This is a genomic window from Streptomyces sp. NPDC005262, assembly GCF_042872425.1.
Lineage (GTDB): Bacteria > Actinomycetota > Actinomycetes > Streptomycetales > Streptomycetaceae > Streptomyces.
The window spans coordinates 236,076-346,183 of sequence record NZ_JBIAKK010000008.1; the positions used below are offsets into that span (position 1 = coordinate 236,076).

General features: G+C 68.8%; 90 protein-coding genes and 5 pseudogenes. 59 read left to right on the forward strand and 36 right to left on the reverse strand.

The genetic code is table 11. The features are described from left to right. Positions 1-140: 140 nt before the first annotated feature. From ACFYP5_RS21785 to ACFYP5_RS21800, 4 genes are all read left to right on the forward strand, one after another. A complete protein-coding gene (locus ACFYP5_RS21785; protein WP_389038438.1) occupies positions 141-314 on the forward strand; it encodes a CsbD family protein in 174 nt (57 codons plus the stop codon). Between the two features lie 313 nt (positions 315-627). Then, positions 628-1,290: a HemK2/MTQ2 family protein methyltransferase gene (locus ACFYP5_RS21790; RefSeq protein ID WP_389038440.1), complete on the forward strand. Its 663-nt coding sequence runs from the start codon at positions 628-630 to the stop codon at positions 1,288-1,290. 58 nt (positions 1,291-1,348) lie between these two features. Beyond that, entirely contained in the window at positions 1,349-1,531 is a 183-nt protein-coding gene (locus ACFYP5_RS21795) for a CDGSH iron-sulfur domain-containing protein (protein WP_389038443.1), read from the forward strand. A 312-nt stretch (positions 1,532-1,843) separates the two neighbouring features. Next, positions 1,844-2,407: a hemerythrin domain-containing protein gene (locus ACFYP5_RS21800; protein WP_389038446.1), complete on the forward strand. Its 564-nt coding sequence runs from the start codon at positions 1,844-1,846 to the stop codon at positions 2,405-2,407. Positions 2,408-2,929: 522 nt separating this feature from the next. On the opposite strand, the gene ACFYP5_RS21805 is transcribed toward ACFYP5_RS21800, so the two are convergent. Continuing rightward, positions 2,930-3,838 (reverse strand): helix-turn-helix transcriptional regulator, encoded by a 909-nt coding sequence (locus ACFYP5_RS21805; protein WP_389038448.1) that lies wholly within the window; start codon positions 3,836-3,838, stop codon positions 2,930-2,932. Between the two features lie 221 nt (positions 3,839-4,059). Here ACFYP5_RS21805 and ACFYP5_RS21810 point away from each other — a divergent pair. The 3 genes and pseudogenes from ACFYP5_RS21810 to ACFYP5_RS21820 all read left to right on the forward strand — a co-directional run bounded on the left by ACFYP5_RS21810 (position 4,060) and on the right by ACFYP5_RS21820 (position 7,036). Then, a pseudogene (locus ACFYP5_RS21810) lies at positions 4,060-5,036 on the forward strand (aldo/keto reductase). Positions 5,037-5,107: 71 nt separating this feature from the next. Further along, on the forward strand, positions 5,108-6,136 hold the full coding sequence (locus tag ACFYP5_RS21815) for a zinc-binding dehydrogenase (protein ID WP_389038451.1): 1,029 nt from the start codon (positions 5,108-5,110) through the stop codon (positions 6,134-6,136). Between the two features lie 49 nt (positions 6,137-6,185). Beyond that, a pseudogene (locus ACFYP5_RS21820) lies at positions 6,186-7,036 on the forward strand (aldo/keto reductase). Between the two features lie 129 nt (positions 7,037-7,165). Here ACFYP5_RS21820 and ACFYP5_RS21825 read toward each other — a convergent pair. Further along, positions 7,166-8,392 carry an MFS transporter gene (locus ACFYP5_RS21825; RefSeq protein WP_389038453.1) on the reverse strand — a complete coding sequence of 409 codons (1,227 nt, stop codon included), beginning with the start codon at positions 8,390-8,392 and terminating at the stop codon, positions 7,166-7,168. A 55-nt stretch (positions 8,393-8,447) separates the two neighbouring features. Here ACFYP5_RS21825 and ACFYP5_RS21830 point away from each other — a divergent pair, with 55 nt between their 5' ends. Both ACFYP5_RS21830 and ACFYP5_RS21835 read left to right on the forward strand, forming a co-directional pair. Beyond that, positions 8,448-8,810, forward strand: a complete 363-nt coding sequence (locus ACFYP5_RS21830) for a winged helix-turn-helix transcriptional regulator (RefSeq protein ID WP_389038456.1) — start codon at positions 8,448-8,450, stop codon at positions 8,808-8,810. Positions 8,811-9,140: 330 nt separating this feature from the next. Beyond that, positions 9,141-9,455, forward strand: a complete 315-nt coding sequence (locus ACFYP5_RS21835; protein ID WP_327424728.1) for a hypothetical protein — start codon at positions 9,141-9,143, stop codon at positions 9,453-9,455. Between the two features lie 285 nt (positions 9,456-9,740). Here ACFYP5_RS21835 and ACFYP5_RS21840 read toward each other — a convergent pair whose 3' ends face one another. Next, the gene (locus tag ACFYP5_RS21840; RefSeq protein ID WP_389038458.1) at positions 9,741-10,250 is read right to left on the reverse strand and encodes a DinB family protein; all 510 of its coding nucleotides are present in this window, start codon (positions 10,248-10,250) and stop codon (positions 9,741-9,743) included. Between the two features lie 419 nt (positions 10,251-10,669). On the opposite strand from ACFYP5_RS21840, the gene ACFYP5_RS21845 reads away from it, so the two are divergent. Next, positions 10,670-11,269: a DinB family protein gene (locus ACFYP5_RS21845; protein ID WP_389038461.1), complete on the forward strand. Its 600-nt coding sequence runs from the start codon at positions 10,670-10,672 to the stop codon at positions 11,267-11,269. Between the two features lie 168 nt (positions 11,270-11,437). On the opposite strand, the gene ACFYP5_RS21850 is transcribed toward ACFYP5_RS21845, so the two are convergent. From ACFYP5_RS21850 to ACFYP5_RS21865, 4 genes are all read right to left on the reverse strand, one after another. After that, positions 11,438-13,186 carry a thiamine pyrophosphate-dependent enzyme gene (locus tag ACFYP5_RS21850; RefSeq protein WP_389038464.1) on the reverse strand — a complete coding sequence of 583 codons (1,749 nt, stop codon included), beginning with the start codon at positions 13,184-13,186 and terminating at the stop codon, positions 11,438-11,440. Positions 13,187-13,199: 13 nt separating this feature from the next. Continuing rightward, entirely contained in the window at positions 13,200-14,783 is a 1,584-nt protein-coding gene (locus tag ACFYP5_RS21855) for an FMN-binding glutamate synthase family protein (protein WP_389038466.1), read from the reverse strand. A gap of 306 nt (positions 14,784-15,089) precedes the next feature. Further along, on the reverse strand, positions 15,090-15,458 hold the full coding sequence (locus ACFYP5_RS21860; RefSeq protein ID WP_389038469.1) for a PRC-barrel domain containing protein: 369 nt from the start codon (positions 15,456-15,458) through the stop codon (positions 15,090-15,092). A gap of 337 nt (positions 15,459-15,795) precedes the next feature. Further along, positions 15,796-15,957, reverse strand: coding sequence for a hypothetical protein (locus ACFYP5_RS21865; RefSeq protein ID WP_030931772.1), 162 nt, complete (start codon positions 15,955-15,957; stop codon positions 15,796-15,798). A gap of 195 nt (positions 15,958-16,152) precedes the next feature. Between ACFYP5_RS21865 and ACFYP5_RS21870 the strand changes: the two are divergent. Next, positions 16,153-16,467, forward strand: a pseudogene (locus ACFYP5_RS21870) (helix-turn-helix domain-containing protein); the annotation flags it as partial. Positions 16,468-16,521: 54 nt separating this feature from the next. Here the strand turns inward: ACFYP5_RS21870 and ACFYP5_RS21875 are convergent. Together ACFYP5_RS21875 and ACFYP5_RS21880 are read right to left on the reverse strand one after the other, a co-directional pair. Then, positions 16,522-17,850, reverse strand: coding sequence for a PP2C family protein-serine/threonine phosphatase (locus tag ACFYP5_RS21875; RefSeq protein ID WP_389038471.1), 1,329 nt, complete (start codon positions 17,848-17,850; stop codon positions 16,522-16,524). 212 nt (positions 17,851-18,062) lie between these two features. Next, entirely contained in the window at positions 18,063-18,470 is a 408-nt protein-coding gene (locus tag ACFYP5_RS21880) for an SH3 domain-containing protein (protein WP_389038474.1), read from the reverse strand. Between the two features lie 277 nt (positions 18,471-18,747). On the opposite strand from ACFYP5_RS21880, the gene ACFYP5_RS21885 reads away from it, so the two are divergent. Beyond that, positions 18,748-19,506: an IclR family transcriptional regulator gene (locus ACFYP5_RS21885; RefSeq protein WP_389038476.1), complete on the forward strand. Its 759-nt coding sequence runs from the start codon at positions 18,748-18,750 to the stop codon at positions 19,504-19,506. Between the two features lie 219 nt (positions 19,507-19,725). Here ACFYP5_RS21885 and ACFYP5_RS21890 read toward each other — a convergent pair whose 3' ends face one another. Next, complete coding sequence (locus tag ACFYP5_RS21890) at positions 19,726-22,113, reverse strand: SpoIIE family protein phosphatase (protein ID WP_389038479.1); 2,388 nt, start codon at positions 22,111-22,113, stop codon at positions 19,726-19,728. A gap of 600 nt (positions 22,114-22,713) precedes the next feature. Here ACFYP5_RS21890 and ACFYP5_RS21895 point away from each other — a divergent pair. The 5 genes and pseudogenes from ACFYP5_RS21895 to ACFYP5_RS21915 all read left to right on the forward strand — a co-directional run bounded on the left by ACFYP5_RS21895 (position 22,714) and on the right by ACFYP5_RS21915 (position 28,863). Then, on the forward strand, positions 22,714-24,801 hold the full coding sequence (locus ACFYP5_RS21895; protein ID WP_389038481.1) for a SpoIIE family protein phosphatase: 2,088 nt from the start codon (positions 22,714-22,716) through the stop codon (positions 24,799-24,801). Between the two features lie 148 nt (positions 24,802-24,949). Further along, positions 24,950-25,747 (forward strand): VanZ family protein, encoded by a 798-nt coding sequence (locus tag ACFYP5_RS21900; RefSeq protein ID WP_389038484.1) that lies wholly within the window; start codon positions 24,950-24,952, stop codon positions 25,745-25,747. Positions 25,748-25,996: 249 nt separating this feature from the next. Beyond that, positions 25,997-26,149: pseudogene (locus ACFYP5_RS21905) on the forward strand (PAS domain-containing protein); the annotation flags it as partial. Between the two features lie 132 nt (positions 26,150-26,281). Next, positions 26,282-28,276 carry a SpoIIE family protein phosphatase gene (locus ACFYP5_RS21910; RefSeq protein WP_389038683.1) on the forward strand — a complete coding sequence of 665 codons (1,995 nt, stop codon included), beginning with the start codon at positions 26,282-26,284 and terminating at the stop codon, positions 28,274-28,276. Positions 28,277-28,602: 326 nt separating this feature from the next. Further along, complete coding sequence (locus ACFYP5_RS21915; protein WP_389038486.1) at positions 28,603-28,863, forward strand: hypothetical protein; 261 nt, start codon at positions 28,603-28,605, stop codon at positions 28,861-28,863. Between the two features lie 386 nt (positions 28,864-29,249). Here the strand turns inward: ACFYP5_RS21915 and ACFYP5_RS21920 are convergent, their stop codons facing one another. After that, complete coding sequence (locus ACFYP5_RS21920) at positions 29,250-29,729, reverse strand: winged helix-turn-helix transcriptional regulator (RefSeq protein WP_389038489.1); 480 nt, start codon at positions 29,727-29,729, stop codon at positions 29,250-29,252. Between the two features lie 60 nt (positions 29,730-29,789). On the opposite strand from ACFYP5_RS21920, the gene ACFYP5_RS21925 reads away from it, so the two are divergent. Both ACFYP5_RS21925 and ACFYP5_RS21930 read left to right on the forward strand, forming a co-directional pair. Then, positions 29,790-31,283, forward strand: coding sequence for an MFS transporter (locus ACFYP5_RS21925; protein WP_389038492.1), 1,494 nt, complete (start codon positions 29,790-29,792; stop codon positions 31,281-31,283). A gap of 100 nt (positions 31,284-31,383) precedes the next feature. Continuing rightward, on the forward strand, positions 31,384-32,553 hold the full coding sequence (locus tag ACFYP5_RS21930; RefSeq protein ID WP_389038495.1) for a thiolase family protein: 1,170 nt from the start codon (positions 31,384-31,386) through the stop codon (positions 32,551-32,553). A gap of 156 nt (positions 32,554-32,709) precedes the next feature. Here the strand turns inward: ACFYP5_RS21930 and ACFYP5_RS21935 are convergent, their stop codons facing one another. After that, positions 32,710-33,588 carry an oxaloacetate decarboxylase gene (locus ACFYP5_RS21935; protein WP_389038497.1) on the reverse strand — a complete coding sequence of 293 codons (879 nt, stop codon included), beginning with the start codon at positions 33,586-33,588 and terminating at the stop codon, positions 32,710-32,712. A gap of 295 nt (positions 33,589-33,883) precedes the next feature. On the opposite strand from ACFYP5_RS21935, the gene ACFYP5_RS21940 reads away from it, so the two are divergent. The 3 genes from ACFYP5_RS21940 (at position 33,884) to ACFYP5_RS21950 (ending at position 39,120) form a co-directional block, all read left to right on the forward strand. Next, entirely contained in the window at positions 33,884-34,453 is a 570-nt protein-coding gene (locus ACFYP5_RS21940) for a DUF6299 family protein (RefSeq protein ID WP_389038499.1), read from the forward strand. A gap of 726 nt (positions 34,454-35,179) precedes the next feature. Then, positions 35,180-38,773 carry a DNA polymerase III subunit alpha gene (gene dnaE, locus ACFYP5_RS21945; RefSeq protein WP_389038502.1) on the forward strand — a complete coding sequence of 1,198 codons (3,594 nt, stop codon included), beginning with the start codon at positions 35,180-35,182 and terminating at the stop codon, positions 38,771-38,773. Continuing rightward, a complete protein-coding gene (locus ACFYP5_RS21950) occupies positions 38,755-39,120 on the forward strand; it encodes a DUF6300 family protein (RefSeq protein WP_389038504.1) in 366 nt (121 codons plus the stop codon). The genes dnaE and ACFYP5_RS21950 overlap by 19 nt, the downstream gene beginning before the upstream one ends. 1,050 nt (positions 39,121-40,170) lie before the next feature. Here ACFYP5_RS21950 and ACFYP5_RS21955 read toward each other — a convergent pair. Next, complete coding sequence (locus ACFYP5_RS21955; protein ID WP_389038507.1) at positions 40,171-40,455, reverse strand: hypothetical protein; 285 nt, start codon at positions 40,453-40,455, stop codon at positions 40,171-40,173. Between the two features lie 122 nt (positions 40,456-40,577). Here ACFYP5_RS21955 and ACFYP5_RS21960 point away from each other — a divergent pair, with 122 nt between their 5' ends. Further along, complete coding sequence (locus tag ACFYP5_RS21960) at positions 40,578-41,654, forward strand: protein kinase family protein (protein WP_389038685.1); 1,077 nt, start codon at positions 40,578-40,580, stop codon at positions 41,652-41,654. 260 nt (positions 41,655-41,914) lie between these two features. Here the strand turns inward: ACFYP5_RS21960 and ACFYP5_RS21965 are convergent, their stop codons facing one another. After that, complete coding sequence (locus ACFYP5_RS21965) at positions 41,915-43,117, reverse strand: PP2C family protein-serine/threonine phosphatase (RefSeq protein WP_389038509.1); 1,203 nt, start codon at positions 43,115-43,117, stop codon at positions 41,915-41,917. 394 nt (positions 43,118-43,511) lie between these two features. Between ACFYP5_RS21965 and ACFYP5_RS21970 the strand changes: the two genes are divergently transcribed. The 4 genes from ACFYP5_RS21970 (at position 43,512) to ACFYP5_RS21985 (ending at position 48,623) form a co-directional block, all read left to right on the forward strand. Beyond that, positions 43,512-44,105, forward strand: a complete 594-nt coding sequence (locus tag ACFYP5_RS21970) for a helix-turn-helix domain-containing protein (protein WP_389038512.1) — start codon at positions 43,512-43,514, stop codon at positions 44,103-44,105. Positions 44,106-44,241: 136 nt separating this feature from the next. Then, positions 44,242-45,120 carry a class I SAM-dependent methyltransferase gene (locus ACFYP5_RS21975; protein ID WP_389038515.1) on the forward strand — a complete coding sequence of 293 codons (879 nt, stop codon included), beginning with the start codon at positions 44,242-44,244 and terminating at the stop codon, positions 45,118-45,120. 773 nt (positions 45,121-45,893) lie between these two features. After that, complete coding sequence (locus ACFYP5_RS21980; RefSeq protein ID WP_389038688.1) at positions 45,894-48,095, forward strand: FUSC family protein; 2,202 nt, start codon at positions 45,894-45,896, stop codon at positions 48,093-48,095. A gap of 36 nt (positions 48,096-48,131) precedes the next feature. Beyond that, positions 48,132-48,623 carry a transposase gene (locus ACFYP5_RS21985; protein ID WP_389038518.1) on the forward strand — a complete coding sequence of 164 codons (492 nt, stop codon included), beginning with the start codon at positions 48,132-48,134 and terminating at the stop codon, positions 48,621-48,623. 239 nt (positions 48,624-48,862) lie between these two features. On the opposite strand, the gene ACFYP5_RS21990 is transcribed toward ACFYP5_RS21985, so the two are convergent. Further along, positions 48,863-49,096 carry a hypothetical protein gene (locus tag ACFYP5_RS21990; protein WP_389038521.1) on the reverse strand — a complete coding sequence of 78 codons (234 nt, stop codon included), beginning with the start codon at positions 49,094-49,096 and terminating at the stop codon, positions 48,863-48,865. 166 nt (positions 49,097-49,262) lie between these two features. Here ACFYP5_RS21990 and frc (ACFYP5_RS21995) point away from each other — a divergent pair, with 166 nt between their 5' ends. The 4 genes from frc (ACFYP5_RS21995) (at position 49,263) to ACFYP5_RS22010 (ending at position 54,569) form a co-directional block, all read left to right on the forward strand. After that, positions 49,263-50,492 carry a formyl-CoA transferase gene (frc, locus tag ACFYP5_RS21995; protein ID WP_389038524.1) on the forward strand — a complete coding sequence of 410 codons (1,230 nt, stop codon included), beginning with the start codon at positions 49,263-49,265 and terminating at the stop codon, positions 50,490-50,492. A gap of 937 nt (positions 50,493-51,429) precedes the next feature. After that, on the forward strand, positions 51,430-52,818 hold the full coding sequence (locus ACFYP5_RS22000) for an OFA family MFS transporter (RefSeq protein WP_389038527.1): 1,389 nt from the start codon (positions 51,430-51,432) through the stop codon (positions 52,816-52,818). Between the two features lie 192 nt (positions 52,819-53,010). Continuing rightward, entirely contained in the window at positions 53,011-53,562 is a 552-nt protein-coding gene (locus ACFYP5_RS22005) for a beta-class carbonic anhydrase (protein ID WP_389038530.1), read from the forward strand. Between the two features lie 203 nt (positions 53,563-53,765). After that, the gene (locus ACFYP5_RS22010) at positions 53,766-54,569 is read left to right on the forward strand and encodes an acyl-CoA dehydrogenase family protein (protein WP_389038533.1); all 804 of its coding nucleotides are present in this window, start codon (positions 53,766-53,768) and stop codon (positions 54,567-54,569) included. On the opposite strand, the gene ACFYP5_RS22015 is transcribed toward ACFYP5_RS22010, so the two are convergent. Further along, positions 54,530-55,216 carry a GntR family transcriptional regulator gene (locus tag ACFYP5_RS22015; protein WP_389038536.1) on the reverse strand — a complete coding sequence of 229 codons (687 nt, stop codon included), beginning with the start codon at positions 55,214-55,216 and terminating at the stop codon, positions 54,530-54,532. The two genes, ACFYP5_RS22010 and ACFYP5_RS22015, sit on opposite strands and share 40 nt — an antisense overlap. Positions 55,217-55,641: 425 nt before the next feature. Between ACFYP5_RS22015 and ACFYP5_RS22020 the strand changes: the two genes are divergently transcribed. From ACFYP5_RS22020 to ACFYP5_RS22040, 5 genes are all read left to right on the forward strand, one after another. Further along, positions 55,642-56,172: a formate dehydrogenase subunit gamma gene (locus ACFYP5_RS22020; RefSeq protein WP_389038538.1), complete on the forward strand. Its 531-nt coding sequence runs from the start codon at positions 55,642-55,644 to the stop codon at positions 56,170-56,172. After that, complete coding sequence (locus ACFYP5_RS22025) at positions 56,169-57,758, forward strand: formate dehydrogenase beta subunit (RefSeq protein WP_389038540.1); 1,590 nt, start codon at positions 56,169-56,171, stop codon at positions 57,756-57,758. The genes ACFYP5_RS22020 and ACFYP5_RS22025 overlap by 4 nt, the downstream gene beginning before the upstream one ends. Beyond that, on the forward strand, positions 57,755-60,577 hold the full coding sequence (gene fdhF, locus ACFYP5_RS22030) for a formate dehydrogenase subunit alpha (protein WP_389038542.1): 2,823 nt from the start codon (positions 57,755-57,757) through the stop codon (positions 60,575-60,577). Before ACFYP5_RS22025 ends, fdhF begins: the two co-directional genes overlap by 4 nt. Before the next feature lie 5 nt (positions 60,578-60,582). Beyond that, complete coding sequence (locus ACFYP5_RS22035) at positions 60,583-60,795, forward strand: formate dehydrogenase subunit delta (protein WP_389038544.1); 213 nt, start codon at positions 60,583-60,585, stop codon at positions 60,793-60,795. Between the two features lie 510 nt (positions 60,796-61,305). Next, positions 61,306-62,718: an OFA family MFS transporter gene (locus ACFYP5_RS22040; protein ID WP_389038547.1), complete on the forward strand. Its 1,413-nt coding sequence runs from the start codon at positions 61,306-61,308 to the stop codon at positions 62,716-62,718. Positions 62,719-62,926: 208 nt separating this feature from the next. Here the strand turns inward: ACFYP5_RS22040 and ACFYP5_RS22045 are convergent, their stop codons facing one another. The 3 genes from ACFYP5_RS22045 to ACFYP5_RS22055 form a co-directional block, all read right to left on the reverse strand. Further along, positions 62,927-63,625: a GntR family transcriptional regulator gene (locus ACFYP5_RS22045; RefSeq protein ID WP_389038550.1), complete on the reverse strand. Its 699-nt coding sequence runs from the start codon at positions 63,623-63,625 to the stop codon at positions 62,927-62,929. 93 nt (positions 63,626-63,718) lie between these two features. Further along, a complete protein-coding gene (pntB, locus tag ACFYP5_RS22050; protein ID WP_389038553.1) occupies positions 63,719-65,191 on the reverse strand; it encodes a Re/Si-specific NAD(P)(+) transhydrogenase subunit beta in 1,473 nt (490 codons plus the stop codon). A 6-nt stretch (positions 65,192-65,197) separates the two neighbouring features. After that, on the reverse strand, positions 65,198-66,742 hold the full coding sequence (locus ACFYP5_RS22055; RefSeq protein ID WP_389038556.1) for a Re/Si-specific NAD(P)(+) transhydrogenase subunit alpha: 1,545 nt from the start codon (positions 66,740-66,742) through the stop codon (positions 65,198-65,200). Between the two features lie 250 nt (positions 66,743-66,992). Between ACFYP5_RS22055 and ACFYP5_RS22060 the strand changes: the two genes are divergently transcribed. Both ACFYP5_RS22060 and ACFYP5_RS22065 read left to right on the forward strand, forming a co-directional pair. After that, a complete protein-coding gene (locus ACFYP5_RS22060; protein ID WP_389038558.1) occupies positions 66,993-67,967 on the forward strand; it encodes a 2-dehydropantoate 2-reductase in 975 nt (324 codons plus the stop codon). Positions 67,968-68,130: 163 nt separating this feature from the next. Then, entirely contained in the window at positions 68,131-69,066 is a 936-nt protein-coding gene (locus ACFYP5_RS22065; RefSeq protein ID WP_389038560.1) for a LysR family transcriptional regulator, read from the forward strand. 37 nt (positions 69,067-69,103) lie between these two features. On the opposite strand, the gene ACFYP5_RS22070 is transcribed toward ACFYP5_RS22065, so the two are convergent. Next, positions 69,104-70,678, reverse strand: coding sequence for a FadD7 family fatty acid--CoA ligase (locus ACFYP5_RS22070; RefSeq protein ID WP_389038562.1), 1,575 nt, complete (start codon positions 70,676-70,678; stop codon positions 69,104-69,106). Positions 70,679-70,952: 274 nt separating this feature from the next. Here ACFYP5_RS22070 and oxc point away from each other — a divergent pair, with 274 nt between their 5' ends. Next, the gene (gene oxc / locus ACFYP5_RS22075) at positions 70,953-72,704 is read left to right on the forward strand and encodes an oxalyl-CoA decarboxylase (RefSeq protein WP_389038565.1); all 1,752 of its coding nucleotides are present in this window, start codon (positions 70,953-70,955) and stop codon (positions 72,702-72,704) included. Positions 72,705-72,793: 89 nt separating this feature from the next. Then, positions 72,794-74,050, forward strand: coding sequence for a formyl-CoA transferase (gene frc / locus ACFYP5_RS22080; protein ID WP_389038567.1), 1,257 nt, complete (start codon positions 72,794-72,796; stop codon positions 74,048-74,050). A 145-nt stretch (positions 74,051-74,195) separates the two neighbouring features. On the opposite strand, the gene ACFYP5_RS22085 is transcribed toward frc (ACFYP5_RS22080), so the two are convergent. Both ACFYP5_RS22085 and ACFYP5_RS22090 read right to left on the reverse strand, forming a co-directional pair. Then, positions 74,196-74,639 (reverse strand): PAS domain-containing protein, encoded by a 444-nt coding sequence (locus tag ACFYP5_RS22085; protein WP_389038569.1) that lies wholly within the window; start codon positions 74,637-74,639, stop codon positions 74,196-74,198. Positions 74,640-75,155: 516 nt separating this feature from the next. Further along, positions 75,156-75,731 carry a TetR/AcrR family transcriptional regulator gene (locus ACFYP5_RS22090; protein WP_389038572.1) on the reverse strand — a complete coding sequence of 192 codons (576 nt, stop codon included), beginning with the start codon at positions 75,729-75,731 and terminating at the stop codon, positions 75,156-75,158. A 276-nt stretch (positions 75,732-76,007) separates the two neighbouring features. Here ACFYP5_RS22090 and ACFYP5_RS22095 point away from each other — a divergent pair, with 276 nt between their 5' ends. Further along, positions 76,008-77,468, forward strand: a complete 1,461-nt coding sequence (locus tag ACFYP5_RS22095; protein ID WP_389038575.1) for an MFS transporter — start codon at positions 76,008-76,010, stop codon at positions 77,466-77,468. Between the two features lie 384 nt (positions 77,469-77,852). Here the strand turns inward: ACFYP5_RS22095 and ACFYP5_RS22100 are convergent, their stop codons facing one another. After that, positions 77,853-78,251, reverse strand: a complete 399-nt coding sequence (locus ACFYP5_RS22100) for a DUF6234 family protein (protein ID WP_389038578.1) — start codon at positions 78,249-78,251, stop codon at positions 77,853-77,855. A 343-nt stretch (positions 78,252-78,594) separates the two neighbouring features. Then, positions 78,595-79,722, reverse strand: a complete 1,128-nt coding sequence (locus ACFYP5_RS22105; protein ID WP_389038580.1) for an NADH:flavin oxidoreductase — start codon at positions 79,720-79,722, stop codon at positions 78,595-78,597. A gap of 113 nt (positions 79,723-79,835) precedes the next feature. Between ACFYP5_RS22105 and ACFYP5_RS22110 the strand changes: the two genes are divergently transcribed. Then, entirely contained in the window at positions 79,836-80,270 is a 435-nt protein-coding gene (locus ACFYP5_RS22110; protein WP_389038582.1) for a MarR family winged helix-turn-helix transcriptional regulator, read from the forward strand. A 398-nt stretch (positions 80,271-80,668) separates the two neighbouring features. On the opposite strand, the gene ACFYP5_RS22115 is transcribed toward ACFYP5_RS22110, so the two are convergent. From ACFYP5_RS22115 to ACFYP5_RS22125, 3 genes are all read right to left on the reverse strand, one after another. Continuing rightward, complete coding sequence (locus ACFYP5_RS22115; protein ID WP_389038584.1) at positions 80,669-82,288, reverse strand: phytoene desaturase family protein; 1,620 nt, start codon at positions 82,286-82,288, stop codon at positions 80,669-80,671. Between the two features lie 113 nt (positions 82,289-82,401). Further along, a complete protein-coding gene (locus ACFYP5_RS22120) occupies positions 82,402-82,584 on the reverse strand; it encodes a hypothetical protein (protein WP_389038587.1) in 183 nt (60 codons plus the stop codon). A 502-nt stretch (positions 82,585-83,086) separates the two neighbouring features. Next, a complete protein-coding gene (locus tag ACFYP5_RS22125) occupies positions 83,087-84,607 on the reverse strand; it encodes a hypothetical protein (RefSeq protein ID WP_389038589.1) in 1,521 nt (506 codons plus the stop codon). A 583-nt stretch (positions 84,608-85,190) separates the two neighbouring features. Here ACFYP5_RS22125 and ACFYP5_RS22130 point away from each other — a divergent pair. Further along, on the forward strand, positions 85,191-85,574 hold the full coding sequence (locus tag ACFYP5_RS22130) for a VOC family protein (protein ID WP_389038592.1): 384 nt from the start codon (positions 85,191-85,193) through the stop codon (positions 85,572-85,574). Between the two features lie 348 nt (positions 85,575-85,922). On the opposite strand, the pseudogene ACFYP5_RS22135 reads toward ACFYP5_RS22130, so the two are convergent. After that, positions 85,923-86,201, reverse strand: a pseudogene (locus tag ACFYP5_RS22135) (alpha/beta fold hydrolase); the annotation flags it as partial. A gap of 298 nt (positions 86,202-86,499) precedes the next feature. Further along, positions 86,500-87,003 (reverse strand): GNAT family N-acetyltransferase, encoded by a 504-nt coding sequence (locus ACFYP5_RS22140; protein ID WP_389038595.1) that lies wholly within the window; start codon positions 87,001-87,003, stop codon positions 86,500-86,502. A gap of 51 nt (positions 87,004-87,054) precedes the next feature. Between ACFYP5_RS22140 and ACFYP5_RS22145 the strand changes: the two genes are divergently transcribed. Beyond that, complete coding sequence (locus ACFYP5_RS22145; protein WP_389038599.1) at positions 87,055-87,633, forward strand: TetR/AcrR family transcriptional regulator; 579 nt, start codon at positions 87,055-87,057, stop codon at positions 87,631-87,633. A gap of 33 nt (positions 87,634-87,666) precedes the next feature. Here the strand turns inward: ACFYP5_RS22145 and ACFYP5_RS22150 are convergent, their stop codons facing one another. Continuing rightward, the gene (locus ACFYP5_RS22150; RefSeq protein WP_389038602.1) at positions 87,667-89,082 is read right to left on the reverse strand and encodes a cellulose binding domain-containing protein; all 1,416 of its coding nucleotides are present in this window, start codon (positions 89,080-89,082) and stop codon (positions 87,667-87,669) included. A gap of 284 nt (positions 89,083-89,366) precedes the next feature. Continuing rightward, the gene (locus tag ACFYP5_RS22155) at positions 89,367-90,797 is read right to left on the reverse strand and encodes a glycosyltransferase (RefSeq protein ID WP_389038605.1); all 1,431 of its coding nucleotides are present in this window, start codon (positions 90,795-90,797) and stop codon (positions 89,367-89,369) included. Between the two features lie 1,235 nt (positions 90,798-92,032). Here ACFYP5_RS22155 and ACFYP5_RS22160 point away from each other — a divergent pair. From ACFYP5_RS22160 to ACFYP5_RS22185, 6 genes are all read left to right on the forward strand, one after another. Further along, positions 92,033-92,350 carry a hypothetical protein gene (locus ACFYP5_RS22160; RefSeq protein WP_389038607.1) on the forward strand — a complete coding sequence of 106 codons (318 nt, stop codon included), beginning with the start codon at positions 92,033-92,035 and terminating at the stop codon, positions 92,348-92,350. Between the two features lie 809 nt (positions 92,351-93,159). After that, positions 93,160-94,818: a sensor histidine kinase gene (locus ACFYP5_RS22165; protein WP_389038610.1), complete on the forward strand. Its 1,659-nt coding sequence runs from the start codon at positions 93,160-93,162 to the stop codon at positions 94,816-94,818. 4 nt (positions 94,819-94,822) lie between these two features. Further along, positions 94,823-95,233 (forward strand): roadblock/LC7 domain-containing protein, encoded by a 411-nt coding sequence (locus ACFYP5_RS22170; RefSeq protein ID WP_030976251.1) that lies wholly within the window; start codon positions 94,823-94,825, stop codon positions 95,231-95,233. Next, a complete protein-coding gene (locus ACFYP5_RS22175; protein ID WP_389038612.1) occupies positions 95,230-95,601 on the forward strand; it encodes a DUF742 domain-containing protein in 372 nt (123 codons plus the stop codon). The genes ACFYP5_RS22170 and ACFYP5_RS22175 overlap by 4 nt, the downstream gene beginning before the upstream one ends. Next, complete coding sequence (locus tag ACFYP5_RS22180) at positions 95,582-96,190, forward strand: ATP/GTP-binding protein (protein WP_389038615.1); 609 nt, start codon at positions 95,582-95,584, stop codon at positions 96,188-96,190. The genes ACFYP5_RS22175 and ACFYP5_RS22180 overlap by 20 nt, the downstream gene beginning before the upstream one ends. Further along, positions 96,187-97,455, forward strand: coding sequence for a cytochrome P450 (locus ACFYP5_RS22185; RefSeq protein WP_389038618.1), 1,269 nt, complete (start codon positions 96,187-96,189; stop codon positions 97,453-97,455). Before ACFYP5_RS22180 ends, ACFYP5_RS22185 begins: the two co-directional genes overlap by 4 nt. 69 nt (positions 97,456-97,524) lie before the next feature. Here ACFYP5_RS22185 and ACFYP5_RS22190 read toward each other — a convergent pair whose 3' ends face one another. From ACFYP5_RS22190 to ACFYP5_RS22200, 3 genes are all read right to left on the reverse strand, one after another. Next, positions 97,525-98,556 carry a 7-epi-alpha-eudesmol synthase gene (locus ACFYP5_RS22190; RefSeq protein WP_389038621.1) on the reverse strand — a complete coding sequence of 344 codons (1,032 nt, stop codon included), beginning with the start codon at positions 98,554-98,556 and terminating at the stop codon, positions 97,525-97,527. A 766-nt stretch (positions 98,557-99,322) separates the two neighbouring features. After that, positions 99,323-100,813 carry a cytochrome P450 gene (locus ACFYP5_RS22195; protein WP_389038624.1) on the reverse strand — a complete coding sequence of 497 codons (1,491 nt, stop codon included), beginning with the start codon at positions 100,811-100,813 and terminating at the stop codon, positions 99,323-99,325. 1,037 nt (positions 100,814-101,850) lie between these two features. After that, entirely contained in the window at positions 101,851-102,324 is a 474-nt protein-coding gene (locus ACFYP5_RS22200; RefSeq protein ID WP_389038626.1) for an Lrp/AsnC family transcriptional regulator, read from the reverse strand. Positions 102,325-102,496: 172 nt separating this feature from the next. Here ACFYP5_RS22200 and ACFYP5_RS22205 point away from each other — a divergent pair, with 172 nt between their 5' ends. The 5 genes from ACFYP5_RS22205 to ACFYP5_RS22225 all read left to right on the forward strand — a co-directional run bounded on the left by ACFYP5_RS22205 (position 102,497) and on the right by ACFYP5_RS22225 (position 105,533). Beyond that, a complete protein-coding gene (locus ACFYP5_RS22205; RefSeq protein WP_389038629.1) occupies positions 102,497-102,925 on the forward strand; it encodes a nucleoside deaminase in 429 nt (142 codons plus the stop codon). 92 nt (positions 102,926-103,017) lie between these two features. Then, entirely contained in the window at positions 103,018-103,200 is a 183-nt protein-coding gene (locus ACFYP5_RS22210; RefSeq protein WP_389038632.1) for a hypothetical protein, read from the forward strand. Further along, positions 103,197-103,724, forward strand: a complete 528-nt coding sequence (locus ACFYP5_RS22215) for a SixA phosphatase family protein (RefSeq protein ID WP_389038635.1) — start codon at positions 103,197-103,199, stop codon at positions 103,722-103,724. Before ACFYP5_RS22210 ends, ACFYP5_RS22215 begins: the two co-directional genes overlap by 4 nt. Before the next feature lie 475 nt (positions 103,725-104,199). Then, positions 104,200-104,403 carry a cold-shock protein gene (locus ACFYP5_RS22220; RefSeq protein WP_030932662.1) on the forward strand — a complete coding sequence of 68 codons (204 nt, stop codon included), beginning with the start codon at positions 104,200-104,202 and terminating at the stop codon, positions 104,401-104,403. A gap of 317 nt (positions 104,404-104,720) precedes the next feature. Further along, positions 104,721-105,533 carry a MerR family transcriptional regulator gene (locus ACFYP5_RS22225; protein WP_389038638.1) on the forward strand — a complete coding sequence of 271 codons (813 nt, stop codon included), beginning with the start codon at positions 104,721-104,723 and terminating at the stop codon, positions 105,531-105,533. Between the two features lie 11 nt (positions 105,534-105,544). Here ACFYP5_RS22225 and ACFYP5_RS22230 read toward each other — a convergent pair whose 3' ends face one another. Together ACFYP5_RS22230 and ACFYP5_RS22235 are read right to left on the reverse strand one after the other, a co-directional pair. Continuing rightward, a complete protein-coding gene (locus tag ACFYP5_RS22230) occupies positions 105,545-106,723 on the reverse strand; it encodes a GDSL-type esterase/lipase family protein (protein ID WP_389038641.1) in 1,179 nt (392 codons plus the stop codon). Positions 106,724-106,816: 93 nt separating this feature from the next. Next, positions 106,817-107,386: a TetR/AcrR family transcriptional regulator gene (locus ACFYP5_RS22235; RefSeq protein WP_389038644.1), complete on the reverse strand. Its 570-nt coding sequence runs from the start codon at positions 107,384-107,386 to the stop codon at positions 106,817-106,819. 71 nt (positions 107,387-107,457) lie between these two features. Between ACFYP5_RS22235 and ACFYP5_RS22240 the strand changes: the two genes are divergently transcribed. The 4 genes from ACFYP5_RS22240 to ACFYP5_RS22255 all read left to right on the forward strand — a co-directional run. Then, positions 107,458-107,949 carry an FBP domain-containing protein gene (locus tag ACFYP5_RS22240; protein ID WP_389038646.1) on the forward strand — a complete coding sequence of 164 codons (492 nt, stop codon included), beginning with the start codon at positions 107,458-107,460 and terminating at the stop codon, positions 107,947-107,949. A 443-nt stretch (positions 107,950-108,392) separates the two neighbouring features. Then, positions 108,393-108,911 carry a hypothetical protein gene (locus tag ACFYP5_RS22245; RefSeq protein WP_389038649.1) on the forward strand — a complete coding sequence of 173 codons (519 nt, stop codon included), beginning with the start codon at positions 108,393-108,395 and terminating at the stop codon, positions 108,909-108,911. 80 nt (positions 108,912-108,991) lie between these two features. Beyond that, the gene (locus tag ACFYP5_RS22250) at positions 108,992-109,834 is read left to right on the forward strand and encodes a DUF4097 domain-containing protein (protein WP_389038652.1); all 843 of its coding nucleotides are present in this window, start codon (positions 108,992-108,994) and stop codon (positions 109,832-109,834) included. Positions 109,835-109,908: 74 nt separating this feature from the next. Next, positions 109,909-110,108: ATP-binding cassette domain-containing protein (locus tag ACFYP5_RS22255; RefSeq protein WP_389038655.1), on the forward strand; the 200-nt coding region annotated here is incomplete at its 3' end.

Sequence of the window (110,108 nt, forward strand, 5' to 3'; positions counted from 1 at the left end):
CGGCCGGCCGCCGGCGTGCGTCCCCACGAACCTTCCTCGCCGGACTGCTCGTGAGCGGGGCGCCTCACCGATTGCGGCCTCGGAGTGATCGGCGCAGGGTGGGTACGTCAGTCCCCCTCACAGAGAAGGACAGCATCGTTATGAGCAAGGCAAAGGCGAAGGCCAAGCAGGTCAAGGGCAAGCTGAAGGAAACCGCTGGCGATGCCATGGGCGACAAGGGCATGCAGTCGGAGGGCCGCAGCGAGCAATTGACGGGCAAGGCCCAGGAGACCGCCGCAAAGGCGGCTGAGCGGTTGAAGAAGTCCGGACGCTAGTTGCCCGGACGCAGGAAGGACCGCGCAGCCGGGGGACGGCATTCGTGCTTCACGCTCGTGCGCCGGGGCTTCAGATTTCGGTGCTACTGACACTTCACCGGCGTTCAGCGAACGTCGAGTCGAGTTGCTCGCAACACCGGTTCGGAGGCTGATCATCCGTCATGCACGCCTCTCCAGAGGTGGAGTCATCGCGCCCGGCCCGTCGTCCAGCGCCCGCCATGGCTGTTCCTGAGCGTTCGTGTTGTGCACAGGACGGCCATGGCGGGGTGGACGGATTCCCGCTCTCCATGAGCGCTGAGAGTCGGACGCGACAGTGATACTCCTCAAGCCTCCAGGTGTCTACGCGCCGCAGGAAGACACAGCCATGCTGATATCCGCTCTGCGGCGCGAGCATCTGTCACCCCGGGCCGATGTGCTCGACGTGGGTACCGGTACCGGCGCGGTGGCCATCGCCGCAGCCCGCCACGGCGCTGCCCGCGTTGTGGCCATCGACGCGTCGGCGGCGGCGGTGCTCACCACACGGCTCAACGCACTGCTGTCCGGGCACGCGCGGGTGATCCGGGTCAGCCGTGGCGACCTGACGGAACCTGTGACCGGCCTGAGATTCGACGTGGTGCTGGCGAACCCACCGTACGTACCGTCCGCTGACGCCCGCATGACACGCCGCGGTGCTGCTCGGGCCTGGGAGGCGGGGATCGACGGCCGGGCTGTCATCGACCGGCTCTGTGCCAAGGTTCCCGCTCTGCTGCGCCCAAGGGGTGTGCTGCTGGCTGTCCACTCCGTGATGAGCAACCCGGCGATGACCGTGGCGCGGCTGACCGAAGCCGAACTGGACGTCACCGTGACCGACCGCCGGTTCGTTCCCTTCGGCCCTGTGCTGCGTGAACGCGCCGACTGGCTGGAGGCCCAGGGCCTGATCGAGCACGGCCAGGAGAAGGAGGAACTGGTGGTGATCCGTGCCGTACGGCCGCGATGAACCAGGGACCGCGCCTCGGGCAGCCGCACGACGCGTCATGCAGGAGCCGGGCGGACCCATGCTCGTGGAAGGGCCCGTCGAAGTTGTCCAGGAGGACGGCAGCATTGCTCGCTCGGACCGGCCTGTCGTCGCCCTGTGCACCTGCCGACGGAGCCTCATCTTCCCTTGGTGCGACACGAGCCACCGCGGCCGGAAGAAGCGGAAGGCTCCACCGCCGGCCTCGGAGCGGCGCGCGGAGTGAGGACTCGCCGTCCGTTCTGCGGCGGCCGGGACACCCTGCCGAGACGCCGGCCCGCCCGGCGTGGCCTCGAGCGTAGGGAGGCATTCTCAGCAACCCGGCGTGGGGCGAACGGCGAGGGGCCGAAGCCCTGCGACAGCGGCTTGGGCGCGCCATGAGCGGGAAGGGGTGTGTGCCCGGGGCGTGGCTGCGCCGGGGTGGTGAGTGCCGTGTCCGTCTTCGCGGGCAGAGCACAGGTTTTGTTTCCTTGACCGGTTGTCCGGGTGACTGCGGCTCCGATCTGCGGAGGGCGACGAACCCGAGGAAGGGACTTTCATGGGACACGGCGGGAATGTGATCGTGGAGCTCACGGCCGATCATCGTGAGCTGGAGGAGTTGTTCGCGCGGATCGAGGCGCAGCCGGTCGACCATCCGCGGCGACGTGAGCTGGCCGACCTGCTGACCGCGGAACTGGTGCGGCACTCCGTCGCCGAGGAGATGTACCTGTATCCGACGGTACGCAAGTACGTACCGCACGGTGATGCGCTGGCGGACAAGGAACTTGCCGATCACGCCAAGGTCGAGCAGATGCTCAAGGACCTCGAAGACCTGCACGCCGACGATCCGCAGTTCAACGACATCGTTGCGAAACTGAAGTTCGAGGTCGCCTCCCACGTCCGTGAGGAGGAGCACGAGCTGTTCCCGACACTCGCGGAGTCGTCTTCATCCGACAAGCTGGGCGAGCTGGGGCGGCTGGTGCGCCGCGCCAAGGAGGTGGCCCCCACCCGACCGCACCCCTCCCTCCCGGACACCCCGCCCGCCAACAAGCTGCTCGCGCCCGGCGTCGGACTGGTGGACCGGGTGCGCGACCTGCTGAGCGGCCGCACGACCACAGGCTGAACCGTCAACCAGTGTCCGCAAGGAAGCCTGGGGCGCCCTGCCGTGCGGTGGACCCGTCCCGAGCGGTGCGGATGCACCGGGTTCCCCGCTTCCGCTTCCCGTCGGGCGGAGGCTCTCCAGGGGACGCCGAGCTCTGAACTCCGTCCGAGCAGGGGATGACCCATGCTCGGATCGTCTCCGGGGACGTTGTCGCGCGATCCCGATGGCGACGGCACCATGGCGGGACACCTTTTCCCGTCTGCGTATGCGATCACGGCCGGCTCGCGTAAGGATCGGATTACGGGCGGTGGCCCGGTAGCGCCCCGGCCCTGCGTGGGCCGGTCCCCTTCCCCGGCGCTCCGGTCCGCTTCCCGGCCTGTGGGATCTCAACGTTCGCAGCACCAGACGAGGCTGTGACCTGCGGGTACCCAGTCAGTCTCATGGTGAGGCCACGTTCCTGTCTCAGGAGCGTGGCCATTTCCTGAAGTTCGGTCCGCGGAGCAGTTCCGCGGATCTGGACCTCGCAAGTCGGGTGCGGTGATCTCACGGCTGCTGTCCGGCGGCCTTCGGTGCGGGCGCGGGGTGCTCCGCAGGCCGGGGCGCGGTCAGGTCGAGCAGGAGCAGGGCGTCGTGGTCGGGGGTGCCGGGTTCTGCGGTGTAGACGCCGATGCGCTGGCCCGGGGTGCCTTCCACGTGCAGTGACTGCGAGGTGAGGGTGACCGTTCCGACCTGCGGGTGCTGGAAGACCTTCTGTGTCGGTTTGCGTCCGGCAACCTCGTAGCGTTCCCACAGGCCCGCGAAGTCCGGGCTTTTGAGGAGGAGTTCGCCGACCAGATTGGTGAGGTCGGGGGCGTCGGGGGCGGTGCCGGCGACGGCGCGCAGCCGGGCAACGCAGCCGGTGATCTGCCGGTCCCAGTCCGGGAACAGATCACGCGCGACCGGGTGGAGGAAGAGGTAGCGGGCGAGGTTGCGGTGCTTGGCCGGCCAGTCCTCCAGGCCCGCGTACAGGGCGAGGCCGCCGGGGTTCCAGGCGAGCATGTCCATGCTGCGGCTGATCACGTAGGCCGGGTTCGGGCGCAGGGACTCGAGCAGCAGTTTGAGGTGGGGGCGCACGGTGCGGCTGGGCGCGGGCGGCGGTTCGGAGGCGTAGCGGGCGGCACGGGCGGCGAGCTCGCGCAGGTGCTGGTGCTCTTGGTCGTCCATGTGCAGGGCGCGGGCGAGGGAGTCGAGGACGGCGGGGCTGGGGCGGGTCTCCTTGCCGCGTTCCAGGCGTACGTAGTAGTCGATGCTGATGCCGGCGAGGGTGGCCAGCTCCTCGCGGCGCAGGCCGGGGGTGCGGCGGAAGCCGGCGCCGACGGTGAGGCCGACGTGTTCAGGGCTGGTCTGGGTGCGGCGGGCGCGCAGGTAGCGGCCCAGCTCGGCGCCCTCGCTGTGCGCGCTCTCGGAAGCCATGTCCCCAGTCTCGCCCGCTCGGGCCCTGGTGTGCAGGAGAGAGAGGGGCCCTGTCATTACCCCTGAAGAGCCCGCCCTGCCACAAGGAAGCAATCCGGGCGAAGGTGAAGGAGTGAAACGCCGGTACCCCCGGAACCGAGCCTCGGCCGGCGCAGGCACGGCTTGCCCGGCCGGGCGAGAGTGTGGGGGTGCCGGGCACCCCTGGATTCAGAAAGGGCGAGATGCGGTACATCAAGCTGCGTGACCTGGAGGTTTCCCGGATCGGCCTCGGTGCGATGGGCATGTCCCACGGCTACACCGGCTCCGGCACCGATGACGCGGAGTCGATCCGGACGGTGCACCGGGCGCTGGAGCTGGGCGTTACGCTCATCGACACCGCCGAGATCTACGGCCCGTATACCAACGAGGAACTCCTCGGGAAGGCGCTGAAGGGGCGCCGGGACAAGGTGGTGCTGGCCACGAAGTTCGGCCTGGTCTCCCACGGCGGCGACGGTCCGTGGAACCTGGATTCCGGCCCGGCCAACATCCGCACCGCGGTCGAGGCTCCCTGAAGCGGCTGGGCACCGACCACATCGACCTGTACTACCAGCACCGGGTGGATCCGAACACGCCGATCGAGGACACCGCAGGCGCGGTCGCCGAGCTGATCGCCGAGGGCAAGGTCCGCACTTTCGGTCTCTCCGAGGCCGGCCCGGACACGATCCGCCGCGCGCACGCCGTCCAGCCCGTCACCGCCGTGCAGTCGGAATACTCCTTGTTCACCCGCGGCATCGAGGAGCGCGTCCTGCCGGTGCTGCGAGAACTGAACATCGGCCTGGTCCCGTTCTCTCCACTCGGACGCGGTTTCCTGACCGGCACCGTCCGCTCCACCGACCAGTTCGACGAAGGCGACTTCCGCCGCGACAACCCGCGTTTCACCGGCGAGAACTTCCAGCGCAACCTCGCCCTCGCCGACCAGGTCAAGGCCCTGGCCGCCCAGGTCGGGGCCACGCCCGCGCAGGTCGCGCTGGCCTGGCTGCTCGCCCAGGGCGACGACATCGCCCCCATCCCCGGCACCAAGCGCGTGAGCCGGGCCGAGGAGAACACCGCCGCCGACGCCGTGACCCTCACGCGTGAGCAGCTCGACCAGCTCTCCAGCCTGCCGCCCGCCGCCGGTGACACTCACACCGAAGCCCAGGCGCGGATGCTCGAACGCTGACCGCCCTCGGCCGCCCCTGGCGTCGCCGCTCGGCACGCCAGCCGCACCACCTGTTTGGAGTAACGCCTGTCATGCGTGCAGCCGTGATGTACGGAGCCGGCGACGTCCGCGTCGAGGACCGGCCCGACCCAAAGATCGTCCAGTCCACCGATGCCGTCGTCCGCGTGCTCGCCTCATGCGTATGCGGCAGCGATCTGTGGCCGTACGGTTCGATGGCCGCCACGGACACCGGCCGCCCCATGGGCCACGAATTCCTCGGCGTCATCGAGGAAACCGGCGCAGACGTAACCGGCCTGAAGACGGGTGACCTGGTCGTGGCCCCATTCACCTACAGCGACAACACCTGCGACTACTGCGCCAAGCGCCTGCACATCTCGTGCCGCAACGGCGGCCGGTACGGCTTCGACGGCGTCGATGGCGGGCAGGGCGAAGCCGTCCGCGTCCCGGTCGCGGACGGCACCCTGGTCAAGCTGCCCGTGACCGCCGACTCAGCCCTGCTCCCGTCGCTGCTGGCGCTGTCGGACGTGATGACCACCGGCCACCACGGCGCGGTCACCGCGGGCGTCGGCCGCGGAGACACGGTGCTGGTCGTCGGGGACGGCGCGGGCGGTCTGTGCGCGGTGATCGCCGCCCAGCGGCTGGGCGCCGACCGGATCGTCCTCGCGGGCCGCCACGAGACGCGCACCGATCTGGGGCGTGAGTTCGGCGCGACCGACGTCGTCGCCGAGCGCGGCGAGGAAGGCATCGCCCGTATCCGCGAACTGACCAACGGCGTGGACAAAGTCATCGAGGCCGTCGGCACCCGCGAGACCCTCGACACCGCACTCGGCGCGGTCCTGGACGGCGGCACCATCAGCCGTCTCGGGGTCCCCCAGTACGAGCAAGGCCCGGTCGGCCCGGCCGACTTCATGCGCAACATCACCCTGACCGGCGGCGCCAGCCCCGCCCGCGCCTACATCGAACGCCTCCTGCCCGATGTCCTTGACGGCACCATCGCCCCCGGCCGCGTCTTCGACCGTACCTTCACCCTCGACGAGACCCCGCAGGCGTACCGGGCCATGGCTGACCGCCAGGTCCTCAAGGCCCTTGTCCGCCCCTGACCAGGGCCCCACGCCCCCCAGCATCAGCAACGCGAAGGACATCCCCTCAATGCAGACCGTGACCCTGAACAACGGCGTCGAGATGCCGCTCCTCGGCTTCGGCGTCTACCAGATCCCCGCCGAGGACACCGAGCGCGCCGTCACCGACGCACTCGCCGCCGGCTAGCGCCTCCTGGACACCGCGGCCGCCTACGGCAACGAGGAAGCCGTCGGCCGGGCCATCAAGTCCAGCGGCATCCCGCGGGAGGATCTGTTCGTCACAACCAAGCTCTGGGTCCAAGACACCCCGGCCCGGGACAACACCACACGGGCCTTCGAGACCTCGCTGAACAAGCTCGGCCTGGACCACCTCGACCTGTACCTCATGCACCAGCCCTCGGCGACGTCTACGGCCAGTGGCGCGCCATGGAAGCCCTCAACCGCGAGGGCACGGCGAAGGCCATCGGCGTCGCCAACTTCTACCCCGACCGGCTCATCGACCTGATCGTCAACAACGAGATCACCCCGGCCGTCAACCAGATCGAGACCCACCCCTTCTTCCAGCGCGCCGACTACCAGGACCTCATGCGCGAGCACGGCGTGCAGATCCAGTCCTGGGGCGGCTTCGCCGAGGGCAAGAACGACCTGTTCACCAACCCCCTCCTCGCCGAGATCGGCAAGGAGCACGGCAAGACGGTCGCGCAGGTCGTGCTGCGCTGGCTGACCCAGCGCGGCGTCATCGCCATCCCCAAGTCGGTCCGCGCCCAGCGGATGGCCGAGAACCTCGACGTCTTCGACTTCCGGCTCACCGACGAACAGATGGCCCGGATCGCCACCCTCGACACCGCCGGCTCGCTGTTCTTCGACCACCACGACCCCGAGATCGTCACCTGGCTCGCCAAGCGCCGCCTGGATGCTTGACCCGCATGCGCTCGCGGCGAGCAGCTTGTCGGAAAGCCCGCATTCGACCGGTACGAGGACGCCCCTCCGCCTTGCGATGCACCGCATCCGACGCCGTGCGCTGATCCACCAGGGATTACGGGACAGCCCTTAGACATCCCCGATGCGGCTCTGTGCCGCCGGCACCATCCTGCCGATCACGGTGGCGAGCGTCGCTCCGAGGACGCTGACGCCGACCAGGGTCAGCCAGATCGCGGCTGCCCCAGTGGACAGCAACCCGGAGAACGCGACCGGAGCGACCGTTCCTGCCAAAGTCACGGCGAGTTGGTTGAGGGCCAGGTAACGGCCGCGGAGAGCGTCCGGGGCGCTCTCCGCGGCGACCGTCGACGCGATGGGGCCGCCGAGGATTTCACCGAGGGTGTAGCTGCCCGCTCCGAGCAGTACGACGGCGACCGCGAGGGCGAGCACGGCCACGCGGTCGGCGGCGAGGAACAGGAGGTAGCCGGCAGCAAAGCAGGCGTGTCCTGCGACGAGGACGCGACTGCGGACCCGCCCGCCGAGCCAACCGACGACGATGCCCTGGCCGAAGCCGACCATCAGGGTGTTGAGCGTGAAGACCGCCCCGGCCGTCCATCCCGGCAGTCCCAGCACGTCCACGGTGTAGACCGGTATCGCGATGTTGAGGGCGAACAACGAGATGGCGAAGCACAGTTGATGTCCGACGAGTGACAGGTGTCGCCGGTCCAGGAGCACGCGCCGCCAGCCTCCGGCCGCGTCGTGGCCCGCTTGCGGACGGGCGTTCGGTACGGCCCGCATCAGGGCGAAGGCGGTGACATAGGACATGGCGTTGATGGCCACGATCGCGGCGTAGACGCCGTGAGTACCGACACTGACGGCGACGGCGGAGAGGAGCCCGCCGAGTGCGTACCCGAGGTTGCGTACGGACCCGAGGAGGCCGAACCAGCGCTCGCGCTGACCGGGCGCGGCCAGCGCCGTGACGGTCACGCCGTAGCAGCCGAAGAACACTGCCCTCCCGGCGCTGTTCAACCACGCGCAGATGACGATCTGCCAGGTTTGACCCACGACGAGATACCCGGCGAAGCCGAGCGCCTGGGCCAGGTTTGCCGCTTGCAGCACCGGCTTGGCGCCGTACCGGTCGACCAGTCCTCCGATCAGAGGACCTGCTGGGAGCGACAGCAGCCCGGCCGTCGTCAGCGCCGCGCCCACCTGCACCAGCGTCAGCGAGGTCGTGGCAAGGAAATACAGCATCGAAACGGGGATGAAGACGCCGGTGCCGATCGAGTCGATGACGATCGCCGCGACGAGACGGCCATGTCGAGCCATCGAGGGACGGACCGTGGAATCGGAATTAGCCACCTCCCAGACGGTATATATTTTATACCGGTATCCACAACGCTACCGGGAGTCGTGCATGGGTAAGGCCTACAACGTCATGGCCGCGACCTGCCCCAGTCGCACCGTCCTGCACCGGATCGGGGCGCGCTGGACGGTGTTCGTCGTCAACGCGCTCGACACCGGGCCGATGCGATTCACCGAGCTCAAGGCGCACATCCGGGGGATCACACCCAAGGCGCTCACGGAGACGCTTCGCGCGATGGAGTACGACGGCCTGATCTCTCGCACGGAGATTCCCGCACATCCCCCGCACGTCGAGTACGCCCTCACCGACCTCGGCCGGTCACTGCTGATACCCCTACGTGCCGTCCGGGAATGGGCCGAGCGCCACGTCCCCGACATCGAACGCGCTCGCGTGCAAGCCGACTCGCAACGGTGACCTGGCTCGCCGATCCGGCTACGAACCGCGCGACGCGGCAGTCGCGCCGCAGCAGGAAGCCGGCCGCGAAGAAGCGCAGCGCGTCCTTACGGAGCGCGGGCACCGTCCTGGTCAGCCTGGCGCCGATCGCGCCCTGCTCGCCGCTCCCGGCAGCCTGCCGCCCGAGGCCGTCGTCCTGTCGGTGCAGTCACCTGTGCGACCAGGAGTGCCGCTGCGACACCCGGTCCGGTGCCGGCCGCGCCCGGACCGCAGCCCGTGGTGACCGACCATCCGACGTCGCCGGGATGTCCGTGCCGCCCAAGTGCTGAGGTTTGCTCCTACCCTCGTCCCATGACCGAGAACGAGATCAAACTCAAGGCGATCGCGGCGCTCACCGCACTGCGCAGCGGCGTCGGTACGGACTATGTCTCGGACCTGCTCGGCGAAGTGGTTCCCGAGCATTTCGTCGTGTCTGCGGCCGCGGGTCCGCGCGAGGTCGGGCTGTCCGTCCTGAGTCAGCTCTCTCAGCCGCTCAGTGCACTGATCACCGGATTCGTGCTCGCGTTCCAGGCCGTTGCGGATGCCTATGACGAGACAGTACCTGCGACACCCACGGAGGAAATTCTTCAGGCCCTTGCACTCGAACTCGCCCGCGAATCGGATTGAACCGTTCTCGAAGGCCGGCCCGCGCTCTCATGTGTCCGCTCGTCGATCCGGTGTCAGGCCGGCAGCTCGCCGGCCGGTTCGACGCGGGTGGTCTTCTCGGCGGCAGCGTCGCCCTGGCGATCGAGGTGTGCTTCGGCGGCCCGATGCTTTGATCGCCGACCCCCGAGCCATAGTGGGAAGCCCCGCCCCGCAGGGGCGGGGACACCTCAGCGGCCGCCGGGGGAGCGGAGAGCGCGACGGCTCTGGCTGCCCACCGGTCGCCGGAGGCGGTGGCCTCTCGCGCATTCAGGCCCCCACGGTCCCGTCGAGCCCTTCCCGCAGAAGGTCTGCGTGTCCGTTGTGGCGGCCGTACTCGAGGAGCACGTGCACCATCACCATCCGCAGTGACACTTCCTCTTCCCATCTTGGCTGGTACCCGGCCAGGTCGAGGGAGTCAGCCTCTCGCTCGATGGAGCGCGACTTCTCCACCTCGGCCTCCCAGGCATGGAACGCCTCGTCCCTGGTTGATGCGCTTGCGTCGTACGCTGCCTGGAAGTCGGGCTTGTCGGACCAGACCATGGGCGCGTCGTTGTCCTCGAAGACTCGACGGAACCAGGCGCGTTCCACCTCCGCCATGTGCCGTACCAGACCGAGCAGTGAAAGCGTTGACGGTGGCATCGAGCGCTGCCGCAGTTCCTCGTCGGCAAGCCCTTCGCACTTCATGGCGAGAGTCGCACGGTGGTAGTCGAGGAAGGCCCGCAGCATGTCGCGTTCGCTGCCGAAACTGGGCGGTCCTGTGCGAGTGTCGCTGGTCACTTGTCGTACCCCTCGTCCCTGGCCGTATTCGGTGCCCAGTATCCACACTCTTCGGCTGTCCCCGGGGGGAGGGACGTCCCCCGGACCCGGACCATCACCACGGGCGGCGAACGACACAGGACCCGCCCGGGCCGCCGCCCCGTCGGTGGTCACGGGCGCAGGACGCAGCGCGCTCGGCACCGGCGTTCGCCCGGCCCGCCGCACCAAGTCGGCTATCGGTGGTGCCCGTTGAGCCGGCCCGCCGTGTCGAGCGGGCAGGAGGGAACGGCGCTCGGGATCATCGCGGTAGGGCGGTCACGCCAGAGGTGGGTCGGCCGGCGAAAGCGTTGACCGTGGTGTCGCCCGGCAGGGTCCCCGCAGCACCGTCCTGCGTCGCCTTGTGAGCCTGGTTGTCAGTGCCGGATGGAAGACTGCCCGGCATGATCGAACCGAACCCGAAAGCGGATGTTCTCCGGTACCTGCAAGACGCTCGTGACGCCCTGTTGTGGAAACTCGACGGACTCTCGGAGTACGACATCCGCCGCCCTCTGACACCTACCGGCACCAACCTCTTGGGACTGGTCAAGCATGTCGCCGGCGTGGAGGCGGGGTACCTCGGCGACACGTTTGGGCGGCCGTTCTTCGACGACGTGCCACCGCCCTGGTGGTACACGGAGGACGCCGAACCCAACGCGGACATGTGGGCCACTGCGGACGAGTCGCGCGAAGAGATCACCGGGCTGTACCACCAGGTGTGGGAGCACTCGAACAGCACGATCGCGACGCTGACGCTTGACGCGATCGGTCACGTCCCGTGGTGGCCGGAGGAGCGACGGGAGGTGACACTGCACCATGTCCTGGTGCGTGTGATCGCCGATACCCAACGGCACGCCGGTCACGCCGACATCGTGCGAGAGCTCATCGACGGGACGGTCGGGCTGTTGAAGGGCAGCGACAACGTGCCACCGGGCAATCAGGCATGGTGGGAGAACCACCGGAGCCGACTGGAGCGCGCGGCGCGGGAAGCGGGCAACGGCTGATCCCGCCCTGCCGCGGCCGACCCCACCGGTACCGGGGTCGGCCATGCAGCGTCGCTCGGCCGGAATCGTCTGTGGCCCAACCGTCGCCCGGTATGGCTGGTGGTGTGGGCGTACACCGCCCTGCCGCCGACTTCAGGCACGGGACGACGGAGCCCGGCGGTACGCGGATCAGTGCGAGTCGGGCTCGCGGCGACCCCGGACGACCTCCTTCACCTTGGCGACGGCGAACCCCCAGCCCTGTCCGACCGTCGGTTGGGCCGGGACGGCGATTTCGTCAGGGTTCGTCAGTACGTCGAGCAGGACCGGCCCCGGTGTGGAGAACGCACGTCGTACCGACTCCTCCAGCTCGGCGGGGTCCGTGACACGGATGCCGGTGATGCCCATGGCGGTGGCCACGGCGGCGAAGTCCGGGTTGTCCAGCAGGGTGCCGAACTCAGGCAGTCCCGCCTGCTCCTGCTCCAACTTGACCATGCCGAGGCGGCGGTTGTCGAAGACGACGAGTTTGACGGGGAGATTGCTGGTCCTGAGGGTCATGAGATCGCCGAGAAGCATGCTCAGGCCGCCGTCACCGCAGAATGCGATCACCTGGCGTCGCCGGTCGAGGTACTGCGCTCCGAGAGCGTGTGGCATGGCATTGGCCATGGAGCCGAGGTTGTACGAGCCGAGGAGCCGGCGCGCACCGCGCATCTCCACGAATCGAGAGAGCCACACGGTGGCCATTCCGGTGTCGGAGGTGAAGACGGCGTCGTCGGCGGCGACCCGGTCGACCGAGGCGGCCAGCGCCTCGGGCCTTATTCCGTGCTCGGGATTGTCGAACGCCGAGCGGATGCGTCCGACCGCACCCCTGTCGTGCTTGGCGTCGGCGAGCCGGGCCTGGCCGTCGCGCCAGCTCTCGAAACTGACGCGGGCGTGGTCAAGATGTTTGCGGTCGCGCGCTTCCTCGGATCCCAGGCACCGGAGCAGGTCGCGGACCGTGGCGCCCACGTCGCCGACGAGCCCTGCCTCGACCGGGACGCGGCGTCCGATGTGCGTGGCTTCGGTGTCCACCTGGATGACGGTCCGGCCGCCCGGATACCACTCCCGGTAGGGAAAGTCCGTACCCAGCAGCAGAAGCGTGTCGGCATCCTGCATGGCGGAGGCAGCAGCCGGATTACCGATCAGCCCGGTCTGGCCGACTTGGAAGGGGTTGTTGTCTCCCTCGAAGCCCTCCTTCGCCTTGAGCGTGAGCACCATGGGCGCGGCGAGGCGGTCAGCGAGTGCCAGGACGTCCTCGCGGGCTGCGCGGGCGCCCTGACCGACGAGCAGGGTGACCCGTTCGGCACGTCGGAGGAGGCCGGCCGCGCTCCGGACGGCGGACTCCTCCGGTCGCGTCACCCCCGGGCTCAGCGAGAAACGGGCTTTGCGGTCCCTGCTCAGCGGTCGGTCGCTGATGTCGCCCGGCACAGTGAGAACGGCAACCCCCTTACGCCCCAGTGCATTGCGAACGGCTGTCTCGAGCAGGTGCGGCAGCTGGTCGGGGGAGGAGATCGTTGCGCGGAAGACTGCGACATCACTGAAGAGGGCGTCGTTGTCGACTTCTTGGAAGTAGTCACTTCCCATGTCGGTCAGCGGCACCTGTCCGGCGATCGCCAGGACCGGAGTGCGGCTCTTGGCCGCGTCGTAGAGACCATTGAGCAGGTGGATGGAGCCGGGACCGACGGTGCCCATGCAGACGCCGAGGTTGCCGGAGAGCTGGGACTGGGCACTGGCGGCGAAAGCTGCGGTCTCCTCGTGGCGGCATCCCACCCACTCGATGTCCTCGGTGGTGCGGATGGCTTCCGTGAGCGGATTGAGCGCGTCCCCGACGACGCCGAACACCTGGCGTACGCCGAGCTGGCTCAGCGCGTCTCCGATGAGGCGGGCAACGGTACGGGTCACAAGATCCTCCTGGTCAGACAGCGAAGTGGTCGGGGTCGGCAGCTTCCCAGTCGGCGGCCCAGGACGAAGGGGGCTCGGCGAGCAGTTGCCCTGGCGCGAGGCATTCGTACATCTCGTCGAGGGAGCGCAGGGTGTAGGGGTCGATGCGCCGTTGGAGCATGTGCGGACGCAGCTGGGCAGGGTCGGTGACACCCATGGAGGCCATGATCTGGAGGGCGCTGGCCACGGTCGCCGCCTGGAGACGCCGAACCCGCACCGACTTGTCTCCGACGTCGAGGGCGCGTGCGCGTCGGGGATCCTGTGTGGTGACGCCAGTGGGGCAGGTGTTGGTGTGACAGCGCTGCGCCTGTATGCAGCCCACGGCGAACATCATCGCGCGGGCCGAGTTGCCGTAGTCGGCGCCCTGGAGGAGGCGTTTGACCAGGTCGGCGCCCGTGGCGATCTTGCCGCTGGCTCCGACCTTGATCCGGCTTCGGAGGCCGGCGCCGACGAGGGCGTTGTGCACGGTGAGCAGACCATCGGTGAGCGGAGCACCGACATGGTCGGCGAACTCCAGCGGCGCTGCCCCGGTGCCCCCCTCGGCCCCGTCCACGATGATGAAATCAGGGGTCGTGCCCTCCTCCAGCATGGCCTTGCACACGGCGAGGAACTGCCGCCGCGAGCCGAGGCAGAGCTTGAATCCTGTGGGTTTGCCCCCGGACAGCTCTCGCATCCGTGCGACGAAGCGGACCAGTTCACGAGGTGTGGAGAAGACCCGGTGATACGGGGGCGAGATGACCGTCCGCCCCTGGGGCACGCCCCGCACGTGGGCGATCTCCGCGTTGACCTTGGCCCCGGGCAACACTCCGCCGATGCCGGGCTTGGCGCCCTGAGACAATTTGAGCGACACACATTTCACGTGCTCGTGGGCTGCCTTGTCGGCGAATATCGCGGCGTCGAATCCGCCGTCCTCGGTCCTGCATCCGAAGTAACCCGTGCCGATCTCCCAGACGAGATCCCCGCCGGGCCGCAGATGGTATTCGGACAGGCCGCCTTCACCGGTGTCGTGGGCGAAGTGCCCGCCTGCTGCACCGGCGTTGAGAGCCAGGACCGCATTCGCGGAGAGGGAGCCGAAGCTCATGGCGGACACGTTCAGCAGCGCCATGTCGTACGGCTGGGTGCAGTCGGGGCCGCCGATCCTGACGCGCGGCGGTGTCCGGGGGACCGGGCAGGGCGCCATCGACGGCACCAGGAACTCATGGCCGGGCCGGTAGACGTCTCGCTCCGTGCCGTAGGGCTCCTCGGCATCCGTGCCCTTTGCCCGTTCGTACACGATGCTGCGCACGTCCCGGTCGAAAGGGCGGCCGTCGAAGTTCCGCTCCACGAAGTACTGCTGGAGCTCGGGGCGGATGCTCTCCATGAGGAAACGGGCGTGCCCGATCACGGGGTAGTTGCGCAGCACCGAGTGCCTGCGCTGCGCAAGATCCCAGATCCCGAGGAGGCCCAGCAGAGCGAACAGCACACCGGCAATCCACCACCAGGACGAGATCCACACGGCGGCACCCGCCGCCGCGAGAGCCGCCAACACCATGAGACCCACCAAGCCGATTCGTGTCACCACAGACGGGTTGCCGGATTTCTGCAGCCCACACGTGTGAGCAGCCCCAAGAGGCCCCAAGGACCAGGGAGAGAGGGCTGGTGGACGGCGGCTCACGGACCCCGTGCTGCACCGGCTCTTCATGCTCGTCGCACGGGCACAGGCCCTGCGGTGGTGACTGACGACCTGCCGAGCCGGAGGCGGCACCTCTGACGGGACATGGCCGGGAAGGGCAGGTCGGCCGGCCGTCGTTGCCGTGGCATGCGACGACCCCCGGGACTCCTCGAAGGGTCCCGGGGGCCGTGCTGCGCAGAAACAGACGCAGGGTCAGATGAACGGGCCGCCGAAGGGTGTGCCGGCGCCGTAGTAGGTGCCCAGCTGGTCGTGGTAGCCCGGGTCGCCGAGGTGCTTCTCCCGATCGAATTCCGGGGCGTCCTTGATCTGCTGCTTGGTGCGGTCGACGAAGATCTTCTGCTCGTCCGGGTCGATACTGACGACCGTACTCGCCGGGAGCAGGACCTCCCGGCCGAAGATCCACACGCCGGTGTCCACCACCAGATAGGCGGCATCGACCTCATCGGAATGCTTGTCGACCTTCCCGATGCTGCCGTCCGCGGCCTCGACCTTGTAGCCGGTGAGGTCGGGGCCCGTCGCACGGCCCGCAGTCGACTTGTAATTCCACATATTCTCAGTCACGCGAAACAACTCCTCCGGTAAACGGAGGACAGCAGGGATTCCCGCCGGCCTCCTTTTTCCGTATGCTGTGCACAGCGGTTTCATTGACCGCGTGCGGTTCGGGTGCCCCGGATCCGGAGATCGACGCCCCGATCGAAAGGTGAATCGGGGCGTCTCCGGACGGACAGCCCTTAGTCACGGCGATCACCCGACATCGTCCGCCTTCCCTCGATATCCGGCTTCAATCCGCCATCGGAAAACAGCGGCGGCGCCTGCTGTGAAGGCGGTGGCCTGCTGCTTCATACGAAGGACGACAGGCCACCGCCATGTACTGCCTGGAATGCGCCGACGGTGTCGGCTACCAGCGATACCAGCGGCCACTGCCACCCTTCGGGCGGGCGACGAAGCCGATCAGCCATAGGACCAGCACGGCGATCGCGACCCACCACAGGATTTTCAGCGCGAAACCCGCACCGAAGAGAATCAGGGCCAGCAGAAGAACGAGAAGCAGGGGAACCATAATTATCAACCTCCGTACCACCGCCTGCCCCGCCATTCTCCGACCATGCACACGAATTGAGATCAGCCTGCATTCGAGTGCGTCAGTCCGGTCTGACCTGGTCTCTTCTGAAATTGAATATGCGGCTGGAATGGGGGTGCTTCTGGGCCGTGGACACCCACAGCGCTGCCTGCTCGTCCGGAAGACCACCGCGGTGTGCTTCGTCGGGAACGACGTCGGCGCCCGGCCCGGATCACCCCCGAACAGGCCGGCCTCACCCCTCACCAGGGCGCCCGCCGCGTTCCGGGATCACGCCGCGAAGAGGTCGCCCAACTGGCCGGAGTCATCGTCGACTACTACATCCGCCTGGAACGAGGCCGCATCCAGGGTGTCTCGGAGGTCGTCTGAGAGGCCGTCGCCCGCGCTCTGCAACTGGACGACACCGAACGGGCCCACCTCTTCGACCTTGCTCAGCCCGCCACCGGCCGGACCCGCCGCAAGCACCCGCTCGCCTCGCAGAGGGTCTGTCCCGCGCAGCCTGTGCGGCGCCGGACCACTTCGCACAGCGTGCTCGGCTGCCTGGAGTCAATCGGCCGTGTTGGGGGCCTGTCTCCACGTGTCGACGGCACCCGCTGGGTGTGAAGGGTGCGCGTGAGGACCGCCGGGTCCGTGTGTCGGGCCCCGGTCGCCAATGCTGTGTACGACGCCGTCGGCCGTCGCACCCGGATGATGCCGATCGTGGTGGGGGACCTGCTGACTCGACGGCTTGCTCAGCCCCGGTGTTTCGTCGCGCTGGACGACGATCATCGCCATGTCGTCGTTCAGCGGGCCTGCCGCGTACGCCTTGAGATCGGCGGTGATCTTCTGCACCAGTGGCCCGGGCGCCTGGTCGGTCCAGGCGGCGGCACGCTCGGCGAGCGGATAGAAGGTGCCCCGTCCGTCGCGGGTCTCGCTGACGCCGTCGGTGTAGAGCAGGAGCCGGTCGCCGTAGGCGAACGGGAAGGTCGCCTGGACGTAGGCGTCGTCGGACAGTCCGCCGAGACCGAGGGGCAGCGCGGGGGCGGGCACACTGAGCGCGGTCGCGGTGGAGTTGTGCAGCAGGAGGGGCGGCGGATGCCCGCAGCTGATCACGTGGACCACCGGCTCGTCGTCCGGGATGTCCACCACCACGGCGGTCACGAAGCGCTCCCCGACGTCAGCATCGGACCCCGAAGACTCCGAGAACTCCGCCAGACCCCACCGGACGGCGCCTTCCAGGTACGCGACCAGCTCCGGCAGCGGGGACTGGCGGTGGGCCGCGGCGCGGAAGGCGCCCAGCATGATCGCGGTGTCGCCGATCGAAGCGAGGCCCTTGCCCCGTACGTCACCGATGACCAACCGAGTGGAGTCGGAGGCGCGGGCAACGGCGTACAGGTCACCGCCGATGCGGGTGTCGGCCTCTGCGCTGCGGTACTCCGATGCGATGGACACGGGGCCGGCCTTGTCCGGCAGCGGGCGCAGGACGACGCGCTGTGTCGCGTCGGAGACCGAACGCACCCGGAGCAGCTCCAGCCACAGTCGGTCCCGCAGAAGGGAAAAGATCACCAACAGGACACAGAGCGCCGCGAGGGACCCGAACTCGACGAGGACACTCTCGGTGATCAGTACGCCGCGTTCCGTCCCCGCAACGACGAGAGAGACCGCCGCGAGCCCGCCGATCAGCGCAGTGAGGCGAGGGCCCGCGACGACGGAGGTGACCGCCGGGGCCACGATGAGCAGGTGCGCCAGATGGATGTCCGGCGGCAGGAAGTGGTCGGCCACCGGTATGGCGACGATAAGCACCAGGGGCGCCACCAACCACAGAGGGCCCGGCGTGGACCGACGCCAGGACCGCAATATCTGGCCCAGCGGGGTGGTCATGCTCGCAGTTGTCACGTCGATGCTCCTCGCCCTACACGTGCCAACGCGTCGTCGACCGTCGCTCATTCCGCTGCGCGCCGGTCAGCCGGTCACGGCCGCCTCCGGAGACCGGCGGGGACGATCACGGTGCCGGGGGCGGGGCACTCCATGGCGGACCGTGGTTTCGGGCAGGGTGCCGGCCCGACCACGGTCCGCCACGGTGCGGACGATCCGAGGGACAGGTTCTCTCATCCCATGGCGTCGGTGGCCTGCGGGCTGTGAGTGAGCCGGTTCACCTGGATGTCCTTGCAGTACGGGACGGTCCCGGTCCGTACCACGTAACTCGCCGAGATCCATGCCTGCGTGTCACGCAGCAGGTACCAGACATCGTTGCCCGCAATCGTCTGCGCACGGACTTTGCAGCGCACGCCCACCTGATCCTGGTAATCCAGGATGTTCACCACCGACGAGTCCGTGCTGGGGTACTGCCGCTCGTTCAGACCACCCTGGCTGGTCACCGTGGCATAGGGCTGTACCGGAGGAGCGAACTGAGCAGGAGCAGCAGCGGCGAGCAACGGAGAACCGAGCACGACGACCACGGCAGCTCCCGAGCCCGTTGCGATACGCCGAGCCCGCCTCTCCAAGATCTTCGACATGACCATCTCTCTCGCTCGTATCCTGACTCCGGATCACATCGGAACACTCCCAGGGGCATACGCCCCGCACCCTGTGCTGCGGCAGCGCGTCGATCCCTCGAAGAGACGATCACGACCGGGCGACCGGGCCGGCGAGAACGGCCCGGAGGGCGAGTACGGGGACCCGCACGGTCGGTGAACCGGCCGGACTCCCACGTACAGTCGTCATGCCTTACCCCATGCGCACCAGCAGCAACGCGCCTTGCCGCCCTCCGGCAGCGGGTCCATGCTTGGTGGCATGGGTGACCAGGCCGGCCCCGAGCCCATCGCGTCCGTCGAGTGCGCCCTGCGCCTGTTGGAGGCTGTAGGGGCGCACGAGGCAGGTGCTCCCGCGCAGCAGCTGGCCGTGGAGACGGGAGTGCCGTTGCCCGGCGTTCACCGCTTGCTGCACGCACTCGCCCAGGACGGATACGTGACAGAGCTGGACGACGGCGCATTCGTCCTCTCCTGCAGACATCACCTGGTGGGCGCGGAACACGACGGCCAGGAGCTGGTGGAGCGCATCCGTCCCGTCCTGATGTCCCTGCGCGACGATCTTTCGGTCGCTGTCTATCTGACCAAGTACGAGCAGGGCGAAATCTGTGTCATGGAAATCGTCGACAGTGCGCAGGCTCCGCGTGTGGACCTCTGGGTGGACTTCCAGGACGCCGGACACGCCACCGCGCTGGGCAAGAGCGTGCTGCGTGAGCTGGACGAGGAAGCGCGCGCCGACTACCTCTCCCGGCACTCTCTGACCGAACTCACACCCCGCACCATCACGCGCAGGGAGGAGCTGATGCGGCAGCTCGACTCCTCACTGACCGAACCGGTCGTCATGGACCGGGAAGAGTACTCCCGCGGTACGACGTGCGCCGCGGTGCCCGTGTACTGCGGTGACCAGGTCGGTTCGCTCGGTATCTCCTTCCGGTCGGACTGGATGTACCGGACCACCCGGGTCCGGGCGGGGATGCTGTCGGCGGCGATGTGCTTGACCAGGAGGCTCTCGCTCCCTGACTGAACCCGAACCCGGTCGCGTGCCGTGCCCACGTACCGCGAGTCCCGCTTCGGCCCGGGCACGAGCGGTGCGGTGGGCACCCCGTCATCGCCGGATCGCTGCAGGACACCCGGGCCGACGGGAACGAGGCACTCGGAGGTACGCCCGTTTCGTCTGCGGGGGCCCTGTGCCGAGCCGGTATCTCCGCGTCGACCGGCGCACCCCCTGACCGCTCCCGCAGACCTACTCGGGAAGGGGCTGCTCTGCCCAGATGATCTTTCCTGTGCCGGTATGCCGCATTCCCCAGCGCTCGGTGAGCTGGGCGACCAGCATGAGGCCCCGTCCGCCCTCGTCGAAGATGCGCGCACGCCGCAGGTGGGGTGCGGTGCTGCTGGCGTCGGAGACCTCGCAGATGAGTGTCCTCTCTTTGATCAGCCGCAGCTGAACGGGTGCGGAAGCGTAGCGGATCGCGTTGGTCACCAGCTCGCTGACCACGAGTTCGGTGACGTAGGCCAGGTCGTCCAGTCCCCAGGCGTGCAGTTGGGCGGTCGCCCTGGAACGGGCCTCGGCCACGAAGGACGGATCGGCGGGAAGATCCCACACAGCGACGTGTCCGTCGTCCAGGGCGCGGGTACGGGCGAGGAGCAGCGCGACATCATCGGCGGGCCGCTCGCCGAGCAGAGCATCGAGCACGCGGTCGCAGGTGGTCTCCAACGACGGAGCCGCGTCGGCGAGGGCCGTGCGCAGAGCGTGCAGGCCGGAGTTGACATCGCGATCCTGTGCTTCGACAAGGCCGTCGGTGTACAGGGCAAGGAGGCTGCCTTCGGGCAGTTCGCGTTCAACCGCCTCGAACGGCAGACCGCCGAGGCCGAGCGGCGGGCCGGTGGGCAGTTCGAGGAAGTCCACCGCGCCGTCAGGGGTCACCAGAGCGGGCCAGAGGTGGCCGGCGCTGGCGAGTGAGCACTTGCGGGAGATGGGGTCGTACACCGCGTACAGACAGGTGGCCCCGAATTCTCCGAAGGGCGCCCCGGTTCCGGCCTCGGGCCCGGACTTGAGCCGGACGACCAGGTCGTCCAGATGTGCGAGCAGCTCGTCCGGGGCCAGATCGACGTCGGCGAGGGCGCGTACTGCCGTGCGAAGGCGTCCCATGGCGGCGGAGGCGTGGATCCCGTGACCGACCACATCGCCGACCACCAGGGCGACGCGGGCGCCGGAGAGCGGGATGACGTCGAACCAGTCACCTCCGACACCGATTTTCGAGTCTGCGGGCAGGTAGCGGCTGGCCACGTCGACAGCGGCCTGCTCGGCAACCCCCTGGGGCAGAAGGCTGTGCTGGAGGGCCAGAGTCGTCGTGTGCTCGCGGGTGTAGCGGCGGGCGTTGTCGAGGCAGACGGCTGCGCGCGCCGCGAGCTCCTCGGCGATCTGCAGATCTGCCTGCTCGTACGGTGCGGCGGACGGATCCAGGCGGGCGAAGAACACGACGCCGAGGTTGGTGCCGCGACCGCGCAGCGGCACCACCATCATCGAGTGCGCGTGGTGCCGACTCATCCAGGCGGACCGGACCGGGTCGTCGGCCAGCCAGCGGGTGATCTCGGGCTCGCCGACCTGGTGCAGGGTGCCGCAGCCAGTGGCGAGATTGCGGGCAATCGGCGAGAACGCCGGGTAGATGGACAACTCGCCGACGGTGACGACAGCCTTTTCGACGGGGCGGACGGCCACGCGACGCAGTACGAGCGGACCGTCGTCGGGAACCGGTGGGGGCTCGTCGCCGAGCAGCACTGTGTCGAGAAGATCGACCGAGACGAAGTCCGCGAGGTCGGGCACGGCGACGTCGGCCAGTTCCTGCGCGGTGCGAGCCACGTCCAGGCTGCTGCCGATACACCGGCTGGCCTCGTCGAGCAGCGCCAGGCGTTCGCGGGCCGCGTACTGCTCGGAGAAGTCGAGAGCTGCCAGCTGCACGCCGTGCACCAGCCCAAGGGAATCCTTGAGCGGGGTGAAGTGGATGATCCAGGCGTGGGCTTGGGACTCTCCTGGCACCTTGACGTAGTTCTCGATGTGTTCGGGCTCCCCGGTACGCAGCACGTGATCGACTGACTGCTCAGGGGCCTGGAAGGCAGGATCGGGCATGTGCTCGGTGATCCGGAGCCCGCGAAGATTCCGCTCCGTGGCGGCGAGCTGCTTGGTCATGTGCTCATTGACCCGCAGAAACCGGCCCTCGGTGTCGTAGATCGCCAGCGCGAACGGGGACTGGTCGAACGACCAGCAGATCAGAGGGTCCGTGTCGCGGTTCTCCTCTCCCTCCCGAATGCCCTCCAGCAGCCATCCAGCTCGCCCGTCACCTGTGGGGAGCGGCCGTGCCCGCAGCCGGCATTCGACCGTGTTGCCGTCCTGGTGGCGCAGTACCACGTGTCCCGTCCAAATCTCCTGTCGATCGAAACGCTCACGGACACCAGCAGGGAGGGGCGAAGCGAGCAGCGCCGTCGCGAGCCGGCCGACGGCGTCACCGGCGGAGTACCCGAGCAACTGTTCCGCACCGGTGCTCCAGCCGGTCAGCGTTCCGTCCGGAGCTGCCACGGCCACAGCCGCGGCGGGGGTGAGGGAGTCACCTGGCATGCTTGCCGGTGTGTCCATGGGCCGATCATCTCGCCTTCGAGTCCACTGGTGATTCAAGGATCTCTCGGTCCTGCCGCCAGATCGCGTCAAGCGGGATCGCACGTGCTGGACGCAGTGAATCGGACTCCGGGGGAATCAGCGAGTCAAGCATCCGTTACGTTCCGTGATGGTTGTCGGTGGTCGACCGCCGGCAGGGCGCTGATCAGCCCGAGATCCGATCCGGTGGTGCCACGCCTGCTCCGCGGAGTCGGGCGGGACGGCGGGTCGAGTGCCGTCCGCCGGACGTGTCCGGCTTCCACCAGCCGTGGGGGAGCCCAGGCGGAGGCGCCTGAGGTCCTCGCCCGCCGTGTCGGACCAGGGGCCCGTCGCCTCCGTGCCTCAAGGCTCTCCACCGGGTCTGCTCGGCCCTTGGCCCGGACGGATGGCTGCCTACCCGCCCACACCCCGGCCTCCAGCCGGAGAACTCCTCGTGCTGAATTCTCACGGCCTTCTTCCGTCCGCCAGGGCCTCAGGCTGTGGTCAGTAGCGCCGGGAGAGAGGATGGAAGACGATGAGATGCCCTGGTGAAGGGGGCCACGGCGTCGGCACGGCGATGAATTTCGGGAGATGAGGTGCCTCATGGGTGCCACCGGTGCGTTCCCGGAGGGTCCTGCCTCGGTGGGGGTTGCCCCGGCCGAGCCGGGTGGGCTGCTGGACGTGCTGGGTGTGGCCGCGGTGGTGCTGGACAGCGCGGGACGGATCGCTTTGTGGAGTCCGCAGGCCGAGGATCTGTTCGGCTGGACCGCGGACCAGGCGCTGGGCCGGTTCGCGGCCCCCCTGCTGGTGGCCCCGGAGCACTTCGACCTCGTCCTGCACCTGTTCGCGCAGGTGATGAGCAGTGGTGAAACCTGGGCCGGCGTGTTTCCCGTGCGGCACAAGGACGGCAGTACGCGGATGGTGGAGTTCCGGAACATGCGGCTGCTGGGCGAGCACGGAAAGCCGTACGCCCTGGGCATCGCCACCGATCAGGCCACTTTGCGGGAGGTGGAACGGGATCTGGCGCTGTCGGTGCAGCTGGTCGCCCAGTCCCCGATCGGCCTGGCCGTCCTGGACAGCAACCTGCGGTACGTGATGGTCAACCCGGCGCTGGAGGGCCTCAACGGCCTGCCGGCCGCTCAGCACATCGGCCGTGATGTCCACCAGGTCCTGCGGTTCCTGGACGACACCGAGGCCGTCGCGTCGATGATGCGGGGGGTTCTGGACACCGGCAGACCGCTGATCAACCATTTCATCGTGGGCCGGTCACCGACCGATCCGGGCGATGAAATCGCCCGGTCGGTGTCGTACTACCGGCTCGAGAATCCGGCCGGGCGGGTGCTGGGTGTGGCGGCGTCGGTGGTGGACAGCACCGAGCAGCACCGCGCCGGCTTGGAGGCGGCCGCTGCCCGCAAGCGCCTGGCGACCATTGCCCGGGCCTCGGCGATGGTGGGCACCACCTTGGATGTGGAGAAGACCGCCCGGGAGCTGGCCGACATCCTGGTGCCCGAACTGGCCGACCTGGCGGCGGTCGACATCCTCGACGCAGTCCTCGACGACCGGCAACCGGAGACGGTGTCCCCCGGAGCGCCGGCCCTTTTCCGGGCGCTTGCCGTTACCGCCGCCTATCCCACCGACGCCGTCTACGCGGCCGATCAGACCGGGCACATCGCCACCTACGCCGCCGACCGGCTCATCACCCAGTGTGTGACCACCGGCCGCCCCGTCCTGGTGAATCAGGTGACCGACGCGGACCTGCAGCACATCGCCGCCGAGCCACGGGGAGCCGCCCTCCTGGCCCAGGCCGGTCTGCACGCCTACTTGGCCGTGCCGCTGATAGCCCGCGGGGAAGTCCTGGGCGCCCTGGACCTCTGCCGCGCCCGCAACGCGCTGCCGTTCGACCCCGACGACGTCGTCCTGGCCGTCGAGCTGGCTGACCGCGCTGCGGTGCGCATCGACAACGCGCGCCTGTACCAGAACCAGCGCCGCACAGCCCTGACCCTGCAACGCCACCTCATGACCCACCGGCCACCCCAGCCGACCGGCCTGGAGATCGCCTACCGCTACCAGCCCGCCCAGGTCTCCGCGGAGGTCGGTGGTGACTGGTTCGACGCCATCCCCGTGGCGGGCGACAAGACCGCCCTGGTCATCGGTGACGTGATGGGCAGCGGGATCAACGCTGCCGCGACCATGGGCCAGCTCCGCACCGCCGTCCGCACCCTGGCCGAACTCGACCTCGACCCCGCGCAGGTCCTGCTGCACCTCGATCACATCGCCGCGGGCCTCGAGCCCGGCTTCGCCACCTGCATCTACGCCGTCTACGACCCGCACCGCATGCGCTGCGTGATCGCTCTCGCCGGACACATACCGCCCGTCCTGACCCGGCTCGGCAGACCTCCCGAACTTGTCGACCTGCCCACCGGCACCCCCCTCGGCGTCGGCGTCGCCACGTTCGAACAAACCACCCTGCAGTTCGACACCGGCGACCAGTTGCTGCTCTACACCGACGGCCTCGTCGAGACCCGCGACCAACCCATCGATACCCGTCTGAACGTCCTCCTCGACCTTCTCACCGAGGCGCAACCGACACTCGAAGCCACCTGCGACCACCTTCTGGGTGCGCTGCGCCATCCCCACGACCACGACGACGTCGCCCTCCTCATCTGCCGCGCGAACGGCCACCGACCGTGACCACCCGTATCCCACCGGACTTGCCGGAGGGGGCCTGCGGGGGATCGTCAGGCGGCCCTGCTTCGCCGGAACCCATCCACTTCCGGCCGGCCGGGGCATGAAAGCGTTCCGCAGGTGTGCTCGTGGCCGATGAGGGCAACTGAGTCCCATGGCTGCAGCGGTGGATCGTGAGGAGCGGCGACGCAGGGTGTGGGGAACCACGCTGCTGCGGGCGCTCGTCCTGGTGGCAACATTCCTGGCCCTGACGGCGTTCTCCATCGCTTTGGCGAAGGTGACACTCACCCCGTCACCGGCATCGGAGGACCTCGTCCGGTCCAATCTCCGGCCAGGAAGGTCGTTGCGACAGTACGCCGAGGACTACACCTTCCTCGCGGCCTGCAAGCAGGCCGGCGGAAACCTCCTGCTGGGCGTCCCGTTCGGCATCCTGCTGCCGATTCTCGTGCCGCGTCGGCTTCGGATGCTGCGCATGGTCGCGCTGACGGTGACAGTGATGGTGGTGATCGAACTCGTCCAGGGCGCCCTGGTACCCGGACGTGCCTTCGACATCGACGACGCGATCCTCAACACGAGCGGGGCGCTGCTCGGATATCTGCTGGTGGGGCGGCGGATCAGCCATCGCTATCACCTGCTGGCGGAGGGGACGACCAGAGCGGAGGCGGCTCGGGAGCCGAGGCCCGAGCGGAAGATTCCGCCGAAGTCCGGAACGAAGTCCGAGCCCAAGTCCAAGCCGACGTCCAAACTGTCGTCCAAGCCCAGGACCAAGCCCAAGCCCAAGCCCAAGCCCAAGCCGTCATCCAGGACGAAGGCCACGCCCGTATCCAAGGCCAAGTCCAAGGTGAAGTCGAAGTCCAAGTCCCGGAGCAGGGCCGCGACCGGCCGTGGCGAGGCCGGGCTGGTTGCCTCCGGACGCGCACTGTTCGACCGACTTCTGACCCGTGACCGTTGACCTGTGACCTTCCGGCGCCACGCCGCGCCTGCGTCGTTCCTCCACTTTCGACGAGGACGAGCGCGGCTGTCGATCGAGGACGCCTCCCGGGCGGCCGTGCCCGTTGCGCGTTCCTGCTGTTGTCAGTGGCCCACCTGAGGCCCGCACTATGGAAGAGGGCGCCCTTGCGCCTATGAGTGCTTGCTTGCGGCCGACCGGCCGAGCGCCTGTGCGGCTCGTGGCTACGGGCCGGAGAGGAGTTGTGCGGCCATGTCCAGCGGAGACGTGCTCATGCGAATCGATGGCGGCGGGCGGGTGATCGACTGGTCTCCTTCGGCCGGCGAGGTGTTCGGATGGTCTGCGGAGGAGGCCGTCGGCCGGTCCGTAAGCGCTCTCGTGCACGAGAGCGGTGTCGTCGAGAACAGGCTCCGGGCCCGCCCCGACAGCCCGGGCTCGGTGGTGGTGAGGCCGGTTCTGTCTGACACATCGTTGACGTGGGAAGTGCGAGCCGGCGGGGACGCCGGGTCACATTGGGATCTGGCGATCCTGCGGACCATGTTCACGCACCTGCCGATGCACCTGCATGTCCTGGACGAACGACAGCGCATCGTCCGCGTGGACGCGGCGATGCACGGGCTGTGCCCCACCTCGGTCAGCTCTCTGCCGGGTCACGTGTTCACCGAGGCCTACCGGCTTGCTGCCCCTGACGAAGAAGCGGCAGTGGCACACAGAGTCATGGAATGCGGGGAGCCGGTGTTCGACCGCAAGGTGCGAACCGTAAAGGGGCCCGACGGCAGCACCCCGAGAATCTATTCCATCTCCTACGTGCGCCTGGAGAGCGAAAGCGGCAGGGCTTTGGGCCTGGTTGCCTCCGTCATGGATGTCACCGACCGTGAGCGCCTCATCCGGCATCTGAAGATCCTGGAAGAGGTCCGTCGACAGGTGGGCGAGCGGTTGGAGGTCATGGCCGTCTGCCAGGAATTGACGAACGCGGTGGTGCCGGCGTTCTCGGGCATCGCGGTGGTCGAGGTCATCGAGGACGTCATCCGCGGTGAGGAGCCGCCACTGGCACCCGTCGACCCGGGAGTGCCCCTGCGGCGGACTGCTTTTCGGGGGCTGATGTCCGCCTACCCGGTGGGTGAGGTGCGGAAGCTGCCGTACGGCACCCCCTTCTCGCGCGTACTGACCGACCTGCGCCCGCGGGTCGTGCCGGTGGAGGAGGACAGCTTGTGGCTCGCGGCCGATCCTGCTAGGGCAGAAGCCATCGAACGCTCCGGCGCCCACTCCCTGATCGTCGCTCCGCTGGCCTTGCGGGGCCAGGCGTTGGGCGTGGTGAGCTTCTATCGGCACGGGGCAGAGGACCCGTTCGAAGGAGAGGACATCGCGCTGACGTCCGACGTGTGCGCCCACGCCGCGCTGTGCATCGAGAACGCCCGCCGCTATACCCGCGAGCGAACCATCGCAGCGACCGTGAAGCGCAGGCTGCTGCCGCAGCGACCGGCGACGCCGTCCACGGTGGAGGTCTCCCACCTGCACCTTCCCGGACCTGGAGGCGGGGGCGCGTGGTTCGACGTGATCGAACTGGCGGGGGCGAGGACAGCATTGGTCCTCGGCGATGTCGCCGGGCGCGGTGTGGCCACCGCCACCACGATGGGGCAATTGCGGATGGTCATCCAGTCCCTGGCCGGTCTGGACCTGGAACCGGACGAACTGATGGCGCGGCTGAGTGACACTGCCGCTCGCCTGGCCGCCGAACGCGCGGCACTCCCGGTCGGTGACCCCTTGCACCGCGAGCCGCTCACCGCCGGCTGCCTGATCGCGGTCTACGACTCGGTCGAACGCCAATGCACCATTGTGCGCGCGGGCCTGCCGGAGCCTTACGTGGTCTTCCCCGATGGAAGTTCGACCACTCTGTCCGTCCCTGCGGGCCCGCTACTCGCAGGCACCGATCATGCGCCGTTCCCGGCCACCACGGTCGCCGTTCCTGTCGGAAGCACTCTGGCGATCGGCAACGAAGACGTGCTCGCGTCATCCGTGCAGCTGCGTTCCCTGTTGGACCGAGGAGCTGCTCAGCCGTTGGACGAGCTCTGCGACGCGCTTGCCTATGCCATGAGGAACCGCTACGAGACGGAGAAGCTGATACTTCTGGCACGCGCCGAAGCGCTCCCCGCGGAGCAGGTCCTCACCGTGCCCTTGCCGGCCGGCCCCGAAGCCGCACCCTGCGCGCGCGCCGCTGCCCGCCGACAGCTCGAGGTCTGGAAGGTCGACGAGGACAGCACTTTCACCACCGAGCTCATCGTCAGCGAACTCGTCGGCAACGCGGTCCGCTACGGCGCCCCGCCACTTCGGCTGCGTCTGATTCTGGACGGGACGCTCACATGTGAGGTCAGCGACGCTGTGAGCAGCGCACCGCACCTCAAACACGCCCGAACCATCGACGAGACGGGACGAGGGCTCTTCATCGTCGCCACTGTCGCCTGCAACTGGGGCACCCACTACGAAGCGCAGGGGAAGACGGTCTGGGCGCAGCAGCTCCCCGGTGCTGCATAGTGCGCGTCACAATCGCAGCTCACTCGGCTACCCATGGCTCCCGGCACAGCCACCCGGTCGGCACGCCCCTCACTCCTTGTGCACGGTGCGAGCAGTGGCCTGAGCTGGGACACGGGGGAGGGGCTGGAGAGTGGCCCGGCCGGCCAGCCGGCAGGAGGTGCAGCACCGGATCGCCGAGGACTTCCTCGATGGGTTGGCGCGGCACGGAGGATTGCGCCCCTTGGAACACGCCGGTGACCCGCTCAACAGGGCGGGGGCACCCATCTCTTGAGATCCGTCGACCGAAACATGCTGGTTGGCCTGTGCTCGCTGGAAGGATTTCGGCCATGACCGACAGCGCTCCCGGCCAGAAGGCCTGCGAACTGCTCGCCCAAGCCTCCCGGCACCCGGTCGCCAGTCCTCAGCGCAACGCACTGGTGGCGGAAGCAGCTGTGTGGGCACAGCTGGAGCACGCTTCCACCATGGACAAGCACACAGCCGTAGTGGCCGGTATCGAGTCCGCCCTCGCCTCTCTTGCCGACGGCGTACAGAAACTCCGCAGCGGCGTCGGCGGTCTGACCGAGCGCATGCAGCTCGGTCAGAAATGAGCGAGCGCGCCGGTGCACGCTCCACGGCGACATCAAGAGGTGATGGTGCCGCCGTTTCTGTGGACCGCCCGCGCTCGTTCCATGTGGACCGGATTCGCCGACTTCTGTTGAGGCGTCACCCGAGCGGGCTGCGGGACCGGCCTGGACGGGGCACCGGCCTCGCGACGCGGATGCCGGCCTGCGGTCGCTGCCGGGGCGCTTCCGAGCCGCCCCGTACGGAGCAGCACACCAACCGGCGAGGGCCGGGCAGGGCGACCGTTGCGCGACCCGGCCCCCGGCTCCTGATCTGGGCGAGTGGACCAAGGGCAACGACCGGTTGATCCGCGAGACTTTCCGGGCCGACGACAGCGCCGGTTCCGGGGCGGGATCGACGGCCATCGCACGGTTTACGAGGCTTCCACCGGGCCGGACCGGTCCCAGCCGGGGCTCAGCTCCTCCCGGTGGACGTCCTCGGCGTGGACCTGCTCGCCGCAGGTCTCGCAGACCGTGTGGGTGACGAGATCGTGGTCCCGGTGACGGATCCGGCTGGGCGGCGCGGTGACGACCCAGCGGTCGCCCCAGCCGATGAGCTCGCGGGTGATGGCGCCCAGATCGCGCCCCGCCTCCGTCAGGTAGTAGCCGCTGTAGCGTGCGTCGTCCGGCAGCGGGCGCCGTTCGAGGACGCCGCTCTCCACCAGCGCCTTCAGGCGCGCCGACAGGCGGTCCGTGGGGGCGCCGGTGTTCCTGGCGATCTGCCGGAACCGGTGGTTGCCGAGCATGACCTCGCGGATCGCCGGCAGGGCCCATCGGTCGCCGACGATCTGCAGGGCGGCGGCGAGCGAGCAGGGGCGTCCGGCCATGTCCTGGGGATCGATGCGCGTGGTCACGCCTCCAGTATCACTCCGGCAGGGTTTGATTTTCAAATCGCTCCGTGCTTCGCTTATGTCATGACTTCGCCGCTTCGATTTTCAAAGCACTCTCGAACGGCCGCCGCAGTCGTCCTGGTGGCCGTCTTCATGACCAACCTGGATCTGCTGATCGTCAACGTCGCGCTTCCGGCCATGGGGGAGACCTTCTCCGGGGGCGGCGGGGGAGCGACCCTCGGTTCGCTGTCCTGGGTGCTCAACGCCTACGCCATCACCTTCGCCGCGTTGCTGGTGGTGGCCGGGCGCGCCGGTGACCGCATAGGCCAGCGGCCGGTCTTCCTCGCCGGGATCGCCGTCTTCACCCTCGCGTCGCTGGGCTGTGCCCTGGCACCGAACCTGGGGACCCTCGTCGTGGCCAGGGTGGTGCAGGCCGTCGGGGCGTCCGCCCAGATTCCGACCTCCCTGGCCCTGCTGCTGGCGACGGTGCCGGCCGAGCGCCGTACCCAGGCCACCCGGAGCTGGGCTGCGGTGGGCGGACTCGCTGCGGCCGCCGGGCCTGTCGTCGGCGGCCTCCTCGTCGAGGTGGACTGGAGGTGGGTCTTCGCCGTCAACCTGCCCATCGGCATCGCGGCGCTCGTCGCCGGCCGATCGGTGCTGCCGAAGCCGGCCGCCCGAGAGTCCGGACCGCTGCCCGACCTCCTCGGCGCCCTGCTGGTCATCTCCTCGGTCGCGACGCTGTCCGGGGCGCTGGTGCAGGCACCCGACCGGGGCTGGACGAGCGGCAGGACCGTCCTGCTCCTGGCCGTTGCGGTGGTCGGCGGCGGCGCGTTCGTCCTGAGGTCACTGCGGCACCCCCACCCGCTGTTCGAGCTGCACCTGCTGCGGCTGCCGCGCTTCGGAGCGGCGAACGCGGGCACCCTCGCCTTCGGCGTCGCCTTCGCGATCATGCTGCTGTCGAACGTGCTGTGGTGCCAGGAGGTCTGGCACTGGAGCGCGCTGCGCACCGGTGTCGCCCTGGTCCCCGCGCCCGCTCTCGTGCCGGTCGTCACCCTTCTGACCGTCCGCGCCGCGCAGCGCTTCGGGCACGGTCCGCTGGTCGCCGCGGGCGGGTTGCTGTTCACCGGCGGCATGGTCTGGCTCGCGTGCTTCGCGTCCGTCACGCCGGACTATCTGCGTGACCTGCTGCCCAGCCAGGTGATGGCCGGTGCGGGGATCGGTCTGACCCTGGGCACCCTGGTGGCCGCCGGTGTTCACGCCCTGCCGGGACACCGTGCGGCGACCGGGTCGGCGCTGGTCAACTCCGTCCGCCAGATCTCGGTCACGGTCGGCGTCGCCGTCCTGGTCGCGGTGGTCGGCTCCCATGTGGGGGCCGCCTCACGTCCCGACTTCCGGATCGTCTGGTGCGTAGCCGCCGTACTGGGCCTGGCGACGGCGGTGATCGGGGTGCACCTCAGCCGTGGTGGCGGCTCGGGCCGGACGGCGTCCGCCGCGTCGAAGGAGCCCGAGGCGGATGCGCCGGCCCAAGGAGCGCGGATCTTCGTTGGCGGCCATGACGCCCGGACCAGGTCGGTTTGATTTCCCAACTCACCGAGCTAGAGTGAGTTTGAGTTTCCAACTCATCGGTAATCGCGACGGGCGGCCCGCCCGTCGCCCTGGCGGCCAGGAGGCCCGCACCATGCGTGACGCAGTCATCGTCCAAGCCGTACGCACGCCGATAGGCAAGGGCAAGCCGAACGGCGCCCTCGCGCACGTCCACCCCGTGGAGCTCCTCGCCCACACCCTGCGCACCCTCGTCGAGCGCTCCGGCGTCGATCCCGTCCTCATCGACGACGTCATCGGCGGCACCGTCGGCCAGGTCGGCGAGCAGGCCATGAACACCACTCGGTACGCCGTGCTGTCGGCGGGCTTCCCCGAGACGGTCCCGGCGACCACGGTCGACCGCCAGTGCGGCTCCTCCCAGCAGGCGGTGCACTTCGCCGCGCAGGGCGTCATCTCGGGCGCGTACGACATGGTCGTCGCCTGTGGCGTCGAGTCGATGAGCCGGGTGCCGATGCGGTCGAACGTGCCCGCCGGCAAGGACCCCTTCGGCCCCGGAGTCGCCGAGCGCTACCCCGAGGGCCTCATCCCGCAGGGCATCAGCGCCGAACTCATCGCCGCCAAGTGGTCCATCACGCGCGAGCGGATGGACGCCTTCGCCGTCTCCTCGCACCACAAGGCGGCCGCCGCCTGGGACGCCGGCCTGTTCGATGCCGAGACCGCACCCCTGGAGGGCGTCACACGCGACGAGTGCGTACGGCCCGGCAGCACCCCGGAGATCCTGGCCGGCCTCAAGCCCGCCTACTACGAGCCCGGCTTCGGCGCGCGCTTCCCGCAGATCGAGTGGAACGTCACCGCGGGCAACGCCAGCCCCATCAACGACGGCGCCTCGGCCGTCCTGATCACCTCCAGCGAGACCGCGGCCCGCCTCGGCCTGCGCCCCCTCGCCCGCCTGCACAGCTTCGCCGTCACCGGCTCCGACCCGCTGCTGATGCTCACCGGCGTCATCCCGGCGACCGAGAAGGTGCTGCACAGGGCGAACCTGCGGCTCGACGACATCGACCTGTTCGAGGTCAACGAGGCCTTCTCCAGCGTGGTCCTGGCCTGGCAGCAGGAGACCGGCGCCGACCTCGCCAAGGTCAACGTGCACGGTGGCGCGATCGCCATCGGCCACCCCCTCGGCGCGAGCGGCACCCGCCTGACGACCACCCTGGTCCACGCGATGCGCGAGCGCGGCGCTCGTTACGCCCTGCAGACGATGTGCGAGGCGGGCGGACTCGCCAACGCGATGGTGGTGGAGGCAATCTGACGGAGCGTCCGTTCGGTGGTTCCCCGTCCGGTGGACCGGCGAGGCGCCTGTCCAGTGGGTCGACGGCGGTCTCCCACAGCCCGTCCGGAACGATCCAGCCCCACCCGACGCTCCCCATGCATGTCACAGGGACCAACCACCGTGCAGGACACGGTCCTATCGTTCGGACCGGTAGCGCTGCTCGAGTTCGGTGTGCTCGCCGAGACCGATCAGCGCGTTGAACTCCTCGAACTGGATCAGGTTCCCGAGTACGCCTCGCGTGTCGCCTGCCGTCGCGAGCACCTCGAGGTAGTCCCGCATTCCCTTGGCGGCCGCGAATGCCGTCCCCAAGGGGAAAATCGCGAGGGCGTATCCCATGTCCTGGAGGACGCCGACACCGGGAGTCGGCGTCCGGCCGCCTTCGACCTGGTTGCTGAGAAGGGGGGCGGTGCCTCGGAACGCCTTGCAGATCCGCCGCATCTCCTCCTCGCTCTCGGGGGATTCGATGAACAGCATGTCGGCGCCGGCCTCGTGGTAGGCGGCGCCCCGGTCGATCGCCTCGTCGAGCCCGTGTGCAGTCCGCGCGTCGGTGCGGGCAATGATGACGAAGTCGGGGTCCTGCCGCGCGTCAACCGCTGCCTTGATCTTCTGCACCATCTCGTGGACGGGGACGACCTCGCGTCCCAGCATGTGCCCGCAACGCTTCGGGAAAGTCTGGTCCTCGATGTGCATCGCCGCGGCGCCGGCCCGTTCGTACGCGATGACCGTGCGGCGAACGTTGAGCGGGCTGCCGAAGCCGGTGTCGGCGTCAGCGATCAGCGGCAGGTCCACCACATCGGCCATGGCCGTGACTCGTTCAACCATCTGCGTGTGTGACAGGTAACCCACGTCGGGCTGCCCCAGGATGCTGGCTGCCGTCTCGAATCCGCTGAGGTACAACGCGTGGAAGCCGAGCCCCTCCACCAGCCGGGCCCCGGTTCCGTCATAGGCCCCCGGAGCCACCAGGATTCTCGGGTCGTCGAGCAGTTGCCGCAGGCGGGTCGTGTGTCTGGGCATGGCCGTCCTCCTGCGCTGAAGGGGGTGGGCGCCGACCGCGGTCGGCGCGGCCGCGGCACCATATGTGCCCGCATGTCGCTCGTGCCCCTCGGCACGACCACGGACGTCCGGCTGTCGGCGGCACGGTATCCGTCGGGGCTGCGGACTCCGCGATCCGCCGGCACCGGCCCTACTTCGGATGGTAGGGCACAAACATGGCCGAAGTGCCCTGAAGGATACGGCGCGGCATCCGCCGGTCCACGGCCGCCGGCCGCTCGGTGCGGGCACGGGAGAATCCACCCAGGCGCAGCCGCCCGTGCCGGCCCTGGTCCCGCATCTCTACGGCCGGGTGGCCTACAGCGCGCCGAAACTCCTCCGGTCGTCGTTTCCGCCCCAGGGGCATCTCGTTGAGCTGCGGGAAGGTTCTTACGATCAAGGAGATCAGCAAGTGCGAGGAAGTCTTGTTGCCGCCGGTGTCGTGGCCATCGGCGGCGCTCTTCTGACGTCAGCCGCGGGTCCGGTCGGTGCCGCTGATGCTCAAGCGGTGTCCGCCGCCCCGGCCGGGACGGTTTCCACAGACGGAACTGTCACCCTCTCCGGCACCTATCGCTGTTCGCCGTTGTCGGGTCCCGGGCCGGTCTTCGTGTCTTCCACGGTGCGGGTCGGCGAAGTCCAACAGGGCATCGGCGGCACGGCAGCAACGTGCGACGGCGTCGAACACACCTGGGTGAACCAGGACAAGCCCGTGTACGGAGCTCCGGTGGCGCCGGGGCCGGCCGAGGTGCAAGCGACCCTTGTGCACCTGGATACGGGAAGTGGCCTGCCCATGCCGGCCATCATCGCGACCGACCGACACGAGATCGAGCTGCGCCCCGTGAAGGGCTGACGGGCCCGGCCGATCGAGCGCTACCGGAAAGGGACCGCGGGGGACGCGGAGGTCGCAGCCGGCGCAGAGGTCGGGGCACCAGCCGTACTGCGTCATCGGGTGACCCGGGGCGGTGCGGCCGGGAATCTTGGGGGCCAGGGCGTCCCGAGCCTCAGCGGCGGACTGCTTCACCCCGGGAGTCTTCGTCGCAGGTGCCTTCGCCATCGGCGCAGCCGGCCGTTACGCCGCATGCCCGGCTTGGCCGTCGAGCCGTCGAGCCGTCGAGCCGTCGAGCCGTCGAGCCGTCGAGCCGTCGAGCCGTCGAGCCGGCGCCGCGGGGAGGCTGCGTCACCGTGGTTCCGGCGGCCACCGGGCCCTGACCGGACCCGTACCGCGTGCACGGCCTCTGTCCGGCAGGGACGAAGTCGCCGCCCATGCGGCGAAGGCCGGGGCGCGTGCTTTCGTCGCCATGCGCCTGGCTACTCATCGGAGCACGAGCAGCAGCGGCGAGCCGCAGCAGGCGCCGCCGTGGCGCACCTCCGTCCGCCACGGCGGGCCGCTACGAGACGTAGGATCCCCGCCCGGAACTGCGACGCAAGGGTGCTCGGTGACAACTTTGTGTGATAGCCCGAGGTCATCGTCGGATCCCTTTGTGGACACCGTCGACGCGTGTCGGAGAGCGCCTTCCGCGACCGGCCCAGGGATAGGGTGAGGGCTCTCCACGAGCGCCTCGGAGGTGCCTGCCCGGTGTCCGACAGCTTTGTTCACCTGCACAATCACACCGAATACTCGATGCTCGATGGTGCGCAACGGCTTGGGCCGATGTTCGCCGAGGTCGCGCGTCAGGAGATGCCGGCGATCGCGATGAGTGATCACGGCAACATGTTCGGAGCCTACGAGTTCCAACAGGTGGCCAAGAAGCACGACGACGTGAAGCCGATCATCGGAATCGAGGCGTACGTCGCGCCGTCCTCGCGGCGCAACCGCAAGCAGGAGTTCTGGGGTCCCGGCGGTGTCCGGGCGATGTCGGACGACGGCGAGGGCTCCAAGGACGTTTCCGGCGGTGGTCGCTTCACCCACATGACGATGTGGGCGCAGAACGTCCAGGGCCTGCGGAACCTGTTCTACATGTCGACCGAGGCGTCCTACACAGGGCAGTTCCCGGCGGGCAAGCCGCGTATGGACATGGAGCTGATCTCCGATCATGCCGAGGGGATCATCGCGACGACCGGTTGTCCCTCGGGGGCGATCCAGACCCGACTGCGGCTGAACCAGTACGACGAGGCCCGGCAGGTCGCCGGCGCATATCAGGACATCTTCGGGAAGGAGAACTACTTCCTGGAGCTGATGGACCACGGCCTGGACCTGGAGCGCAACGTACGGGGCGACCTGCTGCGCCTGGCCAAGGATCTCGGCATCCCGCTGCTGGCGACGAACGACGCGCACTACGTGCTGGAAGAGCACTCGGATGCGCACGACAACCTGCTGTGCATCGGGGTGGGGAAGAACAAGGACGACCCGAACCGGTTCAGGTTCAACGGCAGCGGCTACTACCTCAAGACCGCGGCGGAGATGCGGGAGCTGTTCTCCGAGCTGCCCGAGGCGTGCGACAACACGTTGCTGATCGCGGAACGTGTCGAGTCCTACGAAGAGGTTTTCGCACCCGAGGACGAGATGCCGCAGTTCCCGGACGTCCCCGAGGGGGAGACCCAGGAATCGTGGCTGCGCAAGGACGTTCTCAAGGGCCTGGAGATGCGCTACGGCTCTCCGATTCCCGATGAGGTCACGGAGCGGTTCGAGACCGAGATGACGGTCATCGGGCCCATGGGCTTCTCCTCCTACTTCCTCGTTGTCGCCGACATCGTCCAGCACGCCCGTGACAACAACATTCCCGTCGGGCCGGGCCGCGGGTCGGCAACCGGTTCGATCGTCGCCTACGCGACCCGCATCACCGAGCTGTGCCCCCTGGAGCACGGTCTGCTCTTCGAGCGGTTCCTCAACCCTGAGCGCATCAACCCCCCTGATGTCGACCTCGACTTCGACGACCGCCAGCGCGACGCGATGGTGCGCTACGTCGTCGACAAGTACGGCACCGAGTACACCGCCATGGTGAACACCTTCGGCAAGCTCAAGGCCAAGAACGCGATCAAGGACACCTCACGGCTGATGGGTTACCCCTTCAGCCACGGTGAGCGGATCACCAAGGCGCTTCCGCCGGACGTAATGGGCAAGAGCATCCCCATTTCGGGGATCTTCGACTCGTCTCACGCCCGCTACGGAGAAGCAGGCGAGATCAGGGCCTTGTATGAGAACGAGCCGGACGTCAAGAAGGTCGTCGACGGGGCCATGGGCGTCGAGGGCCTGATCCGCGGCACCGGTGTCCACGCGGCCGCGGTCATCCTCTCCAAGACGAAGCTCACCGACCGTATCCCGCTCCATATGCGCGCCAAGGACGGCGTCAAGATCACCGGCTTCGACTACCCCAGTTGCGAGGACATGGGGCTGGTCAAGATGGACTTCCTGGGGTTGCGGAACCTGGGCGTCATCGACCACGCCATCCAGAACATCCGCGAGAACCGCGGCGTCAACCTGACCACTGACACCGTCCCCATGGGAGGTGCCCAGGGCATCCCGCTGGATGACAAGAAGACGTTCGACCTCCTCGCCCGTGGCGACACCTTCGGCGTGTTCCAGCTCGATGGCGGCGGCATGCGCACCCTGCTGAAGCTGATGGAGCCTTCCCGCTTCGAAGACATCGCGGCAGCCCTGGCCCTGTACCGTCCAGGCCCCATGGCAGCCAACGCGCACACCAACTACGCGCACCGCAAGACCGGCCGCCAGGAGATCGAACCGATCCACCCCGAACTCAAGGATGCCCTGGAGGGCATCCTCGGCAACACGTTCCACCTGCTCATCTACCAGGAGCAGATCATGGCCATCGCTCGGGAACTGGCCGGCTACACCCTGGGCGGCGCAGACCTCCTGCGCCGCGCGATGGGCAAGAAGAAGCCCGAGGTCCTGGCAGCCGAGTGGGACAAATTCCACGCGGGCATGCAGGGCAACGGTTACTCCGAGGAGTCCATCAAGGCGCTGTGGGACGTCATGCTGCCCTTCTCCGGGTACGCATTCAACAAGTCCCACACCGCCGGCTACGGGCTGGTCTCCTACTGGACCGCCTACCTCAAGGCCAACTATCCGGCCGAGTACATGGCGGCCCTGCTCACCTCCGTGGGTGATGACAAGGACAAGGCCGGGATCTACCTCGCGGACGCCCGTAAGCTCGGTGTTCAGGTGCTGCAGCCGGACATCAACGAGTCGGTAGCGAACTTCACAGCCGTCGGTGACGACGTCCGCTTCGGGCTCCGGTCCGTCCGCAACGTCGGCGAGAACGTCATCGAGTCGCTGGTGGCCTCGCGCAAGTCGAAGGGGAAGTTCACCTCCTTCGCGGACTTCCTCGACAAGGCCGACCTGCCCGCCCTGAACAAGCGGGCCGTCGAGTCCTTGATCAAGGCAGGGTCGTTCGACTCCTTGAACCACACCCGCAAGGGACTCTCCGCCGTGCACGAGGACGCCATCGACTCCGTCATCCCGGTGAAGAAGGCAGCCGCCTACGGCCAGGACGATCTCTTCGCCGACCTCGGTGCCGACAGCGCCGGTCCCGACAGCGGCTTCGGTCTGGACTTCCCTGTCGGGGAAGACGAATGGCCCCGCAAGCAACTGCTCTCCACCGAACGAGAGATGCTCGGCCTGTACGTCTCCGCGCACCCGCTGGACGGCACGGAACACATCCTCTCCCGCAACCGCGACACCACCATCAGCGAACTCCTCGGTTCAGGCCGTACCGAGGGCGTCGTGCGTCTGTCCGGCCTGATCTCCAACGTCGACCGACGGGTGACCAAGCAGGGCAACGCCTGGGCGATCATCAACCTTGCCGACCGTGACGGCGAGATGGAGATCCTCTTCTTCCCCGCCGTGTACAACCTGGTTCAGCACGCCCTGATCCCCGACAGCGTCGTCTCGGTCGAAGGGCGCCTCAACGACCGAGACGGGGCCGTCAGCATCTTCGGGCAAGAGATCCAGGTCCTGGACGTGTCCTCCGCCGAACACGGCGGCCGGCCACCCGTGCAGCTCTCCTTCCTCGCCCACAGGGTGAACGAGCCCACCGTCCAGGAGCTCAAGCGGATTCTGTCCGCGCACAAGGGCGAGAGCCCTGTCCGGCTTCAGGTGCGTACACCGGAGAAGACGGTGGTGTACGAGCTGGGCTTCGAGGTGGATCCCACGTCGGTTGCCTCCGACATCAAGGGAACCTTCGGCACCGACGCATGGCTGGGTGTCGCGTGAGAAACGAGCAACCCTCGCTGTTGGTCCAGGTCGACGGGGTACCTGACTGCGGGCGCTGCAGCCGGCCAGGGCTGATGCTCGCCTCGTTTCCCCATTCCTGGAAGAACCGGCGGAACCAGGATGTGGAAGGCGTGCGCGCCTCGCTGCTGTGCTCGAGCTGCGACGCCATGGATCCTGCTGCCGCGGAACTGCTCGCGCTGTTCGCTGTCGACGACATGGTGACGCAGGGGAACCTCTCGGCCTTCGCCGACCTGGCCGGCGACTGGGGGGACGTGCAGAGGCAGCGACAGCCGGCTGCCCAGGCACTTGCCTACGAAGAGGACCTCTGGCGTCGAGGCGAGCTGTAGCGACATGCGGCAGCATCGTCTCCGAGGTCCCGCAGGCCGCCGGGGAGGGTGCGGCGGCTGGGCAGGACACCTCGCGCGGCAGCCGAGGCGCAGCCGGTCGGAGGGCCGCCGCGCTCGCTCACTGTCAGGTGAACCCATGCGGCGGAGCGCTCAGCGGTGTATGCCACCGTGAGGCTCCGTCCGGGCGAGCGGTGAGCGGCCCCCGTAGCCTCCCCGCCGTAGACTTGTCAGTGAGCTTGAGACTTGCCAGGCGTCCAGTTCAGGCGGGCCCCGCGATATTGATCCCGCCCGGGGCGGCGGGATCGGATTCCACGGCTCCGGCCATCGCACGGGCTCTCCAATGAGCGGAAGCCTCTGCCTCGCTTTGTGAGCGGTGGCATCCGCTCCGGAAGGACGTGAGTCAGATGAGCCACCCTTTGAGCCAGGTGCCCATCAGTGACATCACAGTGGCCGCCTCGGCTGTGCGCTGGATTTTCCCCGTCTGCATAGCAGTGGTCGTGGTCGCTGTTCTGCTCGGCCTCCTCTGGTGGGACGCGCGCCGTCGGTCTCGAGCACGACAGCAGGGACCACGGGCCGAGCGTTCCTCCCGAAGCCTGCGGACTCTGAGGGATGCAGATGATTTCGGCGAAGGTCTCACCCCGTATGAGATCAACCGGCCCTCTTCGCCGAGGGACGCACACAAGGATGACAACGGTGGGGCTTTCGGCAGCGGAGGACTCGGCGGCTGACGGGCCGGCGACACCGTCGGCACGTGCCGAGATCGTCACGCGGCCAAGATCTGTTTTCGAGACACGGCCTGAGAGGGATGTCCCGTAATCCCTGGCGGGCGCGCGACGACAGGTGCGGCACCTCGCTGCGTTGCCGGAACGCCAGAACATGCCCAATATGAGAACGGTGGGGGCGGTCACGTATGGCTTGGCGCTTCTGGTGACGTCGCGCGGTCGCCATCGTCGGTGGGGGAGTGCCTGCGGTCCCCCGGACCTCGCTGAGCAAGATCACCTTCGAGATCGTCAGCTCGACGGGCACGCCGAAGATCGCCGAGTACGAGACCTACGCCGGGTAGCGGCGCGATCCCGCCGACCGTCCGGGGGCCGGCATCCCGGACCCGACGGGCAGCAGCAACGGGGGCCGTCGCATGCGACGGCCCCCGTTCAGGTCGATCAGCAGAGCGCGGCGGTCACGGCGGAGCGCGGTGCGAACGATTCCGGACGCATCCGAGCCCCCGGCCATGGGCATGTCGTGAGGCGCACGGGCCACGAGGCTGGGATCCGCCATCTCCGTCGCGCACTCGGGTATCCGGCGCAGCGGCTGGTCGCCGGGGACCGTCGGCGTCATACCGTCGAGACTTCTTGGTTCGTCGGGCCGTGAGACACCGGTCAGAAGGCCGGCCGGCCGCCAGAGATAGGGTAGTTCACATGCGCCAGATCGATGACGTCGATGGTTCGGGGGAGTTGTTGATGGACCAGCCGGACCCGCGGTATGACGCACGCCTGGCCACCTACGGATCCGTCTCCACGCACCTGTCGCTGCTCAGCGACTATCGACTACGCGAAGTCGTGGCGGCTGCCACCCCTCTCGGATCCGGCATCGGGGGCAGATCGGCGGAGCTCAGGGTCGGCGGGACCCGAGTCTTCGTCAAGCGAGTCCCTCTGACGGACATCGAGATGCGGCCGGAGAACCTACGGTCGACGGCGAACCACTTCGGTCTGCCGACGTTCTATCAGTACGGGGCGGGCTCAGCCGGCTTCGGGGCCTGGCGCGAGCTGGCTGTGCACACGATGACCACCAACTGGGTCCTCGGCAACGAGTACGAGGGCTTTCCACTGATGTACCACTGGCGAGTCCTGCCGGACTCCCCACCGCAGGGATTCGCCGACGCTTTCGGGGGCATCGACGGGGCTGTCGCGCACTGGGAGGGCACGTCAGCCGTGCGTGAGCGGCTGGAGGCCATCGGTCGGTCCTCCTTCAGCCTTGTGTTCTTCCTGGAACACGTCCCGCACACACTTGCCGAGTGGCTGGGTGATCGACGGAAGGCCACTCCGGAAGGCGAGGAGGGCCCGACGTACGCGTGGGCGGAGGAAGTCCTGACGCGCGGTGCCGCCTTCATGAGCTCCCGCGGGCTCGTGCACTTCGACGCCCACTTCGACAACGTCTTGACCGACGGCCGGTTGATCTACTTCGCGGACTTCGGTCTCGCCCTGAGCTCCGGGTTCGAACTCTCGCAGCAGGAAGTCGAGTTCCTCACCGCTCATCTCACGTACGACAGCTGCTACATCGCGAACCATCTGCTGCGCCATCATCTACCCGACGGCGTGCGCGGCAAGGTCGAGCACGAGGGGTTTCTGCACAACTGGATCGCAGGTGAAAGGCCCGAGGGAGTCCCGCCCGCGATCGCCGCGATCATCGACCGGCACGCCCGGGCTGCCGTTGTGCTGGACGGGTTCCACCGCCGCCTGCTGACGGTGAGCAAACGGACGTCCTACCCGGCAGCCGACATCGAACGGGTCAGGCCGGGTGGCCGTTCGGCGGGGTAGGGGCAGGCGGGATCGGCCGGCGTTCGCCGGCAGGGCCAGACGCCTCTGTCGGGGCACGCCGTGCGTGCCGTGCTCATCGGGACGAGTCCGGGCCTCGGCCCCCCGGCCTTTGCTCAAGGCCTCGGCTGCCGGCCGGCACGGCACCGGCCCATCACCGGGTTGCTGTGCCCCCACCCACAGATCGGCCCATGGTGTCCAGCAGGGCGACACCGCCGCGGACAGTATTGTCATTTGGTCCCGGCCGACGGGCAGCGGCCAGGTCACAGGCGGACGACGACCACGGCCGTGTCATCCGTGGCGTAGCTGAGGTCGATGAGTGCATCCGCCAGTGCCTCCACCTCACCGTTGCGATGGCGAGCGAGGTGGTCGGCGAGGCGCTGCAGGCCTTGGTCGATGTCCTCCCCGCGGCGCTCGATCAGCCCGTCGGTGTACAGGACGAGGGTGGCGCCGTCGGCGTAGGTGGTGGAGGCCTGGGGCCGGGGGGTGTGATCGAGGCTGGCCCCCAACGGCGGGTCGGTCGCCTGGTCCAGGAAGCGCACGGTGCCGTCGGGGTCGGCCAGGGCCGGGGGCGGGTGGCCGGCGCTGCTGTAGGTGATGCGGTGGTCGGCCCAGGCGATGATGGTCTGCACCGCGGTGGTGGACAGGGCACCGGCCACGGAACGGGCGTACATGTCGAGTCCGTCGAGTGCCGATGCGGGGCCGTCCACGACGCGGATGGCGGCGCTGAGAGCGCTGCGCAGCTGGCCCATGACGCCCGCCGCGGCCAGACCGTGCCCGACGACGTCGCCGACGGCCACGCCGTACTTGCCGTTGGGGAGCTGGGTCACGTCGTACCAGTCCCCACAGACGTTGAGGGTGTGGAGCGCGGGGCGGTAGCGGACCGCTGCCTGGTGGTGGGCGAGGGCCTGGGGGGCGGGCAGCATCGAGTCCTGGAGCGCGAGGGCGATTTGGCGTTCGCGGGCGTTGGTCTGACGCAGTCGCTCGTTGACCTGCTGCAACTCGCGGGAGCGCGCGTACAGCTCGAGTTTCATCTGGCGACGCCGGTGATCGACGTCCGGGCCGCCGGCGCGGACGAGGTCGGTGATTTCCTCGAGGCGGTGCACGATCAGCGCGACCTGTCCTTCGGAGTCCAGGACGGGGGCGTTGATCGGGCTCCAGTAGCGCTCCGCGAACACTCCCGGCCGATCGAGTTCCTCCAAGTCGTGGCGGATGGGGCCCGCAACGTCCTGGTCGCGGCTCTCCAGCACCCGGCGCAGTGACGCCTTCAGGTCGCCTATTTCGGATTCGTCGTCCTGTGGGAAGGCGTCGAACACGTACTGGTCCACGAGCTCGCCGCGGGTGCGGCAGACCAGGCCTTGATAAGACGGGTTCGCGTCCAGAATGACGAACTCGCTATTGAGCACCAGCATTGCGCTGGGTGACGCCTCGAAGATGGCGTGGTAGTCGATCCCCGGTTCTCTCACGGCACACCCCGGACACGTTGGCGATCGAGTCCGCTATTCGTGCTCCCTTTGTTCAGTATGCTGTTGGGCTGCCGTGGTCGCCTGTCGGCCGCACATGCCTGCCGTCGCGGCTGCGAGCCGGCAGGCACGTCATGGTCCGTCCCCTCTCCCTGGGGCCGGTTCGCCGTACGGAGGCGGGCCTCCCTGATTCCACGCTCACGTCTCAGGGCTGTCCCGTAGTCCCTGGTGGATCAGCGCGCGGCGTCGAATGCGGTGCCTCGCAATTCGGAGGGGCGTCCTCAGGCCGGTCGTATTCGGGGGCCCTGAGCGCAGAGAGGTGGCGTAGCTGTCGTCGCGTGCCCCCTCACGCGTTCACGCTCCGCTTGCTTTGCGTATCGGGCATATAATCTTGCTCATGACGCAAGGTGACGGTGAGCTCGACAGCCTGGTACGCAAACGGATCCGCGCGCTGCGGGTGGCGCAGGGCTGGTCGCTCGACGACCTGGCCGCCCGAGCCCGGCTCAGTCCCTCCACACTCAGTAGGATCGAGACCGGTCAGCGCCGCCTTGCTCTGGACCAGCTCGTCACCCTCGCCCGCGCCCTGGACACCTCGCTCGATCAGCTCGTCGAGACGGCCACGGACGATGTCATCTCCAGCCCGATGATCGACGCGGCCCACCAGCAGATGCGGTGGCCCGTCCGGGCGGACCCGGGCATGACGGTCGTACGTCAGCGGATGACGGATCCGCCACCCGACAGCCCCTCGCGTATGCGTGCCCATCCTGGCCATGAATGGCTCGTCGTCCTCTCCGGCACCGCGATCCTGCTCCTGGGCAACCGCCGCTTTCGCGTAGAGACCAATCAGGCCGCGGAGTTCCCCACCATGCTTCCGCATGCCATCGGCGCAGAGGGCGGCCCGTGCGAGATCCTGGGCATCTTCGACCGCGATGCCCGGCGCGGGCACCAAGGCGGCGAGAGCACAGGGGACGCCGGCCGCCCGGCGCAATGATGTGCGCGCCGCGCAGCCGGCCCTCCTGGCCGCAGGTCGAGAGCCGCTTGCCTGTTCAGCAGTCCAAGCAGCCATCGTCTTGCGTATTCGGAAAGCAACCGTGCCGCACGCCTCTGATCCTCTTAGCGTGGGTGCCATGACGCACACCTCCCCGCATGCGGCGCACGACCACGGCGCGCACTCGGTCCACCAGCACGGACAACAGCACGACGCCTACGACCAGGCGGAGATCCTCGACCTCGATGCGGAAGTGCTTGCAGAGCACATCGCCTCCATCACCGCATGGCTGCCTGTCAATGCCACCCCCCGTCACATCGTGGACCTGGGCAGCGGGACCGGAGCAGGCACTCTCGCACTGCGCAAGCGCTTCCCCGATGCCGAGGTGACCGCCGTCGACACCTCGACCAGCCACCTGCACCGCCTGCTCGAGAAGGCCAAGTCGGAAGGCCTGGCCGACCGGGTGCATATCGTTGAGGCCGACCTCGACACTGCCTGGCCCGATCTCGGCACCCCCGATCTCGTGTGGGCATCGGCCTCCATGCACCACATGGCCGACCCCGACCGCACCCTGCGCCAGGTCCACGACACGCTGGCGCCAGGCGGACTGTTCGCAGTCGTCGAACTGGCAGGCTTCCCGCGATTCCTGCCCGAGGACGCCCCAGAGGACCGGCCCGGCCTCGAGGAACGCTGCCATGCCGCACTCGATCGTCACCATGCCGAACACATGCCGCACCGCGGCGCGGACTGGGGGGCCAAGCTGACCGCCGCGGGCTTCAGCGTCGAGGGCGAGCGCACCATCACCGTGAACCTCGGCCCGCCCCACACCGAGGCGGTCGGCCGCTACGCACTCGGCAGCCTGCGCCGCATGCGCGGCAGCGCCGCCGAGGCACTGACAGCTGAAGACCTGGCCGCTCTCGACCAGCTGCTCAATACCGACAGCCCCCGTAGCGTACTGCGCCGCGACGACCTGACGGTACGCACCGAACGCACCGTATGGGCAGCACGACGCACCTGAGCGGCGCGTTCTCACGCGGCGGGGGCCGACCGGTCAGAGGGCAGTTCGCCTTGTCCGGGAGACGCTCGGGCGCCGGGACGCAGATTGCTGCGGATCCCTCCCGTCCCGACCCACCCCCCGTGGTGACGGTGATTCACAGGTGCCGGGAGGCCGCTTCACGTTCTGCGCTCCTGGGCGACCGTCATGAGCGGCGCGGCCGGCACACACCGGCCGACTGCCCCCGCATCTGCGCCACCTTTGCGTGGGCAGTATCCGCACCATGTCTGCGCCCTCGGACAGCTGCCGGCGCAGCAGACCGTCGTCGACCGGCGAAGCCCACCGATCGGCGTCCGGGAAGCTTCGCTGTCCGACCTCGGACGAAACGGTGATCGCGACCGCCGGCGCCACGGCGCGGGTCATCCCTCTCGACGGCGCGGACACCGCCGCGTGGCACCGCTCACCCCTCAGCCAACCCATGAAGGTGCTCTGAGCACCCCCGGCGGCGGCAAGTTCACGCACTCCACCGATCGGGATCCGGCCGACGAGGACCTGAGGACCCGTGAGTACGAGGGACGGATCCCGGACACCACCCATCTCGTCCGGCGTGCACACACAACCGCTTGATCACTCCCGCGGGACGGCGGGGCCAGGGCCGGGGGTGACGCGTGCCATGCTGGAACTTCCGGTTTACGGTGGCGAGCGGAGAAAGCGGCAGGGTGAGGACAGTGACACGGGCGAGCCGGACGAGGATCTGGGACCGGTTCTCGGCCTCCGATCCCGGACTGTTGCGGCTGATGGCCGGCCTGCGGACAGTCGGCGCAATCGCGCTCACGCTCGCGGTCCTCGCGTTGCTCAAGGCCGATGTGAGCCACATGGTGGCCGGTGCCATCTCGGCCATGGTCGCGACCTTCGCCATCAAGGAGAAGCAGCGGCGAGAACAGGCCATCACGCTCGCGCTCGGCCTGCCCGTGGCGCTCGTGGCGATGTCACTGGGAGCGCTGTTGAGCACCCGGGTCGTCGCGGGCGACCTCGTCTTCCTCGCCTTCATCTTCGCCGCGGTCTACAGTCGCCGGTTCGGTGATCGCGGTACGGCCCTGGGGCTCATCGGGTTTCAGATCTATTTCGTGTCCCTGTTCGTCGGGGCCGCGGTCTCCGCGTTGCCTGGGCTGTGCGGAACGCTGGTGGTCGCGTTCGTCTGCAGCGCGGTCGTGCGGTTCGGCCTGGTTGTCGAGACGCCCGAACGCATTCTGCTGCGACTGCGCGAGGCCTTCCGCGCACGCCTCGCCCAACTGGTGTCCGCCCAGACCGAGTTGCTCGTCGCGGGGCCGGATCACGTCGAGAAGGCGCTGGAGGACGTACGCCGGCACACCGCGCGCCTCCATCAGAGCGCGATGATGATCCAGGGGCGGCTGGAGGAGGGCACCAGCGACAGCGCCACCGCCTTGCTCGTCCAGCGCCGTGTCGCCGACGCCGAGATCGCCGCCGAGCGGCTCGGCGTACTCGTCCTCACCGCGCGCAGCTCCGAACGCGCCGATACGCTCACGCTTCATCTGCCGCACGCGCCCGCGCCGGCGCCCGGCAACCAGCTGCGGAAACAGGACGACATCACCGCGACGTTGCGCCGTGATCTCAACGCGTTGCGCCTGCTCGTCGCCCGCCCGGCCTCGAACAATCGCGGCGCCGCGGTGGCCCACCTGCGCAACAGGCTGCTCGGCTATCGGGACGAGGAGAACCTGCCGCGCGCCTCGGTCCCCGTCCAGGACGTCTTCCGCGGCATCGGGGAGGCGGCGCGTGGTGTCATGGGCCTGCGGATGGCTCTTGACGGCCCCCAGGACGAGTCCGACGACACGCCTGCGACGACGCGTTCGCGCGAGGAACTGGAGGCCGAGGACGTCGCCATCGCACAGGCCGAGGAGACCGAGCCTGTCGAAGATGTCCGGAAGGGGCTGGAGCGTCCCACGACGCGTGCCGCGGTCCAGGTGTCGGTGGGTTCGGCGCTGGCCATCGTGGGCGGGGAGTTCCTCTCCAGTCAACGCTGGTACTGGGCGGTGCTGACCTGCTGGGTCGTCTTCCTGAACACGGCGTCCACCGGGGAGATCCTGGTCAAGGGCTACCGTCGGCTGTTGGGCACGGTTCTCGGCGTCGTCGCCGGTGTCGGCCTGGCGGGGCTGGTGGGCCACCACACCTGGACGGCGTTCGCACTCGTGCTTCTGTTCGTCTTCGCCATGTTCTTCACGGCGCCGCTGTCGTACGCCCTGATGTCCTTCTTCGTCACGGCGGCACTGGGGTTGCTGTACACCCTGCTCAACGCCTACAGCTCCGCGGTGCTCGTCCTGCGCATCGAGGAGACCGCCCTGGGCGCCGCCTGCGGTGTGATCGCTGCGGCCGTGATCCTGCCGGTGCACACCGATCGCCGTACCGACGAACTCCTGGGCACCGTGCTGACCCGGCTCGGTGTGGTCACCGACGCCGCGGTGGAGCAGCTGAGCGGCGGGCCCGCGCGCGATCTGCTGGACATGGCCCGGGAGCTCGATACGGCAATGGAGGACCTGCGGTCCTCGACGCAACCGCTGACCCACCCGATCACTCCGCTGCGGACCCGCCGTCAGACCGCTCGCTACGTCGTGGCGCTGCTGGAGACGTGTGCCTACCACGCGCGTTCGCTGGCGGCGACGGCCGAACTCCTCCCGAACAGCAAGAGCGTTGCCGCGGACCCCCTCCTGAAGGGAGCAGGCCGGCGCATCGCCCACAACATCGACGTCCTCGTCGCGCGTGTCGAGGACGACGACACCGACGGCGCGGTGGAGACCGGTGCGAGCCTGGCCTCCATGCTTGAGACGGACACGCCCGGCACCCCCCGGCACGACCGGGTCACGGACCGAGTCCTGCGGCATCTGCAGCGCCTGGACGAAGGGTTGATCGGACTGGCCCGCCCCCTCGGGGTGCTGTCTGTCGCCACACCCGACCGGGCGTCGTCCCGGGGCGGGAGCGCGTAGCCGGGCCGACGCCATGTCCGGGTCGTTGATGTGACCATGGGGCGGGGTGATCTGGCCGATGGCGAGTGGGCACGGCTGCTGCCGTTCCTGCCGGTCAGCAACCGGCGGTGTGGCAGGTGGCGGGACCACCGTCAGCTGATCGACGGGATTCTGCATCGAGTTCGGACCGGGGTGCCGGGGCGTGAGCTGCCCGAGCGGCTCGGTCCGTGGAAGACCGTCTACGAACGCCACCGGCTGTGGTCGGCCGATGGAACCTGGGGACGCCTGCTCCAGCAGGTCCAGACTGAGGCCGACGCGGCCGGGGAGATCGACTGGACATCTCGGTCGACTCGACCATCGTCCGGGCCGCACCAGCATGCGGCTGGCGCCCGCACCGGCCCCTGCGGCGTCGATGCATCCGGCACCGTCTTCCACTTCCCGGTAGCACTCGGCGTCGCGGGCGAAGACCGCTTCGCGAAGAGGATTCAGTGCATCTTGCTCACTCTCCTGGAACGCCGTGAAGTACGACCATCTGCTCGCTTCCATTGAGGCGAACCCCACCGAGGACGTCGTAGCAGGAGCGCTTGGCATGCCATCGGGATGTGATCGCCCGGACAGTTCCCAGCTGCGTGCTCAGGCTGTCATCGTTCTGATCAGGTTGCCGGTCCGCCGAGAATCAGGTGCAGCCGAGCCGGACGCGCGCCGGCTTCCGCGTGGAGGGAGCCGAGCCGGGGCGCTCAGCGGGAAGGCAGTTGCTGGCTGATCGTGGTGCTGAGCGGCGTGCCGACTCAGGCGGGGTAGCCGATCTCCGAGATGTCTTCGGCCAGATCGGCGAGCTCGACGTCCGGGTTGAGCACGGCGACGATTTCCGTCCTCGTCGCGAAGGCCGCCGGCTCGCCGTCCGCTGAATCTTTGCGCGGGTGCTGCGAACGATGGTTCGCCACCGGGAGACTTCGGTGCCGTTCGACGGTTCCGCGCGGAATCGCGTACGGACTCTGGACAACGACGCCCGCTGCGGCCACGATGATGGCGACTCCATACGGTATGCAATCTACAGTGTGGAGGTGTACAGGCGTGACGACTGCCGTCGTCGCGCAGGGAGTGCGTGCGGGGGCCGGGGCCGCCGCACGACCGTGTTCCTCCAGCCCGAACCCGACGACACGACACATCAGCGAGGTGAGGACGGCCATGGCAAAGGCACTGGAAGGCATCCGAGTTCTGGACATGACGCACGTGCAATCCGGGCCCTCGGCCACCCAGCTCCTCGCGTGGCTCGGCGCGGACGTCATCAAGGTGGAGGCGCTGACCGGCGACATCACGCGCAAGCAGCTGCGCGACCTACCGGACGTCGACTCCCTGTACTTCACGATGCTCAACTGCAACAAGCGGAGCATCACTCTCAACACCAAGACGGAACGCGGCAAGGAGCTGCTGACCGAGCTGATCCGGCGCTCGGATGTGATGGTGGAGAACTTCGGGCCCGGCGCCGTCGACCGGATGGGGTTCACCTGGGAACGGATCCAGGAGATCAACCCGAAGGTCGTCTATGCCTCCATCAAGGGATTCGGTGAGGGTCCGTACACCAACTTCAAGGCGTACGAGGTCGTCGCCCAGGCCATGGGCGGTTCGATGTCCACCACCGGCTTCGAGGACGGTCCGCCGCTGGCGACCGGTGCGCAGATCGGTGACTCCGGAACCGGCATCCACGCCGTCGCCGGCATCCTGGCTGCCCTCTTCCAGCGCGAGAACACCGGGCATGGGCAGCGCGTGAACGTGGCCATGCAGCACGCCGTGCTCAATCTGTGCCGGGTGAAACTCCGTGACCAACAGAGGCTGGAGCACGGGCCGTTGGTCGAGTATCCGAACGAGGACTTCGGTGACGAGGTGCCGCGCAGTGGCAACGCGAGCGGCGGCGGGCAACCCGGATGGGCCGTGAGGTGCGCACCTGGCGGGCCCAACGACTATGTGTACGTGATCGTGCAGCCGGTCGGCTGGCAGCCGCTGAGCGAGCTGATCGGGCGGCCCGAGCTCGCGGATGACCCCGAGTGGGCGACCCCGGAGATGCGACTTCCGAAACTCGGCAAGATGTTCCAGCTGATCGAGGAGTGGACCTCGACGCTCCCCAAGTGGGACGTCCTGCAGAAGCTCAACGCCCACAACATCCCGTGCGGCCCGATCCTCTCCACCCAGGAGATCATCGAGGACGAGTCCCTGGCCGACAACGAAATGGTCGTCCGGGTGGAGCACCCGGAGCGCGGCACGTTCACCACCGTCGGCTCCCCGCTCAAGCTCTCCGATTCCCCTGTCGACATCACCAGCTCGCCGTTGCTCGGCGAGCACAACGAAGAGATCTTCGTCGGTGAACTGGGCCTCAGTGAGGACGAATTGGCCCTGTTGCGGACTGGCGGGGTGATCTGATGCCGCTCGGACCGGCCGACGGTGTGTTCGTGCGTACGTGCTGTCGCCACGGCCACCGTCATGGCCACGCCGGTCGGCATCGGTCGCACTCTGTGCATCGCGTCGTCTCGCGGACGTATGGGTATCCGCACTGCGCCGCCCGTACCGCCCGTATGACCTCCGGCTGAGGCGCCGGCCCTCATCGTGCCCGCGGCGGCGGACCCCGTCCGCCGCCGCGGCGCGGGTGCGAGGCCGGACGGTGTGTTCTCAGGCGCCCCCTGGCACCGTCCGGCCCGCCCACCCGACGTCGTCCCACCGCATGACGGCGCGGTGGAACGGCAACGTAAAGCCATGAGCGTCACCGTGGGCGCCGTCGACGAGTCGTCGCGACATCGCGCGAGCATGCGCTGCCCACCATCCGCGAGGTCGTCAACTCCCGTGAGTGGCATGGAGTTGCGGCATCGACGGGCTCAGGAGCGGGGGTGCCCGCTGTGTGCGTCCACAGCAACGTGCAGAGCGGCCGCGCCATAGGAGTGCCGCAGCCTCTCTTTGCGTTGCTGACCTGAGCAACACCCCCGTCGCTCAAGGGAGATCGTGGTCCGATGGGAGCCCGCCGCGGTCCGATGCAGCGTTCGCGGACCTTCGCGTGACATCCGGGCGAGAAAGACGGAGTGCGGCCCCTAGACAGAGCGGCCACCCCTCTACAGAATACGGTCTACTCCATATCGTATGCAAAGTCTCCGCGTGTGGAGTGGATCACTGTTCCCGTCGTCGTGGAGGGGGTTGCACATGTGGTGACACGAAGTCAGGACTCGTGAGCGCACGCGCGCTCCGGGCCGGGTCAGGGTGCAGGGAACCCAGCCGGCTGTGGGGCGGACAGCGGTGCGGACTGGTCCTGACGGCACGTGGGAACCGGACAGGGGGCGCTGACCAGGGTTCTGCGACGTAGGGAAATGGCATGACGACAACTGACACGCTGTCACACATCCCGTACAGGGAGGTGACGGACGGCAACGGCCGTACCTACCGGCTCGGTGAGACCGACCGGGACATCATGCGGAGACCGCGCTGGACCATGGTGCTCTTCCCATGGATCGGCATGATGGGCATCAGCTCGTCGGAGTACGCGTTCACTTCCGCCGAGGAGACCTTGCACGACGCGCATTTGTGGGCCAGTGGCCACATCTTCTGGCTGATGGGGGTCTGGATCTTCTTCCAGGCGGCCGTCGCCTTCCCGGCCGGTCAGCTCCGTGAGAGCGGGCGGCTGCCGGCCAAGAGCGCGATGCTCCTCGGGGCGCTGGGCACCCTGCTCGGCTATCTCTCGCTGGCGTACGCACCCCATGTCATCGTCGCCTACTTCGGCTTCGGCATGTTCAGCGGTATCGGCGCCGGACTCGTCTACGCGACCTGCGTGAACATGGTCGGCAAGTGGTACCCGGAGCGCAAGGGCGGCAAGACGGGCATGGTCAACGGCGGTTTCGCCTACGGCTCGGTGCCGTTCGTGTTCCTCTTCACCTCGTACATGGATCTGTCCAACTACCAGGGTGTGCTGGTCTCGGTCGGGGTCATCTGCTGTGCGGTCGTCGCGGTCGCCGGCTGGTTCTTCAAGGACCCGCCGAAGAACTGGTGGCCCCATCACGTCGACCCGCTGAAGGTCTCGGACGACCCGCGGATCGTGCGGTCGCTGGCCAAGAACCCTCCGGCGGTCAAGCAGTACACCCCGCGTGAGGCGGCCCGGACCCCGGTGCTGTGGATGATGTGGTTCTGCCTGCTGTGCACGGCGGGCATCAACATCTTCGGTATCGCCATGCAGGTGCCGTTCGGCAAGGAAATGGGATTCGCCGGCGGCATCGTGGCCACCGCCATGTCACTCAAGGCGATCGTGAACGGGACCGGCCGGGGAGTCATCGGCTGGATCTCCGACCGGTACGGACGCCGCAACACGCTGATCATCGTCTGTCTGGTCCTGGGATCCGCACAGTTCGGGGTGTTCTTCTCCGGCGACATCGGCTCGATGCCGTTCTTCCTGTTCTGCTCGATGGTCTCCGGCTTCGGAGGCGGCGCCATCTTCCCGCTGTTCGCGGCGATGACCGCGGACTACTTCGGAGAGAACAACAACGCCTCGAACTACGGAATGGTCTACAGCTCGAAGCTGATCTCCGGCCTGGTCGGCTCCGGCGTCGGCGCGGTCGTGGTCGGTGCCTGGGGCTACGGCGGCGCCTTCGCCCTGGCCGGCAGCATCGGACTCGCCTCCGCCGTACTGGCGGTGTTCCTGCGAGCGCCAGGCCGGCCGAAGCAGGAGGGCGTCCGCACGGCCACAGGAGCGGTCCCGAGGGAGGCGCTCTGAGCAGGGGGTGAAGGTTCGGCCCCGCCGCGCGCGGGGCAGGGCCGGGGTGTTCCCGCGCGGGGTCCGCGCACCGAGCCGCCCACGCTCCTGACGACCACTTCTGATCTCCCCGCTGTCGCCCCGGTTCGCCGGGGCGACAGCGTTCTGCCCGGCCCCGTTCTGCCCGGGCATCGACTCTGAGAGGCGACCAGCATGTCGACATCGACATCTTCCGGTGCACGTCCGTCCACCGTCTCCCCTGGCCAGGAATCGGTCACCGACTCCCTGGTGCGGGCCAACCGTGCCTACGCCGACGCATTTCGCGACCCCGGAATGGATGCCCGTCCCGTTCTCGGAGTGGCGGTCGTGGCCTGCATGGACGCCCGAATCGACCTGCACGCCGCGCTCGGCCTCGAGCTGGGGGACTGCCACACCATCCGCAATGCCGGCGGAGTGGTCACCGACGACACCATCCGTTCCCTCGCAATCAGCCAGCGTGCCCTGAACACCCGAAGCGTCGTCCTCATCCACCACACGGGGTGCGGCCTGCAGACGCTGACCGAGGAGTTCCGGTACGAGTTGGAGCGGGAGGTCGGGCAGCGGCCGGCCTGGGCGGTGGAGTCGTTCCGGGACGTCGACCAGGACGTACGGCAGTCGATGCGGCGGGTGCGCACGTCGCCGTTCCTGCCGCACACCGACGATGTGAGGGGCTTTGTCTTCGATGTGGCGTCGGGGCTGCTGAGGGAGATCTCGGACCTCGACTGAGCGTCCCCGCATCCTCGCGACCTTGCGCCACTCGTAGGGCAGTTGGGTGGACCAGTCCGTCCGACACATAGCGCTGCGAGCACCAATGGCATACTGTATGCAATGCAAGTCAGTGCCTCGCAGATCCGCGATCCGCGGCCGACCGAGGTCATCGGGACCGCCCGCCCGGGGCGGATCGGACATCGCACCTGAGGGGGCGCCCCGTGTCGTATCCCAGCGCACTGCATGACGTCCTGGACCACGTCATCGGTCCGGCCGGCGAACTGGCGTATCAGGAAGGCAAGTTCCCGCGCACGGCGGTCACGGCCCTCGGCCGGGCCGGGCTCCTCGGGCTGACCTGCTCGGCCGAACCGGCCGGTGGCGGGACCGACTTGGCGCTGGCCGCCGAAGTGGTCGCCAGGGTCTTGCCCGTGTGCCCGGCCACGGCCGCGGTGCTCCAGTCCCACTACGCGGCGGCCGCAGTGGTCGAGGCGTACGGCGGCGGGTGGCTGCGGGGCGAGGTCGCGGCCGGCCGTCACCTGTGCACCCTCGCGGTGGTGGAGGACGGCGTCGGGGGAGCGGTGGGCTCGACCGCGCGGCGTACCGGTGGCGTGGTGGCGCTGCGGGCGCGCAAGCGAGATGTGGTCGCCGCAGGTGAGGCGGACAGTTATGTCTGGTCGTCGCCACCTGTCGCCTCGGACGGTGGACTGACGCTCTGGGGTGTGCCGGCCCACGCGACCGGCCTGTTCGTTCCGGCGCGTGCCACCGGGGCGCCGCTTGCCAGCGCCACGTCCACGGTGGTCGCCGACCCGGTGCGCGTCCCGGCCGAGGCGATGCTGGGGGCGGACGGCGAGGGCTCCGAGATTCTTGTCGGCGCCGTGCTGCCGTGGCTGCTCGAGCTGTGCGGCGTCGTCGGGTCCGATGCGCTGCACCCCTCGCTCGGCGCGCTGGCGCGATCCGTTTCGGGGACCTCGCGCACCGGAGACGGTCAGGCGTTCGCGGCCTCCGCCGCGATGGCTTTGCGGTAGGTGCGGGTCCGCTCGGTGTGCTTGCGCATGATCTCGCCGGCCCGCTCCGGGTCGCCCTTCGCGATGGCCTGGATGAGGCGGGCGTGCTCGTTCCAGGAGCCCTTGGAGCGGGAGTTGGCGATCGGGGTGTAGTACCAGCGGACCTTGCGTCCCACCTGTGCGATCAGCTCCGCGAGCACGTCGTTGCCGCCCACGGATGTGATGTAGGTGTGCAGGGCCGTGTTCGCGGCGACCAGGCGGTCGGTCGTGTTCTCCGCCAGTGCGTCCACGCCCTCCTGCTGGAGCTGCCACAGGCGCTCGATGTGCTCGGGCTTGGCGTGCTGCGCCGCCAGTTGCGCGGAGTAGGTCTCCAAAACCGTGCGGACATCGAGGAGTTGGGTCGCCTCCTCCAGTGTGGGCGTGTGCACGAACGCGCCCTGGGCGGGCCTGAGGTCGACCCAGCCGTCCGTGTGCAGACGCTGCAGTGCCTCGCGCACGGGCTGCCTGCTGACCCCCAGCTGCTCGGCGAGATCTGATTCGACCAGATGCTGGCCCGATTTCAGGGTGCCGCTGATGATCAGCTCTGCCAGGGCATCGGACACCGCCTGGCGCAGCGGCGTCGGGCGGGCGACGCGTCGGGCGGAGCCAGCAGTCAGGCCTTGGCGCATGGTTCTCCTGTTCCGCCCCCGAGCTCACCGAGTCGGTGGCTGTGCCGACCGTTACCCCCGGGCGGACCGCGCGGCGGCCCGTTCAGGATACAGGTTTTCGTATGCAGTGTGATGTCCCGCGACGACCTTGTGTGATGTCCCACCGGGGTGGAGGGCGGGGGCCCACCGGATCAACGCAGCCCGCCAGCAGCGGATTTGACCGGCCGTCGGGGCAGATCGGCAGACGGCTCCATGCAGGATTCTGTATGCAAAAAGCTTGTATGCATCAGGGTTGCGTGCTTCGCTAGGACTGTTTCGCCCCTTGCGCCGTGCGCGCGAGGGGAGGTCGAGGTGCCCCTGTGAACGCGAACCGTGGTGCTCGGACCGGACCCCCAGGTGCCCGTGCCCGTACCCCTTCCACGGCCCTGACGAAAGGCCGCACGACCATGAAGATCCGGACCAGTGATCCGACGGTGGATCAGGTGGTGAGGAAGATCGCCGCCGCCCATCGCGAGCAGCGTGGCGCTCTGCTGCCGATCCTCCACGCCGTGCAGGCCGAACTGGGGCATGTGCCCAAGGAGGCCGTACCGGTGCTCGCCGACGAACTCAACCTCTCGCGGGCCGACGTGCACGGAGTGGTGAGCTTCTACCACGACTTCCGCGCCGAGCCGGCGGGCCACCGTACCGTCCGCGTGTGCCGTGCCGAGGCCTGCCAGGCCCAGGGGGCGGGGTATCTCGTGGAGTACATACGGCAGATGGGGCTCACCCTGGGCGGGACCGCCGAGGACGGTTCGGTCACCGTCGAGCAGGTCTTCTGCCTCGGCAACTGTGCCCTGGGCCCCGCCGTCGAGGTGGACGGACGCCTCCACGGCCGGGTGGACACGGAGCGGCTCGGCGCGCTGCTCCAAGGAACCGACAAGACGCGGCGCTACGGCGTCGGCGCCACGCCCGACGGAAGTGAGGCACCCCGGTCATGACCCAGCAACCCGCACAGCCCCATGTGCGGATCTACGTCCCCCGCGACTCGGCCGCCCGGTCCGTCGGCGCCGACGAGGTGGCCGCCACAATCCAACAGGCCGCCGGCGGGGTGGACTTGGCCGTCGATCTCGTACGTACCGGATCGCGCGGCATGCTCTGGCTCGAGCCGCTCGTCGAGGTCGACACCGAGCACGGGCGTATCGGCTACGGTCCGGTGACCCCCGACGACGTTCCCGCGCTGCTCGCCGCCGGCCTCCTCGACGGCGACGAGCATCCCTTGCGGCTCGGCCCGGTGGACGAACTGCCGTGGCTGGCCCGTCAGAACCGGGTCACCTTCGCGCGCGTCGGCGTCATCGATCCGCTCGACGCCGACGACTATCTGCGCCACGGCGGGCTCACAGGGCTGCGCACCGCGCTGAAGCTCCAGCCGGCCGACGTGGTCGCAGAGGTGACCGACTCGGGCCTGCGTGGGCGTGGCGGGGCAGGCTTCCCCGCAGGCATCAAATGGAAGACCGTGCTCGACTGCCCGGGCGAGCTGAAGTTCATCTGCTGCAACGCCGACGAGGGCGACAGCGGGACCTTCGCCGACCGCATGCTCATGGAGGGCGACCCGTTCCTGCTCATCGAGGGCATGACGATCGCCGCGCACGCCGTCGGCGCCCGCGAGGGCTACCTCTACATCCGCTCCGAATACCCGGACGCGGTCGCCACGATGCGCGCCGCCATCGACATCGCCCGCGAGCGTGGCTGGCTCGGCACCTCGGTCCTCGGCACGCCGCTCGAGTTCGATCTGCATGTGCGAGTCGGAGCCGGCGCGTACATCTGCGGCGAGGAGACCTCCATGCTGGAGAGCCTGGAGGGCAAGCGCGGCATGGTCCGCGCCAAGCCGCCGATCCCCGCGATCGAGGGCCTGTTCGGCAAGCCGACCGTCGTCAACAACGTCCTGACGCTTGGCACCGTCCCTGTCGTTCTCGCCCAGGGCGCCAAGGCGTACCAGGAGCTGGGGGTGGAGCGCTCCCGCGGCACCCAGGTGTTCCAGCTCGGCGGCAACATCGCCCGCGGCGGCATCGTCGAGACCGCCTTCGGTATCACGCTGCGCGAACTCATCGAGGAGTACGGCGGCGGCACGCGGTCGGGCCGGCCGGTGCGCACCGCGCAGGTCGGCGGGCCGCTCGGTGCCTACCTTCCGCCCTCTTCGTTCGACCTGCCGATGGACTACGAGGCGTTCGCCGCGGCCGGGGCGATGGTCGGTCACGGCGGCATCGTGGTCTTCGACGACACCGTCGACATGGCCGCCCAGGCGCGCTTCGCCATGGAGTTCTGCGCGGCCGAGTCCTGCGGCAAGTGCACCCCGTGCCGGGTCGGTTCAGTGCGCGGCGTCGAGGTGATCGACAAGATCGTGGCGGGGGAGCAGAGGGACGAGAACCTGGCACTCCTCGACGACCTGTGCGAGCTGATGACCGAGGGCTCGCTGTGCGCGATGGGCGGACTGACCCCGCTGCCCGTGCGCAGCGCGCTCACTCACTTCGCGGACGACTTCCTCGGCGAAGTCGCCGCCGACACGAGGACGGAGGGCACGGCATGACACTGCTCAAGGAACCTGATCACGGCACCCCGGAGCGACCGGGCGAAGCCACGGTGGCACTCGAGGTGGACGGCATACCGGTGAGCGTGCCGGAGGGCACCTCGGTGATGCGTGCCGCCTCGCTCGCCGGCGTCGACATCCCCAAACTCTGTGCCACCGACTCCCTGGAGGCCTTCGGCTCCTGCCGGCTGTGCGTGGTCGAGATCGACGGCCGGCGCGGCACACCGGCCTCCTGCACCACCCCGTGCGCCGACGGTATGCAGGTGCGCACCCAGACACCCAAGGTGGAGAAGCTGCGCCAGGGCGTCATGGAGCTCTACATCTCCGACCACCCGCTGGACTGTCTGACCTGCCCCGCCAACGGCGACTGCGAACTGCAGGACATGGCGGGCGTCGTCGGACTGCGTCAGGTGCGCTACGGCTACGAGGGGGAGAATCACCTCGACGCCGAGAAGGACACCAGCAACCCCTACTTCGACTTCGACGCGTCCAAGTGCATCGCCTGTTCCCGTTGCGTCCGCGCGTGCGGCGAGATCCAGGGCACATTCGCCCTGACCATCGAGGGACGCGGCTTCGACTCCAAGGTGGCGGCGGGCGCGGGGGAGTCCTTCATGGACTCCGAGTGCGTCTCCTGCGGAGCCTGCGTGCAGGCGTGCCCGACGTCCACGCTCCAGGAGAAGTCGGTCGTCGACCTCGGCATGCCCACCCGCTCGGTCCTCACCACCTGCGCGTACTGCGGCGTCGGCTGCTCCTTCAAGGCCGAACTGCGCGGCGACGAACTCGTCCGCATGGTGCCGTACAAGGACGGCGGCGCCAACGAAGGTCACGCGTGCGTCAAGGGCCGCTTCGCCTTCGGCTACGCCACGCACCCCGACCGCGTCCTCAAGCCCATGGTGCGCGAGAAGATCACGGACCCGTGGCGTGAGGTCGAGTGGGACGAGGCCATCGCCACCGTCGCACGCCGGATGCGGGCTCTGCAGGACACGTACGGGACGGGCGCGGTCGGCGCGATCACCTCCTCGCGGTGCACGAACGAGGAGGTGTACGTCGTCCAGAAGATGGTCCGGGCCGCGTTCGGCAACAACAACGTCGACACCTGTGCGCGCGTCTGCCACTCGCCCACCGGATACGGGCTCAAGCAGACCTTCGGTGAATCCGCGGGCACCCAGGACTTCCGCTCGGTCGCCGAGGCCGACGTCATCATGGTGATCGGCGCCAACCCCACCGACGGACACCCGGTGTTCGCCTCCCGGATGAAGCGCCGGCTGCGCGAGGGCGCCCGCCTCATCGTGATCGACCCGCGCCGCATCGACCTCGTACGCTCGCCGCACATCGAGGCCGACCACCATCTGCAACTGCGACCGAGCACCAACGTGGCCGTGGTCAACGCCATGGCGCACGTGGTGGTCACCGAGGCGCTCGTCGACCAGAACTTCGTGGCCGAGCGGTGCGAGGGCTACGAGGAGTGGGCCGCGTTCGTGGCCCGCCCCGAGAACAGCCCCGAGGCCGTCGAACCGGTCACCGGGGTCCCTGCAGACGAACTGCGCGCGGCCGCCCGGCTGTACGCCGGCGCACCCAACGGGGCGATCTACTACGGTCTGGGCGTCACCGAGCACAGCCAGGGCTCGACCATGGTCATGGGAATGGCCAACCTTGCGATGGCGTGCGGGAACATCGGCCGCGACGGCGTGGGCGTCAATCCGCTGCGCGGCCAGAACAACGTCCAGGGCTCCTGCGACATGGGCTCCTTCCCGCACGAGCTGCCCGGCTACCGGCATGTCGCCGACGACGCGGTGCGCACCGTGTTCGAGGACCTGTGGGGCACGGCCCTGCTGTCCGAGCCGGGGCTTCGCATCCCCAACATGTTCGACGCGGCCATCGACGGCTCCTTCCGCGGCCTGTTCGTGCACGGAGAGGACATCGCGCAGTCCGACCCGAACCTGAAACATGTCACCGCGGCCCTCGAGGCGATGGAACTCGTCGTCGTCCAGGACCTGTTCCTCAACGAGACCGCCAAGTTCGCGCATGTGTTCCTGCCCGGGGCGTCGTTCTTGGAGAAGGATGGAACCTTCACCAACGCGGAGCGCCGGATCAACCGGGTGCGCGCGGTGATGGCGCCGAAGGCGGGCAAGCACGAGTGGCAGATCGTCACCGAGATCGCCACCGCCATGGGGTATCCGATGGCGTACGACCACCCGAGCCAGATCATGGACGAGATCGCTGCGGTCACCCCGACCTTCGAGGGCGTCTCCTTCGGGCTCCTCGACAAGCTGGGCAGCGTCCAGTGGCCGTGCAACGCCGAGGCGCCCGATGGCACACCCGTCATGCACATCGACGAATTCGTCCGTGGGAAGGGCAAGTTCGTCGTCACCTCGTACGTGCCGACCAATGAGCGCTCCACCCGTCGCTTCCCGCTGGTGCTCACCACGGGGCGCATCCTCAGCCAGTACAACGTCGGGGCGCAGACGCGCCGCACGGGCAACGTCGCCTGGCACCCCGAGGACGTACTGGAACTGCACCCGCACGACGCGGAGGATCGCGGGATCACCGACGGTGACCCGGTCACCCTGGCCAGCCGGGTCGGCCGCACCACGCTGCGCGCCCTGGTCTCCGACCGGATGCCGACCGGCGTCGTCTACACGACCTTCCACCACCCGGTCACCGGCGCCAACGTGGTGACCACGGAGAACTCCGACTGGGCGACCAACTGCCCGGAGTACAAGGTGACGGCGGTCCAGGTAGCCCTGGCGTCACCGGGGCGCGAGGGGGCCGCCGCGGCCACCGAGACCCCCGTGGGCGCCCTGACGGCGGGAGACTGACACTCATGGCCTCAACTGAGCCGGCCGAGTGCCGTATGGCCAATGACATCGCTCTGAACCTCGCCCATCTGCCCACGGCGCAGGCCACCACCGAACTGGCCGGACACATCGGCAGGTTCTGGGACCCGCGGATGCGCACGAGGCTGCGCGCGCTGGTGGACTCCGACGCGCCCGGCGTGCACCCGCTGGTCGTCGAGGCGGTGAAGCTGCTGAGCTGACGGTGGAGTTCAGGGCGCGGCCCGCTGCGGTGTGACGCGGCGGGCCATGTCTCGTGCAGCCCCGAGGGAAGCCCCCGCGGGGCCCTTCGGCATGCCCGGAACCCGGTTCACTCGACTGTGGGGTGTAACTGCACGGCTCCCAAAGGTAGTTGAGTAATGCACTGGTCAAGCTTCCTGCCGCCCCACTGGACACGCGATTTCAGTTCTCCATACCGTATGCAATCACCGGTCGGGCTCCCTGCGTCTTGACCGGCAGGTCAGTTGTCTGTCATACCTCGCCGCGGTCCCGAACCCGTCGCGCCGAGGCCGAAACACCAGGTCACCGCCTGCACGCCGGCGGGCTCCGGGATGCCGCCCCGGACCCGTGACGCGCCGACGGCGTACCCCCTACCCGCGCCCGGCGAGAGTCCGGGCGCGCACCGTGGAGGGGAGTCGCTTTCACCCAACGCATGAAGAGCAAGGCCCCAGGGGGCGCACGCCAAGCTCTTTTTCAGGCAAGGGAAGGCACACATGTCAGAAACACCGCAGGCGACTTCATCCTCGTACCGAGAGGTCGCCGATGCCAACGGACGCGTCTATCGCGTCGGGGAGACCGACCGCTCCATCCTGGGCAGGCCTCGGGCGTGGATGGTCTGGCTCCCGTGGATCGCGATGATGGGCGTCAGCGTCTACGAGTACGGCTACAGCTCGGCGGAGGCGACCCTCGAGCACGCCCATGGCTGGACCCTCACCGAGGCCTTCTGGATCGCCAGTATCTGGGCGGTCTTCCAGGCGGGCATCGCCTTCCCCGCGGGCAGGCTCCGGGAGACCGGGAAGCTCTCCGCCAAGACAGGCATGCTTCTCGGAGCGGTACTGTCCGGGCTCGGCTTCCTCTCCATCTCCCACGTCTCGAACCCGATCGTGGTGATACTGGGTTACTCGGTGCTCGGTGGCGCCGGCTCCGGACTCGTCTACGCGACCTGTATCAACATGGTCGGTAAGTGGTATCCGGACAACAAGGGTGCGCGGACCGGCTTCGTCAACGGCGGATTCGCCTACGGCACACTGCCGTTGATCTTCGTATTCAGCTACTGGTTCCACGCCGACAACTACCGGTTGGTCCTCGACCTGATCGCCCTGGGCATGGTCCTCCTCGTCGGCGCCTGCGGCTTCTTCTTCCGTGACCCGCCCAAGAGCTGGTGGCCGCACGACGTGGACCCGCTCAACCGCGGCGACGGTGAGGACGCCGAGCGTGTGGCCCGCAGGCTGCGCAAGAACCCGCCGGCCAAGGGGCAGTTCACCCCGATGCAGGCCATCAGGACCGGGCAGCTGCCGCTGATGTGGTTCGCCCTGGTCTGCATCGGCGGCGTCTCGCTCTTCGGCATCAACTTCCAGGTCCCCTTCGCCAAGAGCCTTGGCTTCGGGCCGCTGATCGCCGCCTCGTCGGCGGGTGTGCTCGCCGTGGTCAACGGGGTGGGCCGGGCCGCCGTGGGCTGGCTGTCGGACACACTCGGCCGCCGGCAGACGCTGACGCTGGTCCTCGTGATCGCGGGCGTCGCGCAGTTCGGCGTGCTGTGGTCGGGACAGGCCCATAACGAGCCGCTGTTCCTGATTTTCGCCTTTGTCAACGGCTTCGGCGGCGGAGCCTTCTACCCGCTGTTCGCGGCACTGGTCCCGGACTACTTCGGGGAGAACAACAACGCCACCAACTACGGCCTCGTCTACAGCGCCAAGCTGGTCGGCGGTGTGGGCGGCGGTGGCTTGGCCGCTTCGGTGATCAGCGCCTGGGGCTACTCGGGCGGCTACTACCTGGCAGGCGGCATCGCCTTTCTGTCGGCTCTGATCACCTTGCTGCTGCGCCAGCCCGGCCGACCCGCGGACCAGGAGCGGCCTGCCGTGCAGGCCGTGGCCGACAGCCGCGGGCTGACCGGCGCCGCGAACTGAGTGAACGCCCGGGCGCAACTGCGCGCCCGGGCCCGCAGACCGTGCGCGGGTGCGGAAAAAGCGTTGGGCGGCGGCGGCAGTCGTCCGGCGTGGTGCCCGTGGCACGGGTGGGGCCGGACGGTGGGGTGCGCTCCCTGCTCCGTCCGGCCCCGGCCCATTGGTGTGCCAGGTGCTCCATTTCAGGTGGGGCCGGCTGGAGCCGCCGCGGTCACACCCGGCCTCGGGGTGCCGCGGTCAGCTGCCGGCAGTAGAAGTCGGTGGTCGTCCGGGTGTGATGGTGCATCAGTTCTTCTGCCCGGTCGGCGTCACCGGCCGCGATGCGGGCGATGATGTCGGCGTGCTCGTTCCACGCGTCCTTGCCGCGTGGCCGGGCGATGGGCATGTAGTACCAGCGCACCCGGCGGTCGACCTGCCGGATCAGGTCGGCGAGGATGGGGTTGCGCGCGAGCTCGGTGATGAAGCCGTGCAGCGCTGCGTTCGCCTCGACGATGCCGTGGGCGTCGTCCGCGGAGAGCGCAGCTATTCCGGCGGCCTGCAGTTCCCACAGCCGCGCGATGTCCGGACCGGTCGCGTACTGTGCGGCGCCGCGTGCCGAGTGGGTCTCCAGGACGGCGCGGACGCTGAGGAGCTGGGTGGCCTCCTCCACGGTGGGGCTGTGCACGAATGCGCCCTGCGCGGGGCGCAGATCCACCCATCCGTCGGCCTGGAGGCGCAGGAGCGCCTCGCGCACCGGTTGGCGGCTCACGCCGAGGTACTCGGCGAGTTCGGCCTCGATCAGATGGCGGCCCGGCTGGAGTACGCCCCCCACGATCAGTTCGATCAGGACGTCGTAGACGGCCTGGCGCAGGGGCACGGGTCTGTTGACGGGTGTCGTCACGGTGGCTGGGAAAGTGCTTGGCTCGCGCATGGGCTCCCTGGTGGTGGGCTGCGGGGAGGTGCTGGCGATGGAGCGAGAGGAATCGTGTACAGCATATAGGCGTCTGTATGCAATCTGTCTATGTCAGGCAGGTGCGGGCTGCTCCGCCGGCAGACGTCCTGAGCCGGCTGCCGGACTCGGGTCGCCGGCTGCCAGTTCGCGCAGGATCGCTTCCACACTCTGCTTGGCGTCGCCGAAGAGCATGCTGCTGTTCTCCCGGAAGAACAGCGGATTCTGCACCCCTGCGTATCCGGAGGCCATGGAGCGCTTGAACACGACCACGTGCTCCGCCTCCCACACCCGCAGCACCGGCATCCCCGCGATGGGGCTGGCCGGATCGTCCATCGCCGAAGGGTTGACGGTGTCGTTGGCGCCGATGACCAGAACCACCGAGGTGGCGGCGAAGTCGTCGTTGATCTCGTCCATCTCCAGGACGACGTCGTACGGTACGCGGGCCTCGGCAAGGAGTACGTTCATGTGCCCCGGCAGCCGGCCCGCCACGGGATGTACGCCGAAGCGGACGGTCACGCCGCGCTCCCGCAGACGGCGTGTCAACTCCGCCACCGGGTGCTGTGCCTGGGCGACCGCCATGCCGTACCCCGGGGTGATGATCACCTGCGTGGCGCCGGCCAGTGCGCTTGCGGTTTCCTCGGCGCTGATCTCCCGGTGCTCGCCCTGCTCCTGCTCGCCGCTGGGTGCGGCCTCGACGCCGAAGCCACCCGCGATGACGGAGAGGAAGGACCGGTTCATCGCCCGGCACATGATGTACGACAGGTAGGCGCCGGAGGAGCCGACCAGCGCCCCGGTCACGATGAGCAGGTTGTTGTCCAGCAGGAAGCCGGCCGCTGCGGCGGCCCAGCCCGAGTAGCTGTTGAGCATCGAGACCACGACGGGCATGTCGCCGCCGCCGATGGACGCGACCAGATGCCAGCCCAGGACGAGCGCGAGCACGGTGACGGCGATCATCAGAGCGAGGTTCGGGCTGATGGTGAACCAGACGGTCAGGGTCACGAACGCGAGCAGGGCGCCCACGTTGAGCAGGTTCTTGCCGGGCAGTGTCAGCGGCCGGGACTTGATGCGCGCCGACAGTTTCAGGAACGCGATCACGGAACCTGTGAAGGTGACCGCGCCGATGAAGATGCCGATGAACACCTCGGCATGATGGATCCGCAGCAGCGACCCGGCCAGCTCGGTGGAGCCCGGGCGCTGTGCCTCGACCTCCAAGTAGCTGTTCCAGCCGATCAGTACGGCGGCGAGCCCGACGAGGCTGTGCAGTACGGCGATCAGCTCGGGCATCTGGGTCATCTCGACCCGGCGGGCCTGCCACAGGCCGATCGCGCCACCGATCGTGCCCGCGACGGCGATCAGCGCGATCGACTCGCCGGAGACGGAGCGCCCGGCGACGACGACGGTGGCGACGAGCGCAAGCGCCATTCCCGCGACTCCGTAGGCCACCCCCGCCCGTGCGGTGTGGTGCCGGGAGAGCCCCGCCAGGCTGAAGACGAACAGCAGTGCGGCGACTATGTCGGCGGCCTGGGCCGCCGTGGATGCATTCATCGAACCTCAGCCTTTCGAGAACATGCCGAGCATGCGACGGGTGACGGCGAACCCACCGAAGATGTTCACGGTGGTGAGCAAGATGGCCAGGAAGGCCAACACACTGATGGCCAGGGGCGGGTGGCCGATCTGGAGCAGCGCCCCGACCACCACGATCCCCGAGATCGCATTGGTCACCGACATCAGCGGGGTGTGGAGCGCGTGGTGGACCTTGCCGATCACGTAGTAGCCGATGACCACAGCAAGCGCGAACACCGTGAAGTTGGAAGCGAGTTGGGCGGGCGAGACAGCGATGAGCGCGAACAGGGCGAGCATCCCGAGCCCGATCAGTCCGTAGCGGCCCGCGGGTGACAGGCGCCGTGGCGGCGCCGGATCGACCGGCGAGGCCGGCGAGGCCGGGGCCTTCGCGGGCGCTGCCGAGACCGGGACGGGGGGCGGCGGCCACAGCGTCTCGCCGTCGCGCACCACGGTCACCGTCCGCTGTACGACGTCCTCGAGGTCGAGGGTCAGCTGCCCGTCCCGGCCCGGGGTGAGCAGCTTCAGCAGGTTCACCAGGTTCGTGCCGTACAGCTGTGAGGCCTGGGCGGGCAGTCGGCCCGCGAGGTCGGTGTAGCCGATGATGGTGACGCCGTTCTCGGTGACGATGGCCCGATCGCTCACCGTCCCTTCGACGTTCCCGCCCTGCGCCGCCGCCATGTCGACGATGACGCTGCCCGGTTTCATCGAGGCCACTTGATCGGCCGTGATCAGCCGCGGCGCCGGGCGCCCCGGGATCAGGGCCGTCGTGATGATGATGTCGACATCTCGGGCCTGCTCGGAGTAGATCTCGGCGGCGCGCAGGTCGTACGCCTCGGAGGTGGCTCGCGCGTATCCGTCGCCCGCCGACTCCTGTTCGACGTCGACGGGCAGGAACTCGCCACCGAGGGAACGCACTTGGTCGGCGACCTCGCCGCGCGGGTCGGTGGCCCGGACCACCGCGCCGAGGCTCCCCGCGGCTCCGATGGCCGCCAGGCCGGCCACTCCCGCGCCGGCCACCAGCACCTTCGCGGGAGGAACTTTGCCTGCCGCGGTGACCTGTCCGGTGAAGAACCGTCCGAAGGCGTGGGCCGCCTCGATGACCGCCCGGTATCCGGCGATGTTGGCCATCGAACTGAGCACGTCCAGGGACTGGGCCCGCGAGATGCGGGGCACGGCGTCCATGGACAACGCGGTCAGCCGCTTGCTCGCGAGTTGGGTGAGGAGTTCGGCGTGTTGCGCGGGGGCGAGCAGGCCGATGATCGTGGCTCCGTCTCGCAGTCGACGCACCTCGTCGTGGGACGGCGGGTTGACCTTGAAGACGACATCGGCGTGCCAGGCGTCGTCGAGGCGCGCGCCCGCCTCGACGTACGACGCGTCGGAGAAGCCCGATGCGGTTCCGGCGCCGGTCTCGACGACGATTTCGTAACCGAGTCCGATGAGGCGGCGGACGGTGTCCGGGGTTGCCGCCACTCTGGTCTCCCCGGAGGTCGACTCGGCGACCACGCCTATGCGTTGTGGTGGTGACGCAGACATTGCTCTCCTTTTCTCAGGGGCCTTGCGGGTCCGTCGGCGCACGGGGAGCGTCAGGAGCGGAGGAAGCGGGGCATCGGACAGGAGGCGCGCAGCATATTGTGCGCACTTCGTTCGACGCCAGGGTGAATCCGTGCGGTCGGTCGGGGACATCGCGGCCGTATCAGGTCGGGTTCGATGGGTATACATCGGACCCGCGGACTGCATACAGTATCCAATCACACACTCGCCCTTCCTCTCGAGAGGAGTTGCCGTGAAGATTGCTGTCCTCGGAGCCGGCGCGATCGGAGCCTTCGTAGGAGCGGCCCTGCACCGGGGTGGTGCCGATGTCCACCTGATCGCCCGTGGTCCGCACCTGGAGGCCATCCGCGAGCGCGGGGTCAGGGTCATCAGCCCCCGTGGGGACTTCGTCGCCCACCCGCACGCCACCGACGACCCCGCCGAGATCGGACCCGTGGACTTCGTGTTCCTCGGGCTGAAGGCACACTCCTACCCGTCCAGCGGCCCGCTGATCGAACCGCTCCTCGGCGCGCACACCGCTGTCGTCGCCGGGCAGAACGGCATCCCGTGGTGGTACTTCCACCGGCTCCCCGGCCCCTACGAGGGTCGTCGGATCGAGGCGGTGGACCCGGGCGGCGCGACCAGCAAGGTCCTCGCGCCGGAGCGGGCCGTGGGCTGCGTGGTCTACCCCGCCACCGTCATCGATGCCCCCGGCGTGATACGGCACCTCGAAGGCACCCGCTTCTCCATCGGTGAACCCGGTGGTGGGATCTCGGCGCGGTGCACCGAGCTGAGCGAGGCGATGATCGCTGGTGGACTGAAGTGCCCCGTGGAGCCGAACCTGCGGGACGACATCTGGATCAAGCTGATGGGCAACGTCGCGTTCAACCCGATCAGCGCGCTCACCCGGGCCACGATGGTCGAGATCTGCCGGCATCCGCCGACACGACGCCTGGTGGCCCAGCTCATGGAGGAGACGCTGGACATCGCCGCCCGGGTCGGCAGCACACCGGACATCTCCATCGAGAAACGGTTGCGGGGTGCGGAGGGGGTCGGCGACCACAAGACGTCGATGCTTCAGGACCTTGAGGCGGGCAAGCAGTTGGAACTCGACGCCATCGTGACCGCGGTGGTGGAGATGGCCGATATCACGGGTGCCGAGGCACCCAGGCTCCGAGCGGTGCACGCGGCCACGGACCTGCTGGCGCGCCGCACCGGCACGGGATGAGAGTCGGCCCGGCTCCCGCGATGCCGGGGGAGCCGGGCCTTCCGTGCGGGCCTGGCGCCGCCCATGCCGCCGGGTAAGCTCGGGCACCGCAGCCACCGCAGGCGTGTTCGACCGGATCGGGGCGGGGACGTATGGGGTGCGGGGGACGAAGCAGGAGGCGAGCATGCTCTTCCGTCAGCTGGAGTACTTCGTGGCGGTGGCCCGCGAGAGGCACTTCGCGAGGGCCGCGGACGCCTGCTTCGTCTCGCAGCCCGCACTGTCCGTATCGATCGCCAAACTGGAGCGCGAACTCAACGTCACACTGATCAATCGAGGCCACAACTATCAGGGACTGACGCCCGAAGGAGAGCGTCTGGTCGTCTGGGCCAAGAGGATCCTCGCCGAGCAGGAGGCGTTCAAGGCCGAGGTGGCCGCGGTCCAGTCGGGCATCACCGGGACGCTGCGGCTGGGCGCGGAGCCCACGGCCTCGACGACGCTCGCGCTGCCGGTGACGGCGTTCTGCGCCGCGCACCCGCTGGCCAAGGTCCAGGTGCGGTCCCGCCTGTCCACCACGGAACTCATCCGGCAGCTCCGCGCCTTCGAACTGGACGCGGCCATCGCCCACTTCGGCCCCGAGGACCGGGACGGACTGCAGGTGACGCCGCTTTACGAGGAGCGGTACATGCTGCTCGCCGCGGCCGATCAGCTGCTGCCCCAGTCCGATACCCTGACCTGGGCCGAGGCGTCCCAGCTGCCCCTCGCGCTGCTCACCCCCGACATGCGGATCCGTCAGGTCATCGACGCCGCGTTCACCCGCAGCGGAGTCACCGTCATTCCACAGGTGGAGACCGACTCCGTGGCCACCCTGTACGCGAACGTGGGTGCGGGCGCCTGCACCAGCATCGTGCCGCACACCTGGCTGCGGGCCCTGCCGGTCACCGGCCGGATGCGCGTGCTGCGGCTTGTCGAGCCGGACGCGCGGGCGCTCATCTCGGTCGCGATCCACGACGCGACGCCGGGCTCGCTCGCGGCCCGCGCGTTCATCACGGCGGCGGCCTCACTGAGCCTGGACGAGTTCTTCGACCGGCCGCTGCCCGTGCCGGAACCGCTGGTCCGCTGAGCCGAGGCGGCTCCGGCCGGCCCGTCCGGCCGGAGCATCACCGGGCGAAACGCAGCTGGACCGCCTGCCGGTCCAGCGCCCCCTTGGCCGTGTGCGGCAGGGCCGGGACGACCTGGATCCGCTCAGGCACCTCGAAAGGGGCCAGCCGGCCCAGGCAGTACCTGACGATCTCCGCGGGCTCCGCGTCCTCCTCCTCGCGCAGCACCACCGCCGCGCCCACCCGATGCCCGTGCTGCTCGTCGGGGACCCCGAACACGGCTGCCTCGGCGACGGCGGGACAACCGCACAGTACGTCCTCGACGTACTCGGGAGAGACCTGGTAGCCCGCCCGGGTGATCAGGTTCCTGATCCGGCCGGTGAGGAACAGGTCGCCGTCGGCGTCCAGATGCCCCAGGTCCCCGGTGCGCAGCCAGCCCCCGTCGAAACCTTGCACCGTCGCCGCCGGATCGGCGAGATAGCCCCTGGCCACGCTGGGGCCGCCCACCCAGACCTCGCCCTGCACACCGGGCGGGCACACCTGCCCCGACGGGTCGACGACCTGGATCCGCGTCCCGGTCGGCCTGCCCACCGAGCCGTGCTTGGATGTACCGGGCGGCGCCAGGGGTTCACTGCTCGCCTGATGCGTGGCCTCCGTCATGCCGTAGGCCGACAGCAGTGGCACTCCGAGGGTGCGCTCCAGGGCCCGCTGGGTCGCGGTGTTGAGCGGAGCGCTGGAACTGCGGGCGAAGCGCAGGGGCGGTGCGAGTGGCGCGGGGTGTTCGCCGGCCGAACGGTCGAGGAGGATCTCGTGGATGGCGGGCACCGCGGTGAACCAGGTGGCACCCACCGCGCGCATGTCGTCCCAGAACGTGTCGGCCGAGAAGCGACCCCCGGCCGGGAGCAGCACGCAGCCGCCGCCGGCGAGCGTGGCGAGCAGCGCCGCGACCAGCCCGTGCGTGTGGAAGAGCGGCATGACGGCCACCGTCGCGTCCTGCGGCCCCAGTTCGTACGTCGCGCACAGCACACGCACCGCCGCGGCCACGTTCCCGTGGGTCAGCGGCACCAGGCGGCCCTGGTCCATGGTGCCCGCCGTCGACAGGATCAGGGCGTCGTCCAGGGCGAGTCCCGGCCTCGGTGTCCCGTACAGCCCGAGCGGCGCGCGCGTCGTGTCGAGCGTGACCGCACAGGGAGCGCCGGGCGTGACCCGTACCCGCACGGGCCAGGCGGCCGGCACACCCGCGGCTGCCTCGGGCCCGCACAGCACCACGCGCCCCCCGAACACTCCGAGCCGCGCGACCAGCTGACCGGGAGGCAGGTCGGGATCCAGCGGGGCGACGACCGCGCCGGCCCGGGCTGCACCCAATAGAGACACGACGAATTCGACGGTGTTCGCGGCCACCAGTCCCACCGGGTCCCCAGGCCGCACCCCGGCGGCCGTCAGCCGGCGGGCCAGGTCGTCGGCGAGCGAGGCGAGGCCGGCGTACGACAGCTCGATGCGCTCCGCTCCGACGACGAGGGCCCGCGAGTGCGGACGCGCCCGCACGGGCCGGGACAGCAGATCGACGAGACCGGTGAGCGCGGGCGGGTGGTAGCGGTCCGGTTCATGCATGGATGCCGTGGCCACTGTGGTCATCACCGCACCTCCTCGCGCCAGTTGAGGCGAACAGCCGACGCAGTTGAAACGGTCGACTGCGAGCCTGCGGGCCACGGTCCGTGAGCGTCCAATGCACAACCGTGAACGGCCGATAGCGGCCGACTATCACCGCAGGTGCCAAGGCCCGTTCCCGCCGTTGATAAACGCTGGTTATCGGCTGGTCGCCGTCAGGTCTTGGACGGGGGGAGGGTCTGGTGCAGAAGGTGGATGCACAAGCCGCACAGCATCACTTGCCCAAGGAGGACCTCGGACCATGACCGCCCCCTCACCACAGGAGACAGCGGCGAACGCCGACGCACCGGCCGAGCTCACCGACGGGTATCACCTGGTCGTCGACGCTCTGAAGCTGAACGACGTCGAGACCATCTACGGCGTGGTCGGCATCCCGATCACGGATCTGGCCCGGCTCGCCCAGGCCGAGGGCATCCGCTACATCGGCTTCCGCCACGAGAGCAACGCGGCCCACGCCGCGGCCGCGGCCGGCTACCTCACGAAGAAGCCGGGCATCGCTCTCACGGTGTCCGCGCCGGGGTTCCTCAACGGCCTAGTCGGACTGGCCAACGCCACCACCAACTGCTTCCCGATGGTGCAGATCTCGGGGTCCAGCGAGCGCCACCTCGTCGACCTCAAGCAGGGCGACTACGAGGAGATGGACCAGCTCGCCGCCGCGCAGCCGTTCTGCAAGGCCGCGTACCGCATCAGCCGGGTCGAGGACATCGGCCGGGGGATCGCCCGTGCGCTGCGCACCGCCGTCTCCGGCCGGCCGGGGGGCGTCTACCTCGACATCCCGGCCGCCGTGCTCGGCTCCATCATGGACAAGGCGGAGGGCGCCAAGACCCTCAGCCGGCTGGTCGACCCGGCCCCGCGCCAGCTGCCCGGGCCCGCGGCGGTGGACCGTGCCATCGAACTCCTCGCCGGCGCCGAGCGGCCGTTGGTGGTGCTCGGCAAGGGCGCCGCCTATGCCCAGGCCGACGACAGGATACGGGAGTTCGTCGAGTCGACCGGCATCCCGTACGTACCGATGTCGATGGCCAAGGGCCTGCTGCCCGACGACCACCCGCAGTCGGTGGCGACCGCCCGTTCCCTGGCGCTGCGCAAGGCCGATGTCGTGATGCTCGTCGGAGCCCGCCTCAACTGGCTGCTGGGGCACGGGGAGGCGCCGCAGTGGAACCCCGACGCGAAGTTCATCCAGGTCGACATCGAGCCCAGGGAGCTGGACAGCAACCAGCCGATCGCGGCGCCGCTCGTCGGTGACGTCGAATCCGTGCTCGAGGTGCTGGCCGAGCGCACCAAGCCGGGTCAGATCTCCGCGCCCACCGCCTGGCGCGAGGAGCTCGCGGCGCGCTCCGCGCAGAACGTCGAGAAGATGGCCGGGCGTCTGGCGGCCGACCCGCACCCGATGCAGTTCATGGGCGCGCTGCGCGCCGTGCGCGACGTGCTGCACGACAATCAGCACGCGTACCTCGTCAACGAGGGTGCCAACGCCCTCGACATGGCGCGCAACGTCATCGACATGCACGTCCCGCGCCACCGCCTGGACGTCGGCACCTGGGGTGTGATGGGGATCGGCATGGGCTACGCGATCGCCGCCGCCGTGGAGACCGGCCAGCCAGTGATCGCGGTCGAGGGCGACAGCGCCTTCGGGTTCAGCGGCATGGAGCTGGAGACGATCTGCCGGTACCAGCTCCCCGTCACCACCGTGATCATGAACAACGGCGGTGTGTACCGCGGAAACGACGTCAACCCCCTCGACGACGCCCCGTCGCCGACCACCTTGATGCTGTCCGCCCGGCACGACCTCATGATCGAGGCGTTCGGTGGCAAGGGCTACCGCGCCACCACCCCGGCCGAGGTCACCGCGGCCCTCACCGAGTCGCTCGCCGCGGGCGGTCCCGCCCTGATCGACTGCGCCATCGACCCCGGTGCGGGTACGGAGAGCGGTCACATCTCGCACCTCAACCCCAAGGGCATCACCGTCGGCAACATCGTGCCGTCGAAGAAGTGACCCGCCCACCACACCTGGCAAGTCACCTCTCGCCATCGGCAACCACGACCGCCGATTTCCGCGCAACCCATCACGAGAAGGACTCAGACATGAGTGACCAGCCGCTCGCAGGCCTCAAGGTGATCGACTTCACCGGGGTCCAGGCCGGCCCCGCCTGTACGCAGATGCTCGCCTGGTTCGGCGCCGACGTCATCAAGGTCGAGCGCATCAACGGCGGCGACGTGACCCGTCAGCAGCTGAGGGACATCCCCGATCTCGATGCCCTGTACTTCACCATGCTCAACTCCAACAAGCGCTCGCTGGCGATCAACACCAAGACACCCGAGGGCAAGGAGGTCATGGAGAAGCTGATCCGCGAGTCGGACATCCTCGTCGAGAACTTCGCGCCCGGCGCCATGGACCGCATGGGTCTCGGCTGGGACTACATCCACGAGCTGAACCCGCGCCTCATCTTCGGCTCGGTCAAGGGCTTCAACGACGAATCGAAGTGGAACGACCTCAAGGTCTACGAGAACGTCGCCCAGGCCGCCGGCGGCGCCGCCTCCATCACCGGATTCTGGGACGGCCCGCCCACCATCTCCGGCTCCGCGCTGGGCGACTCCAACACCGGCATGCACCTCATGATCGGCCTGCTCACGGCCATCATCCAGCGCGACCAGACAGGTCTCGGCCAGAAGGTCTCGGTCTCCATGCAGGACGCCGTCCTCAACCTCACCCGCGTCAAGCTGCGCGACCAGCAACGTCTGGAGCGGGTCGGTTACCTGGAGGAGTACCCGCAGTACCCGCACGGCGAGTTCGGTGAGGCCGTGCCGCGCGGCGGCAATGCGGGCGGCGGCGGCCAGCCCGGCTGGATCCTCAAGTGCAAGGGCTGGGAGACCGACCCGAACGCGTACATCTACTTCACGGTCCAGGAGCAGAACTGGGCTCGTACCTGTGAGGCCATCGGCCACGCGGAGTGGAAGGACGACCCGGAGTACAGCACCGCCCGGGCGCGCCAGCCGCACATCATGGAGATCTTCGGCGAGATCGAGAAGTGGCTCGCCGACAAGACGAAGTACGAGGCCGTCGACATCCTGCGCGAGTGGGAGGTGCCGTGCGCCCCGGTCCTGTCGATGAAGGAGCTCGCCGAGGACCCCGACATGCGCAAGAGCGGCACCATCGTCGAGGTGGAGCAGAAGGAGCGCGGCACGTACCTGACGGTGGGCAGCCCGGTGAAGTTCTCCGGGTTCAAGCCGGACATCAAGGGGGCGCCGCTGCTTGGCGAGCACACCGACGAGGTCCTCGCGGACCTGGGCTACGACGCTGACACCATCCGTAAGCTGCGCGAGGTGTCCGTCGTCGCCTGACGCCGGGTCCGCCTGGTGGCAGGGGGGAATTGAGGAAGGTGTCCCGCGCGCGAACGGCGTGCGGGACACCCGCGTGTGCGGACATGGAACAGCGAGGAGGGCAGGGAACCCGGGGTTCCCTGCCCTCCTCGCGATGCCCCGGGTTTCACCCGGTCGTGGCGCGAACGTTCGCGTCGGCGAGGCGGCGGCGCAACTCCTTCTCCTGGGCGCGGCGCGCGGTGACATCACGGATGACCGCGCCGACATGCGCGGCGCCGCTCTGCGGATCCGGCAGGAGGCACACGCTGAACTCGATCGAGAGGCTCGACCCGTCGGCCTTGAGCGCGGGCACGGTCAGCAGGTCGCTCGCGCCGTAGCGGGTGGTGCCCTTGGCCATCGCCGCGTGGAAGCCGTCCCAGTGCGGGCGCCGGTGCCGCTCGGGGATGATCAGGTCAAGACTCTGACCGAGCACCTCGCTCTCCTTCCACCCGAAGATCCGCTCGGAGCCGCTGTTCCAGAACAGGATGAGCCCCTCGCTGTCGACGATGACGATGCCGTCGGGCGCGTGGATGGTCATGTGCGCGAGCAGTTCGGGGTGCGGGACTGTCATGGCTCCTCCGGATGGCGCGATGCGGGTGTACGACCGGTCGCAAGTATACTGAATACAATCTTGTCATCGAGAGATGATCGGTCATCAACTTTCGGTCGAAGCGGGGCCGCCATCCGCCTCCGCGTTCCCCCGGTCCGGCTGCCCAGCCTTTGCCGACGGGTCCGCCGACGAGGAACTGGGACGGCGTCCTCGCCTGAGTTGAACGGTGTCGGCCGCGAGTCGAGTCAACTGCCTGTGTCCGCGGGGCCGTCCGGGGCGGGGCCGCCTGGGCCGGCCTCGACGGGTATCGGCGCGCGGACCCCCTCGGGGGGTGCGGCGGCGAGCGTGGCCGGGTGACCGCCTGGCGACTGGTCGGCCAGGACGGGTCGCCGCGGGGCCGGTTGGTCCAGGGCCGCGACGACACCGGTGACGTAGGTGTCGCGGGAGGCATCTTGCGGGTGGCCTTCGCCGGCGCCGTGTCCGCGCTGGTGGAACGCGATGACCCGATGCCGGGAGTTCGGTCGCTGTGCCGTCCGGTCAGTTCCGGTGGGTGCGGACGCCGTCCAGCGCGATCTTGAGGATGTGGTCGCGTTGGTCCGGTTCGGGGTAGGTCGCGCCGGTGATTCCGGCGACCATGCGGATCAGGTCGTCGAAGGTCATGTCGGTGCGGGCATCGCCGGCTGTCTGGGCGCGGGCGAGGAGGGGGGCGCCTGCTTCGTACATGGAGGTGCGGCAGGCGGTGAACACGGCCGATTGTGTGTCCATCGCCTCGCGGATCGCGCGCTTGGTGGCCATGTAGTCGACGAAGCGGCGGAGCCATGTGGTGAGTGCTTGCCAGGGGGGCTCTGCGGCGACTTCTTCGGCGACCCGGCACAGTGCGTCGACCTCGTCCGCGTAGACGGCTTCGAAGAGTTCGGTGCGGGAGGGGAAGTTGCGGTACAGCGTCCCGATGCCGACGCCTGCGCGCCGTGCGATGTCCTCGAGTGAGGCGTCGGCGCCGTGCGCGGCGAAGGCCTCGCGGGCGGCGAGCAGCAGTGCGTCGTAATTGCGTCGCGCGTCGGCGCGGCGAGGGCGCCGGGCCGCGACGATCTCGTTCACGGGGGTGTGCGCCACGAGGGGACTCCTGACTTGAACCGGAGGCGTGCCTCCGGTAATGTGGAGGCGTACCTCCACTTTAGCAGTGGGTGGGCCGCAGCACGCGTCGTGCCCTACCCCGGACCCTCCATCCTCCCCGACGCGGCAGTGACGCCGCGCTCCTCATCGTGCCTCCGGGCACCCCCGCGTCCCCATCGGCGCGAGCATCCGTTTCCCCTGTCGGAGCGAGTGGCGTCTCGCCCTGCCTTGCGTGAAAACGGCCTGCCCGCATGCCCGAGGAAGAAGAAGCTGACTGTGTCCGTACCAACTCGCCGGCGGTCCTCGCACCGCACCACCTTCGCCGTCCTCGCGGCCGGCTCAGGGGTGTTCTCCCTCCTGCAGTCCCTGATCGCGCCTGCCCTGCCCACGGTCCAGCACGCGATGCACACCTCACAGACGACGGTGACCTGGGTGATGACGGCTTACCTGCTGTCCGCCTCGGTCTTCACCCCGATCCTGGGCCGCGTCGGCGACCTGCTCGGCAAGAAGCGCACGCTGGTCGCCGCGCTGCTGACCGTACTCGCGGGCTGCCTGCTCGCCGCGCTCGCACCTAACATAGGCGTCCTGATCGCGGCGCGTGTCGTCCAGGGCATGGGCGGCGCCCTGTTCCCGCTCTCCTTCGGCATCATCCGTGACGAGTTCGACGCCCCACGGGTCGGCTCCGCCATCAGCAACCTCTCCGCGGTCATCGCGGCCGGCAGCGGCCTCGGCATGGTCCTGGCGGGGCCCACCGTGGCAGCGCTCGACTACCACTGGCTGTTCTGGCTGCCGGTCATCGTCGTCGCCGTGACGGTCGTGCTCGCCGTCCGGCACATACCCGAATCGCCCCGGCGGGCCGAGGGCAGCGTCCACTGGCTCGGCGCCGGCCTGCTGTCGGCATGGCTGGTGGCACTGCTGCTGCCGTTGAGTCAGGCAGGCTCCTGGGGATGGGGATCGTCCCGGGTCCTGGGCCTGCTCGCCGCCGCCGTCGTCCTGTTCGCCCTGTGGCTGTTCGCCGAGGCCCGGGCCGCGCATCCGTTGATCGATCTGCGGATCATGCGGCTGCCCGCCGTGTGGACGACCAACACGGTCGCGCTGCTCTTCGGCGCGGGCATGTTCGCCCTGTGGTCATTCTTGCCGGCCTTCACACAGACTCCGGCCGTCGCCGGGTACGGGTTCGGGGCGGGCGTCACCGGGGCCGGTCTGCTCATGCTGCCGATGCTGGTCGCGATGTTCGTCTCCGGGGTGCTCAGCGGTCGCCTCGCACCGGTGTTCAGTGCCAAGGCCCAGCTCGTCACCGGCTCCGCGTTCGCAGCGGTGGCCGGTGGGCTGCTCACCGTTCTGCATGCGCAGGCCTGGCAGGTCGCTCTCGCCGCGGGCATCTTCGGCCTGGGCATCGGGCTGGCGTTCGCGTCGATGGCGACGCTCATCGTGCACAGCGTCCCGGCCACCCAGACCGGTGCGGCGACCGGCATGAACGCCAACATCCGCACGATCGGCGGCTCGCTGGGCGCCGCGGTCACCGGCCTCCTGGTCACGGCCCATCTCCAGCCGACGGGTCTGCCCCAGGAGTCGGGCTACACCCACGGCTTCGCTCTCCTGACGGCCCTCTGCATCGCCGCTGCTCTGATGGCCCTGCTGATCCCGTCCGCCCGCCCGGCACTGCGGCGCCGGGACGCGGGCTCCCCGGACGGCTCGCGCATGCCGCGGGAGACGGCGGGAGCGGTGGCCGAGTAAGCCTCGGCCGCCGTCAGGGCTCGGCGTCTTCACGGCCGGGACGGGCCGTGAAGACGCCGAGCCCTCCGGCACGGACCCGGATCCAGTGCGCGCCATGTACTCGGCCGAAGGTTCGAGTCCTGCCGGGGGCGCCCGGTCTCCGCCCACCTTCGGGACGGCGCTTTTGCCGGTCAAGGCAGGCGATGCAACGAGGTGCGGGCTGTCCGCGGTCACGCGTGCCCTGTGCCGGCGGCGGCGCAGCCGCTTGTCGGTGATGAGCGGGTTGGGGTGCGCCATCGGCGGCCCGATGTCCAGGCGGCGCAGGCTGTCTTCGACAGCACGCCGGATCCAGTGGGCCGGCGTGTCCGCACCCGTGGCGAGGTCCACCGATCGCGGGCAGAACCGTCAGGATCCGCCGCATTCGCTGTTGTCGCCGCCGGACCGGCAGAGCGCGCCCGGGTCGACGGAGGGGGAGGCCGGGACAGGCTGTGGATGCGAATCGCGGTATGCGTCGTACATTCCGATGACCGCCACCAGGATCAGGACCATGCCGGTGAGGACTTGGACGCCGAAGCTGATGAATGTGCGGGCCATGAACAGAGGGAGCGCGGAGACCAGGGCGATGCCGCCGACCACGGCCACATAGGCGAAGGGGCGCGTGAGCGAGACGGACGAGTTGTCGGCTGCAGGGTCGAACATCTGGTAACCAGCCGCGTCGAGTCCGAATACGAACGCGATGAGCGGGGCGATGACGTCGATCACGAGGAGCCCGATGGCGAGTGCGATGTCTGCGGCCGGATGCAACCACCTGCGCCGTTGCGACGGCAGAGGATGGTTGCCCCCTGTGTAGCGGGGGTGGTGAGCCGGCCACGGTGGGGTATCGGGAGCAGGGGGCGTGGTCATCGGTCCAGCGTCGCCCAGAAGCGGACCGGGGTCCTGAGTAGAAGTACTCAGAACCCCGGCCGGTGGTCCGTGCAGGCGCGTCGAACCGGTCGGCTTGCACGCCCGGGTGCCCTTCAGCCGTTCGGCGCGGTTCGGACGGTGGGCCTCCGGACACCGGTACCGGCGGGGCAACCGTCCGTCGGAGCAGCACATCCACAGCCCCGCGCCCCTGACCGGACCCCCGCACCTTCAGCGCGGCGTTGCTCTAGCTCAGCGTCTTCAGCGCCGCCGCGTCGTACGGATTCAGGTCCTCGACCCGGCCCGCCAGGACCTTCGCCGCCCACTCCGGGTCCTGCAGCAGGGCGCGGCCGACGGCGACCAGGTCGAACTCGTCGCGCTCCATGCGGTCGAGGAGGTTGTCGATGCTGCCGACCGCGGCACCCTCGCCCGCGAACGCGCGGATGAAGTCGCCGTCGAGGCCGACCGAGCCGACGGTGATCGTGGGCCGGCCGGTGAGCTTCTTGGTCCAGCCCGCCAGGTTCAGATCCGAGTCCTCGAACTCCGGGAGCCAGTAGCGGCGGGTGGAGGCATGGAAGGCGTCGACGCCGGCCGCGGCGAGCGGGGTCAGGATCGCATCCAGCTCCTCCGGGGTCTGGGCGAGCCTCGCGTCGTATGCCTCCTGCTTCCACTGCGAATAGCGGAAGATCACGGGGAAGTCGGGTGAGACGGTCTCGCGGACCGCGGCCACGATCTCGGCCGCGAACTTCGTACGGGCCACGGGGTCGCCGCCGTAGGCATCGGTACGGCGATTCGTTCCCGCCCACAGGAACTGGTCGAGAAGGTAGCCGTGGGCGCCGTGCAGTTCGACGCCGTCGAAGCCGATGCGCTCGGCGGCCGCGGCAGCCTCGACGAATGCGCCGATGACGTCGTCCAGGTCGCGCCGGGTCATCGCCTTGCCGGTGCCCTCGGTGCCGTCGACACGGATGCCGGAAGGGCCGACTGCGGGGGCATCGGCGTAGGGTGCATCGCCCTGCTTGCGCACCATGCCGATGTGCCACAGCTGCGGGACGATCGTGCCGCCCGCCGCGTGGACCTCCTCGGCGACCTTCGCCCATCCCGCCAGCTGCTCCTCACCGTGGAACCGCGGCACACGGTCGCTCTGCCCGGCCGACTCGTGGCCGACGTAGGTCCCCTCGGTGACGATCAGGCCCACACCCGCGGCGGCGCGACGGGCGTAGTACGACCGCACGTCCTCACCGGGAACGCCGCCCGGCGAGAACATTCGCGTCATCGGCGCCATCACGATGCGGTTCGGGACAGTCAGGCCGTTCAGCGCGACGGGCCGGGAAAGGATCTCGGCCGCCCGGGGGGCCGAAGTCGACGTGACGGTCACAGAGGTGCTCCTCGTGGTACTTGATAACGTGGATGGTTGATAACTTCAAGCAATGAGAAGACGGTAAATGTAGATATTTGAGATTGTCAAGTTTCCTGGGTAAAGTGAGTGCCATGACAGGAACTGCTCGCGTCGATACGGCCCGGCTCATGGAGATGCTCTCGGTGTGCCTCGGTGCCTATTACGGTGACTTCACGGTCGCGGCAGCGAGCGAGAACCTCACCGCGAGCCAGGGCAAGGCATTGACCGTGCTGCGCCGGGGCCCCGCCGCGATGCGCGCCCTGGCCCACACCATGACCTGCGACGCCTCCAACATGACCGGGATCGTCGACCGGCTGGAGAAGCGCGGCCTGGTGCGCCGCGAGCCCAGCCCCTCCGACCGGCGCATCAAGAACGTCGTCCTCACAGCCGAGGGCGAGCACGTCACGGACGCGATTCGCGCGAAGATGCGCACTACGCAGGAGGGTCTGGACGCGCTCAGCGACCAGGAGCGGGACTCCCTGCACACACTGCTGGAACGAGTCTTCATCTCCCGGCCCGCCGCCTGAACCGGGGACATCGGCCGGTGCTGTGAGTCCCGACCGGAACACCAGGGCCCGGGTGGTCCGTGACTCTCCCTCGAATCGGCCCGGTTGCTCAAGATCCGCTTCCAGGTGCCGTCACGCCGGCCGGCGCCGGAACGGGTCGTAGGACTTCTTCTCCCTTGGCGCGTACCGCCCCGGGAGAGCCCGCGACGGGCACCGGTCCTGGCCCGCCACCGTATGCCGTCGATCAGCTGCCGATGCGGCCATGCCTGCTGCCGCCCCGGCTACTTGCCCGTCGGCAAGAACGGCTCAAGCCGGGACCGCGCGCCGTGCGTCAGTTCCACCAGGGATCACGGGACGACCCTTGGTCCGAGTTCTCCCACACCAGAACGCCGGGCCCGTCGGGAGTGACGACGCATCCGTCATGTAGGTCGGGGGCCTGCCGTCCACCGGCATCGCGCTGAACGTGATGCCCAACCGCGCAGACGCACATCTTTGAGTACCTGGCGAGCCGTGAGCCGACCAGACGTGGCGTTGTTGCCCGCTCCCGGCCATGTCGCCGCACCGGTCAGGTACAGGCCGGGGACCGCCGTGCGGTAGCCGCTGTGCCCAGACATCGGCCGGAAGAAGAAGTTCTGGGAAAGGTGGTGGCTGCCGGCGGCACTGTCACCGCCGACAAGGTTCGGATCGGCCGACTCGAGGTCCTGAGGGGTGTATGCGGTGGCGCGGACAATCCGTGGCCGGCTGCCAGGCGCGTAGTACTCCAACTTGGTCAACACCCGGTCGGTCATCGGCTCGACCGCTTCGGGCCAGCTGGTGTGCCGGATGGTCCCCGCCGCGTCTCCGCGGATGGCTGAGGGCATCGTACGGATCTGGATCCACACGACGTGGCTGCCTGCCGGGGCCCGAGTCGGGTCGACCGCTGAAGTCTGTCCCACGATGAGCAGCGGTTCCGCGGGCAGGAGCCCGGCCTGCGACTCGGTATAGGTACGTGCCAGATCATCGACGTACGGTGCCACGTGCACGTACCCGAAGCCGGCGAGCTCGTCTCCCGCCGCCCAAGGCAATGGCCCGTCAAGTGCAAGGTGCAGCATCATGGTGCCGGGGCCGTACAGGTATCCGCGTGATTTTCGGCGCACCTGTGCAGGCACCTGATCGGATTCCAGTAGTCGCTGGTACAGGGCTGGGGGCCCGACGTTCGCAATCACGGCGCGACGCGCCGTCAGCGTGCTGCCGTCGGCGCAGCGCACACCGACAGCCCGGCCGTTCGAGCACAGGACCCGGTCCACCTCCGCGCTGGTGTGGACCTCGCCGCCGTGCTCCGCCAGTACCGCAGCGAGCGCCTGAGGCAGTCGCTGCGCGCCCCCTTCGACGACGGACATGCCATTTTCCATGTCGGCGAACATTTCCAGGAGCGGGAACATCGCGCCGCCGGCCACATCCGGGCCGAAGTCCAGGTGCATGCCCCAGCAGGCCGCCATGGCGCGCGCCTCCCGGGTGGTGAACCAGGTCCTGCCCATCTCCCTGGTACTCATCAGCAGCGTGTGCGTGAGTTCCCTCGCACCGCGCAGGCCATGGTGACGCAGTAGGTTCAGAACCTGCCGAACTGCCGCGCTCGATGGCACGGCACTTCCGTAAAGGCCGAACAGGTGCGGCGCGAATTGTCTGTACTGCTGATACAGGCCGGCGAAGCCCTCGGCATCCCCGGAGCTGTGTTTCGCCAACTGCCCGACGGTGCGCTCGTAGTCGGAGTAGACGCCCACGCTCGACCCGTCCGGGAAGACGTTGGCATAGGGGTGGTCGGTGGTGCGGAACCTCAGTCCATGGCGTGACAGGTCCGAACCGAAATCGGCGTACGTCCGGGATCCGAGGAAGAGGTTCTGGTTGGTGGAGTACAGGTCGTGGATGAACCCCGGCACCGTGACCTCACCGCTCGCGATGGCGCCACCTACCTCGGGGTTACGCTCCAGCACCGCCACCGACCATCCCGCCCGAGCCAGGTACAAGGCCGCCACGAGCCCGTTGTGGCCGCCGCCGATCACGACCGCATCGTATGAGCCTGCTGCAGTCATCTCTTGGGTCCCCTGCCGCTCGGCCTCATGCTGAGGTGGAGAACGAACCGTGGCCGGTGCCTGTATCGGCGACACCGACACCGTCAGCCGTGGTCGAGACCCTGTGACGCGGAAATGCCGTCCGTTCCCCCGAAGGAATCAGGCATCTCCGCACCGATATCGAAGGCCGCCCGAGGGCTGAAGGCAGCCACGATCTCCGCCTCGGTCCGCCCCATCTCTGCGGATGCCCGGCCGACCAGGATTTTCGCCTCTTCCCTGGAGCTCATGCGCAGGTCTCCCGATCGGTGGCATTGCTGGTCCCGACTCCGGAATATCCCTTTTCCATGCTCCTCCCGTCTCCACGGAACGCAACACCCGAGGATCGGCTGATGCTGCCGACCCAGGACTGAGGGACTCACAAGAGGGCACTGCCCGGCCACGTCGAGGCGGTGCACGCGATGCTGAAGCGGCTCGCCGGGCGAGTCCGGCTGCACCGCACCCCGGCCGGCCGCTGTGCGAGTCGTCCGGACGGTTATCCGTGGCCGTGTCCCGCCGCAACTGGCGCTCCCCATCGGGAGTTGGGATGTCCATGCCGAAGGAAGCCACCCGGCCGAGAGCCCGGACGAGCTTGTCCACCCGTGCCGTCCGCAGCTGTCGCGTGCCACCCGGGACCTCCTCGTCGGTGCGATGCGCGGCCGGATCCGACGTGGACGGGATCACGCCGGCGTGAGCGCGCACCGCACCGGATCGCCCTGATCGAAAAGCGTCGAAGCCCGGGTCACCGCGTCGTCACACGGCGAGGCCCGCGTCCTCGCGCGGTCCCGCCGGGGCGGCTTCGTGGGCCCGGCCGGCCGACGGCACGGTGGCGCGGGAATCCGGCTCGCCGACGGGGCCGTCGGCCGCCGCGCGGCGACGCGCCACGAAGGCGATCGCGATGAGTGTGAGTGCGACGGTCCCGGAGAGCGCGGGCCAGTACACGTAACGGTAGTTGGACTCGGGCGCCGTCGGCAGGTAGGCGAGGATGTACAGGAGGGAACTGGCCCCGAGGAGCCGGAGTTCCCGGGTGTAAGGGCCGGTCCGCCGGCGACGCAGCACAAGCACCAGCGAGACGGCCAGCCAGAACCAGCCCTGGAAAAGCATCGGCAGGTCGCGGGCGAAACCGGTCACATAGTTCTGCAGAGCGGATCTCAGCGTGCCGTTCAGCGGCTCCTTCTCCACTTCGGGGTGGAGTCGGGCGCCGGCATTGACATGGGTGCCGTTCCAGAAGACCTGGTTGCTCTGGAAGAGCAGCTTGCTGAAGACCCGGACCCGGTACTCGACGTAGCCCTTCCAATGCTGTGGCATCTGCTGCGTCCACATCCGGACGACAACGTCGGCGTGCTGATTGAGATACGTCACGTCGAATGGTCGGGGGTACGGGTAGCACTGCAGGTACGCATCGGAGGTGATGTGCCGCTTCCGGCAGTTGACCGCGGTGGTGACCAGGCGGTCTCGCACGTCCGTGCTCGCGCCGGCCTGTTCGGCGGCGGTACGCACCTGGGCCGGGGTGAGGACGTGGACGAGATCGTCCACCGGGATCACCGCGTACACGCGGGTGGCCAACGGGGCAGTGGCCGCGGACACACCGGCGCTGCCGGCGATCACGACCGCGACGAAGGCACCGGTGGCGACCAGCCAGCGTCGCCGGCCCGGGGCGGGCCACGCCGCGAGGACCAGTAGGGCGAAGACCGGGATCGCGGCGGGGATACCGTTCTTCCGTACGAGGGCGGCGTACGCGAGGAACAGCAGAGCCGGCACCAGCAGGGCCCAACGGGTCTTGACCCGGTCCGGTGGCAGCTCACGCACGGTGAGCGCGATCGCGAAGACCGCGAGGAGCGCGTACGCCATGTGCACGTCCTTCCACACCACGCCCGTGAAGTTCATGATGTGCGGTGCGAAGCCGACGGCCAGCACCGCGAGGGAGAGCCCACGGCTGCCGGTCTTCTTCCACCCCAGCCGGGCGAGGACCCACAGCGTCCCCCACAGCACGGCGGCCTGCAGGGCGGCCATGGTCGAGAAGTCACCCGTGATCCGGATGATGATCCGCCACGCAAGCGCCATCACCGGCGGATGCCAGTCGTTCACCGGCTCATCGCCCAGCGCCTGCCACAGCTGGGTGTTGCTGTCCGCGCTGAGGTACCCGGGGTGAAAGACGGTGGCCACGGCATAACCGCAGGCCGCCGCGATGGCCGCCAGACACCACGGCCACAGCGTGCCGGCCCTGCGAGCTCTGCGCACCGTGGTGGTCCACCGGTCGACGGTTCCGGACATATGGGCGAGGTCCTCCCAGCCGATGATGAGGGGTCGCGTTGTCGCTCAACTGCGAGCTGAGAGCAAAGGGTTCGCGGGCAGCATGGCCGAAATCTACGCATACCGCAACACAAAGGGCAAACCAAAATGACTATTCACCCGCACGATGAGCTCGCTGTGTGGCATCACAAGATCGCCCGCAGCGGCGGAAGTCGTGATCGCTCACACTCGGCTCGGGAACAACCACCTGCCTGTCACCCGGCTCACCCGGACCAGCCGACGCCGGCCCTGTCCTTGACGGCCCCGCCCCGGTCGGCGTCCTGCCCCGCATCCTGCGCTCCACCCGACTGCTCACCCTCGCAGACGTACTCGACGCCCTCACTGCCTCTGCGATGTCCTGCGCGGAAATCGCCCCCACTGCCGGCCCAACCCGAGCCCCACCGAACCAATGTGACGGGTCACCTAGGTGATTCACGTCGAGTAGGAACTACTGCGCCAAGGGCTCTGCGTCCATGACGTCCAGGTGAGTCCGAGCCCGGCGGGCCGAGGGGATCGTGTCGCTCGGATCGGGACGGGGCCCGGCCGGCGCACCTATGCTCGCTGCATGGCATGCCGAATCAGCGAACTCGTCATCGACGCGGAAAACCCTGACCGACTGGCCGCATTCTGGTGCGATGTCCTCGGCTACGTCGAGGTGGCTCGGGAAGGTGACGGCAGTATCCAAATCGGTCCACCCGGCATTGGGTTCGGCGGAGCGCAGCCCACTCTCGTCTTCAACGCGGGCCGTAATCCCCGGCTCGGGAAGCTCCCGCTGCACATCGATGTCAGCGCCACCGACCGCGACCAGGACGCCGAGCTGGCCAGGTTGCTCGCGCTGGGCGCCGTACCTGCCGACGTCGGCCAGACCGGAGAAGAGAGCTGGCATGTTCTGGCCGACCCCGAAGGCAACGAGTTCTGTCTCCTGCGCACGCAATTGAAGCCCATCTGACGTCCCGCCACGTCGAGCAGGGCGCAGCGACGGGCCGCGGGCGGGTGGGGTTGCCGGCTCGCTGACGGCGACGACGGCGCTGGTCCGCGTACGCCTCGTTCCCGGCGGCGGGCGGGCGGTGCAGCGCACGTGCCACCCGCTCCGCCGACAGGCGTCAAGCGCGGTGCTGCCCACGCATGGCGGCCGAGGGCGGCGCAGGGGCGATGCATCGGCTACGAGCTGCGCGGCGGCCGGCCGCCCGCGACTACGCCGCCTCCTGCCCCGGCGCAACCATGACCAACGACCCGCCGCGGGGAAGAAGCCGACGACTCCGACGCTGACATCATCGCGTGGCAACGCCGCCTCGACCTACGAGAGGGAGTGTTGAGCGGTGTGTGCGTCCAAGGCGTCGATGATCTCGTGCCAGAGTTCACGGGGACGGTCGTGCCCCATGTCGGGGAGCAGCAGGAGCTTCGCTCCGGGCACCAGATCAGCGGTGCGCTTCCCACCGCTGGGGTCGATCGGCGTGTCATCCAGACCATGAATCACCAAGGTCGGCACTCGAAGCTTGCGGAGTGCATCAGCACGTGAGCCACCGAGAATCATTGCTCCGAGTTGCCGCCCGACTCCGGCAGGGTAGTAGGAGCGGTGATCACCGAAAGTCTCGTACTCGATGGACAATCCGGGCGAGGCTTCGACGATCGGCATGCTGTCTCCCATCATCGCCCGTCTGCGCGCACGCGGGTATCAGCGGCGCCTGACCTGCACGTTCGGCAGCGGCTGGTGCAGCCCGCCACAGCTATACGTCCTTCCGGTGCGGCCGTCCGAGGCAGTGACGGCCAAGGCCCTGCCTGGGAGCGGGTGGCGTCCCACACCAAGGAGTTGCGCCAGCCGTTCTCCGCCGAGCGCGAGGGCTGGACAGGCCGTTCAGACGCCTTCGAGGACTTCACCGCGCTGCTCGGAGACGGCGCTGCCAGGTCTGGCCGACGAGGTCGTGCCCGAAGCTGTGATGGGGTTCTTCGGCGACGAGTTCAAAGCCCTGCTTCTGGTAGATGCGCCGGGCCGAGCCGAGCACATCGTTGGTCCACAGGGTGATCGACTCGTACCCGGCCTCCCGTGCGAACCGCAGGCACTCCTCGACCATGCGGGCACCCAGGCCCAGCCCGCGCGCCGCAGGCTCGACGAGCAGCAGGCGCAGCTTCGCGGTCCGGTCGTCCCCGCGTACGCAGAAGACGCAGCCCGCCCGCACCCCGTCGACCTCGGCGATCCATGCCGCCTGGGGTCCGGTGTCCTTCTGCTCGGCGTAGTCGGCGACGATCCGGGCGACGAGCGCCTCGAAGCTGGTGTCCCAGCCGAACTCGTGGTCGTAGAGCGCGCCGTGCGCCATCACCACCCAGCCCAGGTCCCCGGGCCGGTCCAGCGGCCGAACGACTACCTGACGTTTCTCCACGACGTCCTCACTCCCACATCACTGAAACGACTGTTTCAGTAGACTAGCCCGGTGACCAGATCCGAAACAAACCCCTCCCCGCGGCGGCAGGAGCTGCTGGAAGCCGCCTACGCCTACGCCCTGCGCAGCGGCCTCACCGAACTGTCCCTGCGCCCGCTCGCCGAGGAGATCCAGTCCAGCCCGCGCGTGCTGCTCTACCTGTTCGGCAGCAAGGACGGCCTGATCCGCGCCCTGCTCGCGCGGGCCAGAGCCGACGAGCTGGCCGTCATCAGGGAGGTCGCCGACTCGCAGGACGGTCCCGAGGGGCTGCAATCGGTCGCCCGTGAACTGTGGCGGTGGCTGTCCGACGCCGCCCACCGTGGCCTGCTGACACTGTGGGTCGAAAGCTACGCCCGCTCCCTCATCGACCCGGACGGGCCGTGGGCCGGCTTCGCCCGCGACACGGTCGGCGACTGGCTGGCGCTGCTCGCCTCCGGGCAGCCCGCCGAATTCCGCGACACCGAGGCCGGACTCGCGCAGCGCACCCTCGTCCTCGCAGCCCTACGGGGAGCGCTGCTGGACCTGCTCGCCACCGGCGACACCGCGCGTACCACCGCAGCGGTGCACCTTCAGTTGGCTCAGTCGGGGTGACGCGGGCCGGCACTGTCGCGCGATGCCACAGGCTCAGTGCTTGGGGACGGTGTTGACGTAGTGAGTGCCGCTGTCGTAGAGGCCGCTCACAGCCTTGTGCACATCCGCCAGGGACTGGGCCTTGCCGGCCTTGTAGTAGAACCAGTTGACCCGCATGTCCCAGGCGCGCGGACCCGTGAAGGGGAGGTCCACGAACCAGGTGTTGAAGTTGATGGACATGTTCTGGCGTGGGAAGTATTTGCCGCCGCTGCTGAACAGCTTGTGGCCGTCCACCGAGTAGGTGGCCACGCCGTGCGCGGCCGTGATCACCATGGTGTGCCAGCCCTGAAGGCTGGAGACCAGTTTGTGCGTGACCCGGTCCCCGCTGTCGGCGCTGTACCAGCTTGTGGTGTCGAGTTTGGGGCCCGGCGCACCCCAGCCCCCGTTCGGCATGTACTCGTTGTCGAGTTCGCTGTAGCGAGAGTTGTTGGGCGAGATCGTGTAGAAGGACTCGTTGACATGGTCGCCGTTGCGACCACTGGTGGGCTTGTCATTGAAGTAGATCCGGGCGGCGTAGGTCCCCGTCAGGAAGTCGGTGCCGCTGCTCTGTACCTCGGCCTGCTTGGTGCTCGCCCTTGTCCCGTCGGTGCTGGCCCGCAGTTGCAGGACCTGGCCGCCCGCAGCGGTTTTCTCGGCCGGGAAACTGACGCCTGCGGCCGACCACGTGTCATGGATCCCCGGACCGCCCGGGCTGGTACGGACCAGCCAGCCGTGCGCGTGGAGCGCGGGATCGTCGGGGCCGCTGTAGTGGAAGTCGTCGAACACGATCCCGCCCGGGTGGGCAGGCCTCGGGCGGGGGACGGACGAGCCCTGGGCGGACGCAGCGGCGTGGCTCGTGGAACCGGTCGACCCGGTGGAGCCGGCCGGGCCGGTGGGCTCGTCCCCCCAGACGTGCGTACCGCGCAGGTAGGCAGTCACCGTCCTCGACGGCTGAAAGGTGGTGTCGGCAGCATTGAACGAACGGTCGTCCAGCTGGTCCGGCTTCCTGCCGTCGGGGCGGTACAGCTGCAGTCCGATGGCTCCGCTCTTGGCGCCGGGTGCCAGGCTGCCTGCGCCCGTCGTGAAGCCGATCTGGAGGTAGCGGTCGGCGGTGGTGGTGGGATGGGCCAGCGCGACGGTCTCCCCGGCGATGTTCGAGCAGCCGACAGCGGCCTTGACGCAGTTGAACGCGTACGAGGAAGTCCCGTCTCCGGTGAAGTAGTAGCGAATCGCCACGTCTGACAGGCGCACCCTCTTCTTGGAGGTGTTGACAACCTCCAGCCATGGCTGGGCCACCGCGGCCGTGGCAGGGCTCCCGGCCTTGTACCGGACGGTGAGCTGCGGGGGCGCTTGATGCGCGGCACGCCACTCGGGATAGAGCGCGAGGCCACCGGCAGCCACGGCGATCACCAGGAGTGACGTCTTGAACACGGACCACGCACGACGTCGTGGCCCGCGGCCATCAGGACGGACAGGGCGGACGGTAGGGCGGGCAGTGCCCACAGAAGCTCCCAGTGCAGGTGGAGGGGCGGTACCGGGACCGGCGCGGGTGACGGTTGGCGGAGGCCGGCGCCCTCCTCCCCGGGCGTGCCCGACACAACGCTCGGGAAGGGAGGAGCCGGCACTCTCCGTCGCACCGCCGTAGCGGATCGCCGACTACGCGGGTTCCGGCATGTGCCGACCTTCGAACGGCCCCGGCGCCGACCGGGTGGCGCCTACTGGACGACCTGCGTCTGGGGGCCGGGAAAATCGAAGGCCGGCCGTGCGACCCCGTCGTCCGGGTTGTGCGCGAGCCCGCGCCGCGAGTTCGCGGCGCCGTCCCAGGTCTGGTGGGGGATTGCGAGGGACGGAGTCGGAGCGCCGCCGCGGCCCTCGGGGGCCTCGACGTCCACGCCGACCTCGATCTTGGTGCGGGTGCCCCACTTGGTGTGGCGCAGGGTCGCCAGGGACCACAGGCGCAGTGGCAGCAGCAGCGCGATGTTGAGCAGCGCGTACAGCGGAGCGGCGAGGAACGTCAGCACGCGGTCGACGAGCCCGACCATGGCGGCGCCGCGCAGGTAGTGGATGGAGCGCACCCACGACATGACACACATGTACGCGACGTAGCTGGCGAGCAGGGCCCAGCCGGTCGGATGCAGCGCGATGGCCACGAGGGCGGTGAGCATGCCCGCGGTGAAGGCAACCCACGTGACGAGCTCGATCAGGTTGAGCCACCAGTACATTCGGCTCAGCCGGAACTTGGCGAAGAGCAGGAACCCTTCGCGGATGAAGGACTTGCCCCAGCGGATCTGCTGACGGATGTAGTGCCCGAGGCGCTCCGGGACGTCGGTGTAGCCGACAGCGCACGGCTGGATGAGGGACTTGCCCTCGGTCAGGCAGTAGTACGTGAGGCGCCGGTCGTCACCGAAGGTCGCGGGGCGCCCGAGGAACCGCTGGTCGAGGAAGTCGTCGAGGTTCTTGCGGATGACCCACCCCCGGTACATCGCGAGAGAGCCACAGGCGCACAGAACGGAACCGAGTCGGGAGTAGGCGACCCGTTCGCCGAGGAAGGCGTTGACGTACCGCATGTCTATGAGGCGCGTGAGGAGGTTGGTGTCGCGGTTGTGGGCAAGGACCAGCCCGGTGACGCAGTGGACACGGCGCTCCCCGAAGGGTTCGGCCAGTTCGGCGACGGCGTTCTCGTCGAGCACCGTGTCGGAGTCGATGCACAGATACGCGTCCGCGAGCGGTTCCTGCCGGAAGCCTGCAGCAAGTCCGTGGCGCTTGCCGCGGTTGTCGGGGAACCGGATGAAGCCGAGACGGATTCCGGCCCGTTCGAACTTCGGGCGCATCTCCCCGATGAGGGCAGCGGCGGACTGGTCGGCTGAGCAGTCGTCGATGACCGTCAAGGACTGAGGCAGCTGGGTCTGCGCGAGGATCGATTCCAGGCAGCGTCTCAGCATCGCGGGGGATTCGTTGTAGACCGTGACGACCCCGTGAATGCTGAGCCGATGGGTCGTTTTCCTGAATGTGAGACCGGGACTGCGGCGTCGGCGGATGGACAGGAGCAACTTGATACCAAGGAGAGAGCCTACGGCCACCCCGTACCAGTGCAATTGGCGCCAGGACGAGTAGATCTCGTCCCAAGCGTGTATGAGGTTTTGCATGACGAGTGAGGACTCCCTGACATCGTCGATTTACTCGTACCCGGGTAAGTATTGAACTCATGTGTGCCAAATGGGGACATTTTGTCTGAGACATGTGACACACGATGCCTCCGCGGCCCCCGCGAGCAGGCTTGAGCACGCCGCGGTTCCGGGCTCGGGGCAGTTATTCGAGTCCTCTGGGATCAGCATTTTGTTGTGAATGCATAAGGGCTGTTCAAGGCCTGTCGCCTTGAGCTCTGCGAGGCGCGGAGTCTTGGGGCGGGTGGTAGTCGTAGGTGCAGTTCGGTGCGGCGTCGAGGCTGCGCAGCGGGTTGGGCGGCGAGGCCTGAGTGCCACGTCCGAGGCTGGTCGCGGTAATCCTCGTGACGGGGTCGGTGACTATGGTGGTCAGCCGGAAGTCACGCCAGGAGGTAGTCGCCGGGATTTCTTTTTCTGACGCTGCCGGCACTTCTTGTGGCAGATATCCCACGTCAACACTTCATGTGATCGAACGGCTACCCACGCCGCAGGAATCCCTGGAAGCGTGCCCGAGCCCTGTCTGCGGAATGGCGAGTTCCCCAAGGCGAGGCCGGCCCCCACCAGTGGCGCTCCACCAGAAATTCGGTACGTACCGTGTTACCGACTTCACCGAGTGCAACTCGACGGTCGTTGGCCACCGCACCGGCGAACCGAGGATCTGCCGTCCGTACGGCTACCACGCTCACGGAAGGGATGGGGTGGCAGCGGTCCGGGAGCGGGACCGCGCGCCGGCGATGGTTCCAGATCTATCCGCACTCGAAGGTCGAAGCTGAGTTGCAGAGATTCCCGTTGGCCTTCTGGGGTATGCGGCGTCTACGGCTCGTTCGGTTAAGTGGAGGCGTCATGACGGAGAAGGCGGAGGATCAGCAGTTCTGTAAGGCGTGCGGCACGCCCGCGAGGGAGGGGGAGTTGTGCGAGCACTGTGGGCAGGTGCTGGAGTTGTCGGATCGGCGTGGGCTGGTTGAGGACGAGGGGGCCGCCATGCGGCGTGTCTTTGAAGGCCGGGACGGCTGAGGGCCGTCCCGCTGCCGGGCGTCCGAGGACAGCTAAGGCACCTCGCCGCGTTGTCGGAGCACCCGATCGCGGGACAGCCCACAGGCGGCACACGCGGCAACAAGGCGTACATGCTGACTGGCCGTCACTCAATGGAGTGACAGCACCCCCTGACCGGGCCGGAGGCGCCCCGCATGGCGGGGGCGTCCGTGTAAGGAGTTCCTGTGACCACCTATGTCATCACTGTTCCCGGTACCTTCGTCCACGGCGTCACCGATGCCTCACGCGCCGATATGGAACGCAGGCTGCGCCCCCAGGATCCGAAGAACACCGATCTGGGGGAGAGTGAGGAGCTGAACCTTCTGACGGTCGGTGAGGGCAGTACGTTTTCCGTCAGGCTCGAGGTCGAGGCCGACAGCCGGGCCGGCGCCGAGGCGGAAGCAGTACGTCTGGTTTCCAGCGCGCTGAGGGACAGCGGTTTCACACAGGACGATGCACCGCTGGGCCCGGCTGCCGTGACCGGCATCGACAGCGAATTCTGACCACAGGCGTGACGCATGCGGGTTCGGTGGCCCCGGAGCCGCCGGTCGAGGTCAGCGGGATGCCAGGGGTAGTACGCGCTCGGGGCATCGTTCACACGACGTACTTCGCCGACGACAGCGAGCCGGGCGTGGCGGAGCTCCCTCCCTGCGGCGTCTGACGGAGCCGGCCACCGGCGCACGTACTACCACCAGGGCGCTTTGGCCGGCCGAGCGAAGGCGTCCCGCCATCTGGCACCCAGGCTGTTGATGCCTCGCTGACCGTCCGGCTGCCCTGTTCGGTCCTGGCCGTTTCCTGTGCTGTGGCGTTGAAGCGAGGGCACCAGCGCAGACCACTGGTCGGCAGGTCCAGGAGCTGGCTTGTCCGAGGGGTCGACTCCGCTGCCGTCCTGGGGCTGCCGTTCTGGGACTGCCGTCCTGGGACTCTTCAGTCCGGATGGGCGTCGGCAACTGTCGCGTGCACTGCGCGTCGACTGTCCCAGCTCACGAGGAGGGCGGGTGCGGCCGTCCGGAGTGCGGCCGGTATTCGTCGGGGGCGTTCACTCGTCCGCTGCTTGAACTTGGCTGGATCTTGGCGGGAAGGGGCTGGGTTTCCCGGCAACGCCGGTGCGCGCACTGAGTTGATCCGCTCGGAGCGTGACTTGATACGAACTGGTATGCGGAGGGGGTTGATCCTTTTGATGTCGGACCCGATAGGCTCCCCTGCGGCGCTGCGAGTTGACACGAACGCACTCGGTCGCCTCGTGCTGTGTTTTTGACGTACACGGCGCTTGCACACCCCCTTGTTCGGTCGTTTGCTTCGAAGGATGCAGATGGAACTTGCCTCTCCGCCCCCGGCGGCGCGTGCACCAGTTGCCCAGTACAGCTGGTGGCTGATGCCGATCGCTTTAGGAGCCGGGACCGTCGCCGCGGTGGTCGCGGGTCCTGACCAGGTCCAGATACCCGCGACGTTCGCCGGCGCCGCAGCCACCGCGGCCAGTGCTGTCTGTGTACGGCTCCTCTTCCGCGCCCGGGGCCAACTGCGGCGTTCCGACGAACACTTCCGCACCTCGCAGGCCGAGCTCTCCCGGCAGTGGGAGCAGCATGCGGCGGGCCTGGAGAGGAATTTCGCGGCTGAGCGCTCCGGCCTTGGTGCGGAACTGGCCGAACAGGCCAGGGGTTTCGAAGCTCGGCTCGCCGAGCAGTCGCAGGCCCACGAGAGCGGTGTTGCTGCGCAGGCACAGGTCTGGGAGGAGCAGCTCGTCCTCCAGCAGGCCGTCGTGGGTCGGCTTGGTGACTCGTATCTCCCCGATGCGCTCAAGCGGTTGCGGGACGGCGAGGCCATCGACGACATCCTGCTGGAGGTCGGCCGGGAGACGGATGCCGGTCCGGAGTTGCGCGCCGAGTTGCGCAAGGTCCTGCGGACTGCGCTGATCGGTGTGGAGGAGGAGTTCGACCGTTCCACGTCGGCCGAGCAGGCTGTGATCAGTATCGGCAGCCGGATTCATGTGCTGACCAGCAAGCTGCGCGGTCGGCTGCACGAGATGCAGGGCGAGCACGGGCGGCTGCCCGCGGTGGCCCAGGGACTCATGGAGTTGGACCAGGAGATCGGCCCTGCCGACTGTCTCGCGGCCAGTATCGGTGTGCTGGGGGGGTCGGACCGGCCGGGACGGCAGTGGCAGGAGCCGCAGCGACTGCTGAGCGTGGTGCGTGGCGGCATCGGCCGGATCAAGGACTTCGACCGTGTCCAGGTCCGTCACCTGCCTGAACTCGGCGTCGACGGGGGTCTGGTGGACCACCTCACGCTGATGTTCGCTCACCTCCTGGACAATGCGGCGCGTTACTCGCCGCCCACCGAGGCCGTGGTCGTCTCCGGCAAGGAGGTCCCCAACGGCGTCGGCATCGAGATCCAGGATGCGGGCAAGGGCCTGAGCGAGGAGAAGAAGCGCGAGGCGGAGCAGTCGCTCGCGGGTACGTCGAAGGGCCCGGGCCTGGGTGGTATCTCGGAGGACGCGAACCTGGGCCTGCGTGTGGTGGGCGCCCTGGCACGCCGTTACGGCATCCGGGTCACCTTCGCGGACTCGCCGTGGCTCGGTACGTCGGTGGTCGTGGTCGTGCCGCACAAGTTTTTCAGTCAGTTGCCCGCCGCCACCGAGCCGGCTCCTGTTGCGGTGGTCGCGCCGGCTCCCGAGCCGGTCCGAACCGGGTCTGTGGAGACTGCTGAAGCTCCGGACACCACTCCCGGTGGTCTGCCCAGGCGCCGCAGCATCCGGAACGATATTGCGGGACCGCAGCCCGGTGCCGCCGACCGCAGAGAGACCGTGGCCGCCGTGCCGCCCGACGCGTCCTTCGCCGGCCTGGCGGCCTTTGCCACGGCCGGACGGGCAAGCGGCCCACCGCGCGAGATGACCACGGAACGCGACCCGGCCACGGACGGCGAGACGACTGCCGTACGCGAGTTCAACGAGTACCGCACTGAAGAGAGCGACTAGTCCCATGACGCAACAGGGAACCGATGTGAGCTGGGCGCTCCGCGATCTGACGGAGAGCATCAAGGAGATCCGCTTCGCCCTCGTGGCATCGAGCGACGGCAAGGCGATCACCTCCTACGGTGCCGAGGACCCCGACGACGTGGACCGGTTCGCCGCCGTGGTCGCGGGTCTGCAGGCGCTGGCCCAGCCAGTGGCCAAGCAGTTCCCCAAGTACGCGGGGCAGTTGCGCCTCGCGATGATCGAGGTCGACGGGGGCCACTTGTTCGTGGTGAGGGCCGGTGTGGAGACATACCTGGGAGTGCTTGCCAGGGAAGGACTCGACCAAGGTCTTCTCGGCCACCAGATGAGGGATCTGGCCCGCAGGATGGGCGAGCTCCTCGGCACCACTCCGCGCCTGGACGAGCACTCTGGATGAGTGCTCCCCGCCGTCCCACGGACCCGTCCGGTCTTGAGCGCTACTACGTCCTTACCGGTGGCCGCAGCGGACCGGGCGGTTCTGCGGCGAGTCTCGACGTGGCGACCCTCATCGTCTCTTGTTCCGCTGCCGTTCCGGGCATGCAGCATGAGCACGAGGAGATCATCCGGCGCTGCCGCGATCCGCTGTCGGTGGCCGAACTCGGCGCCCATCTCGGATTGCCCTTCAACATTCTCGCGGTGCTCCTGGCCGATCTGCTGGACGCAGGCCGCGTCGAAGCCCGTAATCCCATCCCGGCGTCAGGCGCCGGCCGCGGGCCCGACCTCGCGCTCCTTGAGGAGGTACTCAGTGGACTTCAAAGGCTTTGACCATCCCGACCGAAGGTTGGGCGGCGGCACCCGCTCGGTGAAGGTGATGATCGCCGGTGGCTTCGGCACCGGAAAGACCACCATGGTGGCCTCGGTCAGCGACATCAAGCCGCTGACGACCGAGGAGACACTGACCCAGGCCAGTGCCGGTGTCGACAACCTGATCGGCGTGGCGGACAAGACGGAGACCACCGTCAGCCTGGACTTCGGCAAGATCGGCATCAATGACGAACTGGTGCTCTACCTGTTCGGGACGCCGGGCCAGGAGCGGTTCTGGTTCCTGTGGAACGGTCTGTTCAAGGGCGCTCTCGGAGCGGTGGTCCTGGTGGACACCCGCCGCCTCGCCTCCAGCTTCAGGGCCATCGAGGAGATGGAGCGGCAGGACGTCCCCTTCGTCATCGCGCTGAACGTCTTCCCGGATTCCAAGGAGCACCCGATCGAGGAGATCCGCGACGCCCTGGACATCTCCCCGCACACCCCGATCGTGGCCTGCGACGCCCGGGACCGGGCATCCAGCCGCGACGTCCTCGTCGCGCTGATACGCCACCTCCAGGAACGCTCTGCCGCCGCCGCACTGGAGCCCCGATGAACGACCAGCTCACCAACGGCCCCTCCGCCCCCCGTGGCTGCCCCGTCGCGCACGGCGGCGACGACGACCTCACCCGGCTGTACGGGCCGGACGCGGCACTCGACCCGCACAGCATCTACGGGCGGCTGCGCAAGGAGCACGGGGCCGTGGCGCCGGTCCTCCTCGAGGGCGACATCCCGGCCTGGCTGGTCCTCGGCTACCGTGAGAACCGGCGGGTACTCGACAACCCCCGCCAGTTCAGCCGGGATTCGCGCATCTGGCGGGACTGGAAGGAAGGGCGCGTCGAGGCCACCTCGCCGCTGATCCAGATGCTGGGATGGCGCCCCGACTGCGTGTCCCAGGACGGCGAGCCGCACCGCAGGCTGCGCGGAGCGGTCACCGACAATCTGCAGGGCATCGCAGGCCGTGGCATCCGCCGCCATGTCACCCACTTCGCGAACAAGCAGATCGACGCGTTCGCCGACGAGGGCAGTGCCGACCTGGTGGGCGACTACGCCGAGTACCTGCCGATGCTCGTACTGACCAGGCTGTTCGGGCTCCCGGCTGCCGAGGGGCACAACCTCGCCGTCTCCTGCGCCCAGGTCATCAAGGGCGGCGAGGGAGCCCTCGCCCACAACGACCGCATCATGGAGATCCTCGGGGAACTCGCCGAGCGTAAGCGCGCCGAGCCGGGCTCCGACTTCACCACCGGGTTGCTCGGACACGAAGCCGGCCTGGACGACGGCGAGATCCTGAGCCATCTGCGCCTGGTGCTGATCACCGCTCACACCACCACCAGCAATCTGCTGGCCCGGGTGCTGCAGCTGATCCTCACCGACACCTCCCGGCTCGCGGGGCTGGTGAGTGGACAGCTCAACATCACCACCGTCGTCGAAGAGGTGATGTGGAACACTCCGCCGCTCGCCGTCCTCCCGGGGCGCTTCGCCACCGCTGACCTGGAACTCGCCGGTCACCACATCAAGGAGGGCGACCTCCTGGTGCTCGGGCTCACCGCAGGCAACCTCGACCCGGAGATCCGTCCCGACGCCGGGGTCTCCATCCAGGGCAACCAGTCGCACCTCGCCTTCAGCGGCGGCGCGCACGAGTGTCCGGGCCAGAACATCGGCCAGGCCATCATCGAGACGGCCGTCGACGTCCTGGTGCACCGGCTGCCGGGACTGCGCCTCGCCGTGCCGGCCGACGACCTCACCTCGACCGCCTCCACCTGGGAGGCGCGCCTGGACAGTCTGCCGGTCGAGTTCGTGGCCCAGACCGCCGCGGTCTGACCAGCACGACCACCGGTTTGTGATCCTCCTCTGCCCGGCCGGACGTATCCGGCCGGGCAGAGCCTTACGTCACACCGCGAGCAGATCGTCCAGCGAACCCTTGCCCGCCAACTCGGCGGTGGCGGCCGGGCCCTCCTTCGCCGCGGCATACCGGCCCGAGGTGAGCGCCCACTCGTAGTTGCCGTTGATCCAGTGCTGGATGGCCTCCACACCCATCCACACCTGGACCCGCTGATCGGTGTCGAGATCGAGCTCCTCGCACATCTTCGGCACGCGTGCCTCGAGTTCGAGGTACTCCTCGAGGCACGCGGTGGTCATCCGGTACGCCTCCGCGGCGGCGTCCTCCCAGCTGCAGCTGCGCTCCCGGTGGAGCACGGCTATCAGATTGTGGCCGTCCCCTCGGCGCTTCTCGCGCTCGAAGGAGTGGATGTCGTTCATGAACCCGATGGTGTCCGCGGCCAGATCCCGTATCCTGACCATCAGTTCGTGCGCCTGCACCTGTGGCGGCACCTCGAAGCCCCGGCTGCGCTCACCCGCGTCGATGCTGTGGTGGATACCCACCGTCCGGCGGCGGAACTCCGCGTACTCCTCCAGGCCGAGCGTTCCTGCAAGACCCCTGGCCGCCAGGTCCACCTCCTCGGTGTGCGCCACGAGGAACCGCCCCCAGGAGGCGGCAAATCGTGTCCGCCACGTGAGGGACATACCATCCGAGAGGTGGGCCCAGACCTCGGCCCAGGCCACGGTGATCGGGCACACCACGCGTGGAGCGGTCCCGGCAGGACGCAACGGAGTGGCAATCAACTCCCTTGCGACCTCGGCAACTCGGTCCGCACGGTCCGGACTCCCGGAGTCGAACTGATCATCGAACAAGAACGCCAGAGAGAACCAGTTCATCAGCACGACCATGTCGTCGGCCGAGGCGTAAGGGTAGGTCCGCGCCGCTGCCTGGGGCAGATCCCAGGACTGATACTCCTCGAACCCGGCCTGGCTGCGCACCAGACCCATCTCCCACACCCAGCGCAAGTGGCGCTCCCGGGCGTACTGGAGATGCTCGCTCACGGGAGTCTTGAACGGGAGGTCAAAAGTGACGTCCTGCGGCATTGCCGTCCTCTCTTGAGACGATTCACAGGCCCCCGCCCCTGCGAAAGGGCGATCTGAATTGACGCCCACTGACTCGAACTGCACTTTTTGAGCCGGAAGTTGACGACTCAAGTACGCTTCGAGACTGCCCAGAGCCTAAACGATCTATGCCGTGATCTCTGCAACGGGTGATGCAGGTGTGACTCTGCACAGGACGCGGCTCAGCACATCCCGCCGCCGCTGAAGCAGGCTGCCGAGACCCGGTGCCGTCAGAACGGGGACGCCCGTGGACGCGCTCGTCGGCATCATCTGCCGGACCGCCGTCGAACCTCACGGTGGAGGACCCGAACTCCGAAACGGCCGGGACCCCAAGAAATCAGCCAATACCGTCACGCCCACGAAGAGCTGACTGCCTCGAAGACACAATCGTTCATCGAGGCCGGACATGGCTCACTGACCGGATCGGCCTTCGGCCGCCGCGACTTCGGGTAGGCCTCGTGCTTGGAGGCCGCGTACAGTGTCCCGGCGAAATACTCCTGGGCACGCCTGCGGCCGGCCGACTTCGATCGTCCGGCCAAGGGCTGTGAGGCGACCCACCGGAGCGCTTGGGATGCTCTCAACTTGCAGTCGAGGCGGGCAGCTGGTCAACAGTGCCCGCCTCTTGCCCCGGCGCTCCGCGCCTCAGGGCCGACTCTCTCGTGCGCGTTCTTGCCGGTCGGCTGGATCACGGTCCGTAGTGAAGTGGGAGAGCTGAACCGAAAATCACGTCCCCCTGCATGCCCATCACCTATTGATTTTGCCGGGACTTCAGAGGCTGCGGCAGACGCGTCTCTTCGGCGCCCGCCCGCGCCTCCGGTGTTGCTTGCGGGTAGTACGCCATTGCCAGGGTGTCCGGCTTGACGGTGACGACGGCCTGCGTGCGCGGGGGGCGGGAGGTGAGTGTGAAGCGAGGCCAGGCCTGGAGGACACTCGCCAGAATGATCTGGAGTTCGGCCCAAGCGAAGTTCTCGCCGATGCACTTGCGGCGTCCGTCGCCGAAGGCGAGGAACGAACCACGGGCGGCGGGTGCGCGCTCGGCTGTCCAGCGGTCAGGGTCGAACGTGTCGGGGTCGGGAAAGTAGCGGGCGTCGTGCTGGTGGAGGTAGGGGCTCCACACGACGTCTGCCCCTTCGGGAATGCGATGGCCGCCGAGGCCGATGTCACGAGCTGCGGTTCGGGTCACCATCCAGGCCGGCCCGTACTTGCGGATGGCTTCCTGCAGCACCTGGCGGGCGTAGTGGAGTTGAGCGATGTCGTCGTAGCGGAGGGGGCGGTCACCGCAGACAGCGGTGAGCTCCTCGCGCAGGCGCCGCTGTATCTCGTCGTCCTGAGTGATCTCGTACAGAGTCCAGGCCAGGGTGGTGCCGGTGGTCTCGATCGCCCCCGTCAACAAGGTGATTGCCTCGTCCTGCAGTTGCTGCCGCGTGAGGGGGACTTCTGCGGTCAGAAGGGTTTTGAAGAGTCCGCCCTGGTCCTGGGTTCGGGCTTCGGCATGCGGGCACCGTTCTGCATCGGTTGAGACCGCCTCGGCTGAGGGCGCCAGGCCCAGGGACCGGTCGGCGTGGTGATCGATCGCCTGGTCGATGAGAGCGCGTAGCCGTGCCACGCGGTCCGCGTGCGCACGGTTGGCGGGCAGCGGGAGGCGAGTCATCCACGGCGGAAGGATCGTCTGACGGATCGCCCCCTTCATGATCTCGGGCATGAGTATGACGAACTCGCCCTCCAGATGCTCGGGGAGGTCCGCGCCGAACAGGGCGACCAGGAAGGCGGAGAGGGCGACCTCGTTCATGTCCCCGTACACGTCGCGCGGCACAACCGCAGGCCAGGCGCTGACCACGTCCCGCACCTGGGCGATCATGGCGGCGCCGCGATCGGCGATGTGCGCCTTGTTGAACATGGGTTGTATCAGGCGCCGGTTGCGTAGATGCGTGTCGCCGTCGGCGACCGTGGCGAGCCCGTCACCGAAGAACATGCGCAGCGCATCAATGATCTTGCCGCCCTTCACGAAATGCGCGGAGTCGGTCACCAGGACCTTGCGGGTCAGGGCTGGGTCAGTGACCACAAACGCGGGTGTGGGCCCGATACGGATGCGGACGACGCTGCCGTGCTCGCGAAGTGAGGTCATGAACGGCAGCGGCCGGCGGGCGGCCTGGAGAGCATGCCCGATCAGCGGGAGGGCGCCCGGTGCGGTTGGGGTGGGGGTTGTCGACGAGGCGGAGGTGCTCGTGGGGGCGCTCATGGGACGGATCACTCCTTGTGGGGGCATCGGCAACGCCCGGACCATTCCCACGTCGCGATCATGGAATGCCGTCCGATGGAGACCTTTGCGTTACATGCACGGTTCACTCACGGGGGACTGACGGAACTCGTCTCTGGACGTGCCAGGACCCTGTGCTCTCGACTGCGGAACGTGCGGGCGGCCCTTCTCGCATGCTTCCGTCAGTAGCAGGCGACAGGGCCGCGCGGAGGCCGAGTGCGCCGCCACACCCCATAGCCGCCGCAGCCCCGGTGCTGGTCATGCCGCGGTGCGAGCGCTTGCGCCTCCGCCTCCTGATGGCGGCGCCCAAACAATGAGCACCCGCCCGTGCAAGCTCGGCCGGTTCACCGCCGGCCGGTCCGCAACCTCGCCGTGTCAGTGAGCGGGGGCGAAGCGCAAGGCGTGCGGTTGCCCTGGTGCGGTGGTGGCGGGACTGTGGGACATATGGCGAGTCGGTATCACGGCGATGCGTTGCTGGTCGCTGGGCATCTGCAGATCCCTGTTCAGGCCGAGCTGATGGTCGGACCTGATGTTTGGCGTGGCAGTCTGCGCGGTGTCCCGACGAACCGGATCTTTGACCTGCTCGACAGTGACGAGCTCCGACTGTGTATGCCGGACGGCCAGGAGCGTCGAGTTCGCACGGAGCCGGCCAGCCACGCTCACGAGAGTGAGTTCACGATCGTGCCGATCTCGGGCGAGGGCTGCCCGCCCTTCTGAGGGCTGTCCCGTAATCCCTGGTGGATCGGCCCGCGGCGTCGGATGCGGTGCATCGCAAGGCGGAGGGGCGTCCCCATACCGGTCGTATTCGGGCGTTCCGACAACGCAGCGAGGTGCCGCAGCTGTCGTCGTGCGCCCGCCAGGGATTACGGGACAGCCCCTAGGCGTTCGCCCGACCCCGTTCCCCTTGCCGGTGCCCTGCGGCACTGAATGCTGACCGCTTGCCATCCTCGGATCATGGCCTTGACACGGCCGTGGCCGTTCGGCGTCACCGCCATGGCCGAGTGCGTCGAGGCGATTCCTCAAAGTGGCCGGGTATGCGTCCCGGGCACTCGAGGGCCGCGGAACGGGAGGGTCCGGCTGAGGACGAGGTTGGTGGTCGTGCTCCCGAACTGGGCCAGTTCGTCGACTATCTCCTCCAGGTGGGCCATCGAGGTGGTTGCCACTTTGAGGACGTAGCAGTCGTCCCCGGTGGTGCGCAGGCACTCCAGGATCTCCGACCGCTCCTCAATCAGGCGGCGCAACGGCTCGTGCCGGGTCCCCGGCCCCGGATATTTCAGCCGCACCACCGACAGCACCCCGTACCCGGTCCGCTCCAGGTCCACCTCCGCCCGGTACCCCGTGATCACCTCGGCCGCCTCCAGCCGCCGCACCCGCTCCTTCGTCGCCGACGCGCTCAGGTTCACCCGCCGTGCCAGCTCCGTGAAGGCGATCCGGCCCTCCCGTTGGACTTCGGCCAGGATCGCCCAGTCCGTCGCGTCGAGACTCTCGGTCATCCGCCCAGAATACCGGCGGATCCACGGTCGATCAGCCTTTGAGCAGGCCGGAAGTCCTTCTGGCGTCCGGTGCGCGCTGGCTAAGCTCGGCGGCGTGAAGATCGGAGTCAACGTTCCCGATTTCGGGCCCGGCAGCGGCCCTCCACTCACCCCGCACCGGAACGGAGCCGTCATGACCACACCCGACGACCACGCCCTCCTCAGGCGGGCCATCGCGCTCGCGGATCAGGCAATCGCGGCCGGGAACCCACCGTTCGGCTCGCTGCTGTCGGGACCGGACGGAACAGTTCTGGCAGAGGAGTACAACACGACCCTCACCGACCAGGACATCACCGCGCATCCGGAACTGAAGCTGGCGAGGTGGGCCGCAAGGGAGCTGGACACGGCCACAGCGGCGGGAACCACGATGTACACCAGCTGTCAGCCGTGCGAGATGTGCGAGGCGGTCATCCGGCGGGCGGGGCTACGGCGGGTGGTGTTCGCCCTGTCCGGCGAACAGCTCTTGGACATCAGGCCGGGCAGCGGCCAGGCGCCCGTGCCGCAGGACGGTCCCGCGCTGCTCGACGAGGTGCGGGCCGTGGTCGAGGGGTACTACCGATGACCGACTGGGATCGCGGCCGTCTCCTGGCTGTTCCTCTCGGTCGCGGTGATCGCCGGCTCCCGGAGGAGGAGGTCCGGGCGCCCGGCCGGGTCATGACCGTGCTCGACGATCCCGGTGCCCCCGACGTCCTGGACATGTGGCGCAGCGTCGACGATGTGGATGTGGATGTGGATGTGCCGGCTGATTCCAGGTTCGCGGTACTTGTTCGTCCGGGCCGTGTTCTGGGGTTGGACCTCGTGCGCGAGGTCGGTCACCGGCGGCAGGTGACATCGTGACGTCGGGCGCCTTGCGACGCCTGGTGGTGCTGCGGCATGCCAAGTCGGCCTGGCCCGACGGTGTGGCCGACCACGAGCGGCCTCTCGCCCCGCGCGGCCGTCGTGATGCCCCGGCGGCCGGCCGCTGGCTGCGTGAGGCCGGCTGCGTTCCTGATGCCGTCGTGTGCTCCACCGCCGGCCGTACCCGACAGACATGGGACCTCGTCTCGAACGAGCTCGATGCCACCATGGCGGTGACCCACGATGCACGCCTTTACCACGCGAGCGCCGGGGAGTTGCTCGGTGTCGTACGGGACATCCCGGCGCGTGTACGGACGCTGATGCTGGTCGGGCACAACCCCGGCGTGCAGGACCTGGTCCTGATGCTCGCCGGTGAGGGGGACGGCCGTGCCCTGGAGCAGACGCGTGCGAAGTTCCCGACGTCCGCCATCGCTGTGCTGTGCCTGCCCGGCGCGTGGTCGGACCTGGAGCCGGGTGCTGCCCGGCTGACCGAGATGGTCGTGCCCCGCGGCGCGAAGTCGTGACAGGGGTGGCGCCGACGCGCGGCGGTGCGAATGCGGCTCGCCTGACCGTCTGCACCGGCCGCTGGTCACTCGAATGAGGGAGAGCTGACCCCGCTTTTCAAGGGCAGCTCGAGCGTCGTGAACGGGGGTGAGGAGATCGGCTGGACGGCTTCGCGAGGGTGACAGCTGCGACGGGAGGGACGGGGGCGGAGGGCCGCCCGGGGCGCGACGGACGGCGACCGGCTCGACCGGGCACCGCGAAGATGCGGCCGGTGCGCACGCGGGCGCTGCCGTCCGCCGCCGGCGACCTGGCATGGATCATGGCCGTTGCTCTCTGGTGGGGGCCGGTTCCGCCGTGTAACGTCGTGGTCAGATGTCGTGGTTCGCAGTTCCTGCCCGCGCCCTGGCGTGGGCGTTTTGCTGTGCAGTGCGGGACCAGGACGATCACCTCCGGGTTCGCGCGGTGCGGATCCGATATCGACTGAGAGGCACGAGCATGGCCAGCGGAACCGTCAAGTGGTTCAACTCCGAAAAGGGTTTCGGCTTCATCTCCCAGGACGGCGGCGGACCGGACGTCTTCGCGCACTACTCCAACATCAACGCAAACGGCTTCCGTGAGCTCCAGGAAGGCCAGGCCGTGACCTTCGACGTCACCCAGGGCCAGAAGGGCCCGCAGGCGGAGAACATCACGGTCGCCTGACCGGCGACTGGGCATTCCACGGCTCCCGGAACTCACGTTCCGGGAGCCGTGCGCATCCCGTCCCCACGCGGCGGGCCGGGGCCCGGTGCCAGTGACACCGATCACCGATCACCGCGCGACGAGCGAAGCCGGGAGGCTGCGTCGATACTCTCGCGCAACGCCGCCGGACGAGCCCACTTGTCCGGTACGCAGCCGGCGGCAACCCGCTGTGCCCTTGCCGCGCGGCACGCCACACGCGCTCGGTGTCCGGGTACGACGAGAACGTCGGACGGTTGGGCTTGACCTTCGAGTTGGGTTGAAGGTTTACCGTCGGCGGTGTGACGGACTACCGCATTTCGCAGCTGGCCGAGCGATCCGGTCTCCCGGCCACGACGCTGCGTTTCTACGAGACCGCCGGACTGCTGCTGGCCGAGCGGACCGCATCCGGGTATCGCGTCTATGGGGAGGGCGCGGTGGAGCGGCTGGCATTCATTTCCTCGGCGAAGCTGCTGGGCCTGGCGCTGGAGGAAATCCGCGACCTTCTGGATGTCCGCGAGGAAGGCGTGTGCGCCTCGGTGCGGGCCCGGATGCTGCCGCTCGTGGCCGACCGGATCCATGACACCGACAGCAGGATCGCGGAGCTGCGCGCCTTCTCCTCCCACCTGACCACCGTGCATGCCGACCTTGCGGGCCCGGCGCCGGCGGGTGCGTGCGGCCCGGACTGCGGCTGCACCACGACCAGCGCCCGGGCGGCCGGACCAGTGCCGGTGACGCTCTCACCGACTCGCCGCGCCTGCGGCCCGGCGCCCGAACCCGAGCCGGAGGCGTGGCGGGAGGCCTCGGTCGCCTGCACGCTCGTCGGCGCCGAACTGGGCCAGCGCACCGAGCAGTGGCGCGCGCTCGTCGTGAAGGCGGAACAGCACGAGGCGATCGAAGACGGGCTACGGATGTCCTTCCCGCCGGACGCCGAGCTCGCCGGCCGGCTCGCTGCGCTCGCAGCAGCCGAACAGGGCTGCTGCGCGTTCTTCGACTTCACCCTGCATCTGACTCCCGATGCCCTGAAACTGACCGTGCGCGCGCCGGAGAGCGCCACCGAAATGCTGGCCGGCCTGTTTCGGAAGGCCCGTATGACCGCCTCGCGGTCTGCGTGACCGCGATTTGATCAGCCGGTCTTGGCGGCGAACGGGCCGCCGTCACCGAACGCGAGCCGCGCGAAGTTCTCGCCGATGCGGCGGTGTCCTGAGGGGTCGGGATGGACCTCGTCGGGCAGCGGCAGTTCGGCGTAGTCCTTCTCGCCGTAGAGCTCACGGCCGTCGAGGTAGTGCAGGTCCGGATCGTCGGCCGCCCGCTGTTCGACGATCCGGGCGAGTTCGTCGCGGATGACGTTGAGTGTCAGGCGTCCGGCGGCGCGTTCGGCGGGATCGCCCGTGGCCTTGAACCGCAAGGTCCCGCCGTCGAAGTCGGGCGCCAGGGGGCCGGGGGTGTCCTCCTGGACCGGGCACAGGATGGGGGACACGACCAGTAGCGGCGTGGACGGATGCCCCTCGCGGACGGTGTCGAGGAAGCCGTGGACTGCGGGGGTGAAGGCGCGCAGGCGCATCGCGTCCGTGTTGACGAGATTGATGCCGATCTTGAGGCTGATCAGATCCGCGGGGGTGTCCCGCATCGCACGCGCGGTGAACGGATCGAGCAGCGCGCTGCCGCCGAACCCCAGGTTGACCAGCTCCACCGCGCCCTGGGCTGCGGCCAGGGCCGGCCAGATGGCGGTCGGGTGGGCCGCGTTCGAGCCGTGGCTGATGGAACTGCCGTGGTGCAGCCACACCCTGCGCCCGTTGTCCGGTGCCGGCTCGACGGGGGCATCGGTCCGCAGGGCGATCAGCTCGGTGATCTCCGTGTGCGGAAGCCAGATCTCGACGTCCTTGTCACGCCCCGGCAGATCGGTGAACCGGGCGGTGCCCGCCGGTCCCTGACGCAGTTCGGCGGACTGGGTGACCATGTCCGTGATCGTGTGGACGTTCCCACCGGTCACTGTGGCCTGGGCGGTGAGTCGGCCGTCGACCAGCAGGTCGTATACGCCGTCCGCCGGGGCCGGGAAACCTCGGTAGACCCGCTTGGTGGGCAGCGTGTCGAGCTCGATGGTGGTGGCCCGGGTGCGGAAGGCCAGCCGCACGCCGGAGGGCTGGGACTCGGCGAGGGCCAGTTGGTTGTCAGGGATCTGCCGACGAGCCCGAGCGGGCAGGCGATGCGGCAGCAGGCCGTGCGCGGTCCGTTCCACGTCGAGGAAGCCGCGCAGCAGGTCCGCGGTGACAGGTGTGGTGATCCAGTCATGATCGGTGTTCATCGTCCCCGCCTGTTGATCAAGTTTTCTCGGATTGTGCGGATGCACCGGTGCACGGCGCGCCGGACCGTGTCCGGCGGTGCGGTTTTTTGCTGGTCAGGGTGTGGTCCAGTTACGCAGCAGGGTGTCCAGGTGGTCCAGGATCCAGGACCAGGTCTCCTGCGAGTCGACGGCGGTGTGGCTGAAGCCTCCGGCCATCTCCAGGCTGACGTAGCCGTGGAAGACGCTGCCCAGCATCCGGACCGCGTGCGTCTGGTCCGGCTCCGTCAGGGCGTAGCCGCGCAGGATCGCCCGCGTCATCTGTGCATGCCGAACGCCGGCACTGGCAGCCGCCGTCTCGGGGTCGAGCCTGAGCCGGGCCGCGGCGTAGCGGCCGGGGTGTTCCCGGGCGTAGTCGCGGTAGGCATTTGCGAAGGCGGCCAGTGCGTCGCGGCCGGCCCGCCCGGCCAGGGCGGCGGCGACCCGGTCGGCGAGTTCCTCCAGCGCGAACAGGGCGATCCTGGTCTTGAGGTCCTGGGAGTTCTTCAGGTGCGAGTACAGACTCGCGACCTTGACGTCGAACCGCCGGGCGAGCGCCGACACGGTCACGTGGTCGAAGCCGACCTCGTCGGCCAGTTCCGCCCCGGCAAGGGTCAGACGTTCCGTGGTCAGCCCTGCTCGAGCCATAATCTTCCTCCCATTCAGCGACAACCATTATGCATTTGCCTAACACCTTTAGGCAAATTAACGTGCCGCTCATGAAACCGCTGACCGAGCAAGAGATCCGTGCCGCGTTCGTGAACTGCACCAAGGGCGAGGCGAAGCGCCTGTCCGTCCCTCGCGACCTGGCCGAGCGGCCCTGGGACGACCTGGACTTCTTCGGCTGGCGTGACCCCCGGGCCCCCGAGCGTGCCTACCTCGTCACCGAGCTGGACGGTCGCCCGGTGGCGCTCGCCCTGCGCTGCCCCGGTGCCGCCTCGTGGCAGATGCGGCGCAGCATGTGCTCGATGTGTGTGACCACCCATACCGGGGGTGTCTCGCTGATGGTCGCCGCGAAGGCGGGCAGGGCCGGCCAGCAGGGCAACTCCGTGGGCGCCTATATATGCAGCGACCTTGCCTGCTCGTTGTACGTGCGGGGCAAGAAGGACGCGGGTGTCGGCGCACGGCTCCATGAGTCGCTCACCCTGGAGGAGAAGATCCAGCGGACCGTCGTGAACCTCGCGAGGTTCATCGTCAAGGTCACCGCATGAACCACCCGGCCTCGCCCTTCGCGCCACTCCCGTGCACGGCGAGCCCTGGCGCCGCGGGCGAGACCACGCAGTGACACCGCTCGCCGGCGTGATCCGGCTCGATGGTTGGGCCGGCCGTTATGGCCGATGTGCGGCGCGTGGTCGGGAGGCGAAGGGCTGGGTGGGTGGGCTCGGCCCGCTGGTAGCCGTGAGAGACGGGGGCGGGCCGCCTTCTTGTGGCATCGCATGGCGTCGGGTGGCGCGGCTTAGCGCCATCTGGCGCCATCCGGTGCCGCGTGGCGCCAATCCGCGCAACCAAAGGCGCGTGAGCACGCTTGACGTCACGATCGGACATGTGGGCGCCATGATGTTTTCGCAGGTCAGGGTTGGATTCGTTGGTCGTCGAACCGGAGATGTCGCCTCATGGCTTGTGCGTGGAGCCATTATGGTGCCATTATGGCGTCATGGACCTCACTCCGTATGTCGACACCCTCCGCCGCGAACTTGCGGTGGCCGCCGAAGCCGGCGGTGCAGAAGCCCGCGAGCTGGCGGAGAGGCTCACCGCTCCCCTGGAGTCGGCGACTCGGCTGACCATGCTCAATGTGCTCTCCGCCGCGATGGACGAGATCACCCGTGAACTCGCCCCCGGCTCGGTCGACGTACGGCTGCGCGGGCTCGACCCCGACTTCGTGGTGACACTGCCGCCCACCGACGGAGGCGCTCCGACGGAGCCGGCCGCGCCCGTCGAGCCGCTCAGGTCCCCGGCCCCGGCCGACGGTGACGAGGGCGGCACCGCTCGCGTCAATCTGCGTCTGCCGGTTCACCTCAAGGTCCGCGCCGAGGAGGCCGCGAGCCGCGAGGGCCTGTCGGTCAACGCGTGGCTGGTGCGCACCGTGTCGGCCGCGGTCGACGGCGGCACCCGGCCGCGTACGACGGAGAAGGCCCAGACCGTCGGACAGAGCTTCACGGGCTGGGTGCGCTAGCCGCCCCTGCCTGCACCGTTTCACCCACGCCACGTCCCACCAGCGGGGACGTCCCAAAGAGCCAAGAGGACGGGACAGCCATGCCTTCTTTCGACACTTCCGAACCGATCTCGGTCACCGCGCACGTGGCGGCCGGTTCCATCCAGTTCACCGCGGGCGACCGCCTCGACACCGTCGTCGACGTGCGGCCCCGCGACCCGAAGCGGGAGCAGGACCTGCGGGCGGCCGACCAGACCGAGGTCACGTACGCGAGCGGCGTACTGACCATCAGGACGCCCAAGTCCAATCTGTTCGGTCGCACCGGCACCGTCGACGTGACGGTCGAACTGCCCATGGGCTCGCGCATCGACATGACCGGAGCCTGGGTCCAGGTGCTCGGTGAGGGCCGGCTCGGCGAGGTACGCGTGAAGACCTCTTCCGGTGACGTCCGCCTGGACACGACCGGCCCGCTGCAGCTGACCGCGTCGCACGGCTCGATCACCGTGGACCGGGTCGAGGGCATGGCCGAGATCAGCACCAGCTCCGGCAGCCTGCGCGTCGGCCTCGTCGACGGCCCCGCCGTCCTGAAGAACTCGCACGGCACCACGACCGTGGACGCCGCGACCGGGGAGCTGCGGGTGAGTGGCGCCAACGGCGACATCGAGATCCGGCGTGCCGAGGACTCGGTCACCGCCACCACGGCCCACGGCACCCTACGCGTGGGCGACGTGGCCCGCGGCGCCGTCCAGTTGGAGACCTCCTACGGTGCCATCGAGGTCGGCGTCCGTGAGGGCACGGCCGCCTGGCTCGACGTCAGCTCGGGCTCCGGCCAGGTGCGCAACACGCTCACCGCGTCCGAGGCCCCGGAGAAGACCGAGGACACCGTCAAGGTCCGCGCCCGCACCCGGCACGGCAACATCGACGTCCGCCGCGCCAAGGGCTGAGCGCCGCTGTACCCCGCGCCACCCTCAACTCGCTCATCTCCTTAGCTGCTTCAGCCATCGAACGGGAGGGTTCCATGCCTTCTTCTGTCATGCCCACGTCCAATAAGCTCGACGGTCAGCGGTGGCCTGCCGCCGTCTCCACCGTCGGTCTGCGCAAGTCGTACGGGGACAAGACCGTCCTCGACGGCATCGACCTGACCGTCCCCGAAGGCACGATCTTCTCCCTGCTCGGGCCGAACGGCGCCGGCAAGACCACCGTCGTGAATATCCTCTC

Excerpts from the sequence above, each read along its gene's own strand:
- ACFYP5_RS21785 (WP_389038438.1), top strand. The coding sequence starts at position 141 with ATGAGCAAGGCAAAGGCGAAGGCCAAGCAGGTCAAGGGCAAGCTGAAG.
- ACFYP5_RS21795 (WP_389038443.1), top strand. The coding sequence starts at position 1,349 with ATGCTCGTGGAAGGGCCCGTCGAAGTTGTCCAGGAGGACGGCAGCATT.
- ACFYP5_RS21800 (WP_389038446.1), top strand. The coding sequence starts at position 1,844 with ATGGGACACGGCGGGAATGTGATCGTGGAGCTCACGGCCGATCATCGT.
- ACFYP5_RS21805 (WP_389038448.1), bottom strand. The coding sequence starts at position 3,838 with ATGGCTTCCGAGAGCGCGCACAGCGAGGGCGCCGAGCTGGGCCGCTAC.
- ACFYP5_RS21815 (WP_389038451.1), top strand. The coding sequence starts at position 5,108 with ATGCGTGCAGCCGTGATGTACGGAGCCGGCGACGTCCGCGTCGAGGAC.
- ACFYP5_RS21830 (WP_389038456.1), top strand. The coding sequence starts at position 8,448 with ATGGGTAAGGCCTACAACGTCATGGCCGCGACCTGCCCCAGTCGCACC.
- ACFYP5_RS21835 (WP_327424728.1), top strand. The coding sequence starts at position 9,141 with ATGACCGAGAACGAGATCAAACTCAAGGCGATCGCGGCGCTCACCGCA.
- ACFYP5_RS21845 (WP_389038461.1), top strand. The coding sequence starts at position 10,670 with ATGATCGAACCGAACCCGAAAGCGGATGTTCTCCGGTACCTGCAAGAC.
- ACFYP5_RS21865 (WP_030931772.1), bottom strand. The coding sequence starts at position 15,957 with ATGGTTCCCCTGCTTCTCGTTCTTCTGCTGGCCCTGATTCTCTTCGGT.
- ACFYP5_RS21880 (WP_389038474.1), bottom strand. The coding sequence starts at position 18,470 with ATGTCGAAGATCTTGGAGAGGCGGGCTCGGCGTATCGCAACGGGCTCG.
- ACFYP5_RS21885 (WP_389038476.1), top strand. The coding sequence starts at position 18,748 with ATGGGTGACCAGGCCGGCCCCGAGCCCATCGCGTCCGTCGAGTGCGCC.
- ACFYP5_RS21890 (WP_389038479.1), bottom strand. The coding sequence starts at position 22,113 with ATGGACACACCGGCAAGCATGCCAGGTGACTCCCTCACCCCCGCCGCG.
- ACFYP5_RS21895 (WP_389038481.1), top strand. The coding sequence starts at position 22,714 with ATGGGTGCCACCGGTGCGTTCCCGGAGGGTCCTGCCTCGGTGGGGGTT.
- ACFYP5_RS21900 (WP_389038484.1), top strand. The coding sequence starts at position 24,950 with ATGGCTGCAGCGGTGGATCGTGAGGAGCGGCGACGCAGGGTGTGGGGA.
- ACFYP5_RS21910 (WP_389038683.1), top strand. The coding sequence starts at position 26,282 with ATGTTCACGCACCTGCCGATGCACCTGCATGTCCTGGACGAACGACAG.
- ACFYP5_RS21915 (WP_389038486.1), top strand. The coding sequence starts at position 28,603 with ATGACCGACAGCGCTCCCGGCCAGAAGGCCTGCGAACTGCTCGCCCAA.
- ACFYP5_RS21925 (WP_389038492.1), top strand. The coding sequence starts at position 29,790 with ATGACTTCGCCGCTTCGATTTTCAAAGCACTCTCGAACGGCCGCCGCA.
- ACFYP5_RS21930 (WP_389038495.1), top strand. The coding sequence starts at position 31,384 with ATGCGTGACGCAGTCATCGTCCAAGCCGTACGCACGCCGATAGGCAAG.
- ACFYP5_RS21935 (WP_389038497.1), bottom strand. The coding sequence starts at position 33,588 with ATGCCCAGACACACGACCCGCCTGCGGCAACTGCTCGACGACCCGAGA.
- ACFYP5_RS21950 (WP_389038504.1), top strand. The coding sequence starts at position 38,755 with ATGGCTGGGTGTCGCGTGAGAAACGAGCAACCCTCGCTGTTGGTCCAG.
- ACFYP5_RS21955 (WP_389038507.1), bottom strand. The coding sequence starts at position 40,455 with ATGACGCCGACGGTCCCCGGCGACCAGCCGCTGCGCCGGATACCCGAG.
- ACFYP5_RS21960 (WP_389038685.1), top strand. The coding sequence starts at position 40,578 with ATGGACCAGCCGGACCCGCGGTATGACGCACGCCTGGCCACCTACGGA.
- ACFYP5_RS21970 (WP_389038512.1), top strand. The coding sequence starts at position 43,512 with ATGACGCAAGGTGACGGTGAGCTCGACAGCCTGGTACGCAAACGGATC.
- ACFYP5_RS21975 (WP_389038515.1), top strand. The coding sequence starts at position 44,242 with ATGACGCACACCTCCCCGCATGCGGCGCACGACCACGGCGCGCACTCG.
- ACFYP5_RS21980 (WP_389038688.1), top strand. The coding sequence starts at position 45,894 with ATGGCCGGCCTGCGGACAGTCGGCGCAATCGCGCTCACGCTCGCGGTC.
- ACFYP5_RS21985 (WP_389038518.1), top strand. The coding sequence starts at position 48,132 with ATGGGGCGGGGTGATCTGGCCGATGGCGAGTGGGCACGGCTGCTGCCG.
- frc (WP_389038524.1), top strand. The coding sequence starts at position 49,263 with ATGGCAAAGGCACTGGAAGGCATCCGAGTTCTGGACATGACGCACGTG.
- ACFYP5_RS22000 (WP_389038527.1), top strand. The coding sequence starts at position 51,430 with ATGACGACAACTGACACGCTGTCACACATCCCGTACAGGGAGGTGACG.
- ACFYP5_RS22005 (WP_389038530.1), top strand. The coding sequence starts at position 53,011 with ATGTCGACATCGACATCTTCCGGTGCACGTCCGTCCACCGTCTCCCCT.
- ACFYP5_RS22015 (WP_389038536.1), bottom strand. The coding sequence starts at position 55,216 with ATGCGCCAAGGCCTGACTGCTGGCTCCGCCCGACGCGTCGCCCGCCCG.
- ACFYP5_RS22020 (WP_389038538.1), top strand. The coding sequence starts at position 55,642 with ATGAAGATCCGGACCAGTGATCCGACGGTGGATCAGGTGGTGAGGAAG.
- ACFYP5_RS22025 (WP_389038540.1), top strand. The coding sequence starts at position 56,169 with ATGACCCAGCAACCCGCACAGCCCCATGTGCGGATCTACGTCCCCCGC.
- fdhF (WP_389038542.1), top strand. The coding sequence starts at position 57,755 with ATGACACTGCTCAAGGAACCTGATCACGGCACCCCGGAGCGACCGGGC.
- ACFYP5_RS22035 (WP_389038544.1), top strand. The coding sequence starts at position 60,583 with ATGGCCTCAACTGAGCCGGCCGAGTGCCGTATGGCCAATGACATCGCT.
- ACFYP5_RS22040 (WP_389038547.1), top strand. The coding sequence starts at position 61,306 with ATGTCAGAAACACCGCAGGCGACTTCATCCTCGTACCGAGAGGTCGCC.
- ACFYP5_RS22045 (WP_389038550.1), bottom strand. The coding sequence starts at position 63,625 with ATGCGCGAGCCAAGCACTTTCCCAGCCACCGTGACGACACCCGTCAAC.
- pntB (WP_389038553.1), bottom strand. The coding sequence starts at position 65,191 with ATGAATGCATCCACGGCGGCCCAGGCCGCCGACATAGTCGCCGCACTG.
- ACFYP5_RS22055 (WP_389038556.1), bottom strand. The coding sequence starts at position 66,742 with ATGTCTGCGTCACCACCACAACGCATAGGCGTGGTCGCCGAGTCGACC.
- ACFYP5_RS22065 (WP_389038560.1), top strand. The coding sequence starts at position 68,131 with ATGCTCTTCCGTCAGCTGGAGTACTTCGTGGCGGTGGCCCGCGAGAGG.
- ACFYP5_RS22070 (WP_389038562.1), bottom strand. The coding sequence starts at position 70,678 with ATGACCACAGTGGCCACGGCATCCATGCATGAACCGGACCGCTACCAC.
- oxc (WP_389038565.1), top strand. The coding sequence starts at position 70,953 with ATGACCGCCCCCTCACCACAGGAGACAGCGGCGAACGCCGACGCACCG.
- frc (WP_389038567.1), top strand. The coding sequence starts at position 72,794 with ATGAGTGACCAGCCGCTCGCAGGCCTCAAGGTGATCGACTTCACCGGG.
- ACFYP5_RS22085 (WP_389038569.1), bottom strand. The coding sequence starts at position 74,639 with ATGACAGTCCCGCACCCCGAACTGCTCGCGCACATGACCATCCACGCG.
- ACFYP5_RS22110 (WP_389038582.1), top strand. The coding sequence starts at position 79,836 with ATGACAGGAACTGCTCGCGTCGATACGGCCCGGCTCATGGAGATGCTC.
- ACFYP5_RS22120 (WP_389038587.1), bottom strand. The coding sequence starts at position 82,584 with ATGAGCTCCAGGGAAGAGGCGAAAATCCTGGTCGGCCGGGCATCCGCA.
- ACFYP5_RS22125 (WP_389038589.1), bottom strand. The coding sequence starts at position 84,607 with ATGTCCGGAACCGTCGACCGGTGGACCACCACGGTGCGCAGAGCTCGC.
- ACFYP5_RS22130 (WP_389038592.1), top strand. The coding sequence starts at position 85,191 with ATGGCATGCCGAATCAGCGAACTCGTCATCGACGCGGAAAACCCTGAC.
- ACFYP5_RS22155 (WP_389038605.1), bottom strand. The coding sequence starts at position 90,797 with ATGCAAAACCTCATACACGCTTGGGACGAGATCTACTCGTCCTGGCGC.
- ACFYP5_RS22165 (WP_389038610.1), top strand. The coding sequence starts at position 93,160 with ATGGAACTTGCCTCTCCGCCCCCGGCGGCGCGTGCACCAGTTGCCCAG.
- ACFYP5_RS22170 (WP_030976251.1), top strand. The coding sequence starts at position 94,823 with ATGACGCAACAGGGAACCGATGTGAGCTGGGCGCTCCGCGATCTGACG.
- ACFYP5_RS22175 (WP_389038612.1), top strand. The coding sequence starts at position 95,230 with ATGAGTGCTCCCCGCCGTCCCACGGACCCGTCCGGTCTTGAGCGCTAC.
- ACFYP5_RS22185 (WP_389038618.1), top strand. The coding sequence starts at position 96,187 with ATGAACGACCAGCTCACCAACGGCCCCTCCGCCCCCCGTGGCTGCCCC.
- ACFYP5_RS22190 (WP_389038621.1), bottom strand. The coding sequence starts at position 98,556 with ATGCCGCAGGACGTCACTTTTGACCTCCCGTTCAAGACTCCCGTGAGC.
- ACFYP5_RS22195 (WP_389038624.1), bottom strand. The coding sequence starts at position 100,813 with ATGAGCGCCCCCACGAGCACCTCCGCCTCGTCGACAACCCCCACCCCA.
- ACFYP5_RS22200 (WP_389038626.1), bottom strand. The coding sequence starts at position 102,324 with ATGACCGAGAGTCTCGACGCGACGGACTGGGCGATCCTGGCCGAAGTC.
- ACFYP5_RS22205 (WP_389038629.1), top strand. The coding sequence starts at position 102,497 with ATGACCACACCCGACGACCACGCCCTCCTCAGGCGGGCCATCGCGCTC.
- ACFYP5_RS22210 (WP_389038632.1), top strand. The coding sequence starts at position 103,018 with ATGACCGTGCTCGACGATCCCGGTGCCCCCGACGTCCTGGACATGTGG.
- ACFYP5_RS22220 (WP_030932662.1), top strand. The coding sequence starts at position 104,200 with ATGGCCAGCGGAACCGTCAAGTGGTTCAACTCCGAAAAGGGTTTCGGC.
- ACFYP5_RS22230 (WP_389038641.1), bottom strand. The coding sequence starts at position 106,723 with ATGAACACCGATCATGACTGGATCACCACACCTGTCACCGCGGACCTG.
- ACFYP5_RS22235 (WP_389038644.1), bottom strand. The coding sequence starts at position 107,386 with ATGGCTCGAGCAGGGCTGACCACGGAACGTCTGACCCTTGCCGGGGCG.
- ACFYP5_RS22240 (WP_389038646.1), top strand. The coding sequence starts at position 107,458 with ATGAAACCGCTGACCGAGCAAGAGATCCGTGCCGCGTTCGTGAACTGC.
- ACFYP5_RS22245 (WP_389038649.1), top strand. The coding sequence starts at position 108,393 with ATGGACCTCACTCCGTATGTCGACACCCTCCGCCGCGAACTTGCGGTG.
- ACFYP5_RS22250 (WP_389038652.1), top strand. The coding sequence starts at position 108,992 with ATGCCTTCTTTCGACACTTCCGAACCGATCTCGGTCACCGCGCACGTG.